General features: G+C 69.4%; 103 protein-coding genes (1 of these 103 running past the window's edge). 34 read left to right on the top strand and 69 right to left on the bottom strand.

Annotation, left to right across the window (positions count from 1 at the left end; all coding sequences use genetic code 11):
• Window positions 1-132: 132 nt before the first annotated feature.
• The 6 genes from ACWIGI_RS02170 to ACWIGI_RS02145 all read right to left on the bottom strand — a co-directional run bounded on the left by ACWIGI_RS02170 (window position 133) and on the right by ACWIGI_RS02145 (window position 4,157).
• Complete coding sequence (locus ACWIGI_RS02170; protein WP_354988587.1) at window positions 133-705, bottom strand: MerR family transcriptional regulator; 573 nt, start codon at window positions 703-705, stop codon at window positions 133-135.
• 270 nt (window positions 706-975) lie between these two features.
• Window positions 976-1,449, bottom strand: coding sequence for a bifunctional nuclease family protein (locus tag ACWIGI_RS02165; RefSeq protein ID WP_354988586.1), 474 nt, complete (start codon window positions 1,447-1,449; stop codon window positions 976-978).
• 157 nt (window positions 1,450-1,606) lie between these two features.
• A complete protein-coding gene (gene ftsR / locus ACWIGI_RS02160; RefSeq protein WP_454200491.1) occupies window positions 1,607-2,401 on the bottom strand; it encodes a transcriptional regulator FtsR in 795 nt (264 codons plus the stop codon).
• Window positions 2,402-2,412: 11 nt separating this feature from the next.
• Window positions 2,413-2,892, bottom strand: coding sequence for a glycogen accumulation regulator GarA (garA, locus tag ACWIGI_RS02155; RefSeq protein ID WP_354988584.1), 480 nt, complete (start codon window positions 2,890-2,892; stop codon window positions 2,413-2,415).
• Between the two features lie 184 nt (window positions 2,893-3,076).
• Complete coding sequence (gene gcvH, locus ACWIGI_RS02150; RefSeq protein WP_354988583.1) at window positions 3,077-3,475, bottom strand: glycine cleavage system protein GcvH; 399 nt, start codon at window positions 3,473-3,475, stop codon at window positions 3,077-3,079.
• 67 nt (window positions 3,476-3,542) lie between these two features.
• Window positions 3,543-4,157: a CDP-alcohol phosphatidyltransferase family protein gene (locus ACWIGI_RS02145; RefSeq protein ID WP_454200490.1), complete on the bottom strand. Its 615-nt coding sequence runs from the start codon at window positions 4,155-4,157 to the stop codon at window positions 3,543-3,545.
• A 179-nt stretch (window positions 4,158-4,336) separates the two neighbouring features.
• Here ACWIGI_RS02145 and ACWIGI_RS02140 point away from each other — a divergent pair, with 179 nt between their 5' ends.
• From ACWIGI_RS02140 to ACWIGI_RS02130, 3 genes are all read left to right on the top strand, one after another.
• Entirely contained in the window at window positions 4,337-6,013 is a 1,677-nt protein-coding gene (locus ACWIGI_RS02140; RefSeq protein WP_454200489.1) for a GMC oxidoreductase, read from the top strand.
• Between the two features lie 122 nt (window positions 6,014-6,135).
• A complete protein-coding gene (locus ACWIGI_RS02135; protein ID WP_454200488.1) occupies window positions 6,136-7,524 on the top strand; it encodes a DUF2252 domain-containing protein in 1,389 nt (462 codons plus the stop codon).
• 105 nt (window positions 7,525-7,629) lie between these two features.
• Window positions 7,630-8,529 (top strand): NERD domain-containing protein, encoded by a 900-nt coding sequence (locus ACWIGI_RS02130; RefSeq protein WP_454200487.1) that lies wholly within the window; start codon window positions 7,630-7,632, stop codon window positions 8,527-8,529.
• Here ACWIGI_RS02130 and ACWIGI_RS02125 read toward each other — a convergent pair.
• From ACWIGI_RS02125 to ACWIGI_RS02115, 3 genes are all read right to left on the bottom strand, one after another.
• The gene (locus ACWIGI_RS02125; protein ID WP_454200486.1) at window positions 8,492-9,151 is read right to left on the bottom strand and encodes a phosphatase PAP2 family protein; all 660 of its coding nucleotides are present in this window, start codon (window positions 9,149-9,151) and stop codon (window positions 8,492-8,494) included. The two genes, ACWIGI_RS02130 and ACWIGI_RS02125, sit on opposite strands and share 38 nt — an antisense overlap.
• A gap of 28 nt (window positions 9,152-9,179) precedes the next feature.
• Window positions 9,180-11,348, bottom strand: coding sequence for an MMPL family transporter (locus ACWIGI_RS02120; RefSeq protein ID WP_454200485.1), 2,169 nt, complete (start codon window positions 11,346-11,348; stop codon window positions 9,180-9,182).
• Between the two features lie 178 nt (window positions 11,349-11,526).
• Window positions 11,527-13,467, bottom strand: coding sequence for an acyl-CoA dehydrogenase family protein (locus ACWIGI_RS02115; protein ID WP_454200484.1), 1,941 nt, complete (start codon window positions 13,465-13,467; stop codon window positions 11,527-11,529).
• Window positions 13,468-13,570: 103 nt separating this feature from the next.
• Here ACWIGI_RS02115 and ACWIGI_RS02110 point away from each other — a divergent pair, with 103 nt between their 5' ends.
• Window positions 13,571-15,025, top strand: coding sequence for a threonine/serine ThrE exporter family protein (locus ACWIGI_RS02110; protein WP_454200483.1), 1,455 nt, complete (start codon window positions 13,571-13,573; stop codon window positions 15,023-15,025).
• Between the two features lie 99 nt (window positions 15,026-15,124).
• Entirely contained in the window at window positions 15,125-17,335 is a 2,211-nt protein-coding gene (locus ACWIGI_RS02105) for an MMPL family transporter (protein WP_454200482.1), read from the top strand.
• Between the two features lie 69 nt (window positions 17,336-17,404).
• Here the strand turns inward: ACWIGI_RS02105 and ACWIGI_RS02100 are convergent, their stop codons facing one another.
• From ACWIGI_RS02100 to ACWIGI_RS02085, 4 genes are all read right to left on the bottom strand, one after another.
• Window positions 17,405-17,638: a hypothetical protein gene (locus tag ACWIGI_RS02100; protein WP_454200481.1), complete on the bottom strand. Its 234-nt coding sequence runs from the start codon at window positions 17,636-17,638 to the stop codon at window positions 17,405-17,407.
• Window positions 17,639-17,802: 164 nt separating this feature from the next.
• Window positions 17,803-18,531, bottom strand: coding sequence for a TetR/AcrR family transcriptional regulator (locus ACWIGI_RS02095; RefSeq protein WP_454200480.1), 729 nt, complete (start codon window positions 18,529-18,531; stop codon window positions 17,803-17,805).
• A 60-nt stretch (window positions 18,532-18,591) separates the two neighbouring features.
• Window positions 18,592-19,827 carry a cytochrome P450 gene (locus ACWIGI_RS02090; RefSeq protein WP_454200479.1) on the bottom strand — a complete coding sequence of 412 codons (1,236 nt, stop codon included), beginning with the start codon at window positions 19,825-19,827 and terminating at the stop codon, window positions 18,592-18,594.
• A gap of 138 nt (window positions 19,828-19,965) precedes the next feature.
• A complete protein-coding gene (locus ACWIGI_RS02085) occupies window positions 19,966-21,192 on the bottom strand; it encodes a cytochrome P450 (protein WP_454200478.1) in 1,227 nt (408 codons plus the stop codon).
• A 308-nt stretch (window positions 21,193-21,500) separates the two neighbouring features.
• On the opposite strand from ACWIGI_RS02085, the gene ACWIGI_RS02080 reads away from it, so the two are divergent.
• Complete coding sequence (locus ACWIGI_RS02080; RefSeq protein WP_454200477.1) at window positions 21,501-23,009, top strand: sugar transferase; 1,509 nt, start codon at window positions 21,501-21,503, stop codon at window positions 23,007-23,009.
• 99 nt (window positions 23,010-23,108) lie between these two features.
• On the top strand, window positions 23,109-23,522 hold the full coding sequence (locus tag ACWIGI_RS02075) for a hypothetical protein (protein ID WP_454200476.1): 414 nt from the start codon (window positions 23,109-23,111) through the stop codon (window positions 23,520-23,522).
• 43 nt (window positions 23,523-23,565) lie between these two features.
• Here the strand turns inward: ACWIGI_RS02075 and ACWIGI_RS02070 are convergent, their stop codons facing one another.
• The 9 genes from ACWIGI_RS02070 to ACWIGI_RS02030 all read right to left on the bottom strand — a co-directional run bounded on the left by ACWIGI_RS02070 (window position 23,566) and on the right by ACWIGI_RS02030 (window position 32,787).
• Complete coding sequence (locus tag ACWIGI_RS02070) at window positions 23,566-24,789, bottom strand: vWA domain-containing protein (RefSeq protein WP_454200475.1); 1,224 nt, start codon at window positions 24,787-24,789, stop codon at window positions 23,566-23,568.
• A complete protein-coding gene (locus ACWIGI_RS02065) occupies window positions 24,786-26,024 on the bottom strand; it encodes an AAA family ATPase (RefSeq protein ID WP_454200474.1) in 1,239 nt (412 codons plus the stop codon). The genes ACWIGI_RS02070 and ACWIGI_RS02065 overlap by 4 nt, the downstream gene beginning before the upstream one ends.
• Window positions 26,025-26,153: 129 nt before the next feature.
• Window positions 26,154-27,572: a hypothetical protein gene (locus ACWIGI_RS02060; protein WP_454200473.1), complete on the bottom strand. Its 1,419-nt coding sequence runs from the start codon at window positions 27,570-27,572 to the stop codon at window positions 26,154-26,156.
• A 758-nt stretch (window positions 27,573-28,330) separates the two neighbouring features.
• Window positions 28,331-28,717, bottom strand: a complete 387-nt coding sequence (locus ACWIGI_RS02055) for a DoxX family protein (RefSeq protein ID WP_454200472.1) — start codon at window positions 28,715-28,717, stop codon at window positions 28,331-28,333.
• A 128-nt stretch (window positions 28,718-28,845) separates the two neighbouring features.
• Complete coding sequence (locus tag ACWIGI_RS02050; protein WP_454200471.1) at window positions 28,846-29,640, bottom strand: SDR family oxidoreductase; 795 nt, start codon at window positions 29,638-29,640, stop codon at window positions 28,846-28,848.
• Window positions 29,641-29,726: 86 nt separating this feature from the next.
• Window positions 29,727-30,305, bottom strand: coding sequence for a TetR/AcrR family transcriptional regulator (locus tag ACWIGI_RS02045; protein WP_454200470.1), 579 nt, complete (start codon window positions 30,303-30,305; stop codon window positions 29,727-29,729).
• 40 nt (window positions 30,306-30,345) lie between these two features.
• Window positions 30,346-30,906, bottom strand: a complete 561-nt coding sequence (locus ACWIGI_RS02040) for an HD domain-containing protein (RefSeq protein WP_454200469.1) — start codon at window positions 30,904-30,906, stop codon at window positions 30,346-30,348.
• 112 nt (window positions 30,907-31,018) lie between these two features.
• The gene (locus tag ACWIGI_RS02035) at window positions 31,019-31,903 is read right to left on the bottom strand and encodes an alpha/beta fold hydrolase (protein WP_454200468.1); all 885 of its coding nucleotides are present in this window, start codon (window positions 31,901-31,903) and stop codon (window positions 31,019-31,021) included.
• A 146-nt stretch (window positions 31,904-32,049) separates the two neighbouring features.
• On the bottom strand, window positions 32,050-32,787 hold the full coding sequence (locus ACWIGI_RS02030; protein WP_454200467.1) for a nuclear transport factor 2 family protein: 738 nt from the start codon (window positions 32,785-32,787) through the stop codon (window positions 32,050-32,052).
• Between the two features lie 62 nt (window positions 32,788-32,849).
• On the opposite strand from ACWIGI_RS02030, the gene ACWIGI_RS02025 reads away from it, so the two are divergent.
• Window positions 32,850-33,434, top strand: coding sequence for a TetR/AcrR family transcriptional regulator (locus tag ACWIGI_RS02025; protein ID WP_454200466.1), 585 nt, complete (start codon window positions 32,850-32,852; stop codon window positions 33,432-33,434).
• Between the two features lie 47 nt (window positions 33,435-33,481).
• The gene (locus tag ACWIGI_RS02020; protein WP_454200465.1) at window positions 33,482-34,078 is read left to right on the top strand and encodes a transglutaminase-like domain-containing protein; all 597 of its coding nucleotides are present in this window, start codon (window positions 33,482-33,484) and stop codon (window positions 34,076-34,078) included.
• 4 nt (window positions 34,079-34,082) lie between these two features.
• Here ACWIGI_RS02020 and ACWIGI_RS02015 read toward each other — a convergent pair whose 3' ends face one another.
• A complete protein-coding gene (locus ACWIGI_RS02015) occupies window positions 34,083-34,931 on the bottom strand; it encodes a hypothetical protein (RefSeq protein WP_454200464.1) in 849 nt (282 codons plus the stop codon).
• 32 nt (window positions 34,932-34,963) lie between these two features.
• Complete coding sequence (locus tag ACWIGI_RS02010) at window positions 34,964-35,161, bottom strand: hypothetical protein (RefSeq protein WP_454200463.1); 198 nt, start codon at window positions 35,159-35,161, stop codon at window positions 34,964-34,966.
• A 247-nt stretch (window positions 35,162-35,408) separates the two neighbouring features.
• Between ACWIGI_RS02010 and ACWIGI_RS02005 the strand changes: the two genes are divergently transcribed.
• The gene (locus ACWIGI_RS02005; RefSeq protein ID WP_454200462.1) at window positions 35,409-36,080 is read left to right on the top strand and encodes a GntR family transcriptional regulator; all 672 of its coding nucleotides are present in this window, start codon (window positions 35,409-35,411) and stop codon (window positions 36,078-36,080) included.
• A 4-nt stretch (window positions 36,081-36,084) separates the two neighbouring features.
• Here ACWIGI_RS02005 and asnB read toward each other — a convergent pair whose 3' ends face one another.
• Window positions 36,085-37,926 (bottom strand): asparagine synthase (glutamine-hydrolyzing), encoded by a 1,842-nt coding sequence (gene asnB / locus ACWIGI_RS02000; RefSeq protein WP_454200461.1) that lies wholly within the window; start codon window positions 37,924-37,926, stop codon window positions 36,085-36,087.
• A gap of 205 nt (window positions 37,927-38,131) precedes the next feature.
• Here asnB and ACWIGI_RS01995 point away from each other — a divergent pair, with 205 nt between their 5' ends.
• Entirely contained in the window at window positions 38,132-40,264 is a 2,133-nt protein-coding gene (locus ACWIGI_RS01995; RefSeq protein ID WP_454200460.1) for an alginate lyase family protein, read from the top strand.
• 24 nt (window positions 40,265-40,288) lie between these two features.
• Here ACWIGI_RS01995 and ACWIGI_RS01990 read toward each other — a convergent pair whose 3' ends face one another.
• Genes ACWIGI_RS01990 through ACWIGI_RS01975 form a run of 4 tightly spaced genes read right to left on the bottom strand, consistent with a single transcriptional unit; the run spans window position 40,289 to window position 44,721 of the window.
• Window positions 40,289-40,849 carry a YdcF family protein gene (locus ACWIGI_RS01990; protein ID WP_454200459.1) on the bottom strand — a complete coding sequence of 187 codons (561 nt, stop codon included), beginning with the start codon at window positions 40,847-40,849 and terminating at the stop codon, window positions 40,289-40,291.
• Window positions 40,846-42,336, bottom strand: coding sequence for an oligosaccharide flippase family protein (locus ACWIGI_RS01985; RefSeq protein WP_454200458.1), 1,491 nt, complete (start codon window positions 42,334-42,336; stop codon window positions 40,846-40,848). Before ACWIGI_RS01985 ends, ACWIGI_RS01990 begins: the two co-directional genes overlap by 4 nt.
• Window positions 42,333-43,352 (bottom strand): glycosyltransferase family 2 protein, encoded by a 1,020-nt coding sequence (locus tag ACWIGI_RS01980; protein ID WP_454200457.1) that lies wholly within the window; start codon window positions 43,350-43,352, stop codon window positions 42,333-42,335. Before ACWIGI_RS01980 ends, ACWIGI_RS01985 begins: the two co-directional genes overlap by 4 nt.
• A gap of 16 nt (window positions 43,353-43,368) precedes the next feature.
• Window positions 43,369-44,721: a nucleotide sugar dehydrogenase gene (locus ACWIGI_RS01975; protein ID WP_454200456.1), complete on the bottom strand. Its 1,353-nt coding sequence runs from the start codon at window positions 44,719-44,721 to the stop codon at window positions 43,369-43,371.
• Between the two features lie 206 nt (window positions 44,722-44,927).
• On the opposite strand from ACWIGI_RS01975, the gene ACWIGI_RS01970 reads away from it, so the two are divergent.
• The 4 genes from ACWIGI_RS01970 to ACWIGI_RS01955 are packed head-to-tail and all read left to right on the top strand — an operon-like array spanning window position 44,928 to window position 50,072.
• Window positions 44,928-46,283, top strand: coding sequence for a phenylacetate--CoA ligase family protein (locus ACWIGI_RS01970; RefSeq protein WP_454200455.1), 1,356 nt, complete (start codon window positions 44,928-44,930; stop codon window positions 46,281-46,283).
• 17 nt (window positions 46,284-46,300) lie between these two features.
• Window positions 46,301-46,879, top strand: coding sequence for an AMIN-like domain-containing (lipo)protein (locus tag ACWIGI_RS01965; protein WP_454200454.1), 579 nt, complete (start codon window positions 46,301-46,303; stop codon window positions 46,877-46,879).
• Window positions 46,876-48,435 carry a hypothetical protein gene (locus tag ACWIGI_RS01960; protein WP_454200453.1) on the top strand — a complete coding sequence of 520 codons (1,560 nt, stop codon included), beginning with the start codon at window positions 46,876-46,878 and terminating at the stop codon, window positions 48,433-48,435. Before ACWIGI_RS01965 ends, ACWIGI_RS01960 begins: the two co-directional genes overlap by 4 nt.
• Complete coding sequence (locus ACWIGI_RS01955) at window positions 48,432-50,072, top strand: O-antigen ligase family protein (protein WP_454200452.1); 1,641 nt, start codon at window positions 48,432-48,434, stop codon at window positions 50,070-50,072. The genes ACWIGI_RS01960 and ACWIGI_RS01955 overlap by 4 nt, the downstream gene beginning before the upstream one ends.
• Here the strand turns inward: ACWIGI_RS01955 and ACWIGI_RS01950 are convergent.
• From ACWIGI_RS01950 to ACWIGI_RS01925, 6 genes are read right to left on the bottom strand one after another with little or no spacing between them, the layout of a single operon-like run.
• Window positions 50,027-51,235, bottom strand: coding sequence for a glycosyltransferase family 4 protein (locus ACWIGI_RS01950; protein ID WP_454200451.1), 1,209 nt, complete (start codon window positions 51,233-51,235; stop codon window positions 50,027-50,029). The two genes, ACWIGI_RS01955 and ACWIGI_RS01950, sit on opposite strands and share 46 nt — an antisense overlap.
• On the bottom strand, window positions 51,232-52,356 hold the full coding sequence (locus ACWIGI_RS01945; RefSeq protein WP_454200450.1) for a glycosyltransferase: 1,125 nt from the start codon (window positions 52,354-52,356) through the stop codon (window positions 51,232-51,234). The genes ACWIGI_RS01950 and ACWIGI_RS01945 overlap by 4 nt, the downstream gene beginning before the upstream one ends.
• Window positions 52,353-53,414 (bottom strand): glycosyltransferase family 4 protein, encoded by a 1,062-nt coding sequence (locus ACWIGI_RS01940; protein WP_454200449.1) that lies wholly within the window; start codon window positions 53,412-53,414, stop codon window positions 52,353-52,355. Before ACWIGI_RS01940 ends, ACWIGI_RS01945 begins: the two co-directional genes overlap by 4 nt.
• Window positions 53,415-53,424: 10 nt before the next feature.
• Window positions 53,425-54,777, bottom strand: coding sequence for a hypothetical protein (locus ACWIGI_RS01935; protein WP_454200448.1), 1,353 nt, complete (start codon window positions 54,775-54,777; stop codon window positions 53,425-53,427).
• Between the two features lie 29 nt (window positions 54,778-54,806).
• Entirely contained in the window at window positions 54,807-56,534 is a 1,728-nt protein-coding gene (locus ACWIGI_RS01930; protein WP_454200447.1) for a lipopolysaccharide biosynthesis protein, read from the bottom strand.
• A complete protein-coding gene (locus ACWIGI_RS01925) occupies window positions 56,527-57,903 on the bottom strand; it encodes a polysaccharide pyruvyl transferase family protein (RefSeq protein ID WP_454200446.1) in 1,377 nt (458 codons plus the stop codon). The genes ACWIGI_RS01930 and ACWIGI_RS01925 overlap by 8 nt, the downstream gene beginning before the upstream one ends.
• A gap of 178 nt (window positions 57,904-58,081) precedes the next feature.
• On the opposite strand from ACWIGI_RS01925, the gene ACWIGI_RS01920 reads away from it, so the two are divergent.
• From ACWIGI_RS01920 to ACWIGI_RS01905, 4 genes are read left to right on the top strand one after another with little or no spacing between them, the layout of a single operon-like run.
• Window positions 58,082-59,326, top strand: coding sequence for a GNAT family N-acetyltransferase (locus ACWIGI_RS01920; protein ID WP_454200445.1), 1,245 nt, complete (start codon window positions 58,082-58,084; stop codon window positions 59,324-59,326).
• 60 nt (window positions 59,327-59,386) lie between these two features.
• Window positions 59,387-60,541 carry a glycosyltransferase family 4 protein gene (locus ACWIGI_RS01915; protein WP_454200444.1) on the top strand — a complete coding sequence of 385 codons (1,155 nt, stop codon included), beginning with the start codon at window positions 59,387-59,389 and terminating at the stop codon, window positions 60,539-60,541.
• Window positions 60,542-60,581: 40 nt separating this feature from the next.
• Window positions 60,582-61,538 (top strand): NAD-dependent epimerase/dehydratase family protein, encoded by a 957-nt coding sequence (locus ACWIGI_RS01910; protein ID WP_454200443.1) that lies wholly within the window; start codon window positions 60,582-60,584, stop codon window positions 61,536-61,538.
• 4 nt (window positions 61,539-61,542) lie between these two features.
• Complete coding sequence (locus ACWIGI_RS01905; protein WP_454200442.1) at window positions 61,543-62,391, top strand: polysaccharide lyase; 849 nt, start codon at window positions 61,543-61,545, stop codon at window positions 62,389-62,391.
• Here the strand turns inward: ACWIGI_RS01905 and ACWIGI_RS01900 are convergent.
• A complete protein-coding gene (locus ACWIGI_RS01900) occupies window positions 62,318-63,010 on the bottom strand; it encodes a sugar transferase (protein ID WP_454200441.1) in 693 nt (230 codons plus the stop codon). The genes ACWIGI_RS01905 and ACWIGI_RS01900 overlap by 74 nt on opposite strands.
• 517 nt (window positions 63,011-63,527) lie before the next feature.
• On the opposite strand from ACWIGI_RS01900, the gene ACWIGI_RS01895 reads away from it, so the two are divergent.
• The 3 genes from ACWIGI_RS01895 to ACWIGI_RS01885 are packed head-to-tail and all read left to right on the top strand — an operon-like array spanning window position 63,528 to window position 66,632.
• On the top strand, window positions 63,528-64,784 hold the full coding sequence (locus tag ACWIGI_RS01895; RefSeq protein ID WP_454200440.1) for a methyltransferase domain-containing protein: 1,257 nt from the start codon (window positions 63,528-63,530) through the stop codon (window positions 64,782-64,784).
• Window positions 64,781-65,563: a sugar phosphate nucleotidyltransferase gene (locus tag ACWIGI_RS01890; RefSeq protein ID WP_454200439.1), complete on the top strand. Its 783-nt coding sequence runs from the start codon at window positions 64,781-64,783 to the stop codon at window positions 65,561-65,563. The genes ACWIGI_RS01895 and ACWIGI_RS01890 overlap by 4 nt, the downstream gene beginning before the upstream one ends.
• A gap of 40 nt (window positions 65,564-65,603) precedes the next feature.
• A complete protein-coding gene (locus ACWIGI_RS01885; RefSeq protein ID WP_454200438.1) occupies window positions 65,604-66,632 on the top strand; it encodes an NAD-dependent epimerase/dehydratase family protein in 1,029 nt (342 codons plus the stop codon).
• A gap of 30 nt (window positions 66,633-66,662) precedes the next feature.
• Here the strand turns inward: ACWIGI_RS01885 and rfbC are convergent, their stop codons facing one another.
• Window positions 66,663-67,226, bottom strand: a complete 564-nt coding sequence (gene rfbC, locus ACWIGI_RS01880; RefSeq protein WP_454200437.1) for a dTDP-4-dehydrorhamnose 3,5-epimerase — start codon at window positions 67,224-67,226, stop codon at window positions 66,663-66,665.
• A 26-nt stretch (window positions 67,227-67,252) separates the two neighbouring features.
• Between rfbC and ACWIGI_RS01875 the strand changes: the two genes are divergently transcribed.
• Together ACWIGI_RS01875 and ACWIGI_RS01870 are read left to right on the top strand one after the other, a co-directional pair.
• Complete coding sequence (locus tag ACWIGI_RS01875) at window positions 67,253-68,359, top strand: class I SAM-dependent methyltransferase (RefSeq protein ID WP_454200436.1); 1,107 nt, start codon at window positions 67,253-67,255, stop codon at window positions 68,357-68,359.
• A 131-nt stretch (window positions 68,360-68,490) separates the two neighbouring features.
• Window positions 68,491-69,117, top strand: coding sequence for an MspA family porin (locus ACWIGI_RS01870; protein WP_454200435.1), 627 nt, complete (start codon window positions 68,491-68,493; stop codon window positions 69,115-69,117).
• 10 nt (window positions 69,118-69,127) lie between these two features.
• On the opposite strand, the gene ACWIGI_RS01865 is transcribed toward ACWIGI_RS01870, so the two are convergent.
• The 4 genes from ACWIGI_RS01865 to ACWIGI_RS01850 all read right to left on the bottom strand — a co-directional run bounded on the left by ACWIGI_RS01865 (window position 69,128) and on the right by ACWIGI_RS01850 (window position 74,322).
• Window positions 69,128-69,988 (bottom strand): glycosyltransferase, encoded by an 861-nt coding sequence (locus tag ACWIGI_RS01865; RefSeq protein WP_454200434.1) that lies wholly within the window; start codon window positions 69,986-69,988, stop codon window positions 69,128-69,130.
• A 23-nt stretch (window positions 69,989-70,011) separates the two neighbouring features.
• The gene (locus tag ACWIGI_RS01860) at window positions 70,012-71,256 is read right to left on the bottom strand and encodes a polysaccharide pyruvyl transferase family protein (RefSeq protein WP_454200433.1); all 1,245 of its coding nucleotides are present in this window, start codon (window positions 71,254-71,256) and stop codon (window positions 70,012-70,014) included.
• Between the two features lie 100 nt (window positions 71,257-71,356).
• Entirely contained in the window at window positions 71,357-72,481 is a 1,125-nt protein-coding gene (locus ACWIGI_RS01855; protein ID WP_454200431.1) for a serine hydrolase domain-containing protein, read from the bottom strand.
• A gap of 104 nt (window positions 72,482-72,585) precedes the next feature.
• Complete coding sequence (locus ACWIGI_RS01850) at window positions 72,586-74,322, bottom strand: serine/threonine-protein kinase (protein WP_454200430.1); 1,737 nt, start codon at window positions 74,320-74,322, stop codon at window positions 72,586-72,588.
• A gap of 46 nt (window positions 74,323-74,368) precedes the next feature.
• On the opposite strand from ACWIGI_RS01850, the gene ACWIGI_RS01845 reads away from it, so the two are divergent.
• The 3 genes from ACWIGI_RS01845 to ACWIGI_RS01835 all read left to right on the top strand — a co-directional run bounded on the left by ACWIGI_RS01845 (window position 74,369) and on the right by ACWIGI_RS01835 (window position 78,059).
• Entirely contained in the window at window positions 74,369-75,628 is a 1,260-nt protein-coding gene (locus ACWIGI_RS01845) for a DUF7373 family lipoprotein (protein ID WP_454200429.1), read from the top strand.
• Window positions 75,629-75,751: 123 nt separating this feature from the next.
• Window positions 75,752-77,083, top strand: coding sequence for a glutamate-1-semialdehyde 2,1-aminomutase (locus tag ACWIGI_RS01840; RefSeq protein WP_454200428.1), 1,332 nt, complete (start codon window positions 75,752-75,754; stop codon window positions 77,081-77,083).
• A gap of 121 nt (window positions 77,084-77,204) precedes the next feature.
• Window positions 77,205-78,059, top strand: coding sequence for an amidohydrolase family protein (locus ACWIGI_RS01835; protein WP_454200427.1), 855 nt, complete (start codon window positions 77,205-77,207; stop codon window positions 78,057-78,059).
• 13 nt (window positions 78,060-78,072) lie between these two features.
• On the opposite strand, the gene ACWIGI_RS01830 is transcribed toward ACWIGI_RS01835, so the two are convergent.
• Together ACWIGI_RS01830 and ACWIGI_RS01825 are read right to left on the bottom strand one after the other, a co-directional pair.
• Window positions 78,073-78,576, bottom strand: coding sequence for a methyltransferase family protein (locus ACWIGI_RS01830; RefSeq protein WP_454200426.1), 504 nt, complete (start codon window positions 78,574-78,576; stop codon window positions 78,073-78,075).
• Between the two features lie 23 nt (window positions 78,577-78,599).
• Window positions 78,600-79,151, bottom strand: a complete 552-nt coding sequence (locus tag ACWIGI_RS01825) for a Uma2 family endonuclease (protein WP_454200425.1) — start codon at window positions 79,149-79,151, stop codon at window positions 78,600-78,602.
• Window positions 79,152-79,599: 448 nt separating this feature from the next.
• On the opposite strand from ACWIGI_RS01825, the gene ACWIGI_RS01820 reads away from it, so the two are divergent.
• Window positions 79,600-81,654, top strand: a complete 2,055-nt coding sequence (locus ACWIGI_RS01820; protein ID WP_454200424.1) for an SDR family oxidoreductase — start codon at window positions 79,600-79,602, stop codon at window positions 81,652-81,654.
• Window positions 81,655-81,810: 156 nt separating this feature from the next.
• On the opposite strand, the gene ACWIGI_RS01815 is transcribed toward ACWIGI_RS01820, so the two are convergent.
• Window positions 81,811-82,422, bottom strand: coding sequence for a cutinase family protein (locus ACWIGI_RS01815; protein ID WP_454200423.1), 612 nt, complete (start codon window positions 82,420-82,422; stop codon window positions 81,811-81,813).
• A gap of 307 nt (window positions 82,423-82,729) precedes the next feature.
• Between ACWIGI_RS01815 and ACWIGI_RS01810 the strand changes: the two genes are divergently transcribed.
• Window positions 82,730-84,130: a WS/DGAT/MGAT family O-acyltransferase gene (locus tag ACWIGI_RS01810; protein ID WP_454200422.1), complete on the top strand. Its 1,401-nt coding sequence runs from the start codon at window positions 82,730-82,732 to the stop codon at window positions 84,128-84,130.
• A gap of 11 nt (window positions 84,131-84,141) precedes the next feature.
• On the opposite strand, the gene ACWIGI_RS01805 is transcribed toward ACWIGI_RS01810, so the two are convergent.
• A complete protein-coding gene (locus ACWIGI_RS01805) occupies window positions 84,142-84,984 on the bottom strand; it encodes an alpha/beta fold hydrolase (protein ID WP_454200421.1) in 843 nt (280 codons plus the stop codon).
• A gap of 174 nt (window positions 84,985-85,158) precedes the next feature.
• Entirely contained in the window at window positions 85,159-86,061 is a 903-nt protein-coding gene (locus ACWIGI_RS01800; protein WP_454200420.1) for an expansin EXLX1 family cellulose-binding protein, read from the bottom strand.
• A gap of 209 nt (window positions 86,062-86,270) precedes the next feature.
• Between ACWIGI_RS01800 and ACWIGI_RS01795 the strand changes: the two genes are divergently transcribed.
• Together ACWIGI_RS01795 and ACWIGI_RS01790 are read left to right on the top strand one after the other, a co-directional pair.
• Window positions 86,271-87,131, top strand: a complete 861-nt coding sequence (locus ACWIGI_RS01795; RefSeq protein ID WP_454200419.1) for a cyclopropane mycolic acid synthase family methyltransferase — start codon at window positions 86,271-86,273, stop codon at window positions 87,129-87,131.
• 87 nt (window positions 87,132-87,218) lie between these two features.
• The gene (locus tag ACWIGI_RS01790) at window positions 87,219-88,412 is read left to right on the top strand and encodes an erythromycin esterase family protein (protein WP_454200418.1); all 1,194 of its coding nucleotides are present in this window, start codon (window positions 87,219-87,221) and stop codon (window positions 88,410-88,412) included.
• Window positions 88,413-89,652: 1,240 nt separating this feature from the next.
• On the opposite strand, the gene ACWIGI_RS01785 is transcribed toward ACWIGI_RS01790, so the two are convergent.
• A complete protein-coding gene (locus ACWIGI_RS01785) occupies window positions 89,653-91,152 on the bottom strand; it encodes a DUF222 domain-containing protein (RefSeq protein ID WP_454200417.1) in 1,500 nt (499 codons plus the stop codon).
• Window positions 91,153-91,274: 122 nt separating this feature from the next.
• Between ACWIGI_RS01785 and ACWIGI_RS01780 the strand changes: the two genes are divergently transcribed.
• Complete coding sequence (locus tag ACWIGI_RS01780; protein WP_454200416.1) at window positions 91,275-92,054, top strand: SDR family NAD(P)-dependent oxidoreductase; 780 nt, start codon at window positions 91,275-91,277, stop codon at window positions 92,052-92,054.
• 17 nt (window positions 92,055-92,071) lie between these two features.
• Here ACWIGI_RS01780 and ACWIGI_RS01775 read toward each other — a convergent pair whose 3' ends face one another.
• From ACWIGI_RS01775 to ACWIGI_RS01705, 15 genes are all read right to left on the bottom strand, one after another.
• Window positions 92,072-92,707 (bottom strand): TetR/AcrR family transcriptional regulator, encoded by a 636-nt coding sequence (locus ACWIGI_RS01775; protein WP_454200415.1) that lies wholly within the window; start codon window positions 92,705-92,707, stop codon window positions 92,072-92,074.
• Window positions 92,704-93,336 (bottom strand): TetR/AcrR family transcriptional regulator, encoded by a 633-nt coding sequence (locus ACWIGI_RS01770; protein WP_454200414.1) that lies wholly within the window; start codon window positions 93,334-93,336, stop codon window positions 92,704-92,706. The genes ACWIGI_RS01775 and ACWIGI_RS01770 overlap by 4 nt, the downstream gene beginning before the upstream one ends.
• Window positions 93,337-93,344: 8 nt before the next feature.
• Window positions 93,345-93,977 (bottom strand): hypothetical protein, encoded by a 633-nt coding sequence (locus tag ACWIGI_RS01765; RefSeq protein WP_454200413.1) that lies wholly within the window; start codon window positions 93,975-93,977, stop codon window positions 93,345-93,347.
• Window positions 93,978-94,279: 302 nt separating this feature from the next.
• Window positions 94,280-95,230: an MlaD family protein gene (locus tag ACWIGI_RS01760; RefSeq protein ID WP_454200412.1), complete on the bottom strand. Its 951-nt coding sequence runs from the start codon at window positions 95,228-95,230 to the stop codon at window positions 94,280-94,282.
• Window positions 95,227-96,234, bottom strand: a complete 1,008-nt coding sequence (locus tag ACWIGI_RS01755; RefSeq protein ID WP_454200411.1) for an MlaD family protein — start codon at window positions 96,232-96,234, stop codon at window positions 95,227-95,229. The genes ACWIGI_RS01760 and ACWIGI_RS01755 overlap by 4 nt, the downstream gene beginning before the upstream one ends.
• Complete coding sequence (locus tag ACWIGI_RS01750) at window positions 96,231-97,151, bottom strand: MCE family protein (protein WP_454200410.1); 921 nt, start codon at window positions 97,149-97,151, stop codon at window positions 96,231-96,233. Before ACWIGI_RS01750 ends, ACWIGI_RS01755 begins: the two co-directional genes overlap by 4 nt.
• Complete coding sequence (locus ACWIGI_RS01745) at window positions 97,151-98,164, bottom strand: MlaD family protein (RefSeq protein ID WP_454200409.1); 1,014 nt, start codon at window positions 98,162-98,164, stop codon at window positions 97,151-97,153. Before ACWIGI_RS01745 ends, ACWIGI_RS01750 begins: the two co-directional genes overlap by 1 nt.
• Complete coding sequence (locus tag ACWIGI_RS01740; protein WP_454200408.1) at window positions 98,161-99,168, bottom strand: MCE family protein; 1,008 nt, start codon at window positions 99,166-99,168, stop codon at window positions 98,161-98,163. Before ACWIGI_RS01740 ends, ACWIGI_RS01745 begins: the two co-directional genes overlap by 4 nt.
• Window positions 99,165-100,193 carry an MlaD family protein gene (locus ACWIGI_RS01735; RefSeq protein ID WP_454200407.1) on the bottom strand — a complete coding sequence of 343 codons (1,029 nt, stop codon included), beginning with the start codon at window positions 100,191-100,193 and terminating at the stop codon, window positions 99,165-99,167. The genes ACWIGI_RS01740 and ACWIGI_RS01735 overlap by 4 nt, the downstream gene beginning before the upstream one ends.
• A gap of 3 nt (window positions 100,194-100,196) precedes the next feature.
• A complete protein-coding gene (locus tag ACWIGI_RS01730) occupies window positions 100,197-101,066 on the bottom strand; it encodes an MlaE family ABC transporter permease (protein ID WP_454200406.1) in 870 nt (289 codons plus the stop codon).
• Entirely contained in the window at window positions 101,066-101,896 is an 831-nt protein-coding gene (locus tag ACWIGI_RS01725; RefSeq protein ID WP_454200405.1) for an MlaE family ABC transporter permease, read from the bottom strand. The genes ACWIGI_RS01730 and ACWIGI_RS01725 overlap by 1 nt, the downstream gene beginning before the upstream one ends.
• 262 nt (window positions 101,897-102,158) lie before the next feature.
• Entirely contained in the window at window positions 102,159-103,388 is a 1,230-nt protein-coding gene (locus ACWIGI_RS01720) for an NAD(P)/FAD-dependent oxidoreductase (protein ID WP_454200404.1), read from the bottom strand.
• Complete coding sequence (locus ACWIGI_RS01715) at window positions 103,385-103,570, bottom strand: rubredoxin (RefSeq protein ID WP_454200403.1); 186 nt, start codon at window positions 103,568-103,570, stop codon at window positions 103,385-103,387. The genes ACWIGI_RS01720 and ACWIGI_RS01715 overlap by 4 nt, the downstream gene beginning before the upstream one ends.
• The gene (locus ACWIGI_RS01710; RefSeq protein ID WP_454200402.1) at window positions 103,560-103,751 is read right to left on the bottom strand and encodes a rubredoxin; all 192 of its coding nucleotides are present in this window, start codon (window positions 103,749-103,751) and stop codon (window positions 103,560-103,562) included. Before ACWIGI_RS01710 ends, ACWIGI_RS01715 begins: the two co-directional genes overlap by 11 nt.
• A complete protein-coding gene (locus tag ACWIGI_RS01705) occupies window positions 103,751-104,974 on the bottom strand; it encodes an alkane 1-monooxygenase (RefSeq protein ID WP_454200401.1) in 1,224 nt (407 codons plus the stop codon). The genes ACWIGI_RS01710 and ACWIGI_RS01705 overlap by 1 nt, the downstream gene beginning before the upstream one ends.
• Window positions 104,975-105,084: 110 nt before the next feature.
• Between ACWIGI_RS01705 and ACWIGI_RS01700 the strand changes: the two genes are divergently transcribed.
• Window positions 105,085-105,693, top strand: a complete 609-nt coding sequence (locus tag ACWIGI_RS01700; protein ID WP_454200400.1) for a TetR family transcriptional regulator — start codon at window positions 105,085-105,087, stop codon at window positions 105,691-105,693.
• Window positions 105,694-105,710: 17 nt separating this feature from the next.
• On the opposite strand, the gene ACWIGI_RS01695 is transcribed toward ACWIGI_RS01700, so the two are convergent.
• From ACWIGI_RS01695 to ACWIGI_RS01685, 3 genes are all read right to left on the bottom strand, one after another.
• Complete coding sequence (locus ACWIGI_RS01695; protein ID WP_454200399.1) at window positions 105,711-105,881, bottom strand: rubredoxin; 171 nt, start codon at window positions 105,879-105,881, stop codon at window positions 105,711-105,713.
• On the bottom strand, window positions 105,881-107,104 hold the full coding sequence (locus ACWIGI_RS01690; protein WP_454200398.1) for an alkane 1-monooxygenase: 1,224 nt from the start codon (window positions 107,102-107,104) through the stop codon (window positions 105,881-105,883). Before ACWIGI_RS01690 ends, ACWIGI_RS01695 begins: the two co-directional genes overlap by 1 nt.
• Before the next feature lie 98 nt (window positions 107,105-107,202).
• Complete coding sequence (locus ACWIGI_RS01685; RefSeq protein ID WP_454200595.1) at window positions 107,203-108,570, bottom strand: ABC1 kinase family protein; 1,368 nt, start codon at window positions 108,568-108,570, stop codon at window positions 107,203-107,205.
• Between the two features lie 182 nt (window positions 108,571-108,752).
• Here ACWIGI_RS01685 and ACWIGI_RS01680 point away from each other — a divergent pair, with 182 nt between their 5' ends.
• Entirely contained in the window at window positions 108,753-110,303 is a 1,551-nt protein-coding gene (locus ACWIGI_RS01680; protein WP_454200397.1) for an acyl-CoA carboxylase subunit beta, read from the top strand.
• Window positions 110,304-110,476: 173 nt separating this feature from the next.
• Here ACWIGI_RS01680 and ACWIGI_RS01675 read toward each other — a convergent pair whose 3' ends face one another.
• From ACWIGI_RS01675 to ACWIGI_RS01660, 4 genes are all read right to left on the bottom strand, one after another.
• Entirely contained in the window at window positions 110,477-111,886 is a 1,410-nt protein-coding gene (locus ACWIGI_RS01675; protein WP_454200396.1) for a lipase family protein, read from the bottom strand.
• A 127-nt stretch (window positions 111,887-112,013) separates the two neighbouring features.
• Window positions 112,014-112,448 carry an ATP-binding protein gene (locus ACWIGI_RS01670; protein ID WP_454200395.1) on the bottom strand — a complete coding sequence of 145 codons (435 nt, stop codon included), beginning with the start codon at window positions 112,446-112,448 and terminating at the stop codon, window positions 112,014-112,016.
• Between the two features lie 209 nt (window positions 112,449-112,657).
• Window positions 112,658-113,335 (bottom strand): PAS and ANTAR domain-containing protein, encoded by a 678-nt coding sequence (locus ACWIGI_RS01665; protein WP_454200594.1) that lies wholly within the window; start codon window positions 113,333-113,335, stop codon window positions 112,658-112,660.
• A gap of 42 nt (window positions 113,336-113,377) precedes the next feature.
• On the bottom strand, window positions 113,378-113,867 hold the 3' portion of the coding sequence (locus tag ACWIGI_RS01660; RefSeq protein ID WP_454200394.1) for a thioesterase family protein. The gene runs 344 nt beyond the window's last position; 490 of the gene's 834 nt are visible here — the last part of the coding sequence; its start codon lies off the right edge, out of view; its stop codon occupies window positions 113,378-113,380.

Below are 113,867 nucleotides of genomic sequence, written 5' to 3'. Positions count from 1 at the left end.
CTACGGGCCGCCCGGTTCCGATATTGTTGCCGGGCCCTGTTACACTGTTCCGGGGTGTTCGGAAGCCCCCCGGAACCGGCGAACGCGCCACCTTCGCGGTGGCGCGTTCGCCGGGTGTGGAGCGCGGACCGGCTAACCGGTCTTGCGGTTCATCCGGGCCTTGCGCCGGAAGGACAGCTCGTCCTCGGGCCGGTCGGAAACCGTGGTGTTGGGTTCGGCCCGTTCGGCCGGGAAGTTGGCGATCGCGCCGGTGAGCTCGCGCATGGCGCCGCTGACCGCGATGCCGAACACGCCCTGTCCGCCCTGCAGTAAATCGACGACCTCCTCGGGCGAGGAGCACTCGTACACGGTGGTGCCGTCGGAGAACAGGGTGATCCCGGCCAGGTCCTCGACGCCGCGGCTGCGGAGGTGGTCCACGGCGATGCGGATGTTCTGCAGCGAGATGCCGGCGTCGAGCAGTCGCTTGACGATCTTCAGGACCAGGATGTCCTTGAAGGAGTACAGGCGCTGGCTGCCCGATCCGGTGGCGCTGCGGATCGATGGCACCACGAGTCCGGTGCGGGCCCAGTAGTCGAGCTGCCGATACGTGATCCCAGCCACCTGGCAGGCGCTGGGCACGCGGTATCCGACGAGTTCGTCCGGAACCGTGTCATCGGGGAACAGCCCTGGCTGCACCACATCCTGCGGTTGCGGTTGGTCTCCCACTGACTACTCCCTTACTGCTGGCCTATCAGGGCTCGTGTCCCGAAGGTGAACGTGTCCCAAATATCAACACTGCATCGACGCGTGGAGCGTGGCCTGACTGTCGAGGCTACTCTCCTGATTGTCTAGGGAGTATCGGCGTTGAACCAAGCGTGATGAGCGGCGTGTTTCTAGACCTTAAGTACAGGTCGAGATAACAATTCGGCCGCCCCCCGGATACGACTGCGACGGGCAGTCGGACAAACGCCCGAAATGCCCGTCGCCCCGATCCGTCTAACTATCGGTCGCCTTGAAATCATCCGGTGACACCGATTCGAGAAACTCCTTGAACTTCTCGACTTCGTCCTCGCGCTCGTCCGGCATGACCAGTCCGGCTTCCTCGAGCACCGGTTCCTCCGCGTAGATCGGGCACCCCACGCGCAGCGCGATGGCAACCGAATCCGAAGGCCGCGCCGAGACGCGCAGATCGTTCTCGAAGATCAGGTCGGCGTAGAAGGTGCCCTCCTGCAGATCCACGATCCGCACCTCTTTCAAGGTGTGCCCGAGATCCTTGATCAGGATCTTGATGAGATCGTGGGTCAGCGGCCGAATCGGCGTCACGCCTTCCTGTTCGAGCACGATGGCGGTCGCCTCCGCCTGCCCGATCCAGATCGGTAGGTACCGATCGCCGGACACTTCGCGAAGCAACAACACGGGCTGGTTCTGTGGCTGTTCGACACGAATGCCGATCACACGCATCTCGCTCATCGCCGTGCCCGCCCAGCGCTGCCAGCGACCATGCGCGAAGCCGCACTGTGTTGACTGATTCGCCTACTGCGCTCACTCATCGCACTGCCTCCCATACTCGCAAGCTGCCCGCCAGGAACTGCAAGGCCAGCCGTATCACCGAGTCTAGGCGAAGATTTCAGCCCCCGAGGGAAGCGCGCACAGAGGCTTTCACGAGGCAGGTGTGCAGCGTCAGCGACAATGCCGCCAACTCGCGCACGGTCTCTTCCGCGCGGGCGCGGGCGTCGGCGTCGCGGCTCTTGGCGATGGGTGCGGCGATCTGGGCGACCATGGCCGCCTCACGATCGGCGGCGAGCTTGAAAGCCCGCAGATGCCGTGCCTCCAAACCGAATTCGCTCAACGCTTTGGCGGTGCGCGCCAGCGTGACGGCGTCGGTGTCGAAGTAGCCGGCGGCGCCGGGGGTGATGAGGTTGGCGCGGATGAGTTCGGTCAGGAACTTCTCGTCGATGCCCGCCTGCTGCAGCAGATCCGCACGGGGAACCCGGATTTCGTGATCGAACCGGAGTTCCTCCGGCGAAACCTCACCCGGCACGACGCCCAGCCGTCTCAATCGAGCCGGGCCGGGCGCCGGCGCCGCGGCGCCGTCCACGAGCGAGGCCTCCCCGAGCGCTCGGGCACGGGCTTCCCGTACCCCGAGCGTCGCGGCCCCGCTGTCGATCGCTTCCAGCTGTTCCTTGATCACCTTGAGCGGCAGGTACTGATCCCGCTGCGCGGTGAGCACGAACCGCAGGCGTTCCACGTCCGCGACGTGGAACCTGCGGTAGCCCGAAGCGGTGCGCTCCGGGCTGATCAGGCCCTCCGATTCGAGGAACCTGATCTTCGAGATGGTGATGTCCGGGAAATCCGGACGCAGCAAATCCAGCACGGAGCCGATCGACATACCTCCGCGCGTCCACTGCGCTGCGCCTGTCATTCCGCTCGGTCCTATAGCGCGCCCGCCGCCGAATCGCTCGACGCGGGGCGCGGACCGGTGAGGAAGACGAGCCGGAACTTGCCGATCTGCACCTCGTCGCCGTTCTGCAGCTCCGACGAATCCACCGGCTCCCGGTTCACGTAGGTGCCGTTCAAACTGCCCACATCGACGACCTGGAAGGTGTCGTCGTCCTGGCGGAACTCCGCGTGGCGACGGCTGACGGTGACATCGTCCAGGAAGATGTCGCTGTCGGGGTGGCGTCCCGCGGAGGTGGTGGGCTGATCGAGCAGGAACCGCGAACCCGCGTTCGGCCCGCGCTTGACCACCAGCAGGGCCGCGCCCGCGGGCAGACCCTCGACCCCGACCGGCGCCTCGCTGCCGGGCTGCTGCTCGGTGCGCGACGGTTCGACCTCGTTCAGGAAATCAGCACGGAACACCGATGTGGTCTCAGCTGCTGTCTCCTGGTAACCCGGGTCTTTGTTCTCGCTCACCCTTGCTCTCCTCCTCGAACCGAATTAATCCATGCAAGCAGTTGATGCCCTCAGAGTGTCGATCGCCGGGCGCTCTCGCGTTGGGCGAGTCCGGAAATCCCGGGGCATCGGCTACCGCACATCTGTTGGCATTGACCGTACCCTGCTGGGGCGTGCCCGTGCAGGTAGAACTGTGAAGGCTGGTTCAGCCTCCGATAACTCCTTGATAACCTGCGGCATCGAGCAGGTCACCGTAGGCGGCTTCGAGCACTTCCTCGGAGTCGAGTTCGAGTTCGAAGATCCACCCGTCGCCGTAAGGATCGGTGTTCAGGGTTTCCGGCGCGGCGGTCAGAACCTCGTTCACCGCAACGACTTTCCCGGCCAGCGGAGCGTAGATGTCGGAGACGCTCTTGGTCGACTCCACTTCCGCGATGCTGTCCCCGTTGGCCACATCGGCATTCGCTTCGGGCAGCTGCACGAAGACGACATCGCCGAGCTGTGACTGCGCGTAGTCGGTGATGCCCACCCGCACGCGGGCGGGACCGGTGATGCGCACCCATTCGTGTTCTTCGGTGTAGCGCAGGTCATCGGGTAGGTCGCTCACAGGCGGTGTCCTTTCAACGGGCGTCCTTTCGGGATCTTCCTCGATCCGTGTGCACACACCCTAATGGCTAGCGATGACCACTCGGTGCGGCCGGTATGGCTCGGGCCACGGCGATGGCCTTGCCCACGTAGAGAATGCCGGTCCAGACGTACACCGCGGTGCCCCAGACCAGGAACGCGCCGCCGAAGGCGCGGCCGAATCCCGCGGCGGCCCAGTCCATCTGGCCGGCGAGCAGCCAGGGCAGCGCGGACATGAGGCCGAACGTGGCGGCTTTGCCCAGGTAGATGACGTCCGGCGGCGGCAGATCGCGGCGCCGGTAGATGACGAGCGTGGCGGCCAGGATCGCTTCGCGCAGCACCAGAATCAGCACCAGCCACCAGGGCAGGATGCCGCGAATCAGGAAGGCGCCCAGGGTCGCCACCATGTACAACCGGTCCACCAGCGGGTCGAGAATGGCACCCAGTTTGGAGGATTGATCGAGCAGGCGCGCGAGCTTGCCGTCGAGGAAGTCGGTGATGCCGCTCGCGATGAGCAGGGCGAAGGCCCAGCCGTCGGCCTCGCGCACCAGCAGCAGCCACAGCAGCACCGGAACGCCGATCAGCCGGATGGTGCTGAGCACATTGGGGACGGTGAGGATGCGGTCGCTGTACACCGGTTCGGCGTGGTTGCGCTCGGTTGTCACCACCAGGTTCTTACACCGATCGGGGCCCGCTGACCATCCGGGCACGCCGCCGCACCCGCGCCGCGCGCGTGAATATGCCGGTCGTTCCGCGAACCGATATGGTCTCCGCCATAGAACACGGGTGACAGAATGAGTTGGGAACTGCCTCATTTACATCCCGGCATGCGAGAGGACAAACCATGCCCGACTTCGACTACGACGTCGTTGTGATCGGCTCCGGTTTCGGCGGCAGCGTGAGCGCGCTGCGCCTGACCGAGAAGGGTTACCGGGTCGCCGTACTCGAATCCGGCCGTCGCTGGAACGCCGAGGATATCCCGAAGACCAATTGGAATGTGCGCAAAGCCATTTGGGCCCCGCGCCTGGGCATGACGGGCACCCAGCGGATCAGCGTGCTCGGCAAGTGCGCGGTCTTCTCCGCCTCCGGTGTCGGCGGCGGCTCGCTCATCTACGGCAATACCCTCTACGAGCCGCTGCCGGACTTCTACACCGACCGCCAGTGGGCGCACATCACCGACTGGAAAGCCGAGCTCGCGCCCTACTACGACCAGGCCCAGCGCATGCTCGGGGTCACCCCGAACCCGCGGATGACCCCCGCCGACGAGGTGATCCGCGCGGTCGCCGAGGACCTGGGGGTCTCGGACACCTTCCACGCCACCAACGTGGGCGTGTTCTTCAACGAGAGCGATCCGGGCACCGAGGTCGACGACCCGTACTTCGGCGGGGTCGGCCCCCGGCGCAACGGCTGCGTGCACTGCGCGCGCTGTTTCACCGGCTGCCCGCACAACGCCAAGAACACCACGCCCAAGAACTACCTGTATCTGGCCGAGCAGGCGGGCGCGGCGGTGTTCGCGCTGCGGACCGTCACCAAGGTGCGGCCGATGACCGGCGGCGGGTACGCGCTCGAGACCGCGCGCTCGGATCGCTGGGTTCGCAAGGACCGCAAGACCTTCACCGCCGAACAGGTCGTGTTCGCGGCTGCCGCGCTGGGAACTCAGAAGTTGCTGCACAAGATGCGGGACGAGAAAGTGCTCCCGAATCTGTCCCCGCGACTGGGCGAACTGACCCGCTCCAACTCCGAGGCGATCTTGAATGTGGTGAGCCGCGAACGCGACGATTTCGCCCAGGGCATCGCCATCACGTCCTCGATCCACCCCGAGCCCAACACCCACATCGAGGTCTGCCACTACGGCAAGGGCCAGAACGGGTTGTTCCCGCTGTCGGTGCCGATCGTCGACGGCGGCGCGTTCCGCTTCCTGCGCTTCCTGCTGGCGATCCTGCTGCACCCGGTGGTGTTCGCGCGCAGTCTCAACGCCCGCAACGCCTCGGACAAGTCGGTGATCCTGCTGGTCATGCAGTCCCTGGACAACTCGCTCACCTCGTACCGCAAATGGGGGCAGCTCAAGACCAGGCAGGGCACGGGTCAGCCGAATCCGACCTGGCTGCCGGTGGCCCACGATGTCGGGCGGCGCTTCGGGTCCAAGGTCGGCGGCGACGTGCAGAGCCTGATCATGGACGTGTTCAACATCCCGGCGACCGCGCACTACATCGGCGGCTGCGTCATCGGCGAGGGCCCGGAGTCGGGTGTGGTCGATCCGTATCAGCGGGTCTTCGGGTACCCGGGCCTGCACGTGGCCGACGGGTCCGCGGTGACCGCGAATCTGGGCGTGAACCCGTCGCTGACGATCACCGCCCAGGCCGAGCGCGCGATGGCGTTCTGGCCCAATCGCGATGAGGCCGATCCGCGTCCCGAACTGGGCGCGGCCTATCGCCGCATCGCGCCGGTCCAGCCCAAGCAGCCGACCGTGCCCGAGTTCGCGCCCGGCGCGCTGCGGCTGCCGATCTTCCCGGTGGCCTGAGCGCCGGCGGCCGGTCCGATACCCGGGCCGGCCGGGGTGTGTCCGGGGTCTCACCGAACGGGCGTCCGCGGGCGTCCGCTCGGCTAGGCGCGGGCCCGTACACACCGGTAAGTTGGATTGTCGTGTGCTCCAATGTGATCGACTTCCGTACCCCCGTCTCGGCCGAGGAGGTATGGGAACGCGGCCGGGCGCTGCGCGATCGCACGCCGGTCACGTCCCGGGACCGGGCTGCGGCCGCGCCGGATCGGCCCGGCGTGCTCGAATTCCTCGAGATCAGCAATCGCGGCAGGCTCGACCATCTGGTTCCGCTGCGCGTGGCGCGCATGGCCGCGTCCCCGTACTCCTTCTTCCGCGGTTCGGCGGGGCTGATGGCCGCGGATCTGGCGGCGGGCCCGACCAGCGGACTGTCCGCGCAGCTGTGCGGTGACGCGCACGCCGCCAACTTCGGGCTGTACGGCACCCCGCGGGGCGAGATCGTCATGGACATCAACGATTTCGACGAGACCGTGCTCGGTCCGTGGGAGTGGGATCTGGAGCGGCTGGCCGCGAGCCTGGTGCTGGCGGGCCGCGAGGGCGGGGCGAGCGAGGCCGAGTGCCGCGCCGCGGCCGCCGACGCCGCCAACTCCTACCGCCAGGCGATCACCGAACTGGCCGGACAGCCCTTCCTGACCTCGTGGACCGCGCTGCCGGACGAGTCGGTGATCGCGAAGTCCAGCGCGGACGCGCTGCTGGACGACTTCCGCAAGGCGGCGAAGAAGGCCCGCAAGAACAACAGCGCCAAAGTGGTGCGCAAGTGGACCGAGCACCTCGAGGACCATCACACCGGGCACCGCAAGCGCAGATTCGTGCCCGATCCGCCGCTGCTGACCGCCGTGGGCGAACCGGTGGTCGAGGCGGTGATCGACGGGCTCACCGACTACGTGAGCACGCTGCGCGAGTCGCGGCGCAATCTGATCGGCCGGTTCTCGGTGACCGACGTGGCCTTCCGCATCGTCGGCACCGGCAGCGTGGGCCTGCACAGTTACCTGGTGCTGCTGCACGGCAACGGCGACGAGGTGCTGGTGCTGCAGGTCAAGCAGGCCGGGCCCTCCGCGCTGACCCCGTTCCTGCCGCCGGTGCCGCCGCGGCACGAGGGCGAGCGAATCGTGCAGGGCGCCAGGCACGTTCAGGCCGAGACCGACATCCTGCTGGGCTGGACCTCGCTGCGGATCGGCGGCGTGCAGCTGCCGTTCGTCGTGCGCCAGTTCCGAAACCTCAAGGGCAGCATCGATCTCGCGGCCCTGGACGCCGACCACCTCGACGATTACGGGCGGCTGGCGGGCGCGCTGCTGGCCCGCGCGCACGCGCGCTCGGTGGATCCGCGGCTGGTGGCCGGCTATCTGAGCGACGGTGAACCGTTCGACGACGCGGTGGCCGCGTTCGCGGTGCGGTACGCCGACCGGACCGAGGCCGATCACGCCGAGCTGGTGACCGCGGTCAAGGACGGCCGGGTGCCCGTGGACGCCGGCTGATCCCCCGCACCGCCCACCGACACAGCGACGGGCGCCAAATCTGTCCTGCCGGTGCGGAGTCTCCGTACCATTACCGCTAACGATTCGACGAGGAAGGCAGAGCCGATGCTCGTTCGAGTACAGAATCCCCCGCAGACGCACGCCGAGAAGACGCTGATCGACTGGCTGCGCACCTGGAAGGGCGGCAACGACCCGCACGGTGTGGCGACGGTCAATTGCAGTCTCTTCCACGGCGATCGGCTCTATCCGTTCGACGCGGTGATCTGGACCCCGACCAGTTGCGTGGTCATCGAGGCCGAGGCGCTGGTCGAGAAGCTCGACGGTGAGCTCGAGGTCCCGCTCAACGGCCCGTGGCGGGTCGCGGAGAAGCTGATCACCTTCGAGGGCGGCGACAAGCGCACCCCGCTGGACAAGTCCCGCGATCACACCTTCGCCCTGCAGAACTGGTTCGCCGAGCGCGGGCTCGGGCAGCGCGTGGTGAACGGCGCGGTGCTGGTGGTGCCGCCGCCGGGGTCCGGTGTGCGGGTGCAGCAGCTGTGGAGCGATCCCAGTTTCCAGGTGCTGGTGGGCGATGATCCGGCCACGCTGCACGAGTACTTCACCGCGCTGTCCTCGCGCGGTCGGCCGCAGTGGTCGGCCAACGATGTGGCGTGGGCGTTCCGCGGTCTGGGCATCCTGCCGTATCTGCCCGCGCCGCAGGATCTGATCAACGAGGGCTTCCTGGGCCCGGTGGACATCACGCTGTGGCACGGCGGCCCGCAGCAGGCGCAGGCCGAGGCCTACGCCGAGGAGCAGGCGCGGCTCGAGCGCGAGGTGGACGAGGGGCACCGGTTCACCGTGCCCTCACCGTGGTTCAGTCCCTCGAAGCTGTATCCGCGCGAGGCCGGGGAGCTGTCGGCGGGCCGGGGCGTGATGCGTTTCCTGCTGCTGCTCGGCATGATCATCGCGGTGCTGTGGTTCGTGTACTTCATTCTCGCGGCGGCGGTCCAGTACGGCCCGCTCTGAGCACGCGCGCACGCAGCGGCAGGTACGCCGCGGTCACCATGGCGATGGCCGCGGCCGTCCCGCCGAGCACGTCGGTGGGATGGTGGTAACCGAGTCCGGTCATCCCGATCAGGACCAGCGGCAGCGTCACCGCCAGTAGCACCGCGATCGCGACGCGCACTCGATCCGATTCGCTGACCAGCGCCACCGCGGTCGCCACCGCAACCAGGTGCACGGTGTGCCCGCTCGGGTAGGCGAGATAGTCGTGCAGCGATCGATCCCAGAGCGGTTTGAGCAGCAGCGTGTTCACGATGAGGGCGAGTTCCGGTGCGAGCAGCACGAATCCGGCGGCCAGCCACCGCCGGCGGCAGGCGAACCAGCCGACGCCGGCGAACAGCAGCGCCGTGACCACGTACCAGTTGCTCGGCGCGACGAGCAGGTCGTAGACGCCGCGGTGCCCGTCCAGCGACGCGTGAATGTGCTCCCCCACCGCGCGATCCAGCCCGTTCGCGCCGCCACCGTCCGGAAACGACAGCGGCACAACGATGGTGACGACGGCGGCGATCAGCGCGAGCAGCGGCAGCGCCCCGCGGCGGGCCGATCGCCGCCGCGGGGCGGGAACGGGTGTGGTCGAACGGGTCACCGTCAGGACGATAGCGCCCGCGCCGGTCTCACTCGCGCAGCGCCGCCTTCTCCAGGAAACCGCGCGAGCGCGCGGGCGCCCACCAGTTGGCGGTGCCCATGAGCCGCATGAAGGCCGGGACCAGGATCATGCGGACCAGGGTGGCGTCCATGAGCACCGCCAGGGCCAGGCCGAGGCCGAGCATGCGGTTCATGGTGACCCCGCTGGCCGAGATGCCCAGGAAGATCACGGCCATGAGCAGGGCCGCGGCGGTGACGATGCGACCGGAGCGGGCGATGCCCAGTGCGACGGCGTCGTCGTTGGCCTGTCGCGTCTTGTCCGAGTGCTGCCATTCCTCGGTGAACCGGGCCAGCAGGAACACCTCGTAGTCCATGGACAGTCCGAAGGCCACGCAGAACAGCAGCACCGGGATGGTCGCGATGGTGTATCCGGTGGCCGCGGTGCCCAGCCCGCCCAGGTGCCCGTCCTGGAAGATCCAGACCAGCGCGCCGAAGGTCGCCGACAGCGACAGGATATTGAGCAGCAGGGCCTTGAGCGGGAGCACCACGCTGCCGGTGAGCAGGAACAGCAGGATGAACGTGATCACCGCGATCCACACGACCGCGTAGGGGAAGCCCTGCGCGATGTTGGCGGAGCTGTCCGCGGTCTGCTGGGCGAAGCCGCCGAACAGCACGGTCGCGTCCGGTTCGGGCACCGCGTGCAGGGCGTCGAGTTGTCGTTGTCCCGCTTCGGAATACGGGTCGAGCCCGGTCGCCACCACCAGGTAGGCGCTGTCGGGGGCCGTGGTCCCGGGTCCGGCGGGCGCGCGCAGTTCGCCGCCGGCGTAGACGCCGGCCGGGCCGGTCACCGATCGCACGTCGGCGACTTCGGACAGCGCGGCCTGGTATTCGCGCAGATCGGGCACCGCGCCGTCGCGCTCGGGCGCCGCGACGATGATCTGCACCTTGCCCAGGGCGTTGTCGGAGAACCTGTCCCGCAACAGATCTCCGACCTGGCGCGATTCCAGCGAGGTCGGCAGCACGCGCTCGTCGGGCAGTCCCATCTTCAGCCCGAGGATGGGCGAGCCGAGCAGGACCAGCAGCGCCAGGATCGGCAGGGCGCACAGCGCGGGCCGGCGCTGCACGGTGCGCGCGATCCGGTACAGCAGGCTCTGTTCCACCGGCGTGGCCTCGCGCAGCGGTTTGCGGTTGATGCGGTCGCCCAGCAGGGTCAGCAGCGCGGGCACCAGGGTCAGGGTGAGCACGATGGACATGAGCACCACGGCCAGTCCGGCGTAGGCCAGCGAGCGCAGGAAGGCCATGGGGAAGAACGACATTCCCACCAGGGCGATGCCGACGGTGAGGCCGGAGAAGGCCACCGCCCGGCCGCCGCGCTGCATGGCCAGCTCGAGCGCCCGCTGTTTGTCCCGGCCGTTGGCTATCTCTTCCCGATAGCGGCCGATGATGAGCAGCGAGTAGTCGATGGCCAGCGCGAGCCCGATGGCGGTGGTGATGTTGAGGGCGAAGATCGACAGGTCGACCGCGAAGGTCAGCAGGTACAGCACCGCGCTGGTGCCCGCGATGGCGGCCACCCCGGTGATGAACGGAATCGCCGCCGCCACAGCGCTTCTGAGGAACCACATCAGCAGCAGGAAGGTCAGCGGCAGCGCGATGGCCTCGGCGAGCACGAGATCCTTCTGGGTCTCGGTCTCGGTCTCGGACCAGACCATCGCCTGCCCGCCCGCGTGCACGGTGACCCCGTCCCGCGCCCCGGTCAGCTCCTCGGCCAGCTCCGCGGCATGCGCGGGCCCGTCCTTCTCACTGCCCAGCACCGTGGCGATGATCAGCCCGATCCTGCCGTCGTCGCTGGTCAGCATCGACGCCATGGCCGGCTCGGTCCAGGGCGAGACGATCTTGTCGATCCGGTCGTCGCCGCCGAGCCGGTCGGTGATCTCGCGGCCGCGCGCGGCCGCGGCCGAACCCTGTGCGCCGCCGTCGGATTCGACGGTGAACACCACTTGCATTCCGGAGATGCCGTAGTCGCGTTCGAGGATCTCGGTGACCCGCTCGGATTGCGAATCCGCGGCCACGAAGCCGCCGTTGGTGAGCCGCCCGGTGGCCATGGAGCCGATGGCCCCGCAGATCAGGAAGGCGATGCCGACGATGATCAGGATCAGTTTGGGCCGGCGCATGGCGGGGCCCGCGAGTCCGGTGATCATCCCCGTCCCTCGCGCGCCGTCATCGTCGTCGACATGTACTCCACCTCGTTGTCCGCTCCCCCGCCCCGTCAGGGGCCTGTCGGGCTCATCCTGACGGGGTGGCGGGGGTGATCGGAACGACTTGTGGCAAACCTCTCAACTACGCCGTGTAGTAGAGTAATTCGCGCCGGTGGAGGTACTATTCGGCGCTCGTCACCGCCGGGTCGCCCGCGGGTTCGAGCATGGCCGCGTGCAACAGGTTGTCCGGCACGCCCAGCCCGCCGACGAGGGTGCTCGCGTGCGGGCGCAGCCGATCGACGAGCTCGTTCACCCCGCGCCGCACGTTCTTGGCGCGTTCCACCGACATGAACCGGTGCATGATGTACCAGCTCTGGTTCTCCTCGATGGTGGAGTACACGAACAGATCGCACACGCTGTCCGCGAGCTCGCGCGCCTCGGGGTCCTCGATGTTCGCGATGCCCTCGATGAACGCCTCCAGCACCAGCCGGTCGATGTGCGCGGTGCCCGCGGCCAGGATGTGGTCCTGGGCGTTGTTGAACGCCTCGAACGGCCCGGTGTCCTTGGCCCGCGCGCGAAGTCGATGCCCGGCGGTGCGCACCAGGTAGTCCTCGCGGTCGGCGAACAGCTGCAGCTGCACATCGCGGCGGGACAGGTCGCTGTCGTCCACGCTCTCGTCCGAGCGATCGCGCAGGCGCTGGATCAGCTGGCGCACACCGGAGGTCTCGCGCACCGCGTCGCGGGTCATGGTGGCGGCGAAGCGCACCCAGCCCATGGCGTCGAGATCGCGCACCTCGTTGGAGTACGCGGTGAGCAGATCCTTGGCGACCAGCTGGGTCAGGACGAGGTTGTCGCCCTCGAAGGTGGTGAAGACATCGGAGTCGGCCTTGAGCGTGACGAGGCGGTTCTCGGTGAGATACCCGGCGCCGCCGCAGGCTTCGCGGCATTCCTGAATGGCGCGGGTGGCGTGCCGGGTCTGGGCGACCTTGAATCCGGCCGCGCGCTTCTCGAGGGCGCGCTGCGCGCTGGGGTCGACGTGCTGCCCGGTCTGCACCAGGTGCATGCGCAGCACCAGGTCGTTCTGCGCGAACTGCAGCGCGTACGCCCGCGCCACCAGCGGCAGCAGGCGGCGCTGATGGCTGCGGTAGTCCATCAGCACGGTCTCTTCGCCGGTGTCGGGATCGGCGAACTGGCGGCGCTGTTCGGCGTAGCGCACCGCGATGGTCAGCGCGACCCGGGCCGCGGCGGCGGCCGCGCCGCCCACGCTCACCCGCCCGCGCACCAGGGTGCCGAGGGTGGTGAAGAAGCGCCGGCTCGGGTTCTCGATCTCGGAGCTGTAGGTGCCGTCCACTTCGACGTCGGCGTACCGGTTGAGCAGGTTCTCGCGCGGAATTCGCACCTGGTCGAACATGATTCGGCCGTTGTCGACCCCGGGCAGACCGCCCTTGAGGCCGCAGTCCGAGGTGGTCACGCCGGGCAGGTCGTTGCCCTGCTCGTCGCGGATCGGCACCAGGAAACAGTGCACGCCCTCGCTCTTGCCGCCGGTCACCAGCTGCGCGAAAACCGCTGCCATGCGGGCGTGTTCGGCCGCGCCGCCGATGTAGTCCTTGCGCGCGGAGGCGGTGGGGCTGTGCACCACGAATTCCTGGGTGGCGGGATCGTAGGTCGCGGTGGTCTCCAGGTTGGCCACGTCGCTGCCGTGCCCGGTCTCGGTCATCGCGAAGCAGCCGAGCAGTTCCAGCGGCAGCAGCTTGCGCACGTAGTCGCGATGGCGTTCGGTGCCGAGGTTCTCCACCGCGCCGCCGAACAGGCCCCACTGCACACCGCACTTCACCCAGAGCGAGAGGTCGGTGTAGGCGAGCATCTCGAGCGCGGTGACCGCGCCGCCCGGGTCGAGGGTGCCGCCCTCCTCCCGCCGGAAACCCATCTCCGCCCAGCCGAACGAAGACACGAGATGCATCTGCTCGAGCACGCGTTCGCGCGCCGCTTTGTAATCGAGGTAGGGGTCGCCGTAGAGGCGTTCGTCGTCCAGGTGTGCGCGGGCCTTCTCCCGCACCGCACGCCAGGGCCCATCCAAGGCCGCCCGTAGTTCGTCCGCTATCCGATCATCACCGGTTGCCATATTTCAAACCTACTGCCCCGGTCGCGCTCAACCTGGTGATCTATCGCACGCGTGTAGTTTTCACTTTGTGAGCAACGAGGTCCTTACAGATCCTGGTGCCCAAGTGAGCGGGCCCGGCCGGTGGCGGCGGTTGGTGTCCCGCGTGGTCGATCGGGCGGTCGCCGAACGGATCGCCACCGCCGACGCGGTCGTGGAGGCGCCCGCCCCGGTCCAGCCCATCGATCTGTCCGACGACGCCAAGGTGACACAGGTCCTGGATCTGGCCGAGCGGGTCGGAGAGGTCGTGCTGTCGGCGGGCACCGCGGTCACCGACACCACCGATCAGGTCGATTTCATCGCCTCCACCTACGGGTTGAAATGCGATATCGACGTCACCTACAACTCGATTCGCATCTCCGCCGAACGCGGCCCGGCGCTGCCGCCCGCGAGCACCATGCGCGTGGTGCACTACCGCTCGCTCGATTTCACCCGGCTCGCCGCGGTCGACCGGCTGACCCGCCGCATCCGCCGGGAGCTGCCCCCGCCGGACGAGGCCCTCGCGGCGCTCGAGGACATCACCACCGCGCCGCACCCCTACAACCGCTGGGTGGCGACCTTCGGCTGGGCGCTCATGGCGGCGGCGATCGCGCTGCTGCTCAACGGCGGATTGCTCATCGCGCTCATCAGCTTCGCCGCCACCACGGCGATCGACCGCGTCAATCGCCGGCTGAACCATCGCGGGCTGCCCTTCTTCTTCCAGCACATGATGGGCGGCATGATCGCGGCCCTGCCCGCGGTGCTGGTCTCGACCTTCCTGCGCGATCTGCACCTGGATCCCTCGCTGATCATCGCGGCCGGAATCTCGGTGCTGCTGGCCGGTTTACAGCTGGTCGGCGCGGTCGAGGACGCCATCACCGGCGCGCCCATCACCGCGGCGGCCCGCATGCTCGAGGTGGTCATGATGACCGGCGGCATCATCGCGGGCATCGTGCTGACGCTGCGGGTGGCCGAGCTGTTGCACCTCACGGTGCCGACGGTCGAGATGAGCTCGTCGCGCGACCTGACGAACCTGCCGCTCAAACTGCTCGCGGGCGCGATCACCTCGCTCGCGTTCGCCCTGGCCTGCTACGCCGAACGGCGGGCGCTGGCCGCGGCGGCCTTCAGCGGCGCGGCCGCGATCGTGGTGTATCTGCTGGTGCAGGAGGCCGGATTCGGGCCCATCGTGTCCTCGGGCGTCGCGGCCGTGGTGGTCGGCCTGGCCGGTGGTCTGCTGGCTCGCCGGGCGCTGACCCCGCCGCTGGTGGTCGCGGTCGCGGGCATCACTCCCCTGCTGCCGGGCCTGCGGGTCTACCGCGGTCTGTACGCGCTGCTCAACGACGAGCAGTTGCTGGGTATCAATCAGCTGTTCAGCGCCCTGGCGGTGGGCTGCGCGCTGGCCGCGGGCGTGACCCTCGGCGAGTGGATGGCGCGCGATCTGCGGCGGCCGCGAATCCTGTTGCGATTCGGCTCGATTCGCCGGCCACGACTGCGGGGGCTGGTCTCGACCGGGGGTCATGCGGCCCGATCGGTCAGACCCTGACCGAGCCGAATGTGGGATACATCACGTAACCCACTGGCGCACAAGCGAAGACGCGACCCTGACGCGCGGCGACGCCGATCTTGCTTGCTACCGTGACTCATGGATCTGTTCGGACGATGGGGTGAGCTGGCCTACCGCGGCCGGTTTCTCATCATCGGTGTGATGGTGGCGGTACTGCTCGGACTCGGCGCATACGGCCGCGACCTGGGCAATCACGTGACCGGTGGTGGTCTGTTCGATCCGAATTCCGAATCGACCGAGGCCGCGAATCTGGCCGCCGGGGCGTTCGGCCGCAGTCACGCGGTCGACGTGGTCGTGCTCTTCACCGCGCCCCCGGGCAAGACCGTCGACGACCCGGATTTCGCGGCGACGATCGTGAGCCATCTCGACGAGCTGCCGCGCGCGTACCCGAACCAGATCGACGGGGTGTTCGCCTCGTACTGGCGCACCGAAACCGGCAGCACCAGTAGCGCACTGGCCACCGAGGACCGCACCCGCGCCCTGGCCGCGATCGCCCTGCGCGGTGAGACCGACGGCGATCTGGGCGCGAACTACCGGGCCGTCGAGCACGCCTTCGAGATCCCGGGGGTGGATGTCCGGGTCGGCGGTATGCAGCCCGTTGCGGTGACGCTCAACGACACCATCGCCGATGATCTGCACCGGATGGAACTGCTCGCCATTCCGCTGGTGGGGCTGCTGCTGTTCTTCATCTTCGGCGGCCTGGTCGCCGCGTCGCTGCCGCTGATCATCGGCCTGCTCACGGTGCTCGGCGCGTTCGGCGTGGTGCGCTACCTGGCCGGCTTCACCGAGGTGAACTACTTCGTCACCCCGGTCGTGTCGATGATCGGGCTCGGGCTGGCCATCGACTACGGGCTGTTCATCGTGAGCCGGTTCCGCGAGGAGCTGGCCGCGGGGCACGGCACCCCGGCCGCGGTGCGGCGCACGGTCATGACCGCGGGCCGCACGGTGGTCTTCTCGGCGACGATCATCGTGGCGAGTCTGGGTGGGCTGCTGCTGTTTCCGCAGGAGTTCCTCAAGTCCATCGCCTACGGCGCGATCGCGACGGTGACACTGGCGGCCATCACCGCGCTCACGGTGCTGCCCGCGATGCTGGCGGTGCTCGGGCCGCGCGTGGATCTGTTCGGCCTGGCCCGATTCCGGCGCGCCCCCACCGCCGCACAGCTCGAGCGCGGGTTCTGGGCGCGCAGCACCTCGTGGGTGCTGCGCCATCCGGCCAAGATCGCGATCCCCATCTTCCTGGCGCTGGTGCTGCTGATCCTGCCGATCCAGAATCTCGTCTTCGGCGGATTCAGCGAGAAGTATCTGCCCCCGAGCAACGCGACCCGGCAGGCGGTCGAGGAGATCGACGCGCACTTCCCGCTGCGCAAGACCGATCCGCTCGAGATCGTCTTCGTCTCCGATACCTCCGCGGCGGTCGGCCCGCTCTGGGATCTCGCGAATCTGGCGCCGGGCCTGCTGGGGCGGTTCGACATTCCCGCTCGATCGGCGGTCGATCCGCACATCTACCGGACCCAGGCGCCGGTGCAGGACATCAACGACGCCGGCGAGACCATCGAATATCTGCGCGGGCTCGACGTTCCCGAGGGCACGCGCCTGCTCGTGGGCGGTGTGCCCGCGCTGCAGAAGGACACGATCGACGCGCTGCTGGCCGTGATGCCGTGGATGATCGCGGTGGTCCTGCTGGCGACGACCCTGCTCATGTTCCTGACCTTCGGGTCGCTGGTGCTGCCGATCAAGGCCGTGCTGATGAGCGGTCTCGGGCTCGGCTCCACCCTGGGCATCGTGACCTGGATCTTCGTCGACGGGCACGGCGCGGAGGTCCTGGACTTCACCCCGCAGCCCGGTCAGGCCGTGATTCTGGTGCTGATCGCCGCCATCATCTACGGCCTGTCCACCGACTACGAGATATTCCTGGTCTCGCGCATGGTCGAGGCCCGCGCCCGCGGCGCGAGCACGAACGAGGCCATCCGCACCGGCACGATCCAGACCGGCGGCATCATCACCGCGGCCGCCCTGATCCTGCTGGTCGTCACCGGCGCGTTCGCGTTCTCCGATCTGGTTCTCATGCAGTACATCGCCTACGGCATGATCGCCGCCCTGATCATCGACGCCACGGTGCTGCGCATGTTCCTGGTGCCGGCGGTGATGTCGCTGCTCGGCGATCGCGTGTGGTGGGCCCCGGCGTGGATGAAGCGCATTCAGGAACGCATCGGGCTGAGCGAGCCGATCCTCGACGACGAGGCGCCGCCCGCCCGCCCGGCCGGTGAACTGGTCAAGTCCGGGAGTTGAGCACCGCCGCACCGTGATTCGGTGCGGCGATCCCACGCGCGGCCGGGATCGGTTCGGCGCGAACGTGACTCAGCTGCCGCCGCCACCGCCACCGCCCCCGCTGCCGCCGAGACCGCCGCGTTCGGTGGTCGTGGCGGGCGACTGGGGTTTGCTCAGGCCGGGCGAGGTGGTCTTGGGCGCCGTGGTGGTGGCCTTGACCGTGGTCGAGCTCACCACGGGTTTCGGCGTCGACGGGCGGCTGCTGCCGCCGCATCCGGTGATGAGCAGTGAGACCGCGACCGCGGCCGGCAGGGCATAGGTCACCCGCCGTGATTTCAGTGTCCTGCTGCGCGCAGGCTTCTCCGAGGATGCACCCGGCATCATCGCCCCCCGATATTCGTATGTGTGAAGCCGCCCGAGGGTAACAGCAAAACCGTTTCGGGCCAATCGAATAGCCGGGCGCCGGACACCGTCCGGCCACGCGGTATTCAGCCGACGGTCACGCCGATGCTGCGGCCGATATCGGTGAGGGTGGCGTCGAAGAGCACATCCGGATTGCCGATGGGAATCGGATAGTTGCCGAAGACCTCGAGGGTGACGTGGCCGTAGAGGCGGGCCCAGAACTGGATCATCACGTAGCTCACGCCCAGATCCAGTTTCTCGGCCGGGAACTTCTGCCCGGACTCGGCCAGCACGCGCAGCAGATCGGTTTGGAAGGCGATCAGGTCGTCGCGCAGTTCGCCGGGGATGAGTTCCACCGGCGGGGTGACGATGTCGTAGTCGGTGAGCAGGCGCCCGGCGGCCTCGAGGAAGAGCCGGCCGACGGGTTCGCCGAATTGCTGCATGGCACTGCCGAATCCGGCGGCCGAGGGGGACGCGAAGACGAGCGTGAATTCCCGCGCGTGCGCCAGCGACCAGCTCCGGAAGCCCCGGCACACGGCGAAGAAGCGCACCCCGGCGTCATCGGGCAGGCCCTGCACCGCGGCGGCCAGATCGGTCGCCAGGTCGGCGCACACGTCGGTGCGCACCGCGGCGACGAGTTGATCGCGCGATTCGTAGTACCGGTAGAGCGCGGGCGCGGTGATACCGAGCTCGCGCGCGATGGCCCGCAGCGTAATCGCCTCCAGGCCCTGCTCCACCAGCAGTGACCGCGCGACGCGGCGGATGTCTGCATCACTGACCGCAGGCATCCGGCCGCGTCGGCGTTGTTCACTCACACTGTCTCCATCGGCGAACAAGCGTGGGCCCAACGTGGTCACGCCGGGCCCCATGATCGCTTACTCGTACTTGACCTGCCAGCTCTTGATTCCGTTCAGCCAACCCGAACGGAGACGGACCGGCTCGGACACCTCGCTCAGGTTCGGCATCACATCGGCGATGGCGTTGAAAATGAGGTCGATCTCCAGGCGAGCCAGGTTCGCACCAACACAGTAGTGGGTTCCGGTGCCGCCGAAGCCAACATGCGGATTGTTCTTGCGCAGCACGTCGAACTGATGCGGGTTCTCGAAGTGCTCTTCGTCGAAATTGGCGGCGGAGTAGAACATTCCGACGCGCTGGCCCTTCTTCAGCTCCTGGCCGCCGAGGACGGTGTCCTGCAGGACGGTGCGCTGGAAGGCGATGACCGGGGTGGCCCAGCGGACGATCTCGTCGGGAGCGGTGCGCGGGCGCTGCTCACGGTAGATCTCCCACTGATCCGGGTTGTCGACGAACGCCTTCATGCCGTGCGTGATGGCGTTGCGGGTGGTCTCGTTGCCGGCCACGGCCAGCAGGATCACGAACCAGGCGAACTCTTCCGAGGTCAGGCCCTCGCCGTCGACGTCGGCCTCGAGCAGCGTGGACATGATGTCCGCGTGCGCGTCCAGGTCGACGGGGCACGCGCGCTTGCCCTCGGCCAGGTTCCACGAGTAGCCCATGACCTCGGCGGTGGCGACCTTGTGGTCACCCTCGAAGTCGGGATCGTCGTAGGAGATCATCTGGTTGGTCCAGTCGAAGATCTTGCCGCGATCTTCCTGCGGGATGCCGATGAGCTCGGCGATGGCCTGCAGCGGCAGCTCGCACGCGACCTGGGTGACGAAGTCGCCCGAGCCCTGCGCCTTGGCCTCCTGCACGATCTTCTCCGCGCGGTCGCGCAGGGCGGCGCGCAGCGATTCGACCGCGCGCGGGGTGAAGCCCTTGGAGACGATGCGGCGCAGCTTGGTGTGCCGGGGCGGATCCTGGTTCAGCAGCAGGAAGCGCTGAACCTCGATCTCCTCGCGCAGGATGTCGTCGTAGAAGCGGATGACCGCGGTGTTCTCCTCGGAGGAGTACACCTCGGGATTCTTCGAGATCTCGCGAATGTCTTCGAGTTTGGTGACGGCCCAGTAGCCGTCGTCCTTGAATCCGCTGCCGGCCTGGGGAACCCAGGCGACAGGCGAGGTACGGCGAAGCTCGGCGAACTCCTCGACGGGCAGTCGAGTGGCGAGCAGATCGGGATCGGTGAAATCGAAGCCGGCGGGGCTGGTCGGCGCGGACACGGTTACCTCCTTTGGAACACGTTCCCGAGCAGTGAACCACACCACACACGGGTTTGTGAACATGTATTACTAAAACATGTTCACAAACCGTGCGGTATGCGGAGAAGGCCGCTGGTCAGCGCCGTCCCGCCCGCGACATCACTCGTAGGCGACCTGCCAGCTCTTGATGCCGTTGAGCCAGCCCGAACGCAGCCGCACCGGTTCGGAGAGCTGGCGCAGGTTCGGCATCACGTCGGCTATCGCGTTGAACATGAGGTCGATCTGCAACCGGGCCAGGTTCGCCCCCACGCAGAAGTGTGTGCCGGTACCCCCGAATCCTACGTGCGGATTCGGATCGCGCAGGACATCGAACGCGAACGGCTCGTGGAAGTGCTCGTCGTCGAAGTTGGCGGCGCTGTAGAACATGCCCACCCGCTGCCCTTTACGCAGCTGCTGCCCGCCGAGTTCGGTATCGGCGGTGACGGTGCGCTGGAACGCAACCACCGGTGTCGCCCACCGCACGATCTCGTCCGGCGCGGTGCGCGGGCGCCGCTCACGGTAGATCTCCCACTGCTCGGGATGGTCGACGAACGCCTTCATGCCGTGGGTGATCGAGTTGCGGGTGGTCTCGTTGCCGGCCACGGCCAGCAGGATCACGAACCAGGCGAACTCCTCCGAGGTGAGCCCGGCGCCGTCGACATCGGCCGCCAGCAGGCTCGTGGCGATGTCGTCCATCGGGCAGGCGCGTTTGGTCTCGGCCAGGTTCCACGAGTAGCCCATGACCTCCGCGGTGGCGGCCCGGTGATCACCCTCGAATTCCGGGTCGTCGTAACCGATCATCTGATTGCTCCAGTCGAAGATCTTGCCGCGATCCTCCTGGGGCACGCCGATGAGTTCGGCGATGGCCTGCAACGGCAACTCACTGGCGACCTGGACGACGAAGTCGCCGCCACCGGTTTTCTTGGCCGCGTGCACGATTCGCTCGGCACGCTCGCGCAGAGCCGAGCGCAGGCTCTCGATCGCGCGCGGGGTGAAGCCCTTGGAAACGATGCGGCGCAGCTGGGTGTGCCGGGGCGGATCCTGATTGAGCATCAGGAAGCGCTGCACCTCGATCTCGTCGCGGGTGATGTCGCCGTTGAAACGGATGACGGCGGTGTTCTCCTCCGAGGAGAAGAGTTCGGGGTGTTTCGAGATGTGCTTGATGTCTTGAAGTTTGGTCACCACCCAGTAGCCGCCGTCGTCGAACCCGCTCACCCCGTGGGGTTGCGGGTTCCAGTACGGGCGGGCGGTGCGCCGGAGTTCGGCGAATTCTTCGAGCGGGAGCCGAGTGGCGAGCAGGCCGGGATCGGTGAAATCGAAACCGGCGCTGATGATTCGAGGGGACACGGTACCTCCTTTGGAACACGGTCCACAGGAGTGAAGCACGCCACACCCTTTTTGTGAAGCATGTTTAGTAAATGCTGTTTACTTGATGTGTCACTGTGCGGCCGCTCGGTCCCGGACGCTCCGTTCGCGACCGCGGCGCGCACGGGCGGGCGCAGAAAACCCACAGAAACACCAAACCCGTTGGCATTTCGCGTCATTCGGTAGCGATCAATGCTGGCCGGACGATGAACAGAACCAGTAGTATTCAGCTGGGCGTCCGGTCGGGGGGACTACCACGAGACTCACGTGTCGCATGATGGAGCTGCAGGATGGCCTTCCGGATCGACCAGGAACAGACTCGACGAAGAACGCAACGCAGGGGTGGCGCGCCGCGGTCCGGCAAGGACCGCTGGCAATCGGAATACGTTCGCCGACTGCGGATTACCGATGCGCTGGTAGTTTGCTCCGCCGTGGCCGCGGCGCAATTCCTGCGCTTCGGCGACCCCGGCAGCGACCCGATGCTGGATTGGGCGGGCGACGCCCGCATCGGCTATTCGGCCATCTCGCTCGTGCTGGCGCTGGCCTGGGTGAGCTTCCTCGCGGTGGGAAACGTGTGGTCCACCGCCATCATCGGCACCGGGCCGGAGGAGTACCGCAGGCTCGTCGCGGCGACCATGCGGCTGTTCGGCCTGATTGCCATCGTCTCCCTGCTGCTTCGAATCGAGTTCGCGCGTGGCTATCTCGCCATCGCGCTGCCGGTGGGCCTGCTGGGTCTCATCCTGAATCGCCTGGGCTGGCGCAAGTTCGCCGCGCGTCAGCGCCGTTCCGGGCGCTACCTCACCTCGGTTCTCGTTGTGGGCCGCCGGGATTCGGCGCTCGAGATCATGCGGTGCTTCGCCCGCGATCCGGCGGTCGGGTACTCGGTGGTCGGCGTCTACTCCCCCTATCTGCTCGATCCGGCCGATTTCGAGATCATCGAGGAGGTCGAGCTGCCGGTGATCGGTGCGGAATCCACGGTGCTGGAGGCGGTTCGGGAGACCGGGGCGGACACCGTCGCCATCGCCGCCACCGAGCAGCTGGGGCCGCGCGGCATCAACGATCTGGTGTGGAAGCTCGCGCCGCTGGGCGTGGATCTGGTGGTGACGCCCGGCGTGGTCGACGTGGCTGATCAGCGCCTGTCCATCCGGCCGATCGCCAATCTCCCACTGCTGCACATCCAGAAGCCGCAGTACGATCGCGCGAAGTCGTTCGGCAAGACCGCTTTCGACGTCCTGTTCGCCCTCACCGCCCTGCTGGCGGTGGCGCCCTTCATGGTGATGCTCGCGGTGGCCGTCAAGGTCAGCAGCCGCGGTCCGGTGTTCTACCGGTCCGAGCGCATCGGCCGCAACGGGCATCCCTTCCAGATGATCAAGCTGCGCACCATGCGGGCCGACGCCGACAGCGCCCTGGCCGAACTGCTCGCCGAGAACGAGGGCGCCGGACCGCTTTTCAAGATCCGCGACGATCCCCGCGTCACCCCGGTGGGCCGCCTGCTGCGCCGCTACAGCCTGGACGAGCTGCCCCAGTTCATCAACGTGCTGCGCGGAGAAATGAGTGTGGTCGGCCCGCGCCCGCCACTGCGCACCGAGGTGGAGCGCTACGACGGCAAGGTCCGCCGCCGCCTGCTCGTCAAACCCGGCGTCACCGGCCTCTGGCAGGTCTCGGGCCGCTCGGATCTGTCCTGGGAGGAGTCGGTCCGCCTGGACCTGTCGTACGTGGAGAACTGGAGCATGGTCCAGGACCTGCTGATCATCAAGAAGACCATCACCGCCGTCGCGGCGAGTGACGGCGCGTACTGACCCGGCCCGGCCGAAAGCGGCGCGCCCGCCGGCGGCCGCTGGCTACGATCGAGGCCGAACTTCCCGCGCTCGACAGGTATCAACGGTCAGGAGACGGTCGTGTTCACATCCACCCACGCGCTGCTCGCGGTCGCGGCGGTCACCGCCACCGCACTCTGCGCGGCGCCCGCCGCGGCGGGCCCCGAGGTCGAGTCCATCACCCTGAACGCGGTCGTTACCCCCACCGCCGACGGCCTGCTGGCCACCGGCACCTACCGCTGCGAGGCGGGCATCGGCTATCTCGATGTCACCGCCGCGATAGCCACCAGCGGTAGCGGCACCATCGGGCTCGCGAGCTCCCCGCCCGGGATCACCCTGCAGTGCACCGACCGCGTCGAAACCTGGTCGGCCACGCTGAAACCCACGAACAACCTCCCGGTGCTCGTCCCGTACACCGACGGCGCCGGCACGGCCCAGCTGAACCGCAAGTACTGGAAGGTCGATTCCGGCGAGGTGCTCCTGCACGCCGGTTGAGCCGCGGCCCAGCGGTTCTCGCGCCGGGTGCGGCCCACCCGGCTCAGCCGATACGCACCACCCGGGCCCACTCCGGGGGTTTGTCCGGCACGTACTCCGAGTCCTCGCGCCACGAGCGGGTGCGCTCGCGGCCGAACAGGCCGACCACGGTCCGGCAGGACGGGCGGCTGGTCGGCCAGGGTGTCTGGCCGTCGGTCAGCACCACGATCACGTCCGGGCGTGGTTGGGCAGTCAGGGCTTTGGCGAAACCCGCGCACAGGTCGGTGCCGCCGCCGCCCATCAGCGGTATGCCCTCGGCGCGGCACAGGGGGTCGGCGACGCGGGCCGCGGCGTCGCACGACAGCACGGTGACCAGGTCGCGGCGGCCGCCGGCGGCGCGGGTGATGGCCGCCGTTTCCAGCAGGGCGCTGCCGAGTTCGGCGTCGCTCACCGACGCGGAGGAGTCGATGATGACGCAGATGCGGGGCGGGGTGCGGCGCAGGCTGGGCAGCACGATGCCGGGCAGCGCCGTCGCGCGGCGGGCGGGGCGGCCGTAGGTGTAGTCGTCGCCGGCGCCGCCCGCCGAGACCGCGGAGCGCACGGCCGCGCCGAGCAGGTCGCGCCAGGGTTGCGGCGGGTGCACCGCGTCCTCGGCCCAGCGCCGCCAGCCCGCGGGCGCGCTGCCGGGGCGGCCGATGATGCCCTGCGCCACCCGGAATCGGACGGCGTCGGTTTCCTGTTCGCTGAGTCCGTCGGCCCCGTCCGGGCCCAGATCCCAGTCCCGCTCGGCGCCGTCCGCGCCGCTGCCGCAGTCGAGCCAGGCCATGGCGGCCGTGCGCGGGCCGAGCCGGAACTGGTGCAGGTAGTCCTCCATGAGTTCGCCCTCGGGCAGGTTCAGGGTGGCGGGCAGGACGACGCCCTCGGGCTGGATCAGGCCGTCGCCGAACGCGTCGTCGTTGATCTCGGCGTCGGCGGCGATGTTCATGCGCAGGCGTTCGGCGGGCCCGGTCAGGTTGTGCCGCTTGGCGAATCGGTCGCTGCGGCCGTGGTGGTCGCGCAGCAGATGCGAGACCTCGTGCACGAGCACCGACGCCAGATCCTCCACGGGGGTGCGCTCGACGAAACCCGCCGAGACGTAGCAGCGCCAGAACCTGTCGACCGCCATGGTCGGTGTCCGGGGTGAGTCGATGATCCGCATGGCGAACAACGCCGTCGCCAGATACGGCCGCGCCCGGACCGCGACGAGCCGTGCGGCGGCGAGCTTTTCGAGATCGAGTACCAGTGTCATCGGTTCACCGCGGCCTTGACGCGATCGGCGGCACGGTCCGCCTCCTGCGCGACCGACACCATCGCGGCGAGATCCTCGATCGCGGCGGGGACGTCCCAATCACCCTGGCGCAGGGTGGCCAGCGTCGTGGCGGGCACCACGACCAGGTCCGGCGCACCGGTTTCCACCGCCTTCACCAGCAGCGCCCAGGCCGCGTCCCAGCGTTCCCGCGACGGGCGTTTGCGCACCGCGGCCACCACGGCGTCCAGTACCGCCTGGCGCAGATCGCCGCGTTCGGGCAGGTCGGCCGCGGCGGGATCGGCGAGCAGGGTTTCCGGGTCGGGCAGGTCCATGCGCTCGATCCAGGTGAGCAGTTCGAAGCCGGGACCGTCCCCGACGGCGCCCCGGATCAGCAGGGACAGCACGTCGGGGGTCGAGCCGGCCGCGGTGGCGAAGGCGATCAAGCGCAGGGTCATCTCCCAGCTGCGCGGTGACGGCCAGGCCCCGCCGCGGCGGGTCTCGGTGGTCGGCAGCTGATGCACGAGCTTGGGGCGGCCCGCGAGCAGGCCGCACACCGCGCGGCGGGCGAAAGCCACAGCGCCGGTGAGGAGTTCGGGATCCAGGACCGGCAGCGTCGCCCGCGGCCAGGTGCCGCCGAGGCCGCGGACGACCACGTCGTGATCGTGGTTCCAGTACAGGTGCACGAATCGGTTGGCCAGCGGCGGGCTCAGTTCCCAGCCGTCGGCCGCGCTCGAGCGCGGGTTGGCGGCGGCGGCGATGCGGATGCCGGGCGGGAGTTGGAGGGCGCCGATGCGGCGTTCCAGGACCAGGCGCAGCAGGGCGGCCTGGACCGCTGGCGGGGCGGTGGAGAGTTCGTCCAGGAACAGCAGCCCGCGGCCGGCGCGGCAGAGGTCGACGGCCCAGTCCGGCGGGGCCATCGGGACGCCGTTGTGCGCCGGGTCGTCGCCGATGATGGGCAGACCCGAGAAGTCCGACGGCTCATGGACACTCGCGATCACGGTGGTGAGGGGCAGGTCCAGGGACTCGGCGAGCTGGGTCAGGGCGGCGGTCTTGCCGATGCCGGGTTCACCCCACAGCAGGACCGGGAGGTCGGCGGCGACCGCCAGTGTCAGGGCTTCGAGCTGGATGTTGGGGCGGGGTTCGGTGGTCGAATCGCCCAGCAGCGTGAGCAGGTCCGCGGCGACGTCGAGCTGCGCGGAGTGCGGGCGGGTGGCGGCGGAAGCGAGTGTGAGCATGTGTGAATCACCTTGGGGTCGTGTCGAATCGGGTTCGGCGCGCGGCGGATACCCGGGGGCGGTGGTCGGGCGGGTCACGCGGGCAGATCCGCGTGCGTGGCGCGGCGGTCGGGACCGTCGCGGTGGTCGTCAGCGCTGGGTGGCGAGGCGAGGATGATCGCGACCCGCGGGGCGCGGGGCGCGCCTGATGCACGGGTCCGGGGTGGACAGGCCCGCCCGGAACATGCCGTAGCGGATCCGGCGTTCCGCGGCGGCTTCCAGCTCGTCCCGCAGGGCGCCCGGGCGCAGGACCGCGTCGGGGCCGAGCAGGGTGTCGACGAGGGTCAGGACGCCGTCGATGTCGCCGTGGCTCAGGCGTTCCCGGACGCCGGCGAGGCAGTCGGGGTGCCGGTGTGCCCGGTCGATCGCCTGGAGACAGGGCAGCGGGGTGCCGGTCAGGGCGACCAGCAGCTCCTCCCGGCGGATCTCGCCGGGGTCGTGATCGAGCGCGGTGAGCACCCCGTCGCGCAGTCCGATGCGATGACGCTCGCCCCGGCAGTCGACCGAGCGGGCCCGGTCGGCGAGGTCGGCGGCATCCGCGCGGGCGCGGGGTTCGTGATCCGGTACGAGCGCCGCGGCGACCAGCGGGTGCAGCCGGTCGGGTGTGATCGCTTCGGCGCGTAGCAGTTCCAGGTCCGGCAGTGTCCAGGTCGCGGCGTCGGGTAGCACGGGGAGCCCGGAGATCTCGCCGGTGGGGACATCGCGGGTGATCCGCAGGTGGGGCGGATCGCCGCCGGGCTCGGACAGTTCCACCACGATCCGCCGGCGCGCCCCCGGGCGCACGAGCAGCGGGCCCGAGGTATATCCCTGCGCACGCAACAGAATCCGCGCCTCGTCGGTCCACCGCCGCACCGCGCACCCGTGCTCGGCCCACGTCAGCAGTTCCGCGTCGAGAGTGTCGGGATAGCCGCGCTCGCCAGGGGGCGGGACACCGTCGGCCGATTCCGTTGCCCCGGAACGGATCAGCAGTTCGTCACTGCGGCTCGCATCCCACAGGTGCCGGTGCAGATCGAGCCGGAACCGCCGGTCGGGTCGAGGATGCGGATGCAGGCTCGTCCCCGCCGCGGGCAGGTTCTCACCCCACAGCGCGAGGCTCACGCGCTGCCCCGCGTCGGCCCACTCCGGCGCGGTCCGGACGACGAGTTCCACCGAACCGTCCATGCCGCAGGGGTTTCCGAGTTCGTCGGCCCCGTATCGAGCCAACCCGATGGTCAGCCCCGCCCGCAGCAGTCCGTCCGGCGCGACCCTGGGCATATGCCAGCGCAGCAGATCCGGCGCGAGGAGCCGCAGGTCCCCCCTGATCCGGGCCGCCATACCCCGCCCGTATACCCGGGCCACGGCTCGCAGGTCGACGTCGACATCGAAACCCGCGGCGGCACAGGCCCCCGCCCAGTCACCGGCGTGTCGTCGCGCGGTCGCGTTGTCGATCATGGAAGGCGGCACGGCGTATTCCCGCACGCGCTGCCAGAGAGAAATCCGGGAAGCGTTCTCGTTCACAAGGTTGTGCATCAGCACTCACCTTCAGCGAACGAGACCCCCAATCCTGATTCAGAATGAGTGTTCATCGCCCAGATCATATATCCCCGCCCGCCCCCTGGCGAGCCACCCCCAACTGTTTCACCGGCGGGCAGGCTACGATCCAGGAATGTCCATACATGGAAAGGGCGGTTTCCGCCCCCGCCGGTGAGCCCGCAGCGGGCCGCGTCGCCCGCCACCGCCGTTCCCTGCTCCACGGGGTGGTGCCCGTGACCGTATTCGCTTGCGCCCGTTGCGGTCAGCGACTGACTCCGAATCTTCGCCGGCTATCGATTCTCCCTCCCTTTCGTGCCGACCCCACCACCGCGAGCGGCTACCGTCCCCGGCTGTGGGCCGGAACTTTCGCCGTCTGCTCGGGACCACACGGTTCCGCGTATTTCGGCGCGTCGACACCGTGGGGCACAGTCCTGCTGAATCCGAACGACATTCGCGGTGTGCTGCCGCACCCCGAGTACCGTCGCCGTAGCGGATGCTGCGGACCCAGCGGCCACGACGGCCCCAACCTCGTGTGCGTCGTCTGTTCCCTGGAGGTCGCCACCGAGCAAAGTGACTGCTGGCTCGTGCCGAATGTTCAACTTGTTCCGTCAGCGGTGGTCGTGCGGGGAGGGCGCGCCCGCTCCAGGCCTACCGGTGGGGAGTTCGCGCGCCGTCCTCGGAACGGGATCGGTCGAGGATGATGCGCGTATTGCCCCATCGGCGGACTCTCCGCCCGGTCGCGCCGAATAGATTCGTTACTCGGCCGCCAGCTGCACCATGTAGACGGTCGATGCCGCTGCGAGCAGCAGGAACAGCCCGGGAAACGCGATGTTGTGGAACACCCGGGTGTGCACGTGGACGACGACGGCCCCGACGAAGAACACGGTCAGGCCGACGCCGGCCGCGACGCCCAGCCGGGGCGCCGCGATCACGCCGGCAACCAGGCCCACCGCCCCGGCCAGTTCCAGCGTCGCGAGATAGGGCACGGCGGCGGGCGGCAGCCGGACCTCGGCGGAGTTCTTCGTCACGAATTCCGCTCGGGCATAGTCGGCGACCGCGATGACGACGTTGGCGACGACGCACACGATCGTCGCGGTGAACAGTGCGGCGGTGCTCGCCGACGGCCGCAGGGTGCACGTCACAGCCCCGGGCGGTCATCGTTTCGCGGTCGTGGACATCACCGTCACCGCGGGCCGGGTCGCCCGGATCGAGATCACCCGCGCCGGTGCGCACCTCGACCTCACGATGCTTCCGCCCACCGCCCCGCCGGCTACTGAACCGTCTTGATCGCCCCGCCGTCGGCCAAATAGTCTGCGCCGGTGAGGTTTCCGGACAGCGGAGAAGCCAGGAACGTCACCAGGGCCGCGGTTTCGTGTGGCTCGGTGAGCCGGCCGGTGGTGATCCCCATCCGGGCCGGAGCTTGCGCGAGGAACTCGTCGAGGGTGAGCCCGTTCTTATCAGCGACGTGTGCGGCGTACCCGTCTGCGGCCGACCAGTTGCCGGTGCGGGTGGGTCCGGGGGAAACGGTGAGAGCGCGCAGGCCCTGCCCGCCGAATTCCTCGGCGAGAGCCTTCGTGAGGTTGTTGAGCGCGGCTTTGGCGGTGCCGTAGTCGACCGGATGGTAGGCGGCGCGGGCCCCGATGGAGGAGATGTTGATGACCACGCCACGCTGCCGGAGCAGGCTGGGCAGGAGGTGGCGGGTGACCCGGACGGTGGCGAACAGGTTGAGTTCGTAGGTGCGTTGCCAGGCGTCGTCGGCGATGTCGAGGAAGCCGGCGGCATCGGCGCTGCCGGGTACGACGCCGCCGAGGTTGTTGATCAGGATGTCGATCTCGCCGAGGATCTCGGCGGCCCGCTCGGCCAGCACGGCGGCGCCGTCCGGTCCGGCGAGGTCGACCGGCACGGCGGTGGCGCGTCCGTCGAGCTCGCGCAGTTCGGGGGTGATGGTGCGAGCGGCGGCGACGACACGGACCCCTTCGGCGGTGAGCGCCCGCACGATTTCCAGGCCGATTCCCTTGCTCGCTCCGGTGACAACCGCCGTCTTCACGGATAGTTGCAGATCCACAGCGCATTCCTTTCTGGAACTACAGTTACAATTTCAGGGCAGCGTGCACGGCTTCGTGCCGAACCGCCCGCTCAGGTGGTGGTGAATTACAGTGCGCGCATGGCCATTTCGACCAGACCGGAGAGCCGGTCTGGACGAGGGTCGGCCTTGGCGAGTACGCGCATGCCGTTGATGGTCGCGAGCAGGAAGGTCGCCGCGGCGTCCGGATCGAGGTCCCCGGCGAACTCCCCGGTGCGCCGACCCTCCTCGATGGCCCCCCGGAACGCGGCGTGCTGACGGTCGAAGATGCGCCGAACCAGCAGGTCGACAATCTCGTCCTCGCCACCCAGCTCGACAGCGGTGTTGGCGGCCAGGCATCCGCGACGTTCGGTGTCGTCGCAGGCCGCATCCAGCACCATGGTCAGCGCGGCACGTACGCGTTCGCGAGGTTGCCCGGGCCCGTCGAGCAGGTCGATCACACGAACCGTTTCCTGGGCCTGGTAGCGGCGCAGCGCCCGCTGGAACAGGTCGCGTTTACCGGCGAACGCGTTGTAAAGGCTCCCGCGCCCGATGCCGATCGCGTCGAGCAGGTCCTGCGGCGTGGTCCGGGCGTATCCCTTGCGCCAGAACACTTCCATCGCCTGTGCGACTGCCTCGTCCGGGTCGAAACTCTTGGTGCGCGCCACCCGGTCGACGGTAGGCGCTCTGTAACTACGAGTCAAATATTCAACGGGTCGGTGCTCGCGGGCAGCGAGACCGATCGAACTGCTCGTCCAGCCGCGCCCACATACGGGTCACGGTTTCCCGGTCGCCGACGAGCCCGCTCGGCACACTCAGGGCGGCTTTGAAGGCCGGATGCTCGCGCCGGTACATCTCCCAGAGCGAACTGCCCCGCGAACCGGCCTCCACGTTCGCGATGCGGTCGGCCAGCTTCAGCACGACCGCCTCCGGCCACTCCCCGATCTTTGCGTAGGCATCGGCGTTGCGCGCCTGACGATTCGCCCCCACCCCGGTGACGGCCCACACCAATTCCGCGACGCCATCCCCGAAGCCGGACCGCACCTCGTCGACCGTGACGGCGGTGTCCTCCACCACGTCGTGCAGCCACGCGGCCACTCCCACGTCCCCAGCGATCCCGAAGTCCCGCAACACCCCTCGCACCGCCGCCAGATGCATTACATACGGCAGACCCCCGTACAACTGACCACCGTGCGCAGCGACCGCGAACCCGACCGCCGCGCTTTCCCTGCCGTCCCCCCGCACCGGGCGCTTCGCGATCTCACTCATACGGCCATCCTGCCCGGCACAGTGCCCCCGGCCCAGCGGTTTTCCGTCCGTCGCGCTGGTTCTGCATCAGCAGCAGTGCCGCCCGGGTGCGGTGGTACGCCTCGGGGCACCCTCAGTCGACCGGGGTGCGTTCCTGCGCGGCGACGAACCCGAGGAACCGGGGTAGCACCCGGCCGGGGATCGCGAAGATCATGTCGTGGCCGACGCCGGGGTAGATCTCTATATCGGCGTGCGGCAGGAACTTTCGGGCGCGGGCCGCGGCGACCTCGGGGTCGTGGACCACCGTCTCGCTGCCGAACAACACGAGGACTGGGGCGGTGATCGCGGCGAAGCGGTCGGGGGGTAGGGGGCGGGGCCAGGGCAGAGACACGCGGAACTCGAAGGACGCCAGCAGCATTGCCCAGACCTCGTCGGAGAGTTCGACCCGGGGGGAGAGCCAGCGGTTGAACTTCTCCATCCGGGCGCGGGTCGGGCGTATTCCGGCGCCCAGGAACTTCAACAGCACCTTCCAGGGTGGCCTGGCGAAGGTGGCGGGGGCCGGCTCCAGCAGGCTCAGGCTCGCTACCCGGTCGCCCTGCCACGCCGCGACCACCGCGGCGATCCACGCACCCTGCGAATACCCGGCCAGGTGCACGCGATCCACTCCGAGCCCGGCGATCACCTCGCCCACCCAGGCCGCGATGTCGCCTTCGCCGGCGAGCGGCGCCGTCTGCTCGCATCGGCCCGCCCACCCCAGCACATCCATCGCGTACACCGTGCGCTCGCGCGACAGCTCCGCGACGAACGGCTCCCAGAACAGACTGTTGCCCGCCAGCCCGGGCAACAGCAGCAGCGGCACCCCCGCACCGTGGCCCGAGCGCCGCACCCGGGTCGTTCCGAAGGAAGTCCGGACGTCGATCTCCTCCGACTCGACCGGCCACTGCCGCGCCACCGCGTCGTAGGCCCGCAGGTAGACGGCCTCGGCCTCGTCACTCGTGAACCGCCCGATCTTCGGCATCCTCGCCCCTTTCACCGTTGATGGTACGAACATATCAGATAGTTGATATGCGCGTACCATCAACGGTGAAGGCCGCGACGCGCCCGGATCACCGATTACGTTGCGCCCCTGCCGATGTCAGAGCCACGGGCAACCCCCGCGAGAGATCACCCCGCCACTCGCCGCAACCGCGTCGCGACCCGGGTCGCCACCCCCGCCCCGCGCAGCAACCACCCGAACGCGGGCGACGCGGGCCCGGGCACCAGCCCCGCGAGCTGCACCGCGTCGACCAGGTCGTACAGCGTCTCCCCCTCCACCATCAGATGATCGGCGTCGAAGTGATACCGGTCGACGGCCGTGCACTGGACGAAATTCCCGTTGCCGGGCAGCTCGGGCGCGCCCGGTCCGTACGGGTGGAGCTTGAGCGGCCCCACCAGATGACCGGATCCGTAGTAGCGCACCACCATTCGCAGCGTGCCGTCGGGCGCGACGTCCACGTAGCTCTGACCGGGAATGGGGTCGTAGCGCCAGTCGGGGATGGCGTCGAAGAAGGCGAAGTTGTAGGTGACGAACTCGTCGAGGCCGGTCATGGTGGCGCCGAGGGTGGTGACGTCCTTGTAGCGCAGCCCCGGGGAGTAGAGCTCGTGGTTGTGGCTCATGTCGCGAGCCTGCCAACTCCACCAGTACTTCTTGGCCCACTCCAGCGTCCAGGCGATATCCAGCCCGTGGCCGGCGTAGAACTCGATCTTGCGCTCGTACTCCTCGAACCACGTGCGGGTCATCGCGGTCAGGGCGGCCTCGTCCAGGACGGGGACGGGTTCGGCCCGGTTCGTGAGAACCGCCGGAATCGGTTGCGCCAGGCGGGGTTGCGCCAGCGCCCGCTGGAACTGCTCTTCGGTGAACATCGCGATCTCCTATCGGGAAGCACCTGCTTCCCGATAGTGATGGTTCTTGTAGGGTGGGGTCCGTGTCAAGGAGTTACGGCGGGCAGAGCGCCGCCGACCGCGCCGCCGACCGGCGTACCCGGCTCATCGAGGTCGGCTTCGAACTGGTTGGCACCCAGGGCGTTTCCGCCCTGGGCATGCGGGCCGTCTGCCGCGCGGCGGGCCTGAGCCAGAAGTTCTTCTACGAGAGCTTTCCCGACACCGACGCGCTCCTGCACGCCGTCCACCGCGCGGCCCTGACCCGCCTGGAGCACGCGGTCGCCCCCGCCGCCGGGGACCTGCGCGCGATCTTCGAGTCGGCCGCCGAACTCATGGAGTCCGATCCCCGCGTCTGCCGCATCCTGCTGATCGAGCCGATAGCCGACGCCCGCCTGCGCGGTCACGTCCGCGACTCCATGCCGGCCCTGACCCGCGCCGCCCTCGGCGACCGCGTCACCGGCTCCCCCGACGATCCGGCCGTCCGGATGCGCTTCTCCGCCCTCTTCGGCGCCCTGATCTCGCTGTTCATCGAGTGGACCGAGGGCAGCCTGGGCACCGACCGCACCGCCTTCGCCGAGCACGCCACCCGGGTGACCACGCACCTGCTGGGCGAGCACGCCGGCCGATGACCGGACACGCGCGGATGCGCCCCGGGGTGACGAACTATCGTGACGGAATGCCGTTTACGCCCGTATCAAGTCCCGACCCGTCCGCGTTCCTCGCCGGTGACGCGGTGGTCGAGGTCGACCATCCGGAGGTGCGCGCGCTCGGGGAAAAACTCCGATCCGAGAGCGACGGCGACATCGACTTCGCCCGCCGCGCGTTCGAATGGGTGCGCGACGAGGTCGGGCATTCCTACGACGTGCGCGACCCGCGCGTGACCCTGCGCGCGTCCGAGGTCCTCGAGCAGCGGGTCGGGCTCTGCTACGCCAAATCACACCTGCTCGCCGCGATCCTGCGCGGACAGGGAATTCCGACCGCACTCTGCTACCAGCGCCTGACGGACGATCCTGGCCACGTGCTGCACGGCCTGGTGGCGGTCCACCTCGACAACGGCTGGCACCGGCAGGACGCGCGCGGGAACCGCGCCGACATCACCGCCGAATTCTCGCTCGGCTCCGAACAACTCGCGTTCCCGGTCGACGCGGCCGCCGGCGAGATCGACTACCCGGAGCTGTTCGTCGCTCCGGTGCGATCGGTCGTCGACACCCTCGGCGGCGCGGGCGCGGGGGTGTCGGTCCTCGATCTCGAACTGCCGTCCGAACTGGACTGACCGCTCACATCGTGCAGGCCCAGGTCCGGCGGACCCAGGTCTGGGCGGTGTCGGCGAGGTTCCACCACGAGACGTAGTGCGGATCGGCCGATTCCAGCGTCCAGCGCGTCTCGAGCGCGTCGAAGAACGCGTCGTCCGCGGTCTTACCGCCGCGCGGTTCCCCGATGTACACCAGGCGATCTCCCCCGGAATCCTCGAACCGCGCCAGCGCCTGCGAGGCCATGGTGTTGCCCCAGCCCGGCGGCCAGCACAGCAGCAACACCTGCTCGCCGATCTCCCGGGTGCGCGCGGAATACGCTGCGAGGTCGCCGATCTCGTGCCAGGTGGCGGGTTGTCCCGCGACGGCCGGGAACGACAGATTCGAGATCTCGTGCGGCGGTTCGGAGTCGAAGGCGTCCACCCGCACCCCCGCCCCCGACAGCTGCGCCGCCCAATATCCCCGGCCCGCACCGAGTTCCAGCACCGGCCGGTTCCCGCAGAACCGCGCGATCCACGCCAGTGTCGCCGGCGCGGGAACGGCGTAGGCGTACGCGGCTTGCAGTACGGTCTGCGCGTAGGCCAGCCGGGCGCTGCCCGCGGCCCGGCCGCCGTCGACCACGACCCGCCCCGACCGCTCCGACACCGAGGGCGCGACGATCTCCCAGTAGGGATTGGCGGCCCGGCCCCCGGTCAGATAGTGCACGAGCCGCAGATCGAACGCCGCGTCCGCCCGCTCGTCCCCGCTGCCCGGCAGCTGTCCGGCCGTCGCGAGATACTCGGCCACCACCGGGAATTCGGCCCGTAGGCGCGGTCCGTCGTCCAGCAGTTCGACCAGTTCGCCCCTGCGCTCGGCGGACAGCACCAGTTCAGCCATGCGTTCGATTCGCTTTCCGTCCGGGCGGCCCCTCAGTCACTCCGCCACCGATTCCACGCGACCGCCGAATTGCCCGCGTGCGATCGCTCGAGCCGGGGAACCAGTTTCGAGTAGTACGACTTCGCCGCACAGTCCTCGTCGCACTCCCGGTGTTTGGCCAGCGCACTTCTCGCAGTCTCCACGTTCATGACCGGGTAGCCCGGGACACCGTGATCCACATAGCCCGTCACCGCGCTCGTCCTCTCCGGAGCCCGCCTTCGCTGCGAAGACGATGCAGCAAGCGTAGCGAAATCTGCGTATACGCAACACAACTTCGCGTATACACACCTGAAAATGCAGCTGTCCAGTCATGTTCCACACAACTTCGCCGGCCACCCGGCACGGGTGTACGACCGAATCGGTCTATGCGTATACGCAGCGTGGGTACCCTGATGAGAGCCGACAGCCCGCGCGACACCCGATTCGGAGGATCACACCATGACCGAACCGCAGTACGTCGCCATCGCGGGCAGCCTGGCCCGGCAGGTCCGCACCGGCGCGCTGCGACCCGGCACGCGACTGCCCAGCTACACCGAAATCGCGGAGCGGCACGGTGTTTCGGACATCGTGGTACGCCGCGCGGTCAAGCTGCTCATCAGTCAGGGTCTGGTGCGAACCGTGGAACGACGCGGCACGTTCGTCACCGCGCGGCCGAATCTCGCCCGGGTGGCGCCCGAGCGCCAGTTGGAGAGTCCGGAAACGACGTTCGGCAACGAATCGGATCGGGACGTGCTCATCGAGCGCGAGACCGCCCGGCTGGCGGCCACGCCCGCACTGGCCGAGGCCCTCGAGATCCCGGAGGGCACGGAGGTGACCCGGGTGATCACCCGTGCGTCCGAGGACGGTCGCGCGGTATCGATCTCCGATTCCTTTCAGCCCCCGGGCGTCAGCGGAGTCGCCGGCGCGGCCTATCTCGAGGAGACCGTCGCCGACCGGCTGCCGTCCCCGGAACACGCCGCCTGGCTGGGCACGCCCCGGGGCGATCTGGTGAAGTCGGTCCATCAGCGCTTCCTCACCGCGGACGACCGCGTCGTCATGGTGTCCGACATCTCCTACCCGCGAGATCGCTACGACACCTTCGTGTTCCGCATGCGCCTGCGCACGGACTAGCCGCTCACCGCGTCTCGACCAGCTGCCGCTGGAACTCGCGGTGCCAGATCTCCAGTGACAGCAGCGTCCAGATGCGCGGTTGTTCATCGCGCCCGCCGGAGGAATGCGCCGCCAGCAGCCGCCGGATCGCCGCCGGATCGAAGATGCCCGCGACGAAGGACGACGGTCCGGTGAGCAGGTCGTGGGCCATGTCGTGCAGATGACCCCGGAACCAGGCGTCCAGGGGCACCTTGAACCCGACCTTGGGCCGATCCACCAGGTCGGCCGGAAGATGCCCGCGGGCGAGCTCTTTCACGATCCACTTGGTGGTGCCGTTGCGCACCTTCACCGCGCTCGGCAGCCGGAAGGCCAGTTCCGCGACGCGATGATCGAGGAACGGCGGGCGCAGTTCGAGGGAGGCCGCCATGGACATGCGGTCGCCGCGTTCGAGCAGGTTGTCCGCCAGCCAGGTGTGCACGTCGGCGTAGAGCATGCGCCGCAACGGGTCGCCGCGACCCTCCAGATACGGCGCCAGGACGCTGCGCTCGGGCGGACCGCCCAGCAGGCCGTCGCGTTCACGAGAGGTGAAGGGCGCGAACCACCCTCGCATCCGCTCGGGATAGCTCGGTTCGGACAGCGCGCGCAGGGCCACGGTGAGGCGGGCGCGATCGGCGGGCATCCGGCCCTCGAGCAGGCGCAGCGGCGCACCGGGGAGCAGCCCGGCGGCGCGGGTGGCGCGGGCGTAGCGGTATTTCGGGTAGCCGCCGAACAATTCGTCGCTGCCCTCGCCGGACAGCACCACCTTCACGTGCTCGCGCGCGAGTTCGGCGAGCCGGAACACCGCCACGTCGGCGGGCTCGGACAGCGGCGAGTCCCGGTGCCTGCTGAGCCGGGCCCAATCGGCCTGGAAATCGTCGGCGGTGATGACGGTTTCGTGATGCTCGCTGCCGACGACCGCGGCCGCCATCCGCGCCCATTCGGTCTCGTCCACCCGATCGTCACCGAAGCCGGCCGAGAACGTGTGCAGCCCCGCGCCGCCGCGCTCGCGGGCCACCAGCGCGCAGATCAGACTGCTGTCGACCCCGCCCGAAAGATACGCTCCCACCGGAACATCCGCGACCAGCGCGTCGCGCACCGAGGCTCGCAGCGCCTCGTCCAGCAGCTCGACGGCCGCCTCCGGCGTGACATCCATGATCTCGGCCTCGGCCGGCAGCCGCCAGTACCGCTCGATCCGCATGCTCCCGTCCGCGCCGACGGTGAGGTGATGCCCCTGCGGCACCTTGCGTACCCCGTCGAAGAACGTGTACGGCGCGGGCACCGAACGGTGCGCCAGGAAGTCGTGCAGGCCCGCGGTGTCCACGCGCGGCGAATCCAGCACCGGCAGCAGCGCTTTGATCTCCGAGGCGAAGGCGAAGAACTCGTCGTCGATGTAGTAGTACAGCGGCAGGATCCCGAGCCGGTCGCGGAACAGGTGGGTATCCCCGGTCCGCGCGTCGTGGATGGCGTAGGCGAACTGACCGCGCAGCCGCCGGACCCCGCCCACCCCGTCCCGCTCGTACGCGGCCAGCAGCACCTCGGTGTCACCGTGGGTGGTGAACGGATAGTCCAGCTCGGCGCGCAACTGCCGGTAGTTCAGGATCTCACCGTTGAAGGCGATGTGGGTGTGCTCCCCGGCACCCGCCATGGGCTGGGCCGATCCCGCCAGATCGATGATCGCGAGCCGGGAATGGGCGAATCCGACCGAACCGGCGGTCCACACGCCCGACGCGTCGGGTCCCCGGTGGCGCAGGCATTCCCCCATCTTCGCCAACAGTTCTCCGCTGACCGGAGCACCGTCGAACCGGCGCACCCCGGCTATTCCGCACACGTCTGCCCCGATTCACCGTCGACCGTCATGCCGTCACCCATCTGCGCGTGCCCGCCTGCCAAGGGTAACCGGGGTACCGCCGGGTGTCAGCGGATGTAATCGCCTGGGCCAACGGGGAATTCGGGGCACGCGAGCCGCGCGCGGATGCGGGTATCGTGCACATCGACACCGCGGGGGCGTGGCGATCGCCCGGGGCGAAAGGCATGTGTTGACCCAGCTGCTCTGGTACCTGCACCGGCTGCGCACCATGAGCGGCCCGGAAATGCTGTGGCGCACGGCCCGGCTCCGCGAGCGCCTGCGCCCGCGCCGGGTGAGCTGGGCGGTCGCGGGCGCGGACCTGTTCGGCCCGGCCGAACCGTCCTGGCCCGACGCGCTGCGCGAGTTCCGCGCGGGGAGCGGTCGCCCGGTCCTGCTCGATCACGACCGCGCCGCCGTGGTCGCCGCCGCCGATCCCGAGGCGGTCGCCGCGGTGCTGGCGGCCGCCGAACGGGTCCTCGCCGGGCGGGTGCGGTTCTTCGGCTACCCGGCCGCCGATCTCGGCGCGCGGATCGACTGGAATCACGATCCGCTCACCGGAACACGCTGGCCCACCGCCAATTCCGAGCGCATCGATCATCGCACCGCCGCCGGGGATCCCAAGTGGATCTGGGAGCTCAATCGCCTCCAGCATCTGCCGTGGCTGGCTCAGGCGTGGCTGTTCACCGGTGAGACCCGGTTCGCCGACGCCGCGTTCGACCACCTCGATTCGTGGATGGAGCAGCAGCCGCCGGGTGCCGGAATCGCCTGGCGCGGCGCGTTCGAATGCGGCGTGCGCGCGATCTCGGTGGCGGTGGCGCTGCAGGGGCTGCGCGCGGCGCCGGGCCTGACGCCCGAACGGTATCGCCGGTACGTCGTGCTGCTGGGCGAGAGCGCCCGGCGCTGCTGGAGCGACCGCTCGCTGTTCAGTTCCGCGAACAATCACCTGATCGGTGAACTGGCGGGGCTGGCCGTGGTGGCGCTGCTGCTGCCGGAGATTCCGGCGGCGGCGCGCTGGGCGGCCGACGCGCTCGAGCTGCTCACCGAGCACGCCGATCGCCAGCTCCTGCCCGACGGCGCGGGCGCGGAACAGGCCGTGGCATACCAGCTCTTCACCGTGGAGCTGGTCGGCGTCGTCCACGCCCTGCTGACCCTGCGCGGCGAGGCGCCCGCTCGGCTCGGCGCCGCCATCGCCCGTAGCTCGCGCTACCTGGCGCTCACCGTCGGCGACACCGATCCGCAGCCGCGCTACGGCGACGACGACGGCGGTTTCGCCCTGCGCCTGGGCGCGGAGGAGATCCGTACGGTGCGTGCGCATCTCGGTATCGCCGACGCCCTGGTTCCGGAACCGGCCGCCGCCCGCGCGGGCACCCCGAGCCTGACCGCGGTCTGGTTGCGCGCCGCGCTCGGTTCGGCCGCGCCGCTCGCCGCCGAACCCCCGGGCAGCGGCTACGCCCCGGACGGCGGCCTGGTGGTCCTGCGCGCCCGCGCCCGCCGCGTCACCATGGATGTCGGCCCCCTGGGTTATCTGTCGATCGCGGCCCACGGTCACGCCGACGCCCTGGCGCTCACCCTGGCGGTCGCCGGGCACGAACTCGTCGGCGATCCCGGAACCGCGAGCTACTACGGACATCCGAGCCGGCGCGCCGCGCACCGCTCCACCCGCGCCCACGCGACGGTGACCGTCGACGACCTCGACCAATCGGTCATGGGCGGCCCCTTCCTGTGGCGCACCCGCGCCGCGGTCCGCGTGCGCGCGGTGGACCTGGTGCGGGGTGTGGTGGACGCCGAACACGACGGCTACACCCGCCTGGCCGAGCCCGTCGTGCACCGGCGCTGGCTGGTGGCGGCGCCCGACAGCACGGAAGTCGCTGTGGTGGACCTGATCTCGGGCCGGGGCCCGCACACGGCCCGGCTGACCTGGCCCCTGCATCCGGCCCTGCGGGTTCGCTCCCACGGCGCGGGCCACCTCGCGTCGCGAGCCGGTGTGCCGGTGCTGGCGCTGGCGTACGCGTCGAATCGGCCCCTGGAAGCCGAGGCGGTACACGGCGACGCGGACACCGACCTCGGCTGGTGGTCCGAACGCCTGGAATCGCGCGAGGCGTCCTGGTCGGTGGGCGCGCGCTGTTCGGGCGACGCGCCACTGGTCCTGCTCACGGTGCTGACACCGCTGGGCCCGGACATCGAACCCCCGCGCGGTCTGGACATCACCCATGCGGACGACCGGATCACCGCCGCCTGGACGAACGGGCACACCCGCCGCATCCTGACCATCGACCCCCGGCGCGCGGGCGCCGCGGAACTCGGCGACGCGGCACCCTGAGCACCGCCCCGCCGCGCATCGGACTCAGCAGCCCCGCGTGAGGAAAGCCCGTGCGTAACCGACGGTTTGGTACACGTAGGACCACGCCCAGTACGCCGGGGAGATCTCCAGCGGACTCGGCGCCATGATCAGCTCGCCCGGAAAGCACCGCGCCAGGATGTAGCGGGCCCGCGACAGGTGCGGCCGCATGGTCACCACGATGACCGTGCGCCAGCCGCGCTCGCGGGCGATCCGGGCCAGGGCGCGGCCCTCCCCCAGTGTGGTCGGCGGATCGGGCGCGAAGCATTCGAGGGCGACGCCCGCGGGCGGCGTACGGCAGGGTTCGCGCACTTCGTCGAGCGCGGTATCGGGCCCGTACGGATTGGAGAACAGCACCGTGGCGGCGTAGCCCCGCCGGGCGAGCTCGATGCCGTAGGCGTAGCGGTCGATGCCCTCGCCGCCGAGCACCACGATCGCGTCCGCGTGCCGCAGTGGATCGACCTGGGGTCGCACGTACACCGGGAACCCGGCCGCGACGAAGACCCCCAGCAGCACCAGCACCGCGAGCCCGGCGCGAACGGGGCGGCGGCGCGGCACCAACCTCACGACCGCCGCACCGCGGACCGGAGCGACCGCAGCGTTCCGGGCGAGATCGCCTGCAGCACAGCCGCGAACACCCCGGCGAACGCGATCACCTCGACCGTCAGCAGCGCGAGCCCGGCGGCGGTACCCCGCTCCCCCGCCCGCAGCACCGCGTGTTCGAGCAGCGCGAGCGCGGCGGCCGCGACGACCCCGGCCGCGACGGGCGGGCCCAGCAGGCGCCCGAGTTCGCTGGATGTCACCCCGACGACGTTACGCGCGAGGAGAAGTCCGGTGATTCCGGTGAGCAGCGCGGACCCCGACAGTGCCAGGCCGACGCCGAGCAGCCCGTGCGGCAGCAGCAGGAGCAGCAGCGGCACCGCCGTGATCGCCCCGGCACCGGTCATGACGTTGATCAGGTGCGGTCGCCCCGCGCCCTTGAGCGCCTCGGCGCCGACCGACATCAGCGCGTACCCCACGCCGACCCCGGCCATGGCCTGCACCAGAATTCCCGCTCCGCGCCACGGCGAGCCGAGCAGCAGCACGACGAGGGGTTCACCGAGCACCGCCAGCAGCGCCGACGCCGGCACCACGGCGAGCCACATCCAGCGCAGCGCGGTCAGGAATCCCCGGGCGAACCGCTCGGGCTGCCCCGCGATGCTCGCGAACGCCGGATACAGCACGTACGAACAGATTTGGACGATCGCCTGCACGGGCAGGAACGCCAGTCGCCTGCCGTTGCGGTAGTTGCCCAGCGCGGCGCTGTCGAGCCGATGCCCGACCAGCACCACCTCGGCGGCCTCGACGGCCCGCTCCACCAGACTCTCGATCGCCAGCGGCGCCGCGAATCCGGCCAGCTCGCGCCACAATCGGAACGAGAACCGGCCTCGCAGCGGCCGCCACCCGCACAGCCACCACGAGGCGACCACCGCCGCCAGCACCGACGCGTAGTACCCCGCCACCAGCGCCCACACCCCGAAACCGCAGGCGGCCAGCGTGATCGAGACCGCGGCGAAGGTGATCGCGTTGACCGGATCCACGATGACGCGGCGCTCGAACCGGAAAGCGCGCTGCAGCAACGCGTCCGGCACCGCCAGCAATGAGGTGAGCACGACCGTGCCCGCGGCGACCGCCGCGACGGCGCCGACCCGGTCGTCCCGGAAGATCGCCGACAGCACCGGCGCGGTCAGCACCAGCAGCCCGGCCAGCGCCACACCCGACCCCAGGGTCACCCGGAACACCGTCTCGGCCGCGTCCGCGATCTCGGTGCGCCGCTGGATCAGCGCGTGGCTCAGCGACCCGTGCGAGAACACGACCACGACGGTGGTCAGCACCGTGCCGGCGGTGAAGACGCCGACCTCGGCCGGGGTGAGCAGGCGCGCCAGCACCAGGGTCTGCGCGAGCGCGATGATCTGCACCGCGCCCACCCCGGCGGCCGAGAGCGCCGCCCCGCGCCGCAGCACCGCGCGCAGTCCGGTGGCGGGTGCCGGCTCCTCCGGTTCGCCCGCGGTCACCGCTGCACGGCGGTCACGACCCGGCCCGCGGTGTGCGCGACCCGCTCGGAGACCCGCTGTTTGAGCGGGTGCACCCGCCGCAGCAGACCGGGAAACAGGCGCACGGCCACGATGATCGCGCCCGCGCGCACGGTCCGGCGCTGCCGGAACGCCTCGCGCGCGAACTCCCGCGCCCCGCGGTTGTCGCTCGCCAGGAACGCCTGCTGCGCCTTGCGCAGCGCTTCCCAGTAGCGGAAGGTACGCAGCGTCCGGTCCAGCGCGGCGCGTTCGGATGCCCCCTGCGGCGCGGCCCAGGCGAAGGATCGCTCGAGCTCGGTCATGAACGCCTCCACCTTGGCGGGGTCGCGGGTCATGGAATCGCTGCGCAGCCGGAAGCGGGCCAGGCGCTGGGGCAGAATGCGAATGTCGTGGTCGCGCACCATGCGAATCCAGATGACGACCGATTCGTGCAGTTCCTCGCCGCCGCGGTCGTAGCCGCCGACGGCCTCCCACACCTCGCGCCGGATCGCCGCGGTGTAGTACGGCACCAGGCCGCCGAGCAGATCGGCCAGGGTGAGCCGGCGCGCGGGGTCCGGTCGCTTGCGCACATTGGTGGAGCGGTAGTAGCCGATCGGCAGATCCGCGCCCGAATCATCGAATCGATAGGCGTCGCAGCCGATCGCGGCGATGCCGGGCTCGGCGGCGAAGGCCGCGCGCAGCACCTCGCAGTAGGTCGGCAGGACCTGGTCGTCGCTGTCCAGCACCACGAAGAAGCGGCCCGTGGCGACCGCCGCGGCGGCCATCACCCCGCCGTCGTAGCCCCGGTTCTCCTGACGTACCAGGCGAATCCGCGCGTCGGCCGCCGCGTAGCCGGACACGATGTCCGCGATCGCCTCGGACATGCCGTTGTCGACCACCACCAGCTCCCAGTCCGGGATCGTCTGCGCCAGCGCCGATTCGATGGTCTCGGCCAGCACGTCCTCGGTGCGGTACGCGGTGGTCAGAAAGCTGAACTCGGGAACGTTCGATTCCCCCATGGCAACCCTTTCGGCCCTACCATCCGATACCCAGATATCCCGGCCGCAGGCGTCGTTGCGCGGCGCCGGGCAGCCGCACCAGGTCGATGACGGTGCGGTCCGGGCCGAGGCCGTCGATGGCGGCCACCACGGCCGGTTCGGCGGTGCCGGCGATGAAGATCTCGCCGTGCGCGACGACGGTGGCGATGTCGTCGGTGAGCAATTCGCCGATGTGCGGCAGCCGTTCCTCGATGAAGGCCCGGTTCGCGCCCATGAGCCGCGAGAGCGCCACGTTCGCGTCGTAGATGCGCACGTCGTAGCCCTTGCCGATGAGCCGTTCGGCGAATTCCACCATGGGCGACTCGCGCAGGTCGTCGGTCCCGGACTTGAAGGACAGCCCGAAGATGCCGACCCGCCGCCTGCCCAGTTCGATGACCAGATCGACCGCGCGGCGCAGCTGGGTCTCGTTGGAGGCGAGCACGTTCGCCAGCACCGGCAACTCCAGATCGTGCTGCCGCGCGGTATGAGTCAGTGCCCGGACGTCCTTGGGCAGGCACGAGCCGCCGAAGGCGAATCCCGGCCGCAGGTAGGCCGAGCTGATGTTGAGTTTGGTGTCGGCCAGGAAGATGTCCATGACGGCGTGCGAGTCGAGCCCGAGCCGCGCGCACAGCGCGCCGATCTCGTTGCCGAAGGTGACCTTGAGCGCGTGAAAGCTGTTGTCCACGTACTTGGTCATCTCCGCCACTTCCAGCGGCACCCGGAAGCGGGGCCCCGGCAGGCCCTCGTACAGACTCATCATCTCGGCGCCGGTGCGCTCATCCGATTCCCCGACAACCGTTTTCGGCGGATTCTCGAAGTCGCGGACGCTGCTGCCCTCGCGCAGGAACTCCGGATTCACGCAGACGCCGAAGTCCACGCCCGCGCGTTTGCCCGAGGCCCGCTCCAGAATGGGAATCAACGTGCCCACACACGTTCCCGGGACCATGGTGCTGCGATAGGCGACCACGTGCCAGCCCGCCTTGACCGCCAGCGCCGCGCCGATCTCCTCGCTCACCCGTTCCAGATACGCCGTGGACAGCCCGCCGCCCGATGCGGACGGCGTGCCCACGCACACGATCGAGATGTCGCTCGCCAGAACCGCTTTCGCCACGTCCTCGGTCACCGACAGCTGCCCGGCCGCCACCACGCTCGCGATGAGCTCGCCGATGCGCTCCTCGACCACCGGGGTGCGACCCCGCCGGATGAACTCGGTCTTCTGCGGGTTGACGTCCACCCCGATGACCGCGTTGCCGCGCGCGGCCAGGCAGGCCGCGGACACGCATCCCACGTAGCCCAGACCGAATACGCTGACCACGTTCTTCGCGCCCGCCCGCGGTTCGTCGTCGTTCACTGTTCGCCGGTACTGCTCGTCCACACTGCACCCCACCAGGGATCGTCGCAACCGCTATTTAGCTTTATACCAATGTATTCCGCGATTCGTTCGAGTTATCATCGTGCGGTGCAGCACGCGATGGGCCCGTGCACATCGCCGTCGGGGGTGAGGATGTCGAGGCCGTATACCCGCACGGGAAAACGGCTGGGGGGTTGCTGAACACGATGAGTTTGCCGAGTGCCGGCGGGGGTCTGAAGGACCGGCTCAGGCGCGCGCATCCGCGCCATCGCGCACTGCGACGCACACTGGGAAAACTCGAACGCGACGACGCGGCGGGCATCACGGCGTTCCAGGAGCGCAGGCTGCGTCAGCTGGTGCGGTTGGCCGCCGCACGCTCACCCTTCTATCGCGAGTACTTCCGCACCAGCGGCATCGATCCCGCGTCCATTCGCACCCTCGCCGATCTGCCCCGGCTGCCGCTGATCTCACGCGCCGAATTGGCCGAGCGCGCAGCCGATTTCGCGACGCGCCCGCGCCGACTGATGTGGGCGGCCCGGTCCAGCGGCACCTCCGGGGTGCCGATCGAGTGCTACCGCACCATCGATTCCTCGATCTTCGAACTGGCCATCCTCGAACAGCAGTGGAGCTGGTTCGGCGTGCCGGCGAACGCGCGGCGAATCGTGCTGCGCGGCAGCGGATTCGCACATCGGCCCGGACACGGCCCCGCACTCGGCATGCGGGGCGCACGCCAACTGCTGGTGTCGAGCTATCACCTGACCCCGGAACGAGTGCGGGACATCGCCCATGAGATAGACAGATTCCGCCCCGATGTCGTCGAGGGCTGGCCGTCGAGCATCGCGCTGCTGGCCGCGCTGCTGCGCGATCGCGGCCTGCGCGTTCCGGTCCGCGCCGTCATCACCTCCTCGGAGATGATGGCTCCCGGTCAGCGCACCCTGATGCGCGAGGTGTTCGCCGCGCCCATCATCGACCACTACGGCCAAACCGAGCGGGTCGCGATGGCCGGCACCTGCGAGCACGGCGGCTACCACGTCTTCCCGCACTACGGCATCGTCGAACTGCTGCCGGTGCCGGGTTCGGACTCGCGCTGGGAACTGGTCGGAACCGCGTTGCAGAACAGCGGCTTTCCGCTGCTGCGCTATCGCACCGGCGACGAGGTCCGCCCGGCCGCGCCCGCCCCGTGCCCGTGCGGTCGCGCGTTCCCCCTGCTCGGTGTCGTCGACGGCCGGGTGGAGGACACCTTCACCGCGGCCGACGGCCGCCCGCTGCCGCTGCCCTCGAGCGTGGTCGACGATCTGAGCGGATTGCGCGAGGCGCAGATCGCCCAGTTGCGGCCCGGGGTGTTCGAGCTGAGAGTGGTACCCGGTGAAGGATTTTCGGCGGCCCGGACGGCGGCACACGCACGGCGCAATGTCGAGCGGCAGTTCGGCCCGGGCCAGCAGGTGTCGGTCCGCGTGCTCGAGCGGCTGCCCCGGCCGCCCAGCGGCAAGCTGAAGACCGCGGTGGTGGAGCACGCCGCCGAGCCGCGACCGGCGCTCCCGGCGGAACGCCGGCCGACATGAGTGGAGGGGATGCGCCGGTGCGAGTTCGTCGTGGGAACCACCGCCCGCGGGTGGTGGCGGTGCTGGTGCCGGTACTGGCGAGCGGCCTGATCACGGCCTGCGACACCGGATCCGGGACCGGCGCGGACCCCGTCCCGGTCACCACCGCCGTGATCGACGAGTTCGCGGCCAAGAATCGCACGCCCGATCCCGGAGCCGTCGGCATCGGTCTCACCGAACTCGCCGTCGCGCGAACGGATTCCGCCGATCAGGTGATTCTCACGTTCACCGGGCCCGCCACCCCGGGCTGGGCGGTGCACTACGTGAACCAGGCCATTCAGAACAGCACACAGCAGGTGTATCCGGTCGCGGGCCGCACCATCATCGAGGTGCTCGTCCGCGAAGCCGCCAACCCCTTCGTGTCGGGGGTGCCGCCGTTCGCCGGGCCCGAGACGCTGACCGATCCCGCGCTCACCGTGATCGGCCAGGTCAGGTACGCGGGCACGGTGCGCGGGGTGACCCAGGTGTTCCTGGGCCTGACGACCCCGCAGGTCGGCTTCCGGGTGCGCGCGCTGTCCGAACCCACCCGGGTCGTCGTGGAGGTCGATCACCGATGACGCCGAACCCCGATACCGCGACCCCCGAGCACCACCCGCCCGCCACCGAAACACACACGCCCAGCACGCTGTACGTGCTCCTGGACCGCGTGCACCGCCGTCGCTGGCTGGTGCTGGTGATCACGATCCTGGTGACCTGCGGGGCCTACGCGACCTCGCACGGCAAGACCACCACCTACACCAGCCGGGTCCTGGTCTCGGCGGCCTCGACCCGGCCGCCGACCCAGGACGCGATCCTGGCCCAGGGGTACACCTATTTCCTCAATGACCCGTCGTACCAGTCGAATCTGGCGCAGCGGCCCGGCTTCCCGGTCGACATCACGAGCTTCTCCGCCGAGTTCGTCACCGCCGGCCCGCTGTTCTACATCCAGGTCACCGCCGAGTCGCCCGCCGTCGCCAGGACGGCCGCGCCCACGGTCGCGCAACTGTTCGTCGACGACGTGAACGGCCGCCTGGACGCGAGCAGGTCCGAGACCGCCGCCGCCATGACCGCCGCCATGATGACGGTGTGGGGTGACAGGCTGGCGGCCAACGACCCCAACGCCTTCAGCGCGCAGATCCAACTGCAACAGGAGATCGATCGGCTCAACGCCGACTCCTCCAACCACCTCACGGTCCTGCAATCGGGTGCGGGCGCGACCGCCACGGGCCCGGGCCGCACGCGCAGCCTGGCCACCGGCCTGGTGGGCGGGCTGCTGTTGGGCTGCGTCGCGGCCCTGCTGGCGGGCGCGGCGACCCGGCGGCTGCACAGCGAATACGACGTGGTGGAGAAGACCGGGGTGCGGCCGTTCGAGGTGATTCCGCCGGGCGGCACCCCCGACCGCGACGCCCGGCGCGCGGTGGCGCTGCGGCACGTGGCCAATCTCGTCGCGCGCGCGGCGACCACGGCCTCCACCTCGATCGCGGTGATACCGGTCTCGGCCGGTGCGGGCGGTGACGACCTGGCGCGGTCCATCGCCGAACAGCGGGCCGCCCAGGGCGCCCCGACCGTGTTCATCAACGCGAACCTGCGCCGCGCACCCGGCGAATCACCCACCACCGCGGCCGAATCCGAGGAGACCGTAGGGTTCGGCCGGACGGATCGGTTCGTCGGCCCGGTGCGGCCGGGAGCGGATACCTCGACGACCGCGCACCTGCCGCGCCCCGAGCGCGGCGTCGCGGAGTATCTGCGCGGCTGGGTGCCCGATGCCCGGGAGCTGGTGATCACGCGCGCGCCGGACGGGTTCGCGGAGATCGGCCCGGGCGCCACGAGCGCCGACCCCTACCCGCTCTTCGATCGCGAACGCGTACGCGCCCTGCTGGATTCGGTGTCCGCCGCGGCCGATGTGGTGGTGCTGGCGCTGCCGCCCATCACCGCGGCCCCGGAGGCTCAGATCGTGGCCGATCTCGCCGACCTGACGATCCTGGTGCTCGAGCGCGGTCACACGCGGGTGCGCGATGTACAGGAGGCGGTGCGGGCGGTGAATCAGGTCGGCGCGCAGGTGCTCGGGGCGGTGCTGGTCGACACCGCCGCTCCCCGCCGCGCACTGTTCCGGCGCTCCGGGACCACCCCGTGACGACCGGATTCGAGACCGATACCGCGACGGTGCGGTCACCGAGCCCGCCGCGCCGATTCCGCGCGCGGTGGCTTTCGCGCGCGGAGGGGCCGAATCCGTTGCGCCGGTGGGTGGTACCGGCGGCCGCCATGGCCGCGGGCCTGGCCGCGATGATCGCGGTATCGCCGCACGCGCCCGGCGGGGTCGGCACCGTCGCGGCCGCGGGCGCGGTGGCCGCGGCGCTCGTGGTCGTCGGGCTGCGAGATCCGCGCTGGGCCTTCGTCTTCCTGATCGTGGCCACCTTCCTGCGCCCGGCGATTCCGAAGATCCTGCCCACCACCGACCCCTTCATCCTGGCGTTCGGCGGTCTGCTCATCGCGACGGTGGCGTGGATTCGCGGCAGGCCCGATCGCCGGGTCTCGCTCGGGGCGATCGAGTGCGCCATGGCGCTGTACCTGCTGTGGAACATCAATTCGATTCTGCAGGAACACGAATACCGGCCGATTCTGTATCCGCTGTCGGGTCAGGAACTGGACCTGTGGCGCTATCTGATCATCGGCACCGGAATTCCGTTCGCCACCTACCTCATCTCGCGCGTCATCTTCGGATCACGCGAGTCGCTGCGCTTCCTGCTGCTGACCCTGCTGGGATGCAGCGCGTACTCGGCGCTGGTGAGCATCCTGCAGTTCCACGGCCCACAGGCGCTGGTGTGGCCGCGCTACATCGTGCTCGCGCCGGCCTGGCCCGAACGCGCGGTGGGGCTGCCGAATCAGCCGGAGGTCAACGGCCTCATCCTCATCGCGGGTTACGTCCTGGCGCTGGTCCTGATCGGCGCCGAGCGGCGCACGCGCGCACAGCGCCTGCTGCTCGCGGTGATCGCCGCGGCGTGCGCGTACGCGATCTTCCTCACCCACACCCGGTCCATCTGGCTCGATTTCGCGGTCGTGGTGATTCTCGGCATCGTCCTCGGCCGGGGCTATCGCACCGGCTTCGTGCTCACCGCGCTGGGCACGGTCTCCATCATCGCCATGAACTGGACCGCCTTCACCAGTTCGGACCGGACCTCCGGCGGGGTGACCTCCACGAACGAGGTCTACGACCGGCTCAACGCCAACGCCACCGCCGTCTGGGCGTTCCTCGAAAAGCCGTGGAGCGGATGGGGTCTGGGCCGCTTCGTGCAGGTGAACACCTACCGGCATCAGCAGTGGTCGCCCGATACGCCGTGGGAGCGCGGCCTCGGCATCCCCGCGCACGAGACCGAGCTCGGCATCCTCGCCGAGCTGGGCATCATCGGCCTGGCGCTGTGGCTCGCGGTGCTGATCCTGCTCGCGCACCGCCTGCTCTCGTCCTACCTGCGGCTGCCACCGGATGGGATCATGGGCCGCCCCCTGGCGTTCATCGCCGTCACCGGATTCCTGTCGCTGGCGCTGGCCGGTCTGTTCGTGGACCTGCGCCTGTTCGACTACCCGAGCACCATGGTGTTCGCACTCGTCGGCGCGGCGGTGGGCGCCGCGGATCGTCTCGGCGCGCGCACACCGCCGGACCCGCTCGCGGCGGGTCGCGAACGCCGGGCGGCGATCCGGGCCCGCAAGCTCGAGGTCGCCGCCGCGGATCAGCCCCGGATCGGGGGCACCGAGTCCCGGAACACCCCCGCGTAGAAGTCCACCAGGTTCTTTCGCGAGGTGTCCCAGGACAGTTCACGTTCCACGCGCTCGCGCCCGAGCGCGCCCATGCGCGCGCGCCGGTCCGGATCGTCCAGCAGAGCGGAGATGGCCGCGGCGAACCCGGCCTCGTCGTCGTCCGGCACGTACACCGCGGCCGCACCCGCCGAGACGCGCGCCTCGATCAGGTCGAAGGACACCAGCGGCCGGGACATGGCCATGTATTCGACGACCTTGTTCATGGTCGAGACGTCGTTGAGCGGGTTCTTCGGGTCCGGCGACAGGCAGACGTCCGCGGTCGAGAGACAGGTCTGCACGAACTCGTCGGGCACCCGGCCGGTGAACTCCACGATGTCGGCCACCCCGAGTTCCTTGGACAGCGCGACCAGATCCTCGAAAGCGTCTCCCCCGCCCATGAACACGAAATGCGTGTCGTCCCGGCCCAGTTCGTCGCGCAGATGCGCGATGGCGCGCAGCGCGTAGTCGACGCCGTCCTGCGGGCCCATCACCCCGAGATACGCGCCCAGGTACCGTCTGCCGCGCTTGAGCGCGGGATCGGCCGGGCGCGGCACGAACCGCGACAGATCCGGCGCGCTGCGCACGACGGTGACCCGTTCGGGCGCCATGCCGCCGCGCTCGATGGCGGCTCGGCGATAGCTCTCGTTGGTGGAGATGACCGCGTCCGCGCACGCGAAGGTCAGCCGCTCGAGCAGCGTCGAGACCCGATAGAGCGGGCCCTTGCCGCCGAACCGGGACAGAAACAGCTCGGGCACCAGATCGTGGTGATCGAACACGAATCGTGTTCCGCCCCAGCGCAATACCAGCGCGATGAGGAACAGCAGATCCGGCGGATTGCAGGCCTGCACCACGTGCACCGGACCTTCGCGCCGCACGCGCAGCGCCAGGCGCAGCGTGTGCCACAGCGCCAGGGAGTACTCGCGCAGATAGCCCGCCGGGCCGCCGGTGGCCGCGCGCAGCGGATACCGCAGAATGCGCACGCCGTCCAGGGTGACCTCGGGTTCGCGATCGGCCTTGGCGCCCATCGGACAGATGACCGTCACCCGGTAACCGGCCGCGACCAGGGCGCGGCTCTCCTGCCACACCCGCCGGTCGAAGGGGACCGAGAGATTCTCGACCAGGATCAGAATGTGTCCGCTCATCGCAGCATCACCTCTTCCAGGGCGCGCTCCGCCGCCGCGGTGCTCGCCTGCAGACTGAATTCCGTGTGAACGCGGTCGCGGGCGGCGCTGCCCATCCGCTTGCGGGCCTCGGGATCGGCGAGCACGTCGAGCACCCGCCGGGCGAGCCGTTCCGGATCTCGCGGCGGCACCAGGTATCCGGTCTCCCCCTCGACCACCAACTCGGGGACGCCGCCGACGGCCGTGCACACCGCGGGCCTGCCCGCGGCCATCGCCTCGAGCAGGGCCATGGGAAAGCACTCCACGCTGTGACTGCTCAGCACCACGACGTCCAGGGCGCGCAACAGCTCCCCGACGTCGGGGCGCGAGCCCGTCAGCAGCACATGACCGGTGAGCCCGGATTCCGCTATCCGGTGCTCGATCTCCGCGCGCACGGGTCCGTCCCCGATGATCAGGAACCGCGCCGTCGGCAGCTCGCGCACCACCAGGCGCGCGGCCGCAAGGAACGTGGCGTGATCCTTCTCCGGCCGCAGCGCGGCCACGATGCCGACGACCGAATCCCCCTCCGGGATACCGAGATCCGCCGCCGCCCGGCGATCGTCGGCCGGTTCGAAGGCGGCCGGATCTACGCCGTTGTGAATGATCCGGATCTTGGCTTCCGGATAGCGGAGTTCCTCGACCAGGTAGCGGATCTGCGCGCGGGCCACCCCGAAATAGGCGGCGGTGCCGCGCTCGAGCAGCCGGTCCACCAGCGGGCGGATCCGCCCGCGCGGCTCGATGTCCCCGTGGTTGTGCACCCAGACGATCGATCGCGGCACACCCGCCAGGCGCGCGGCGATCCGGCCGAGCGCTTCGGCGTTGTAGCCGCGCGTGATCACCACGTGCGGGCGCTGCTCGCGCATGACCCGCACCAGGGCCCGCAGCGCGGGTACGGCCTGCCGCTTGCGATAGCCCAGGGCGCGCGCGGGCACGCCCGCCGCTACCAGATCGCCGAAGAGCGCGCCCCGTTCGCCGATGCACACCGCCGCGGGCTCGAATCGCGTGCGATCGAGCCGGGGCAGCAGGGTGGTCACGTGCCGTTCGGCGCCGCCCACGCGCAGATCCGGCACCACGTACAGCACCCGGATCGGAGACTGGGTCATGAGGTGAGCTCCCGGTAGATGCCGTCGAATCGCCGCCACACCACATCGATGTCGAACTCCGCCCGCATCCGCGCGCGGGCGGCCGCGCCCAGGCGCGCCCGCAGCGTGTCGTCCCCGATCACCCGGGTGAGCGCGGCCGCGAGCGGTTCGACCGCGCCGGGCGGCACCGAGATCGCGCAGCGCTCGTCGAGCAGGTCCGGAATGCCGCCCACCGGACTGGTGACGACGCAGAGCCCCCGGGCCATGGCCTCGAGGATCGCCATGGGCTGGCCCTCCCGATGCGAGGGCAGCACCAGGACCTGTGATCGGGCCAGCAGGTCCGGAATCGCCTGCGGCGAGACCCATCCGGTGATCTCGACGCTGTCGGCGATGCCCAGTTCGGCGACCCGCTCGCGGGCCCGGTCGACGGCGCCGTCACCGGCGACGATCAGCCGCGCGTGCAGCGGTCCCGCGAGCATCGCCGCCCGCCAGGCCTCCAGCAGCGTGAAGGTGCCCTTCCGTTCGCCGACCTCACCGAGGAACAGCACCCGCACCGGCGCGGCGGTGCGCTGCACCACCGCGCGCTGGGCGCGTACCGCGTTGGATACCACGATGATTCGCGCGCCCGGGGTGATTCCGCGCAGCGCGACCGCCCAGGACTCACCCAGCGCGACCACCACCGCCGCGCCGCGCAGCGCGTCGCGGATGGCGAATCGCAGCGGCCCCGGGGCCTCGTCGTAGAACACCCGGAAGTCCGAGCCGTGCACGTGCAGCACCACCGGCACGCGGGCCGCGCGGGCGAGCAGTTCGAACAGGTACTTGCGCGGGAAGCTGCCGTACGAGGACAGATGCAGGTGCACGACCCCCGGCCTGCGCACGAGCAGGCGGTACACGTACACCAGCAGCCCCACCGCGTACGCGGACAGTTTGACCGGCAGGCCGCCGTCGCGATGGGTGGCGACGTGGGTGATGCGCCAGCGTTCCCACAGCGGGGTCGTGCGCACCTCGCGAACGAAGGTCGCCACCCCGCCGCGCGTGGCCATACTCGTGGAAACCCACAGGGCCCGTTGCCTTTCCACGACGCCCCCGCTACTCGGGACGCCCGGCGGCGATCGCGGACCGCTCGGCCGGACGCGCGGAGCCGTCCGCGCCGCCGGAGTCCCGCGCGTCGATGAGGACCGCGCCGAGCACGGTCGCGTCCGCGGCCGCCAGCACCCGAATCGCCGCGCGCGCCGGCCCGGTCCGGGCGGCGGCCCGATCCAGGATCAGCACGGTCGACCCGGCGGCCGCCGCGATCACCTGGGTCTCGACGGCCTCGAGCACCGGCGGCGCCATGATCACCACGAAATCCGCGCGCTCGTGCAGCGCGGCGAGCAGGCGGTCGACGCGCTCGCGACTCAGCGCGGTGAACGGATCCTCGCCGGTGCTGCCCGCGAACACCTCGTGCAGATTCGGCATCGGGGTCGCGGTGAGCACGGCGTCGATGCCGATGCGGCCCGCGAGCAGTTCCGCGACGCCGATACCGCGCGGGCGCCGCAGATCCGCGTGCACCAGGATCGTTCGCACCCCCTGCCGCGCCCGTTCGGCGGCGATGGTGCGCGCCACGATCTCCACCCCGGCCGTCGCCTCGGGCGCGGCGCAGGCCACCGCCGCCCGGGTCACCGGCGCGGCCAGCCCCACGGTCGTCACCACCTGCCGGAGCGCGCGATCGCGCGGCGCCCCCGTGGTGCGGGAATCCCTGGGCACCACCGCGATAGCGGCCACCCCGATCTTCTGCTCGATGTCGTCGGCGGTGCGCACCCGGCGCGACAGCGCGCCGGTCACCAGGGCCGCCAGGACTCCGAGCAACAGCCCGCCGACGCCGTGGGTGAGCAGGGTCGGCCACCGCAGCGGTTCCGCGCGCACCACTTCCGAACTCAGTTGCAGGTCGATCAGCTTGTTCGAGGTGTCGGCGTTGATGCGATTGATCTGGTCCTGCATCTGGGTCAGCGAGACGTCGTTGACCACGCCGTTGGCCGCGCGGATGTCGTCGAAGGGTTTGCGCACCGCCGCGATCGCCGCGTCCTGCGCCGCGCGCAGGCTGGCGTTGATCTCGTCGCGGAAGGCCGCACCCGCCCGCTGCGCCGCGTCGCGTGCGGTCTCGGCGGTCGCGGCGGTCGCCTCGATGAACAGGATCGGGCTGGAGGCGACCGTGCGGGCCCGCAGGCTCACCGTGTCCGGAACACCCTTCGCCGCTTTGAGTTCGGACTGATACGCCGGGTCCTCGAAGTACTGCGCGTACCCGACCGAGAGCACGGCGTCCTGGTCCGGCGCGCGGTTCGGCGACCCCACGGTGAGCGCGATGCGATTGGTGTACGTCGGCTGCAGATCGCGGACCGAGTACGCCCCCAGGCCCAGCGCCAGCACGGTGATCGCGACCACCAGCCAGGCACGCCGGCGCACGCGGAGTAGGTGAACTGCCGTGGCACTGTTCAATTCGGCTCCCTGGATTCTAGGGGCTCGGCACCGGCGGATATCGCGGCCGGGGACGCGCCGTTACGCCGACCGGCGCGCGCGGACACCGCGCGCAGGACGCCGCGGGGTAGCTCGGGCGCCAGTGCGGACAGCACGAGCAGGTAGATGATCACGAACACGAGGGCGTCCAGCATCAGCGCGCCGATGGCGGGCGCCAGCGTGCAGGTATCGGCTTGCAGCACACGGTGTTCGAGCACCCAGACCACCGTCAGCGCAAGCGCGGCGGCGGGCAGCGGCGGCCCGATGACGCGAAGCAACTCCCCGATCCGCACACCGATCACGGTGCGCGCCAGCCCGATCACCACGACGCCCACTATCAGCGCGGTGGCCGAGGTCGCGAGCCCGACGCCGACGAGGCCGAACACCGGCACCAGCGCCAGCAGCAGCCCGATGCCGAGCACGAGCTCGATCGCGGTCTGCCAGTTCAGCAGTGCGGTGCGGCCCGCGCCCTTGATGGCCTCCTCGCTCACGCTCATCCACGCCTTACCGAGACCGAGACCGGCCATCGCGACCACGACGGCCCCGGCTTCGCGCCACCGCTCGCCGAAGACGATGACCACGGCGGGCTCGCCCACCGCGACGATGAGCCCGCACAGCGCGGCCGCGCCCACGGTGGTGAACCGGATCGCCCGCAGGTAGGCCTCGGTCAGCCGCCGCGGATCTCGTTCCGCGGCGATCCGGGAGAAGGCCGGAAACAGCGAGAACGCACCGACTTCCACGATGAAGCGCACCGGAATCTGCGCGATGCGCTGGCCGTACCGGTAGTGCCCGAGCGCGGCGGCCCCGAGCCCGCGCCCGACCACGGCCGCCTCGACCGTGCTCTGGACCCGCGACCCGAGCATGTTCACCACCACCGGCGAGCCGAACCGGGCCAGCTCCCGCCAGACGCGCAGCGAGGCACGACCGCGGCCGGGCCGCCAGCGCGCGAGCCACCACACCGCCAGGACCCACACCGCGTAGGAGGCGTAGGTGCCGATCACCAGACTCCAGACCCCGAACCCGAGCGCCGCCAGTGTCACCGACACCGCGCAGAAACTGACCGAAACCGCCGGTCCCACAATGATTCTGCGCCGGACGCTGAACTCGCGCTGCAGGATCGCCTCGGGCACGTTGGTCAGCGCGAACAACACCAGGAAGCCCGAGGTGGCCGCGGCGACGAGGCCGATGGTCTCGCTGTCGAACACGGCGCCGATGACCGGGGCCGCGGCCAGCGCGAGCAGCCCGATCCCCAGCCCGTTCGCCAGCGACGCGCGAAAGACCGTATCGGCGGCGTCCTCGACCTCCCGCTCGCGCTGCACCAGGGCCGAGCGCAGGCCGCCCTCTACGAAGGTAGTCAGCAGCATCGTCAGGACGGTGCCCGCGGCGAAGGCGCCGACCTCGGCCGGGCTGAGCAGGCGCGCGAGCGCCACGGTCTGCCCCAGCGAGACGAGCTCGCCGAAGATCAGCGCACCCGCCGAGGCCGCCGCGACCCGGCTGATCTTTCCGGTGAGACCGCCGCCCGTCCCCGGCGGCGCGGCCGATGCGCCGGATTCGGCGGCGACCGAATCAGTCACGCGCGGTGGCGGATCGACGGTACGCGACTCCGCTGGTTGCTCGCCGTGCGCGACCGCTCGCACGCCGTGGCCGACGAGGTCGCCGGACCGGGCCGACGCCCGCTCCGGTTCCTCGCCGTCCGATCTAGGCATGGCCGGTGTGCGATCGTTCCAGGAGCGCGTACATCCGCTCGAAGCCCCGCAGACTCGCGGCGACCTGTTCATCGGCTTTGGCTCGCAACGGTTCCCGGACCGACTCCGCCTCGTCCCAGGCCGCCCGCACCGCCGCGGCCAGCAGGTCGCCGAGATCCGGATCGTCGAGATGGATCAGGCGCACGCCGCCGCCGAACATCTCGGCCAGGCCCAGGAATTTGTCGTCGTAGTACTCGGTCGAGGTCAGCGCGACGACCGGAATGCCCTGGCTGAGCGCGAAGACCGCCAGATGGTATGCGCCGGTGACGAGTACACGGCACCGCGAGACCCGCTCGGCCACATCGCCGGGCCGCACGAAACGTCCCGGTGGCGCGACCGGGTCCGCGCTCGGGCGCACCAGCGGCAGCGTGGTCGCGCGATCGGGGGAACCCGGGGTCTCGGCGATGATCAGCGGCACCAGCCGGGCCCGCAGCCGGGCCGCCGACTCGCGAACCACCGCCCCGACCAGATCCTGCGCCCCCGGTCCGACCGGCGCGTAGCGCGCCACCCGCAGGCACACGCCGATGTCGCTGCCCACCTTGTCTTTTCGCGCCGCCACCGCGAGCTCGATGGCGTCGTCGCCGGTGACGAGGCACGCCTCGGGCGGCACACCCAGCGCGGCCAGCAGACCGGGACCGCGCCTGCCTTCGCGCAGGGCGATGAGCGGAACCTTCACCAGCGCCCGCGCCGCGCGCTCGCGCAGGCCCGGGTCGCGCAGCGGGCCCAGCCCCTGGCCGACCAGGGCGGTGGGAATGCCCGCGTCCCGGGCATAATCGAGCAGTTCCAGCACCCGCGTGGCCTGCGGAATATCCGCGTCGGTGAGGTATCCGCCGCCCAGGGCCACGACCAGATCCGCCTCCCGGACGGCGCGGGCCGCACCGCGGTGCCGCTGCTCGATCCGCGGTCCGGCGATGACACCGGTCTGGGCCCCATTGTCGCGCTCGGCGGTGACTTCGTGAGATCGCAGGGCCCGCAGTCGATCTCGGACACCGATCGCTCGCGGCAGCAGCCACGCCCAGGCACGCAGCCGGGCGATCTCGACCGGGCCGGTCACGGCGGGACCGAGTCGTGCGGCCAGGCGTGCGGCCGGACCGGGCGCGCCCCACGGATCGGAACCGCCGACCGTGATGCCCACCGCCCCGGGGAAATACGCCGACACCAGCGCCGGGGTCTCGGTCATGATGCCGATGCGCGCCCCCGGCCAGCGGGCTCGCAGCCGGCGCACGGTGACCTCGAGCATGGCGAGATCGCCGTAGTTCCGCAGCCAGTACTCACTGTTCTCGATGAGAATGCGATGTCCGGCGCCCCCGCTCGGCAGTCCGGTTCCCACATCGACCTCCCCCGGTCACGCAACGGGCCCGCACGGCTGCGACCGGCTTTCGTTGCACGCCAACGGTATCTCAATTAGCCACACCCGCAATGGCTTTGCAACTCGTGCGCGCGGGCGGCCCGATGAATTCCCGGCCACCGGACCGTACGGCGGGAACTTCTCCGGTAGCGTCGATTCCATGCCAGCAGTCGGCGCGGTCCGCGGTTCCGCCCGGCGCCGGGTGCGCCTGGGACCGGTACTGGTGGCCGGGCAGCTGGTGACCCTGCGCGAGACCCGGCTCGCGGACTTCCCACGGTGGCGCGAGATCCGGCTGCGGGACCGCGAATTCATCGAACCGTACTGGTACACCTCGGCCCTGACCTGGGAGGAGCGCCACACCCGCGCCTGGTGGATCCGCGAACGCCTGCGGCAGTGGCGGGACCGGGCCGCGGGCCGCGCGCTGCCGCTGAGCGTGCTGGTCGACGGGGAGTTCGCGGGCCAATGTCAGTTGGCGCCCATCGATCCCGCCCACCGCTGCGCCGAACTCGGGCTCTGGATGGACGCCCGCCGGGCCGGGCACGGGGTGGGGACCGTGGCCGGCGCGCTGGCCACCGACTACGCCTTCGGCGAGCTCGGCCTGCACCGCGTCACCGCACCGGTGTGCGTGGGCAACCGGCCCGCGCGCCAGGCGGTCATTCGCGGCGGAATGTCGCTGGAGGCCACCATGATTCGAGCGGTGCACGTGAACGGTGCGCGCAAGGATCACGAGCTGTGGGCGGTACGGGCGGACGAGGCGCCGCCCGGCGGCTACGTCGCGGCGCTGCTGGCCAGCGGTGTGGCCACCGCGCGCCCCGACGCCGCGACCGTCTCGCCACGCACCCGCGTGCTGTCCGGCTGGCGTCGGCTGTGGGCAGCCGCGCCCGGTGCGGTGGCGCTGATCGCGGCCCGCTACCTGCTGGGCGCCCCCTGGCGGGCGCGCGAGCGGGCGGCCGAAAACGCTCTGCCGCATTCACTCTCGGGTCTCGACTCCACGAACCGCCCGGTTCTGTTACGTCAACCCCGCTCACGCCCCATGCCCCGCGCCGACCGCCGTCGCGCCTACGAGGTCTGCGCCGCGGGCGAGCCGATCGGCCGCCTGCACCTGGATCTGACCGGGCCCAACATAGGTCTCACCCTCGACTTCGATTCCGGCACACCGCGCCCCGGCGCGACGGCGGCCGTAACGCTGCTGCTGGACCACGCGATCGACCAACTGCGCGGAGAGCGCGTGGAGACCCTCATCGACCCGGCCGCCACCCATCTCTCGGCCATCGCCGGCGCGTGCGGACTGCGGCGCGAAGGCGTCCTGATCGCGGCCCGGCGCGACCGCGACGGCAGCTTCCGCGATGTCGAACTGTGGGCGGCGACTCGCGAGAAACCGTCGCGCACAACCGCATACGAGTAGGTAAAGTCCCGGACAGCACGACCGCGGGGGCGGGCGGTGCGGTGACTCTAGGAGCGCACGGTGGGTCTGAACGTTGTCATGATCGCTACCTATCCGCTGGAACCCGGGCGGATAGTGGGGGGAATCGAGTCGGTCACCAGCACCCTGGTTCCCGCCCTGGCCGCGCGCCCCGAGATAGAGCGCCTGACCGTGCTGTGTTTCCACACCGGAACCGAGCCGGTGCCCGACCGCCGCGAGGGCCCGAAGGTCGAGATCCGCTTTCCGCGCGGGCAGCGCCGGCTGGCGGTGGCCACCCGATCCCACCTCGACGTGCGGCGGGCTCGCGCGATCATCGCCGAGCTGGCCCCGGATGTGGTGCACGCCCACGAGATCGGGGTGCGCGGTGACATCGCCACCCAGGTGAGCGCGCGCACGATCGTGACCGTGCACGGGCTCATTCACCGGGAGACCGAACTCCAGGCCCGCGTCAGCGCGAAGGAACGCGTGCGGTACCACCTGGTCGCGGCCATGGTGCGGCGGGTGCTGCGCCGGGCCCGGGCGGTCATCTCCATCTCCGACTACGACGCCCGCGCCCTGGCGGGCCTGGTGCGCGGTGAACACCTCAGCATCGCCAATCCCACCGCCCGGGAGTTCTTCGCGCTGTCCCCCTCGAGTCCCACCGAACCGCGACTGCTCTTCGCGGGCGTGCTGTCCCCGCGCAAGAATCCGGAGGGCCTGCTCACCGCGTTCGCCGCGGCGGCACGGCGCGTGCCCGAGGCCACGCTCGCGGTGGTCGGCCCGCAGCCGGATCCGGACTACGCGAACGTGATTCGCCAGCGCGTGGCCGCCCTCGGGCTGGCGGACCGGGTCGAGTTCGCGGGCATGGTGGACAACGACCGGCTGCGCACCGAGATCACCCTGGCCCGCGCGGTGGTGCTGTTCTCGCACGAGGAGACCTCGCCCACCATCCTGGCCCAGGCCATGGCGGCCGGGAAACCGGTGCTCGCCGCCCGGGTCGGCGGCATTCCGGAGATGGTGTCCGACGGCGAGAGCGGATTCCTGATCGAGCCCGGCGACACCGCCGAACTCGCCGATCGCATGGTGCGGGTGCTTGAGGACCAGGACCTGGCGCTGCGCCTGGGCGCGCGCGGGCACCGCATCGCCCGCGACAAGTTCGACCCCGACGCGGTGGCACGGCGCACCGTCGAAACCTATCTGCGGGTGGCGGGCCACTAGGCCGCACCCACTTCCCACCGCGAAAGCAACGGAGCACGAGATGGATTGGACCGGAAGATCCACACTGGTGACCGGCGGGGCCGGGTTCATCGGCTCGCACCTGGTCGAACTGCTCGTCGCCGCGGGCGCCGAGGTTACGGTCCTGGACACCTTCGCCACCGGCAGTCGCGCCAATCTGGCGGCGGTCGCGGACGCGATCACCGTGCGCGAGAGCGACATTCGAGAACTGGACTGGACGGAGTACCTCACCGCGCATCCGGCCGAGTTCATCTTCCACCTGGCCGCCAACGCGTACGTGCCCCCGTCGGTCGAGGCGCCCGCCGCCGACTACGAGCTCAACTTCGCCACCACGTTCCGCCTGCTCGAGGCCCTGCGGGTGCTGAGCTGGCCCGGCCGCCTGGTCTTCGCCTCGAGCGCGGCGGTGTACGGCAATTCGGTTCGGGTGCCGATCAGCGAGGCCGATCCCACGGTGCCCATCTCCCCCTACGGTGTCGGAAAGCTCGCGGCCGAGCGCTATCTCGCCGTCTTCGCGCAGCTGTACGACCTGAACCTGGCCTCGGTGCGCTTCTTCTCCGCCTTCGGCCCGCGCCAGCGCAAACAGGTGGTGTTCGACCTGCTGGCCAAGCTCGACCGCGATCACCGGCGCATCTTCATCCACGGCGACGGCACCCAGGTCCGCGATTTCCTCTACGTCGAGGACGCGGCGCGCTCGGCGATGATCGTGGCGGCGAACGCGCCGCTGCGCGGAGAGGCGTACAACGTCGGCGCGGGCCGCGAGTACACCATCGACCAGCTCGCCAAATCCCTGTGCGGCATCACCGGATTGGAGCCCGCGCTGGACTACAGCGGGACCAATCGCCCCGGGGATCCGGAGCGGCTGATCGTCGACATCAGCCGGTTGCGAGCCATCGGATATCAGCCGCTCGTCGACTTCGACCTGGGCTTGACCAGAACGGTAGCCTGGTACTCGTCCTTGACCGGAGCGACCTGGCAGTAGGGCGATGCGCGAAAGTCGTTGCAAGGCCGGCCTCGCCGCCGGCGCGGTGCTGCTGTCCCTGCTCACCGCCTGTGCGCCGGCACCGTCGCCACCGGTGGAGCGCTTCGTCGGCGACTTCGAGACCGGCAATTTCGACCAGTGGGCAAACTGCCAGAACGTGGCGGTCAGCAGCACCCCGTGCGCCGACTACACCGATCCCACCGACAGCATGCGGGTGGAGACCTCGGTGGTGCGCCAGGGCGAGTACGCCGCGCGGTTCCAGGTCGGAGAGGGCGACACCCCCGACCGAATCTGCTGCGGCGCACGGGCCGAGGTCAGCGGCGAGGACGCGACCCGGGCCGACGAGGGCGACGAGCGCTGGTACCAGTGGAGCACCCGCTTCGAGAGCGGCTTTCCCGCCGACCGGGGCTGGACGGTGCTGTCGCAGTGGCATGCCGAGGAGGACGGATCACCGCCGCTGGCCGTCGCGGCGGGTCCCACCAATGTGAGCGAGAATCACTGGGGCATAGTGATTTCCACCTGGAACGGTCCGGGTGACGCCGGGCCGACCTACACGCCGTGGAGCATGCAGCTGGTCCCGGACGTCTGGAACGACATCAAGCTGCACGTGAAATGGTCGGCCCGCGATACCGACGGCTACGTCGAACTCTGGCTGGGCGGGCAGCGCCAGACGTTCGACGCCTCGCCGTGCGCCGGTCAGGTGCGCTGCGCCATCCGCACGCTCATGCCGAACGGCGGTGGCGTGTACTTCAAGCAGGGGTACTACCGCGACCCCGGCATCACGCCGCTCGGCGCGGTCTATCACGACGGATTCTCGGCGGCGCTTTCGGAAGACGCGCTGGCTCCGCTGTAGGCGCGGTGATCGCCGCGACCATCAGCCGCAGATCGGTCAGCGGCGTCCAGGTCCGGAGATAGGCGAGGTCGAACTCGGCGATCGCACCGGGCGCCGGTCGCCCCGGCTCCGGGCCGAGCCCGGTGATGCCCGGTCGCAGCACACCGCCGTGCACCGGTCGTCCCGACGCGTCCGAACCTCCCACCGGCTGCGGGCGCGGGCCGACGATGCTCATGCGGCCGGTGAGCACGTGGAAGAACTGGGGCAGTTCGTCGAGCCGGAACTCACGAATGATCTTGCCGACCGGCGTGATTCGCGGATCGCCGCGTCGCCCGGCGGTCGCCCGGCGCACACCGCGGTCACCGACGAGGGCGTCGAGATGGGTGTCGGGATCGAGGTACATGCTGCGGAACTTGAGCATGAGAAATGGCCGCCCGTCCCGGCCTGTTCGCGGCGAACGATGGAACACCGGCCCGGGGCTGCCGGCCTTGATCGCCACCGCCAGCGCGAGCAGCATCGGCGCGAGCGCCAGCACCGCGGCCAGCGCGAGGCAGAAGTCGAAGACCGCCTTGAGCTTTCGCCGATCCGGCGGTCTCGCTCCGGGCGAGCGCTGTCCTGACGATGACGCTTGTTCGGACACTGAGCGAACACACCTCCCCCACGGGAGAACTGGGTTCCGATCCCCACTGATCAGTTCCACGTAGCGGGCCGAGCCGGGACCCCTGCACCCCTCGGCGCCCATGCCGAACACCGGGGTCGCCGACTTTGTCGATGACCAGAAGCCGAATGTTACACATCCGCGTCGGCCCGGTTGGCGAAACCTGTTCGACCACAAAATCCCCCGGAGGTTGCCGATAGCGACGCAACCGGTTTCCCGCTTGTTTCCCCGCATTTCCCCTATTCGCGAAAATGCCAGGTGATGCAATGCCCGCCATACCGATTCGCGGGGGCGTAACCCTTGGTGTGCACGACTCGAGGGATAGCCAACCGAACGCCCCGTTCTGCGAGTCGCAGAAATTCAGTACCCGCGACCGGGTCGCTGTGCCGCTGACCCCGCGGGGCCCGTCAATCCTGTTGTAACGTAAGGCCGGATCGCGCCGACCTCAGTTCAGCCGGTACAACCGTCGGCCCGATCACGGTGAAAGGTGGGGTTTCGCGTGCTATGTCGTCTTTGTGACTCTGACCGATTGATCAGCGTGCTGGATCTCGGCGCGACACCCCCCTGTGAGAAATTCCTCACCGCCGCCGAACTCGATCTTGCCGAACCCACTTTCCCGCTGCATCTGCGCCTGTGCGAGAACTGCCTGCTGTTGCAGATACCGGCATTGATCACCCCCGAGGAGACATTTACGGAATACGCCTATTTCAGTTCGTATTCCGACAGCTGGGTCGAGCACGCGCACCGGTTCGTCCAGGACGCGACCCGGCGGCTCGGCCTGGACGCGGGCTCGCTCGTCGTCGAGGTCGCCAGCAACGACGGCTACCTGCTGCGGCACGCGGTCGAGGCCGGCATTCCCTGCGTCGGGATCGAGCCCTCGGTGAACGTGGGCGCCGCGGCGCGCGAGCGGGGCGTACCGACGATCACCGCCTTCCTCGACGAGGACCTCGCCGCCGAGGTACGCGCCGAACACGGCCCGGCGAATCTGGTGGTGGCCAACAACGTCTACGCGCACATCCCGGACCTGCTGGGCTTCACCCGGTCCCTGCGCGCCCTGCTCGCCGACGACGGCTGGCTCTCCATCGAGGTGCACCACGCGCTGAACCTGGTGAGCCTGGGCCAGTTCGACACCGTCTATCACGAGCACTTCCAGTACTACACCGTGCTCTCGGCCCAGCGTGCGCTGGCCACCGCCCGCCTGACCGTGGTGGACGTGGAACTGCTTGCCACACACGGTGGTTCGCTGCGGTTGTGGGCCCGTCCCGAGGCCGTCGCCGAGCCCGGGCCCCGGGTCGCCGACGTGCTGCGCCAGGAGGCGGAGGCGGGCCTGCACGAGGTCGCCGGCTATCTCGAGCTGGGCCCGCGCACCGAACGCGTACGCCAGGAACTGCTGCGCTTCCTGCTGGCCGCCCGCGCCGCCGGACAGCGCGTGGTCGGCTACGGCGCCCCGGGCAAGGGCAACACCCTGCTCAACTACTGCGGCATCCGGCCCGACCTGCTCGAGTACACGGTGGACCGAAATCCCTACAAGCACGGTCGATTCACCCCCGGCACCCGCATACCCATTCACGCACCCGAGCGCATCGACGCCGATCGCCCGGACGTGGTGCTGGTGCTGCCCTGGAATCTGGAAGCGGAGATCACCGCGCAGCTGCACCGGGTGCGCGAGTGGGGCGGCGAGCTGATCTACCCGCTCCCGCACCTGCATCGCGGGCAGCTCGCCGCGTCGAGATATGCGGAGAGGCAAGCGAAGTGAAGGTTGTACTGTTCTGCGGCGGCTACGGCATGCGCATGCGCAACGGCACCGAGGACATGATCCCCAAGCCCATGCAGCTGGTCGGGCCCCGCCCGCTCATCTGGCACGTCATGCGCTACTACGCGCACTACGGGCACCGGGACTTCATCCTCTGCCTGGGCTACGGCGCCTCGCACATCAAGAACTTCTTCCTGACCTATCAGGAGTCGATCTCCAACGACTTCGTGATCCGCGGCGGCACGGTCGAACTGCTGCGATCCGATATCAGCGACTGGACCATCACCTTCGTCGACACCGGCGTGGAATCGCCCATCGGCGAGCGCCTGCGCCGGGTGCGCGAGCACCTCGACGGCGAAAGCCCGTTCCTGGCCAACTACGCCGACGTGCTCACCGACGCCCCACTGGACGTCATGATCCGCGACTTCCGCGCGGCGGGCGCCGCGGCGTCGATGATGATCGTGCCCCCGCAGTCCTCCTTCCACTGCGTGGACGTGAACTCCGCCGGCGAGGTCAAGAACATCACCCCGGTCTCGCGCCTGCCCATCTGGGAGAACGGCGGCTACTTCGTGCTCACCCAGGAGGTGTTCGACCATCTCCCGCCCAACGGCGATCTGGTCGAGGACGCGTGCGGTGCGCTCGCGGCGCAGGGGCGGCTGTACGGCTATCAGCACAGCGGCTTCTGGAAGCCCGCGGACACCTTCAAGGAACGCGCCGAACTGGACGCGGGATACCACTCCGGCGACCGGCCCTGGATGGTCTGGGAGCGGGCGGGCGCATGAACGCACTCGACACCACCACCACCCGCGAAGGGGCATGACCATGCGCGTACTCGTCACCGGGCACCAGGGCTATCTCGGCACCGTCATGGTCCCCGAGCTCGAGCGGGCCGGGCACGAGGTGACCGGCCTGGACAGCGGCTTCTTCGCCGAATGCGTGCTGGGCGCGGCCCCCGCGCCGCCGCCCGGGCTGCAGGTCGACCTGCGCGACGTGACGGTGGACCAGCTCCGCGGTTTCGACGCGGTCGTGCACCTGGCCGCGCTGTCCAACGATCCACTCGGCGCGCTCGCGCCCCGCATCACCTACGACATCAACCACGCCGCCTCGGTACGGCTGGCGCGACTGGCAAAGGACGCCGGCGTGCGTCGATTCCTGTACGCCTCCACGTGTTCGGTCTACGGCGCCGCGGGCGCCGACCTGGTCACCGAGGACGCGCCGCTGCGCCCGCTGACCCCGTACGCCGAGTCCAAGGTACGGGTCGAGGACGACGTCGCGGCACTGGCCGATTCCGGCTTCACCCCCGTATTCCTGCGCAACGCAACCGCTTTCGGCTTCTCCCCACGACTACGCGCGGACATCGTGCTCAACAATCTGGTCGGCTACGCGGTGCTCACCGGCGAGGTCAAGGTCCTCTCGGACGGCACACCGTGGCGGCCGCTGGTGCACGCGCGGGACATCGCCCGCGCCTTCGCGCTCTGCCTGACCGCGCCGGTCGAGGCGGTGCACTGCCGGGCCTACAACGTGGGGACCGAGACCAACAACCTCACCGTCGCGGAGATCGCGCGGGCCGTGGTCGCGGCCGTACCCGGGTCGCGCTTGGTCATCACCGGCGAGAACGGCGCGGATCCGCGCTCGTACCGGGTGGATTTCGCGGCCGCGCGCCGGGAACTGGGCTTCGAGGCGACCTGGGACATCCCGGCGGGAGCGGCCGAGCTGGCACACGAATACACCGCCCGCGGTCTCACCGCCGACGACTTCTTCCATCGCTTCACCCGCCTGGCGCATCTGACCGCGCTCAAGCGCTCGGGCGTGCTCGACGACGACCTGCGCCGCATCAGAATCGAGGCGTGAATGGCGGCGGCGCGACACCGCGCGCGCGGATCAGGACCCGAGACCGAACGCGGCGAGCAGCTCCTGCCACGACGACCCCGCCGCATCGCGATCCGACACCGCCGTCACCGGCTGCGGCCAGGCGATGCCCAGATCCGGATCGTCGTAGGCGATGCCGATGTCCTCGGCCGGGTCGTGCGGGCGGTCGATGCGATAGCAGACGTCGGCGACCGGGCTCAGGGCCTGGAACCCGTGCAGGAAGCCCGGCGGCACGAACAGCGTCCGGAAGTCGGTGTCGTCGAGCAGGAACGACTGCTGCTCGCCGAACGTCGGCGAATTGGGCCGCATGTCCACCAGGACGTCGAACACCGACCCGTGGGCGCACCGCACCAGCTTCGCCTCACCCCGGCCCGCGCGCCCGTGCATACCGCGCACCACGCCCCCGTGGGACCGCGACTGCGAATCCTGGACGAACGTGGCGGCCAGCCCCGGACGGCCGACGAAGTCGTCGAACTCCATCGCGTCGAAGGTGCGGGTGAACAGGCCGCGACCGTCCCGGTGGGGCTGCGGGGTCAGCAACAACACGTCGGCGAGCCTGGCCTGTTCTATGAGCACCCCGCCATCGTGCCATGGGCGCGGCGATGACGCGGGGATGCCGCGGCTGCGGCGCGACGCCGCTCACCCGCGTGCTGGACCTGGGCAAAATGCCTGCGGCGGATCACTTTCCGGGCCCGGACGAGCCGGCCGACATCGGCCCCGAGGCCCGGCACGCCCTGGCCATGGATCTGTGCCCGGCGTGCGGGCTGGCGCAGCTCGCCGAGGACGACACCGTGACCGACGAACCGCGCGGCATCGAACCCGCCGCCCTGCGCGCCCAGGCCGCCGACGCGCTGGCCCGGGTCGAGGCTGCCGGCGCCCTGCGCGGCCGGACCGTGCGCGAGTTCGGCAGCCCGCACGGCGGATCCTGGCTGCCGTTGCTCACCGAACGCGGCTTCACCGCCACCGCCGGGCCCGCCGACGTGGTGATCGACTGCTTCGGAATCATGCACGAACCGGACCAGCGGGCGGCTTTCGCGCGCCGGGCCGCGGCCCTGGCTCCGGACGGCCTACTGCTGCTGCAGTTCCATTCGCTGCGCGCGATCGTGGCGCACGGTCAGTGGAACGCGCTGCGGCACGGGCACTTCGCTTACTACTCGCTCGCGGCGCTCACTCGCCTGCTGGAGCACGCGGGCCTGCGGGCGATCACGGCGTGGGAATTCGAGCTGTACGGCGGCACGGTCCTGGTCGCAGCCGTCCGCGACCCGGCGGCGCGGCCGGGCCCCACCGTGACCGCGGCCCTCGCGGCCGAGGCGCGCGTACTGGCTACCGGGACCGGCACGGTGGATCCCGGCGCGGTCCGCACGCTGCAGCGCGCCGCCGACACCCAGGCGCGGGCGCTGCGCCGGTGGCTCGAGCGCGAACGGGCTGCGGGGCGAACGGTATACGCCTACGGCGCCGCGTCCCGGGCGGTCGCGCTGCTGTACCTGGCCGGTGTCGATCGCGCCCTGCTCGGCGCGGTCGCGGACGCCTCGCCCGCCAAACAGGGCCGCCGGATGCCGGGGACCGGCGTTCGGATCATCTCGCCGGCGGAGCTGCTCGCCGCCCGGCCGGACCGGATTCTGCTCACGCTGCCCGACCTGTTGCACGAGGTTCGGTCGCGGTGGCCCGAACTGGATGGGAGGTGGGTGGTGACGGTACCCGACTCGTAGTCTCGCCGCCGGTGGAGGGCCGGTGGCAAGGACGTCGGGCGACTTCGCCGCGACGTCTCGATGCATGTAGGGAATTCTTTGCACGCGTACTGATTACGACGCAACACCTGATGAGGGAATAGAGGAACAGCATGACAGGCTCGAAGCAGCGCGTGGTCGCGCGCACCATGGCCGTCGCCATGGCGATCGGCGTCGGACTGGCGGTGGGGACGAGCACCTCGGTGGCCGGGATCGACAGCAGCAACTCGATCGTCGACCGCCAGGAGCGCACCGTGGAGGCCATCGCCTCCGATACCCGGATCGACTTCGTCCCGCCGCTGGACGGCAATCCACTGACCCGCGAATGGTTCCACAACGGTAAGGCAGCCTTCCGGGTGTCGGGCCCGAAGGCCGAGGACTGGTCCGGCGAGCTGACCCTCGGGTACCAGGTCGGCTATCCGGCGACGCTCAACGGCAAGCTGCGATTCCAGTGGTGGACACCGAATCTCGGGGTGGAGATCGGCACCGATCCCGGTGTGACGGTGAACAATCTGCTGCCGCAGGCCGGTGTGGAAATCGAGGCCGGTTTCGGGCCCGGCATCCAGACCGTGGCCGCGGCGAGCGGTGAGGTGTCCGGCCTCGAGGGCTTCATCCAGATGTCGGGCTTCCACGGCACGGTGACCGGCGTGCTCGGGCAGGTCACCATTCGCCCGTGGGTCAAGATCGTCAGCAGCAACGGCGACACCGTGATCACCTACGGACCGATGCGGTCCATCTAGCGATCTCGGGTCACAGGTTTCGATGCGGCTCCGGCCGGCGCGTACGTGCCGCCCGGAGCCGCAACCGCTCCACCGCGGTGCGGGCCAGCCGCAGATCGCCGCCCAATACGACGGCGCGCCCGAGCAATTCGGGGTACTCCGCTCCCATCCGATGGTGGAAGCGCAGTGCCTCGCCGAGCTCGACCAGGTCGGTCTCGGACGGCTCGGCGGTGGCCGCCCGGCGGGCCGCCAGATTCTCCGCCATGCCGAAGAAGCGGCCGAGCGCGCTCACGCGGGCGAACAGATCGACGTCCAGCGTGGCGAGCAGATCGCCGCGGAAACCGCCGACCCGGTCGAAATCCCGGCGCCGGAAGACCGCGGCGGCGGTGGGACCGAAATCCCCCGCACCGCGCCACACGAGCGTCCGCAGCAGCGTCCGGGAATCGCACGGCCCCAGCAGATTCGACAGGCCCAGGTCGGCCCGCACGATCCGGCCGCGCGCGTCGAGTACCTGGTGCCGCGCGGCACAGACCGCGATGCTGTTGTCGCCCATCAGTTCTCGCTGTTTGTCCAGCGCCCCGGGCAGCAGCAGCTCGCCCGGGCGAACCACCTTCACCAGGCGTCCGGCGGACAACCACACCGCCTTGTTCCAGTTCTCCCCGGCGGGTAGGGGCTCGGCGTTGCGCACCAGTCGCAGTCGCGGATCGCCGAAGGCGCCCACGATGTCGGCGGGCTCGCCGTCGGCGGCCTCACCCGCGACGGTTCGTCCGCCGCTGTTGTCCAGGACCACCACTTCGATCTCGGTGTCCTGGTCCAGAATCGAGCGCAGCGTCGCCGCCAGGCCGGGTCCGGACTCGTGCACCGGAACGCACACCGACAGGATGACCAACATTCCCCCTGGGCACTGGAGTGGATTCAGTTGGACCGGCTCGCGGACCGCACCCCGACGAGCCGGAAGACACGCTCCAAACCCGTTCGGGCATCGTCGATCTGCTCGACGGCACGCTGCTGCAGGGTATCGCGCAGCTCGGGCGCCGCCTCCCACAATTCCCGGACCGCGTTCGCCAGCCGGGATTCGAGGTCGTCGGCGTCGAGATGCACCACGCGCAACCCGGTACCGAACATATCGGCCAATCCACTGAACTTGTCGTCGTAGTGCCGAGACGCTGTTACAGCCACCGCCGGAATGCCCTGGGAGAGCGCGAAGACCGCCGGGTGGAAGGCGCCGGTTACCAGCACGCGGCACCGGGCCACACAGCGCGCCAGGCTCTCCGCCGTTCCGGCCCGGTTGTCGACCGCCCGCACCGGACCGAGCGTGCTGACCCGCACGGCGGCGTCCAGGGCTGTGCGCGCGGCGCCCGAGACGGTCGCGCACAGGCCGAGTTCCCCGCCGATCTCGGGACTGCGCAGCCGATAGCCGAACTCCACCGCGTCGTCGCCGGTCACGAGTACCCGGTCGGCGGGTACGCCCAACTCGGCCAGCAGTTTCGGGCCGAAGAGCCGATCGCGCACCGCGATGACGTCCACCCCGGGCAGCACCTCGGCGGCGCGGCGCAGCAGTTCGGGATCGCGCATGGGCCCGAGGCCCTGTCCGAGCATGGCGGTCGGAATGCCCAGGCGCTGCGCGTGTTCGAGCAGGTTCAGGGTGCGATGCGCCTGGAAGCGGTCCGCGTCGGCCAGGTACTGCCCGCCCTGCGCGATCACCAGCGAGGACTCGGCCACGGCGGCGGGCACCGGGGGCAGCGGCGGCATCCCCGTCACCTCGGGTCCGGTGCCGGTCCGGGAACGCACCTCCGTGCGCACCCGGGCGCGCACCTCGCGCAGGGTGTCCAGCGGCGCGTCGGTCACGTGCCGCCAGCGCCGCACCGCGGGCCCGGTGACCCGCGCACCCGCCAGCTGATCGAGGTGACCGATGAAACCGCCTCTGCCCCAGTGCCCGCCGCCCCCGGCGGCGATCGGCTCGGCCTGCGGCAGCAGCGCCCGCAGGAGATGCGGTTCATCGGTGAGTACGCCGATGCGAGCGCGTCCCCAGCGCTCCCGCAGCCGCTCCACCGTCATCGCCATCAGGGCCAGATCGCCCCGATTGCGCAGTGCGTACTCGCCATTGTCGACCAGTACTCGAATTTCCCCGGCACCGTCCCCCGCGCCAGAAGTCCCCACGCTCGTCCTTCCGAAGTTCCGGCGTCGCGCCGGTAATTCTCCGCGAAATCTAACCCACGCCGGGAGCTTCGCGCTACACCGGGCGAGCACGGGACTCGTCTCAACGACAGAGGGCGGTGTCCACGACCTCGTCCAGATCCACGCCCGCGGTACGCGCGGCGAGAATATCGGGAATCTGGTTCATGCTCACCGTGATCGAGCGATCCGCGGTCGCGCCGCCGAACACGAAGGTGCCGTGCATGGTGCCGCCGTGGCCCCACGCCTGCACCCCGCACGACGTGACCCAGCCGAACAGACCGAGCCCGAATTCCTCCTGCCGGCGCAGATCTCCGCTGGGCACGGTGCGCTGCATCTCGGCGAGTTCGGCCGGCCCCAGAATCCGCCCGGACAGCAACGCGGTGAAGAAGCGATTCAGGTCCGAGCCGGTCGAGACCATGGCGCCGTCGGGCAGGCCCCACCCGGGGTCGATATCGGTGACATCGACACGGGCGACGCCGAATTGGTGATAGGCGCGCGCGTGCGGCCCGCGCAGCACCTGCTCCACCGGCGCCAGCGGCCAATAGGTGTCGTTCAGACCGTGGGGCAGCAGGATACGGCGGGTCACCTCGATACCCACCGGCACACCGGTCACCCGGTGCACCAGCTCACCCGCGATCAGGTAATTGGTGTTGGAGTACTGCGCGCGCGAACCCGGCTCGAACTCCGCGGTTTTCGCGAGACCGAGCGCGATCAATTCCCCCGGAGGCCGGGCCCGGCGCAGCGCCTCGACCGATTCCAGATCGACCTCGGTCAGATAGTCCGGAATGCCGCTGGTGTGCTGCAGCAGGTCACGGACCGTGATGACGGCGCCGTCGCCCCCGGGGCCCCGCACCTCCCCCGGCATATAGCGTTCGAGCGGCTCGTCCAGCGCTATCCGGCCCTCACCGACCAATTGCAGAACGACGGCGGCCACGAACACCTTGGTATTGCTGGCGATGCGCACCCGGGCGTTGTCGGGGAAGCCCGCGCCGGTACCCAGATCGCCGACCCCGCTCTCGATTCGGGCGTCCCCGCCGAACTCGGTCAACACCAGTTGCGCCCCGGGTACGTCGGCGGCCGCGACGGCGCGATCGAGCAGGGCCCGCAGCTCCGGCCGGTCCGAACCCGGCTGGGCGGCGGTGATTCCCGCGCCCGCCGCGACGGTGAGTACCACCGCACCGCACGCCGCGACCAGCACACGGCTCATCGACGATCGGGTACCGACTCGCATGTGTCCTCCAGGGCGCGGGGACCGGCAGCGCACCGGCCGGCAGGTCATACGCGCGAGCCGCGGAGCCGGTTCGAGCGTCGTCAGGCGGGGAACAGCGGGCTCACCCACTTACTGCACAGCCAGCGCCCGTCCACGTAATCCATGGACATGGTCATGGTCTGCTGTTCGGTGGTGTCGGGCTTGCCCTGGGTCGAGTTCACCAGGGTCATGTCCACGGTGAGCTCGTAGTGCGTGGAATTGCCCGAGGTGACAGCGCATTTCGCGTCGGTGCCGCGCGTGTGTTCCGAATCCGCCTCCAGCAACAACCGAATCGCGGGCAGTATCTGACCGGCCTGGGTCTTCCAGGTGCCGGTGGCGCCGGCCAGCACCTTGCGCTGCCACCCGTCACCGTCGCTGTAATCGTAGGTGTTCATCAGCACTCCGTAGTCGCACGCCGCCGCGATGGCGGCCGCCTGACTCGGATCCGTTACCGCGGGCGAGCCGCCGCCCGCGGTGGTCGAGCTGTCACTGCCGCCGACCCACAGCCGCAGGGCGCCGCCCGACATGCCGACACCGACCCCGGCCGCGAGCACCAGCGCCGCGAGCACCGCGGCGATCAGCCACCGGCGGCGGTTGCCACGCCGCGGGCGCGATGCTGAATCGTTCGGTGCTACCGGGGAACCGAGCCCGCCGTGGACGGTCTGCACCCGAGCCTGGTCGACCGGCGGCACGTTCCCACGGTCCACACCCGGAGCGGGGTGCGGCTGATCACTGTGCCCCGCGGCACCGGTCGGCGGGGCCGCGGCGGCGAACCGGGTCGGCTCGAACCCGGTGCGCGTGGGTCCCGTCGTCGAAGGACCCCCGTGATACCCGCGACCGGGACCGGTCGTCGGCCTCGGTTGGGTGGGACCCGGTGCGCCCGAACCGGTCCGGGTGGTCCCGAACCCCGGGTGCGCCCGGCCGTCGGTCTCGGGGCCGGGCCCGTCGTAGACCCGCACGGGCTGGGCCAGGGCCCGGGCGGCCGCGTGCGCCAGCTCACCGCAGCTGCCGTAGCGCCGATCCCGGTCCTTGGCCATGGCCCGCGCGATGACCTCGTCGAAAGCCATGGACAGCACCGGATTTCGCCAGCTCGGGCGTGGGATCTCGCCGTTGAGGTGCCCGTTCACCAGCTGCGCCGTACTCGCGCCCGGATAGGGCAGCGCACCGGTGAGCATGTGGAACAGCGTGCAGCCCAGGGCGTAGACGTCCGCGCGGTGATCGGTGTCCGCGCGCAGTTCGAACTGTTCGGGCGCGGCGTACTGGAAACTGGCGTACATCTCCCCGGTGCGGGTGAGCTGGCTGGTCTGATCCAGTGCCTTGGCAATGCCGAAGTCCGCCAGGTACACCCGCTGCTCGGGCCCCCAGGCCAGCAGGATGTTGGCGGGCTTCACATCGCGGTGCAGCACCCCCGCGCGATGCGCGTGATCCAGGGCCGCGGCGGTCTCACCGAGGATGCGCACGGCGTGATCGGGCCGCAGCGGGCCCTGGGCCACCGCGGCCGCCACATCGGTGCCCTCGATGTACTGCATGGCCATCCACAGCCGGTCCTCGTCCCGGCCGCGCGCGTAGACCGCGACGATGTTGGGGTGCGCCAGCCGCGCGGCGGTGTCTGCCTCGCGCAGGAATCGCGCGCGTACTTCGGGATTGTCGGCCATGGCCGGGTTGAGCAGTTTCAGCGCGACCGGTCGCGGCAGGTCCCGGTCCCTGGCGAGATAGACCTCCCCCATACCGCCGACGCCGAGCAGCCGTTCGATCAGATAGCCCGCGAATGACTGCCCCGGCGTGAGTGTTCTGGCCACCCCACTACCTCCGACTACCGCCTACTGCCGATCACCGTAACGCACAATGGAACAGACAGCGGTCCCCGGTCGCAGCGCGGGACCGAGCGGAATAGAGGTCACCATGCCGCGCACGTCACGCCGCATATCCCCGCCCCTGTCCCTGTGCCTGCTGGCCGTCCTGCTCGCCGGGCTCACCGGCTGCGGCGTCAGCGGCCATCCGGTCCCCGCGGAGATCGACGTCCGCACCCTGGATATAGGCGCGTACCCGGTCGATCGTTACCGCTACGACCAGGACGCCCGCGACAACGGCGCACTGCTGGAGGGCATGCGCATGTCCGGGGCGGTCCCGATCGGGCCCGCGATCGACGCCGCGCTGACCTCCGGTCGCGGCGGCCGCGTGGTCCTCGACGCCGCCGACGCCGAAACCAGCTTCCTGGCCTCGGATTCGGCCGCGGTGCTCGAACGCCAGGAATTGATCACCGGGTACGCGGCGGGCAGTGCGGACGCACCCGATCCGTCCGGAACCGACCGGCCCGCCGCCACCACGACCTCGGTCACCACGCTGCTGCTGCGCTTTCCCAGCGCGGCGGCGGCCAAGCTCGCCGCCCGCGGACTCGAGGACGTCGACTTCGCGGTCGCCGCGGATCAGAACGAGCGACTGAACCTGGCCGCCTTCCCCGACGCCTTCATCCACTGGCGGCCCGGCGTCGCGAACGTCGGAACCTTCATGGCGCACGGGGAATTCGTCATCTCCCTGCTGGTCCAGCGACCCCGCGCCGAGGCCGCCGATCTCACCGAATGGGTCCGCCGAACCCTCGACGCCCAGGTCCGGCAGCTGGACGCCTTCGCGCCGACCCCGGCGGACCGAATCGCGGATCTGAAGGTGGATCCGGACAACCTGCTGGCCCGGGTGGTCACCGCACAGCGCGGCTCGCGCACCCCCGATCCGGACACCTTCGCGGTCTACTCCCCCGCCGCCTTCGTGCACAACGCCTACGACCAATCCCGCACCGAGCGGCTGTTCTCCGACGCCGGCGCGGACAGCCTGGCCATCGTGGACGACGGCTCGCTGCTGCGCGCCCGTGACGGCGGCGCGGCGATCACCCTGCTCACCGGTCTCACCGGCACGCTGGGCTCGGCCTTCGTCCCCACTGTCGCCCCCGACGAGCTCCCGGGCGCGAGGTGCTTCCACCGCACCACCGATGACGCCTACCGCTGCTACGTCGCCTACAAACGCTATGTGGCCATCGTCAATTCGGACTCCGAGGACGACGCCCGGCAGAAGGTGAACGCCCAGTACGCACTCCTCGCCAACGCCCTCTGAACACCCGTGCGACCGGCTGCGCGGTAGCGCGCTCACGCGGGCGAAGTGTCATAGACTTGCGCCGCGGGGCAGGGGGCGTGCACCGGCGGGATGGCGGGACTCGTCCGCAGGAGGGAGTTCGGCATGCGTGATTTCAGCCGCAGCAACGCGATTCAGGCCGCGCTGCACGATGTCGTGCCGGGCGGCGCGCACACCTACGCGCGCGGTGCGGATCAGTATCCCGAGCACATGGCGCCGATCCTGGTGCGCGGCGCCGGTGCGCGGGTCTGGGATTGCGACGGCAACGAATACGTCGAGTACGGCATGGGTCTGCGGTCGGTCACCCTCGGGCACGGGTACGCGCCGGTGGTCGAGGCGGTGATGCGCACCATCGCCGACGGGGTGAGCTTCTCCCGCCCGACCGAACTCGAACTGCTTGCCGCACAGGACTTCCTGGAGCTGGTGCCCGGCGCGGACATGGTGAAGTTCGCCAAGAACGGCTCCGACGCCACCACCGCCGCGGTGCGGCTCGCCCGGGCGGTCACCGGCCGCGAGACGGTGGCGGTGTGCGATCAGCCGTTCTTCTCGGTGGACGACTGGTTCATCGGAACCACCCCGATGAACGCGGGCATCCCGCGCCCGCGCACCGTGCGATTCCGCTTCAACGATCTGGTGTCGCTGGCCGACGCGCTCGAGGGTCACCGGGTCGCGTGCGTGGTGATGGAGCAGGCCACCGCGCTCGCCGAACCCGCGCCCGGATTCCTCGAAGGCGTTCGGGCCCTGTGTGATCGGCACGGCGCGCTGCTGATCTTCGACGAGATGATCACCGGCTTCCGCTGGGCAGCCGGTGGCGCGCAGGCCGTCTACGGGGTGCGGCCGGACCTGTCCTGCTGGGGCAAGGCCATGGGCAACGGCTTCCCGCTCGCGGCGCTGGCGGGGCGTCGCGAGTTCATGGAGCTGGGCGGGCTGCGCACCGGCGCGGATCGCGTGTTCCTGCTCTCGACCACGCACGGCCCGGAAACCGGTGCGCTGGCGGCATTCCGGGCGGTGGCGCACGCCTACCGCACCACGGATCCCGTCGGCCGGATGGAGGCCGCGGGCCACCGGCTCCGCGCGGAGGTCAACGCCGTCACCGCCGAACTCGGCATCGGCGATCACCTGTGCGTCACCGGCAGACCCTCCTGCGCGGTGTTTCTCACCAAGGATCCGAACGGTGTTCCCGCACAGTCGTATCGGACGCTGTTCCTGCAGGAGCTGCTCGACCGCGGCGTGCTCGGGCAGTCCTTCGTGACCTCCGCCGCGCACACCGGCGCCGACATCGATCTCACCGTCGAGGCCGCCCGGGACGCGGCCATCGTCTACCGCAAGGCCCTCGAGCAGGGCACCGTGCGGGGTCTGCTGAACGGCCGCCCGGTGGCCCCCGCGCTGCGGGCGCGAGCCGAACCCCGCCGGCTGGCCGAGCACGGCGCGGACTGAGCACCCGCCGCGGCCCGAATCCGCCTCATCCGAGCCAATTCCCGGCGATTGGCGCAGATGTGTCGCAATTCCAGCGCTGACCGACTATTCATGGATTGCGTACCGATGAGGAGAAGCCACGATGCCCACCCACCCCGTCGTAGACGCCCACCTGCACCTGCGGGACGCCGCCCGCCCGTGGTATCCCGGCGCGGGCGAATCCGCCGCCGGCGCACCCGGGGCGATCGAGAGCTTCCGGCTCGCGGATTACGACCGCGCCGTGGGCGACACCGAGATCGCCGGGCTGGTGCACGTCTCGGCGGCCACCGCTCCGCACGCCTATCTCGACGAGACCCGCTGGATCGAGGCGCTGGCCGCCGCCGAAACGCGCCCGGTGGTGCTGGTCGGTGGGATCGACCCCGCGCTGTCCCCGCCCGAACTGCTCGACCATCTCGAACAGCAGGCGCGCAGCGTCGCCTTCCGCGGCATCCGGATGCCGCCCGGCGTGGCCCCCGGCACTCCCGCCGCGGAGATCGTCGCCACCTGGCTCCAGGACCGCGACGCCGTCCTGGATCTGGCGGCGCGGCCCGGGGAGATGCTGGACTGGATCGACTTCCTGGCCGGCTACCCGGCGCTGCGGGTCGTGCTGGAACACCTCGGCTCGCCGCAGGGCGCCGACTCCGAGGCCAAGTCCGTCTGGCATCACGCGCTCACCCTGGCGGCCAAGGAAACCCAGTGGCTCTGCAAACTCTCCGGGCTCGGCGCACTGTGTCCCCGGCCGACCCGATCCGCGCTGGAGTACTGGCTCGAGAGCGGCGTGCAGCTGTGGGGCTGGCGGCGGCTGATGTTCGCCTCCGAACTGCCCGTGCCCGGCGGCGCGGACGCCCACGCGGAGTTGCGCGCCACCGTCGATCACCTGGTGGCCGGTGACGCCACCGATCAGGAGGCGGCATTCTTCTACGCGGGCAACGCCACCGAGGTCTATCGGCTGGGTTAGCTCGGGCGGGCCGTCAGGGCTGCCAGGGCGTGCGGCGCGGGATCCAGGCCGGGACGCCCGCGCGATAGCGGTCGTAGTCGGCCCCGAAGCGCCGGTGCAGCGAGGGCTCCTCGTAGAAGCGAACGAACAGCGCCTGCGCCGCCGCGACCAGCGCGCCGTACCAGAGCAGAGCGGTGTCGCCGAACAGGAACGCCTGCCCGATGATCAGCAGCACGACCGACAGGTACATCGGATTGCGCACGAACCGATTCGGGCCGCCGACCACCAGGTGCGCGGTCGGGGCCACCGGCGCGGGGGTGCCGACGCCCTCGGTCGCGAACCGGTGGATCGCGGCGAGCAGCACCGGCAGGCCCGCGAAGATGAGCAGCACGCCGATCAACTGCCAGACGCCCTCGGGCTGCAGATCGTGGTCGATGCGCCAGCGACTGATCAGGAACGGAACCAGTCCCGCGACGGTGCCGGGCACGATCACCGTGAACAACAGACTGCCCCAGCGCGCGCGTGCCGACTGCCGCATGGTTCCGCCCCTCGTCGCCGGGTTCAGGTGGCCGGCAGCTCGGATACCCGACGGCTGCCGGTCAATCTGTATTCTGCGCCGACGAGTTCGTACATGCTGATGTATCCGTCCATGTCCTCGGTCGTCGTGTCGCCCCGCACGATCCAGTAGTTCGGGATGCCGAGGGCGGCGTACACGCGCAGTTTGTCGATGGCGTCGCGCACCTGGGCGTCGTGGGACACCGCCTCGATGACGGCGAAGATCTGCGCCGGATCGTGGGTGGTGCTGTGCTTGTCGGGGCGGTGGCCCGGGCGGAACACCACGCCGTCGGCCACGAAGTTGTGCTGCCCGGTATCACCACGGGCGAAGCCGCTGTCGGCCACGTATTGATCGCCGGCGCTCTCGTATCCGAAGCGGCGCCAGAACTCGAGGACATCGATCACGGCCCGGGAGTACCAGAACGTGACGGGCATACGGGTCAGCTCCAATCTGCCGGATCTCAGTTCCCAGGCCCACCCGCGCGGCAGGCCCGGCAGGGAGTCGAATTCGGCGCGAGTGCGCACCCCGGACGGCGGTAGGTCGAGCTGAACGAGCACCGACTTCCTCCTGCGAATCCGACGCCGACATCAGACTGGAACAACATATCCTCAGATTGCCGCGCGAGACGCTCACCAGCGACTTCGCACGCTCGGCGTGGCGATTCGAACGGGTGGCGAATGGCGGGCATTTCCGTGACGGGGCACACAGATCGATCCGGCGCGGGCGGTTCCGAATTTCTAGTGCATCCGCCGGTTACATCAAACTCCTTGTCACACACAACAACTCGAATTACACCGTGGTGACCATTCCCACACGGCCGGAAAGCCCGTTTTGGTTGAGGGGGCATTTTCGGGTCGGTAAAGTTACTCACCAGTTAGGCACGATGGTGTTCCTACCTCGGCCCGGCTTTCTGCTAAGGGGCCAACCCTTTTTCTTCTCGTCCACATCCACCGACGCATGTCGGACGAACAACGTTGCGCACCAACAAGTTCGTAAGGAGGGACGATGGTTTCCTACATCGTCACGGGCGGTACCGGTTTCCTGGGCCGCCGGGTGGTCGCGGGTCTGCTCGAGCAGGACCCGCAGGCCGTGGTGCACGCACTGGTTCGCGAGGCGTCGATCGCCAAGCTGCGGGAGATGGCCGAGACCTGGGGCGCGCCGGACCGCGTCTTCCCGCTGGTCGGCGATCTCACCGCGCCGGGCCTGGGCCTGCCGGTCGACGCCGACGGCCACCGCGAGCTCCCGCGCGCCGACCACGTGGTGCACCTGGGCGCGATCTACGACATGACCGCCGACGAGGACAGCACCTACGCGGCCAACGTCGCGGGCACCCGCGCGGTCGTCGAACTGGCCACCGAACTCGGCGCCGTCCTGCACCACGTCTCCTCGGTCGCGGTCGCCGGTGATCACAAGGGCAAGTTCTTCGAGGACGATTTCGACCTCGGGCAGAACCTCGAGTCGCCGTACCACCGCACCAAGTTCGAGGCCGAGAAGCTGGTCCGCGAAAGCCGTGACCTGCGCTGGCGCGTGTACCGCCCGGCCATCGTGGTCGGCGACTCCCGCACCGGCGAGATGGACAAGATCGACGGACCGTACTACTTCTTCGCCGCCATCAACGGGCTCGCCGCGCTGCCGTCCGAACTGCCGGTGCCGATCCCGGACCTGGGCGCGACCAACATCGTTCCGGTCGACTACGTCTGCGCGGCCATGGTCGAGCTCATCACCCGGCCCGGACTCATCGGCCGCACCTTCCACCTGACCAACCCCGACCCGCAGCCGTTCGGCGACATCTACGCCGCACTGGCCCGCGCCGCCGGGGCGCCCACCGGCATCGGCACCGTGCCGGGCAGCCACACCGCCCTGCACGCCCTCGGCACCATCCCCGGCGTGCCCGCGCTGCGGGATCTGGTGTTGGAGCGCTTGGGAATTCCCGCCGAGGTCGCACCGCACACCGCCTTCGAATCGGTGTTCTCCTCCGACTTCACCCGGGCGCAGCTGCGCGGCACCGGCATCGAGGTGCCCGCCTTCGACACCTACGCCGACAAGCTCTTCTCCTACTGGCGCGCCAATCTCGACCCCGACCGCGCCCGCCGGCACGACGGCGATCCGCTGCAGGGCCGCATCGTCCTGGTCACCGGCGCCTCCTCGGGCATCGGCCTGGCCACCGCGCACGCGGTCGCCGAGCGCGGCGCCACCGTGCTCATGGTGGCCCGCACCGCCGAGGACATCGAGGCCGCGGCCGCGCAGGTGCGCGAGCGCAGCGGAGCAGCGCAGGCGTACGTCTGCGACATCACCGACGAGAAGTCGGTGGAGCTGCTGGTCAAGCAGGTGCTGGCCGATCACGGCCACGTCGACTACGCGGTGAACAACGCGGGCCGGTCCATCCGGCGCTCGGTGCTCAACTCCACCGACCGGATGCACGATTTCGAGCGGACCATGGCGGTCAACTACTTCGGCGCGGTCCGGCTCATCCTGGCGCTGCTGCCGTCCATGCGCGAGCGGCGCTTCGGGCACTTCGTCAACATCTCCTCCATCGCCGTGCAGACCAAGGTGCCGCGCTTCGCGGCCTACGTGGCCAGCAAGTCGGCACTGGACAACTTCAGCGAGATCGCCGCGGTCGAGAACGCCGACGCCGGAATCACTTTCACCTCGGTGCGCATGCCGCTGGTACGCACCGCGATGATCGCCCCGACGGACCTGTACCGATCCATCCCCGTGCACTCGCCCGAACAGGCGGCCGCACTCGTGGTGCGCGCGCTCGAGCACCGTCCCAGCCGAATCGACACCCCCATCGGGACTTTCGCGCAACTCGTCGACACGGTCATGCCGTCGGTGAAGCGGGCCATCCTGCACCAGGGTTTCCGGATGTTCGGTGAGTCGAAGGCCGCCGCACCGGTGGCCGCGATCACTGCCGGCACGCCCGACGCGGCGGCGGACACCGACGCCGCACCGGCGGGCCGCAGTCCGCTGCTGGCGCTGGCGCCCATCGTGCAGCCGCTGATGGGCCTGCCCGGCGGCGCGGCACGCTTCACCAACACCATCCCCGGGCTGCACTGGTAACTCGGGAACACCCCGAAAACACACCCGCACACAGCGATTCGGCCCGGCGGGACTCATCCCACCGGGCCGAATCATCGGAAGCCGGACCGGAAAAGGCAGGCGGGGCTTCAGGTGCGAGCACCTGGAATCTCCCGAGATTCGGGCCCGCCCCGATGCCTATATCCGGTCAGCGGCGAAGTTCGCCGCGGCGACGAAACTGCCGCCGTAGGTCACGTGCGCGGCGGCGTTCATACCCGCACCGCAGATGGGATCCCCACCGGTACACCAGGTTCCGGTGCGACCGGCGTACCAGCCCGGCACGCTCTGCCCCGCCGCCTGCAGGGCGTCACCGAACAGCAGCACGGCCGCGACGCGATCCCCGAGCGCGCCGGGCAACTGCACCCGGCCGGGGTACCAGCTCACCGCACCGGTGCCCAGCGCCGCGTGCACCACGGCCGCGCCCTGCGAGTAGCCGACCAGCACGAAACGCTGATCCGGGCACGCCGCCGCCTGAGCGGCCAAGTGCCCCACCAGATTCGCGCTGCCCGCGCCCAGATTGAAGCTGTAGTCCGCCGGATACGCGACGGGGTACGCGCTCGTCGAGACCGGCAGCCGATCCTGCAGCATGCCGTAGAGCTGATTGCCCACGACGTCTCCGAGCCAGCCGGGTTCACCCGTGCCCCGTGCCACCACCACGTCCACGTCCGCGCACCAGTTCGCCTGCGCCCGCGGAGCGGGGTAGTAGAAGAGGCTCACCACCATCAGCATGGCGGCGAAACCCCAAGCCATACGCCAATTTACAGCCGGCAATACCTTTCGGTCGCCCATTGTTCTCACCCTCTCACGCCGTTGTGAGAGGCCGAGTGACTCTTGTCAGTGACAAGTGACACTTCACCCGGCCATGTGACCCAAGGTACGGACGCCGATAGGCTCGGCAACGAGTTCTACTGGAGAGATACCCAATTGGGGCCTATTTGTATCATCATGAAACTTGTTATCTACAAGCTACTTTGAGGCAACGAAAGCGCATCGAGCCGGTCCGGCGGCGTGCCGCAATCGGCACGCAAGCGGTAACAAGTTCTCATAGTGTGTTGGTATGGAACGACTTACCGGGCTCGATGCGAGCTTCCTCTATCTCGAAACAGACACCCAACTCCTGCACGTGTGCGCACTACTCATAGTCGATCCCGCCGCCGACGGCGTGGACTTCGACTTCGAGACCTTCAAGACCGAACTGGGCAACCGGCTGCATCTCATCCCCGCCATGACGCGGCGGCTGCACACGGTGCCGTTCAACCTGGATCATCCGGTGTGGGCGGCGGATCCGGACTTCGATCTCGGCTACCACGTCCGCCGGGTCGAGCTGCCCGCGGGCGGCGGACACCGGGAACTGGCCGACATCACCGCGGAGATCGCCGGGCAGCCGCTGGACCGGCGGCGACCGCTGTGGGAAATGTGGGTGGTGCAGGGACTGCCGAACGGCAAGGCCGCCATCGTGTCCAAGTACCACCACGCCATCGTGGACGGCATCACCGGCACCAATATGATGATGCACCTGTGCGATGTCGAGCCGGGCGTCTCGCACACCCCGCCTGCCGAAACCCCCGCCCCCGAAGCCGAACCCAACGACGTGCAGCTCGCCGTGGACGCCCTGGTCCACCTGCCGGGCAAACTGGGACTGGTCGGCCTCGTGCCCAAGACCGTCGGCATCCTCGGCGATCTGGTGCAGCGCCGGCGCTCGGGACGCGGTCGCGGTATGCCGCTGCCCTTCACCGCGCCGCGCACGCCGTTCAATCGAGCTATCACCCCGCATCGCTCGGTGTCCTTCGTGCAGTCGGACCTCGCCGATATCAAGGAGATAAAGACGGCCTTCGGCGTGAAGGTCAACGACGTGGTGCTGGCGGTGGTCGGCGGCGCACTGCGCGACTACCTCGCATCGCACGACGAACTGCCCGAAACCTCGCTCATCGCCTCGGTTCCGGTCTCCACGCACGACACCTCACGGCACGAGGAGGGCACCAACAAGGTGTCCACGATCTTCGCGCGACTGCACTCGGACATCGCCGATCCGGTCGCCCGCCTGCTCGCCATCGCCGAGGACAACCGCGGTGCCAAGGAGGAGCACAGCATGATCGGCGCCGACTTCCTGCAGGACTGGGCGAAGTACGCCCCGCCCAACACCTTTCAGCTCGCGGCGCGCGCCTACTCCTCGTTCAAACTCGCCGAGCACCACCCGGTGGTGCACAACCTGGTGATCTCGAACGTGCCCGGACCCAACTTCCCCATGTACTTCCTGGGCGTACGCGTCGCCTCGATGTACCCCTTCGGGCCGGTATTCCACGGCGCGGGGCTCACTTCCACCGTGATCTCCAACAACGGCAACCTCGACTTCGGCTTCATCGCCTGCGAGGAACTGGTGCCCGACGTGGAGCAGATCGCCGTCGCCGTCCCCGAGGTGATCACCGAGCTGCTCAAGGCAGCCCGCGAAAAGCACTGACCCCCTTCGGGTTACCGCTTATCCGCTACCGCAAGACAGGCCTCGAGGAAAATCGGGACAAAGACGTCCGCCTCGAGTGCGCAGGCCGCGTGACCGGCCTTGGCGAGGAAGATCTCCGCTCCCGGAATCAATTTCGCCATCTCCAGCTGCCGATAGACCGGCAGCGCCCGATCGCGAGTGGTGATCACCACCACCGTCGGCACCTTCAGACTTCCGAGCCACTCCGAGGCATCGAAGCGTCCCAGCACCGCCAGGGCCTGCGCCAGCGCCCAGCCACTCGTGCTGCGCATCTCGGACATGGCCCAGCGATCCATGCGGCCCACCGGCCACGAGGACTCCGGCAGCACCGGCAGCCGGTCCCGATGCGATTCGGCTCTGCGCATGGACATCTCGGCGAGCGAGGCCGCCAGCACGCCCCAGCCGCGGTGGAAGGCGCGCTCGCGCCGCGTCTCCTGGAAGCGATAGGTGGTGGCGGCCAGGACCAGACCGCCGACCTTATCCGGATGCCGATGCGCGGCGAGCTGAGCGATGATGCCGCCCATGGAATAGCCGGCCAGAATCGGGCGATCCAGGCCGAGGGCCTCACCGACCGCGATCGCGTCATCGGCCAGATCATCCAGATCGAAACGCTCGGAACGAATTCCGTGACCGTGCCAGCGCTGATCGAACAGCACCACCCGGAAATGCTCGTTCAGCTCGCGCAGCGATGGGAACCAGTTCAGCATGGCGGTGGTGGCCATACCGTGCAGCAGCAGCATGCTCGGCGAATCCGCGGCCGGACCGGGCAGATCCACGACATAGGTGCGGCCACGACCCGGCAGCTCGACCATCGAACCCACCGGGACCTCGGTCAACGTCGAAATGCGAGCGGACAGCCGACGGCCCCGGCGGCGTCCTTCACGTGGCGATTGCGTGGAGCTGGAATTCATGATCGAAGGCCTCCCGGCGTGTGGCACCATCAGGCGGAACTGAAACACGTTTCACTTCGATGATGCCACACCGGACCGGGAATGTCGGAGCGTGCCTCGTCACGATTCGCAGTGCTCCGTGCCCGCGATCACGGTGGTCACCACGGCCGGCCGCGGGCGCGCGGTGGTGGGAGCGGCGGATTCCGCATCGGGAATCCGATAGAGCCGAATTCCGGTGTAGCGCAGCTGTCCCGACGCGATCGCCACATCCGGGACCAGCACCTGATTGCCGTAGACATCGGTTATGGCCGCGGTGAACGGGCCCGCGCCCGCACCCGAGACGGACCAGTAATTGTCATAGCCGCGACGCAGCGGAATCCAGTCACCGCCGGTATCGCGGAGCAGAGCGACCTGCCCGATGGGATTACCGCCGCCGGAGAACAGCAGCCCCAGCCAATCGCGCGAGGAGCCCTGCTGAACCCGGTAGTACAGTTCGGGCGCGGGATTCGGATCACGAACCCGATTGATGCGAATCTGCGCCACGCCATCGTGCGGATCGGCGATCTCCTCGAAAGCCGCACGGCTCAAATCGTATTGATGCGGAGCACAGCCGGGACAGCGATCGACGACCTGCGCGCGCACACTGCCGAGCGGGCCATCGATATCGACGTAGGAGCCGCACGGCGCCGAACCGGCGTACTCACCCGTAGAGACGCCGACGTAGTAACCGTCCAGCGGCAGATCCGGCAGCGAGCAGGCCACGCCGACGTCGAAGGCGTAGTAGCGCGCCTCGCCGAACGTCGGATCCGGTTGTACGGGTGGTGAAAGTGGCTGCGTGGTAACAACTTCGGATGTAGTAGTCGCGGGCAGCGTGACCACGGTGGTCGTCGGCGGCGCGGTGCGGCAGCTGACCGGCTGCGGGCGCATGACCCAGGTTGCCGTTCCCACCACCACGATTGCCGCGAGCGCCGTCCACAGCCACGGCCTCCCGTTCCGGACCTCTTCGAGCCCTGTGCGGTGCATGGCCGTTCCCCACCCTCCGAATGGTGCCAAATGACGTTTGCTGCAACGAAGCTGAACCCACTTCAGGAAAGCAGCCGTGTCGAGAGCGGGTGGTCGAATCGGAAACTCGGTCTGAAAATCCCGGTGTGTCGCGGGTGTGTCATGGATCTAGAACGAGAGCGAGTCGTGCCGCGTATCCCCTGGTGACCACCGACCCAGGAGCACCCCTCATGCCCGAGCTCGCGCCGTTCTACCGGCAGGTGCAATCGCACTACGATCTGTCCGACGACTTCTACGCGCTGTTCCTCGATCCGTCGATGACCTACAGCTGCGCCTACTTCAGCGATGAGACGATGACGCTGGAGCAGGCTCAGCGGGCCAAAATCGATCTGGCACTGGGCAAACTGCGTTTGCAACCGGGCATGACACTGCTCGACATCGGCTGCGGCTGGGGTTCGACCATGATCCGGGCGGCCCAGCACTATGGCGTGCGGGTGGTGGGACTCACGCTCAGCCGCAATCAGCACCGGCACGTCAGCGAGCGCATCGAGGCACTCGGACTCGGGGATATCGCCGAAGTTCGGCTGCAGGGATGGGAGGAATACCGGGGCGAAGCCCATCGCATCGTGAGCATCGGCGCCTTCGAGCACTTTCGCAAGGAGCGCTACCCGGAATTCTTCCGGCGATGCCTGGAGATGATGCCCGCGGACGGGCGAGTACTGCTGCACAGCATCATCGGCCGCACGCTCGGCGAACTGCGGGACCGTGATATTCCCATCACGCGCGCCGACGCGCTCTTCCATATCTTCGTCAAACGCGAGATCTTCCCCGGCGGGCAGCTCCCGCAGGCCGATACCATTCCGGCCCTGGCGGAGAGCGCCGGATTCCATGTGCAGCGCATACATTCACTGCAACCGCACTATGCCGAAACGCTGGATCGCTGGGCACAGGCCCTGCGCAACAATCGCGATCGAGCCATCGAGCTGACCTCCGAGGAGGTCTACGCTCGATATCTCAGGTATCTCGACGGGTGCGCGCACTACTTCCGCGCCGGGCACCTGGACGTCATGCAATTCACGCTGGTGAAGTAGCGACCGCCCGCGCGGATGCCGGGAATTCGCGTGAGCCGGATCACCGGGGTTTACCTCAACCATAGTTGAGGGTGCACAGTGATCGTCATGAGCGCGACCACCACCCCGGCAACGCCGGCCACCGAACCGAACCTCACCGACCTGCTCCCCGGCGCGAGGCCACTGGACTCGGACGCGCTGCGCGAGATCGCGGATTCCCTCGCGTCGGCCGACGTGGTCGGCATCGGCGATGCCACGCGCTTCGCGCACGAATCCTTCGTCATCCGCGATCTGATCTCCCGAATCCTGTTCGAGGATCACGGATTCCGAGCACTGGTCATTCAGGACAGCGGAGATGTGGCCGAAGAACTGGATACCTTCGTACGCACCGGCAAGGGCAACGGCTCGGACGCCCTGGCGAATGCGTGGGGCCCGTGGCGCGCGGTGGAAATGGCGGCCGCGCTGGAGTGGATCCGCGATTTCAACCGAACCCACACGCGGGATCCGATTCGCATCCTGAGCATCCGGCCGCCGCAGGCCCAGCCCGCTGATTACGAGGCCATCCGCACCGCGGTACAGCAGCACGCCCCGGCCCGGCTGGCCGAGTTGAACACCCACCTCACGCCCATCCTGACGGCCCACACCGTCGACGAACATGTACAGCGAGCCAAAGGATTCCACCCGGGGCGACCCTTCGCCGAGCATGCCCGCGACGCCGCGGCGGTCCTGGCCGGCATCCCGAATCTGCCGGCCGACATCGCCGACCGCATGCGCCTGATCGTCGACTTCCACGAGAACAGCGTGGCGGGGCGCGGCTCCTTCGCCACGGACGAAGGCGCTCTGGCCCGTCACCTGCTCGCCCAGCAGGCGGCCACCGGCCTACGCCTGATCTTCTGGGACGGCATCGCCCACATCGCCGCCACGCCGACGTCTTTCGGCGCGACCGCTGAGGCCGAGGCCGAATTCCACCCCACGATCGGCAGCGTCCTGCGCGAACACCACGGGCGCTCCTACGCCGCCCTCGCGATCGGCTTCCACCATGCGAATCTCGGCATCACCGAGGTTCCGGCTCCACCGGCGGATTACCTCGACGCGGCCCTCGGCACCGTCGCGCTCCCCGCGCACTGGATCGACCTCCGCCCCCACCCCGCGCTGACGGGCCTGACGAAGCTGCGCGTGATCAGCGGCGTGTACGACCCGGCTCATGACGATGAGGCTCATGTCCAGGTGCGCTCCCTGCCTGCCGCTTTCGATGTGCTCCTCCACGTGCACGAGCCGACGCCACTCACCTGGTTGTCTTGATGCGTGGACGGGAGCCCTACCGCAGGAGGGAAGGCTGGACAACGGAATACCGGCAGGGGTACGCCGGGGGCTCGATGGCGGTTGGGTGCCCTACCGCCGGAGAGATGCCTAGAAAACGGAGAACCGGCGAGTGCACGTCAGGTGCCTCGACGGCGGTTGGATGCCCTACCGGGGGGCATCGATGCCTGGATAACGGAGTACCAGCGAGGGCACCTCGGGAGCCTCGATGGCGGTTGAGAACCCCACCGCAGGAAAACGACTAGAAAGCGGAGTACCAGCGGGGCATGTCGGGTGCCTCGGCGGCGGTTGGATGACCTGCCGGGGAAAGATGCCTGGATAACGGAGTACCGGCGAGGGCACCTTGGGAGCCTCGACGGCGGTAGAGAGCCCTACCGCAGGAAAAACGACTAGAAGACGGAGTACCAGCGGGGCATGTCGGGCGCCTCGGCGGCGGTTGGATGACCTGCCGGGGAAAGATGCCTGGATAACGGAGTACCAGCGGGGGCACCCCGGGAGCCTCGGTGGCGGTTGGGTGACCTGCCGGGGGAGAGACGCCTGGATAACGGAGTACCAGCCGGGGCGGGTTGGGTGCCTCGGCTGCGGTTCCAGCCCTTCCGGGCCGATCGATGGGATCGAAGCCCTTGGATGCGTGGCCGAGTTCGCGACCCTGGACCGGGCGTGGCGATCACCGCCCTGGGCCTTACCCCATTCTGTCGATGACGAGTCTTTGTCTGTGAGTCTCGAGAAGGTTCCCACGGCCGGCCAGCCCGGCTGGAAGGGCGAACGGGCTCCCAACTGGGGAGCCATAGGTCGGGTACGGCAGGCGAGGTAACCAGCACTGCCGCATCTGTTTGGCCTGCTCTCCCGAACCCCGCTGGAAGCCGCAGGGTGAGTGCGGGGTGGGCTACGTCGGCCACGGGCGTGAACACTGATTCGTGTGGACGCACCGGCCGCCCGGGTGGGATGGCCGGGCTGTGGCAAGGCGGGTGAGGCGCGTTCGGCGAGCGAGGGCCGACGGTGCCGCGAACGAAAGTGAGTAGAGCAGTGGGGCGGAGATCACGGCCGGGTGCGGTGTGCTGGCGGGGCCGCCGTGCAGGGGTCCCGGTGCTTGGGGTGGCGGGGTGGCTCACCCAGGGTCGACGGCATGGGCGGTGCCGGGCGCACGAAAGCCTCTTCGGCGTCGAAAGCCGAAGAGGCAGAGTCGAAGCAGCGGTGAAACTCCATACCCAGGACCGGGTGGCTAACAGCGCCATCGCGCGGGAATACCCGGAAACTGCGGATGATGACGGAAATTCACGCGAGGTCGGCGTTTCGGATCGATATGTGGTGGTGGGATCCACCCGGTCTTGCCCGGATTCTCCGAATCCTCACCCATCACAACGGTTTCCCACCCGTTCGGGCCGGTATTGACCTGGGCGTGGCACGCATCGCACGCCAGAGTCAGGTTCTCGATGTCCGTTTCACCGCCATCGGCCCATTCCCGGATGTGGTGCACGGCCGAGCGGCTCGCTGGCGCATCGCATCCCGGGCGCGTGCACCCGCGTTCGGTCGCGGTGAGCGCCAACCGCTGGGCCGGGTTGGCGAGACGCTGACCGCGGGACAGATGCAGGGGACGGCCGTTGCGGTCGAGCACCACCAGGTACGGGGTCGAATTCCTGGCCACCTGGAGGGCTTGGGTGATCGACATGGTGCCACCGGTCGCGGTGGTCGCGACCCCGGCGCGCTTTTCCAGGTCGTCGATGCTCATGGTGATGATCGTCGAGACCGGAAGTCCGCGATGCGATCCCAGCTTCGTGGGTCCCATGTCGGGGCGGAAGAACACCAGCAGGGCGTCGTGGTTGCGCTGCTCGGCGTTGCGGTGATCGCGTTTGGCAGCGGCACGCAGCTTCGTGCGAAGTGCGGCGCGGGCACGCTGGGCCGGGGTCAGCGAGGGGTCGTTTGCGTCGTCGTCGGCGTTCTCGTCGCCGTCGTCGAGTTCGGTGTCGAGCCCGAGTTCGGCAGTGGTCCACGGGCTTTCGGGATCGTCGGGGTTGCACATGCCGGGGCGGCCGAATTTCTCGAACATCGGGATCATGACCGCACCCAACTGCGGGGTCAGGAAACCGGAGATCGGGTACATGCCATCGATGCCCTGGTGCCCGATCTTGATGCCCCGGACCCGCTGGCGGTCCCGGTCCTCGGTCAAACGCCCATCGGGATCGACATGGGCCAGGATATGCACGCCGAGCTTGGTCACACCCTTCGGATCACCCTCGCGGGCGTAGGAGGTGAGGTGTTGTTCGGCGTGGTCTTTGACTTCCGGACCGGCGGCGTCGGGGATCCGCGTCAGCGCATCGTTGATGGCTTTCACATGGTCGGCGGAGATCTCCCCGGCGCGTTGGGCTGCGGCTACGAGCGGCAATTTCGGCGGCCGGGTGCTCGAACCCACGGACACCGTCGACAGCAGATCGGCATTCCGTACCCGTGCAGCGGCCTCGGCGTACGAGAGTCGCAGGGTCTGCTGCAGGAACAGGATCAAACTCTTCACGCCTGCCCGAGGGCCCAAGTCCCGTGCCCCGCATTCGAGTGCGAACCGCTGCTTGACGGCTTCGAGTTTGCGGAAGCTGGTTTCGAGCTCCTGCATCACTTCGATGACCTCGTCCTTGCCCAACGAGTACATCGGCAATTCGAGCAGGTTCTCCACCGCGGCGGCGAGTGCTTTGGCACTCGTCGCGATGGTGGGTACCTTCCTCGAATCCATGCCTCTATTCTACGCCTTGATAGCAAGCATGAATAGCCCAATTCTGTTGGCATACAACACTATTCAGACAATTCACCGAACCCAAATTGGCCGTGCGCGAAGTTCAAAACTACAGTGACCTCGTGACCACATCCGAGTATCTTGCCGGGCTCTTTTCACTCCAAGGCCGCATCGCCGTGGTGACCGGAGGAAATTCCGGGATCGGGCGCGGCATCAGCGAGGCCCTGGCCCGGGCAGGGGCAAAAGTGGTGGTCGTGGCCCGCGATCGAGAAAGGCTGATTCATACGAATGAGGAGTTGCGGAACTCGGGCTGCGAAACCGCCTGGGTCGCAGCAGATCTTGGTTCCCGACCCGGTGTAGAAGCGGCCGCCGAGGAAGCCGCCGGGAAATTCGGAGAACCGGACATCCTGGTGAACTGCGCGGGAGTGAACCTGCGTCCCCCTTTCAGCGAGCTCGGGGTGGACGTGTGGGACCGAACCATGGCGGTCAATCTGGAAGCGCCCTTTCTGCTCGGCCAACGATTCGGGCCACGCATGGCGGAGCGCGGATTCGGCCGGATCATCAATATCTCGTCGCAGCAGGCCCACCGGGCGTTCGTGAACAGCGGCGCCTACGGCGTGTCCAAGGGCGGACTGGAATCACTGACACGCTCACAGGCCGAAGCCTGGTCGCCCCACGGCGTCACCTGCAACACCCTGGTGCCGGGATTCGTCGAGACCGCGATGAACGCGCACCTGTCCGCCGACCCGCAGCGGGTGGCGGCCCTGGCCGCGCGCACGTTCGTGGGACGCAACGGCCTGGCGGAAGACTTCGCCGGAGCGGTGGTCTTCTTGGCGGGCAACGGATCCGGCTATGTGACAGGGCAATCCATCTGCGTCGACGGCGGATTCTCCGTGCACTGAGAGCCGAGCACCCGGCGCTAGGGCTCCACGCCGAGCGCGGTGGCCAGAAACTCGGTGAGTTCCAGGCGAACTCGCTGCTGGGTCAGGCCGTCCGCGCCGGCGCGCAGGGCGGACAGCAGGGCCGACACCAGCACCGAGAGCAGGACCTCACTCGCCACGTCCACATCCACGCGGGAATCCAGGTAGCCCTGCTTCATGCCGTGACTCACCAGCTGGATCGCCTGTTCCACGTACCGCCCGGCGTTGTGGATGCAGCGCTCGATCACCCGATCATCGATCGAAGACGCTTCCAGGAGCAGGAAATTCACCAGGCCGGGCTCGGTGGCCACCAGGTCGTAGCAGCGGTCGACGACGCGCTCGTACCGCGTCCGGAAGTCCGCCAGGGAGTCCGGGAAGTCGTCACCCTCGGGGCCGAGCAGCAACTCGCGGATGTGGCCGAAACAGTGATCGATAACCGCGTCGAGGATCTCGCGCTTGTTCTCGAAATAGTTGTAGAACGTGCCGTGGCTGACGCCGGCCGCCACCGCGATGTCGTCGACGCTGACGGTGCGGAAGCCACGCGCCAGCACCAAACCGTAAGCGGCGGTGACCAGATCGGCCCGGCGCTGTTCCAGGCGGGCGGCCCGGCGGGTGCCGCGCGGGTCCTCGCTCATGAAGCCGCCTGGCGAACCCGAAGCACCTTCTCCAGCATGTACAGCGCCCCGGCGGTGCTGCGCTCACGGGTGAAAGGGGTACTGCTGCCGTGCAACTCGCGCACCAGGCCGGGGCCGACCAGGGACAGGATCGTGTGCGAGAGCACCTCGGCGTCGATGTCGGCGCGAATCCAGCCCGCGGCCATGCCGCGCTCGAGCTCGGCGGTGACCAGGGCCGCCACGAAGCCCTCGAAGCCGAAGAGGCGCTGTGCCAGCTCCTCGTCGATCGCGCCGGCCTCCACCAGCAGCAACCGCACCAGCTGCGGCTCGCGCTCGTAGAGCTCGTACACCCGCTCCACCGCACCCCGCACCACGTCCACCAGCTCGCCTACGCTCTCCGCCACGCCGAACAGCGTTTCCGGCTGCACCGATTGCATCACCTTCTCGACGCTGAAATCAATGACGTGGTCCAGGATTTCGCGCTTACTGCCGAAGTAGCGATACACCGTGCCCTGGCCTATCCCGGCCCGGGCGGCGACCTCGGAGATGGCGGTGGCCTCGTAGCCCTGCGCCGTGAACACTTCGTAGGCGGCTTCGACGATCTCGCGGCGCCGCCGCAGCGGCAACTCCCGCTGTGGCGGCCTGCCCATTCGGGATGCTATTTCGCGGCTCCTTCCTTGCCTGCCTCGGCCTTGTCCCCCGCGTCCTTCGGCCCGTAATTCACGACCAGCCATTCGCCGCCGCTCTCGGCGACCGTCACCATGAGCAGATTCGGCTTGGTCACCGGTTCCGCCTGCTGAATATTGCTGGTGCGCTGGGTAGCGTAGACCAGTACTTCGAATTGGTCATTGTCCATGGCCCGCACCGACGTTCCCGCGACCTGCCCGGTGGCCACCACCTGGGCTTCGGTCATGATCTTGGTGAGGGTGTCGTGCACCTCGTCGTAGCGCGCCCGCAGGGCATCGGACGTGCCCGACTGCACACCGTTGAAGAACGCGGGCAGATTCTTGTAGTCGTAGGTCAGCGAGCGCAGGGTGTAGTCCGAGGCCACCCGGGCGGCGGTCTCGCGGTCGGACTGGCTGGTGCGCAACGCGTCCAGGTCCGCCGCGCTCCCGCGCCACAGGACCCCGAGCACCACGGCGGCGACGGCCAGCAGCACGGCGGCACCGGCGACGATCGCATGGGCACGGTCGGCGAAAACCCTGCCCCACACCGCCGCCCGGGCCTCGGGCGGATCTGCCGGTTCCCCGGACTCCTTCGCCGGACTCGAAGCGCCGGAGACCGAAGGCACGGCGACCGCCGCCGCCGCGTCCGTCGACTTCTTCAGCGGTACAGCATCTTCCGCTGTGCTCGACGGAGTGTGCGAAGCGGGTGCGGGACTTTCGTCGCCCTCCGGCGCAGAGGTCTCGTCCGCGGCAGGCCGGGCATCCCCGGCCGCCGTTGCGCCGGAGGCACTCCGAGCGGACTCGGCCCCGGCATCGCCGGGTGCGGCCTGAGTCGACTCCTCCGCCCCGCCGGCCGTAACACCCTCTCCCGCATCCACCCCGGTCTCGCCCGGCTTCCTGTCGTTCGCGGTCATGACTCGGCTCCTGTCTATCGCGGAAACTCGACGCCGACGTGGGCCGCGCCATCGCCCGGGAAAACCGTGGCCAGCAGATCGACTATCGATCCGGCATCCACGCGCAGCGGTTTCAGCGCGCTGGTGGACGGTTTCAGGGCGGTGGCGATGAACCCGAGGTCGGGGCCGATCAGTTGCAGGTATTCGTCGATCCGGGTGACCAGCGGGCCGATCGGGTCGTCGAAGATGTGTTCGCCGACGTGGGAGTAGTTCTCGAACGCGGCGATGATGTGCAGCAGTTCCGGCAGCGCCCGGTCCACGTCGCCCGCGGCGGCGCTCAAACCCGGTGCGCGGCCGTCGAATCGATCGCCGAGGGTCTGGACGTTGCCGTACAGGCGCGCGATGGCATCGCGCTTGTCCCGCAGCAGGTTCGCGGTGCTCACCAGCGCCTGGGTGAGAGTCGCGATCTCGGCGTCGCGGCCCTCGAAACCCGTGGCGACGGTGGTGGCCAGGTGTTGCAGGCGGGCCGGATCCAATTGCGCGGTCAGCGCGTCCATCTTGGCCAGCGCGTCACCCACGGTACTGGCCGCGCGCACCTGACTCCGGGGCACCGTGTCGCCGTCGCGCAGGAACGGCCCGGCGGTGCCCTCGGGGCGGAAGTCCAGGAACTGCTCGCCCGCCGCGGAGAGGTTGGCGATGCGAACCGGACTTCCCGCAGGGATCCGGTAGTCCGCGTCGTACTCGACCTCGACCGCCAAACCCTGTGTGGTCGCGCCGATGTCGCGCACCCGCCCGATCGGCATCCCCCGGAGCGTGACCTCCGAGGTCTTCATCAGCCCGCCCGAGGTGTCCAGCAGGACCGTCACGGTGTTGGTGTCGCGGCGCGGGTCCATGTTCAGCACCCCGACGGCCATGTAGCTGCCGCAGATCAGGGTCAGCACGGTGAGCAGGGCCAGCGAGACCGGCCCGGAGAGCGAGAGTTTCACGGCACCATCCCGAGCGATCGCAGGGTTGTCACGAGTTGATCGGCCTGCGCCCCGGTGTCGACCCCCCGGATCTGTACGTCCGGGGCGTTCAGGAACGGAATCAGCTTGTCCCGCAGCAGTACCCGGAAGGTCTCCACGTTCTCCGCGAGGGTGATGTCGGAGTATCCGATGGTCACCGCGGCCGGCGCGAGCACCGCCACGATCGAGCGGAAGTCGCCGATGTAGGGCTGGATCAGCGTGCCCAGATTGCTCGCGAGCGCCCCGCCGCTGACGATCAGCTTGACGACGTTGAACAGCACATCGGACAGACCCGCGGCCCGGGCGGGACCGTTGGTGAGAATGCTGTCCACCGCTCCACGACCGGATTCCAGTTTTCCGGTGATCCGTTGCGCCGACACGAGAATGCGATCCAGTTCGGCGGTGTGGGATGCCATGTCACTCAGCGCCGCTCGCCCGGCCCGGTTGACGCGATCCAGTTCCGCGGGGTCCGCGGGGAACGCGGCGTTCACGTCGGTCACCAGTTGCTGGATGTCGGACCAGCGCCCGCCGGTGATGATGTTGGACAGCGCCCGCAGGATGTCCTCCACGTTCGTGGCGGGCACGGTCTGCGACACCGGGATCAGGTCGCCGTCGGACAGGAAGGTGGCCGGGGCGTTCTTCGGCGCTTCCAGGGCGATGTGGATGTCGCCGAGAATCGTGCTCTGGCGCAGTTCGGCCGTGGTGGCCGCGGGCAGTTTGGCGCCGGCCTCGATGTCGACCGTGGCGATGGCGGTGGTGCCGACCAGATCGATGTGATCGAGCATGCCGATCTCCACGCCCTCGTTGATCACCTTCGCGCGATCGGGCAGGTTCAGCACCGAACCGAATTCGATACGCACCGAGTAGGTTTCACCGCTGATGTAGGTGCCGGGGATGGGGATGTCGGTGGCCTTGACCCCGCAGCCGCTCAGCACCAGCGCCGCGACCGTGAGACCCGGGACCAGCCGGGTGAGCGTTCGCCTCATCGCACACCCGCCCGCGGCAGATTCGCGGCCAGCGGCGGCAGCTGTGACAGCAGATCGGTGATGTCGCCCCGGCGCTGCTCGATCAGATCGTGCAGCTGCGGCACCACCTGGTCGAGCAGGTCGAAGACCTGCTGATCGTACTTGCCGATATTGCGGGCGAGCACCGGCAGGAACTGCACGGCGATGTCCACGGCCCCGGCGAATTCCTGGGAGAACTCGCCGATCAGTTGCAGACCGGCTCGCAGATTGTCCAGTACCACAACCATATCCGGCCAGTTGGTGACGAACATGCTCGTCAGTTGATCGAGATTGTCGATGAGCCGGCGGAACACCACGTCGCGCGAGTTCGGGTCGCCGACCACCGCGGACAGCCGCTGCAGCAGCTGATTCCACTGCTGCCCGGTGCCATCGATGGCGCGATCGGCCGCGACGAGGGTGTCGTCGAGCAGGGTGTCGTCCGCCCTGCCGCCGGTCAGGTCCTCGGACAGCCTGCCCATGGCGTCCAGGGCCTCGCTGATGCCGATGGGTGTCTTGGTTCGCTCCAGCGGAATGCACTGCGCGGTATCGAAGCTCGGCCCGCCGGTGAACGGCTTCGTCAGCTCCACGTGCCGGTCGGTCACGATGGAGCTGGACATGGTGACGGCGGCGATGTCGGCCGGTAGGGTCACGTCGCCGCGCACGTCCATGGTGACCCGCATGCGGTTGCCCAGCGATTCGATCCCGGACACGGTGCCGATCTCGACGCCGAGCATGGTCACGCTGTTGCCCTCGTACAGGCCGACGGTGTCGGCGAATTCGGCGCACACGCTGTGCGAGGTCACCCGCGCGGTCTTGGCCCAGGTCACCCCGGCCACGCCGGTCGCCACCAGCACGGCGGTGGCGACCCCGGCGGCGAGTGCGGTTCGGAACCGATTCATCAGCACGCCTTGCCGTCGTAGGGAATGCAGACCCGTACGCCCGCGGCGGGTGTGTCCACCCGCACCTGCGTGCCGAGCAGGCCGTTCAGCCTGGCGATCACATCGCGCAGGGTGGTGATGACGACGTCGATGCGGTTCGGGTCGTCGAAGACCTTGGAGAAGAGCTGCTCGATCTCGGTGATGGGCGGCTCGAGGGTGTCCCCGAACGCCATGACCGGCCGGTTGATGATGAGCAGCAGCCGTTTGACGAGGTTGAACACCCCGACGATGTCCGCCTTGCGATTGCCGAGCCGGTCGGCGACCGTCCCGAGCTGGCGCACGAAGTCGGCCAGGATCGCCTTGTCGTCGGCGATGGCGGCGACGTATTCGTCCGATACCCGCAGCGCGGTGTCGAGTTGCCCGGTGCGCTCGGCCAGCAGGCCGGTCAGCTCGTTGGCGTTGGTGATCACCCCGCGCAGGGCGTCGGGCTGATCGTTCAGTGCCCGGTTCAGCTCCTCGACCGTGCCGCGCGTCGTCGCGGTGTCCACCTTCGAGAACAGCGGGGTGCCCTTGTCGAGGATGTCGCTGAGTTCGAACGGGGTCGCGGTGCGCTCGCGGGGAATGTGCCCGTCCCCCAGGTCCCTGTCCCCGGCCAGGCCGATGGCGAGGTAGTGACCACCGATCGGGGTCAGCATCTTGACCTCCGCGGTGGACTCGTGGCCCACGCGCACATCGGATTTCACCGTGAAGCTGATCTCGACGTGATCACCGGCGAGTTCGACCTCCCGGATCTTGCCGACGTTGATGCCCGCCACGCGCACCTCGTCCCCGGCCCGGGCGCCACCGGAGACCGCGAAGTCCGCGACGTAGGTGCGCTGCCCGATGGGCACCACGTACAGCGCCGCAGCGGTGAGCAGCAGCACCGAGCACACCGCCACACCCGCTATCCCCCAGCGCAATTGGGTCGGCTGATCGCCGCGGCCCGCCAGGACCTCGCGCACCAGCGCGCCGATGTACCGCACCGCGGCCGTCATTTGCACACCACCAGGTTCTGGGTCGAGAGAATGATGTCCGCGGTCGCGGGCAACGCGGCCGGGCCGTTGGAGCAGGTGATGCGCGGCTGATAACCCGTTCCGGGCATCGCCGCGTTCAGCCCGGTGACCAGGGCCGGGGTCAGCGCCAGCAGCCGGGTCAGCTGCTCGGTCTGCGGGACCAGCCGGCGCAGCAGGCCGTCGATCGGGCCGTAGCCGGCGTCGTAGGCGTCCCGCGTACCCTCCAGCAGCGGAATGAGCGGGGTGAGAGTGGCTTTCGCGGAATCGATGGCGCTGAGCACGGTCTGCGTCCGATCGGTGAACTGCCGCAGGATGCCGCTCAGCTGTGCCACGAGATCGCCCACCGCCTGCGACTTGCCGCCCAGCTCCTGCGAGACCAGGCCCAGGTTGCGGATCAGCAGCACGATGACCTGCTCGCTGTTACGGGCGTGCGCGGTCAGCTTGTCGACGTCGGCCAGCACCGGACCGATACCGGAGCCGTCACCCTGGATGACCCGGAGCAGGTTGTCGCCGAATTGGTTGAGCTGCGCGGGATCCAGGGTGTCGAACATCGGCTTGAAGCCGTTGAACAGCTTGGACACATCGAAGCTGGGGATGGTGCGCTGTACCGGAATCGTCGACCCCGCGGGCAGTGTCGCGCCGGCCGGGCCCTCGGTCAGCAGTTCGACGTAGCGCTGCCCGATGAGGTTCTGATACCGCACGGCGGCCTCGGTGTTGTCGTGGACAGCGCGCTGGCGATCGATGGTGAAGCGCACCCGGGCCCGGGGCCCGTCGAGCTCGACCGCCTCCACCTTGCCGACCGCGACCCCGGACATGCGCACCGAATCACCGGCGAACAGTCCCGAGACATCGGTGAAAATCGCGTCGTAGGTGACTTTCTCGCCCGGGATCGGCGTGCGCAGCGCGGTGACGATGAAGACCGAGCAGCCCGCCACGACGAGCACGAAGATCATGAGTTTGATCGAGGATTTGACGATGTCGTTCACCGCGGGGCCTCCGGAAGTGAATCGGCCAGGTACGGCATGGTTTTCGCGATCAGCTCGACCTGCAGGCGAATACGCCCGTCCCGCGGCTCGAACGCGCCGTCCATGGCGTTCAGCAGGGCCGGGACCCGGTGGTACGCCGGGACGAGCGAACCTGCGGACGCCGCGATCGGCACCGCCAGGTCCAGGACGCCGCCCAGCACCCGGTCGAGGTCGGGGTTGTTGCGCGCCAGCAGATCCGAGAGCCCGATCAGCACGGCCTGATCGAGGCCGTCGGTGGCGGTGTTGGCGCGGGCCCGGTTGCCCGGGTCGCCGAAGTAGACGCTCTGTTCGAGTACTGCCAGGATCGCGTGCCCCACCGAGGGGGTCAGATCGGCGAACGCGCCGGTCATGTCCCCGCCGATCGCGAGGTAGTGACCCAGGGGCGCGCGCTGGTTGTCCGCGAGCATGCGGGCGGTCTCGAAGAAGGACTTCAGCGCCGGGCCCAGGCTGTCGGCGTTGTCCAGCAGCAGATCGAAAAGCCTGCGGACGGTGTCGGAATCGAGCACCGTGGTGAGCCGGGCCGCGCGCCGGAACACCCCCGACACGGTGGCGTTGGTGGCGTTCTCCCCGATGCTCAGCACCGAGTTCTCCGCCAGCGGGCCACCGCCGCTGCCCGCGACGAGTTCGATCGCGCTGGAGCCGAACACATTCGAGGAGGTGAACCGCGCGGTCACGTCGTCGGTCAGCGCGCCGGCCTGATCCCGCTCGATCTCGATCTCGATGCGCTGCTGGCCGTAACCGACCGTGGTCACCTCGCGCACCGTGCCGATGGCGTAGCCGCGGAACTTCACCTCCGCGCCGGGCGCCAGGCCCTCGCCGAGGGTGGCCGCGTCGATGGTGAGGGCGAATCTATCGGCGAAAGACCCACGCGCGTAGGAACTCACGACGATCCCCACCACGACGATGACGACCGCGAACACCAGCCCGCGCAGGCGCAGCATCCAGGGGCCCGCGGCCCGGCCGGAATGATCCTGAAATACACCCATGACTCACCCCGAGATCCGAATGCCGACGTCCAGGCCCCAGATCACGATCGTCAGGATCATGTCCAGGATGACCACCAGCACCAGGCTGGCGCGGATGGCCCGGCCCGAGGCCCGGCCCACGCCCTCCGGGCCGCCGGTGGCGTAGAAGCCCTGGTAGCCGTGGATGAGGATGATGGCGATGACGAAGATCGTCGCCTTGATCAGCGACGCCACGACGTCTCCCGGTTGCAGGAAGGCGTTGAAGTAGTGGTAGTAGGTGCCCGAGGACTGCCCGTGCAGCACGTTCACCACCGTCGCGCACGAGAGGTACGACAGGATGAGCGTGAGCAGGTGCAGCGGCACGATGGTGATGACGCCGGCGATGACGCGCGTGGTCACCACGAACGGCATGGGCCGGATGCCGATGGCCTCGAGCGCGTCGATCTCCTCGGAGATGCGCATGGACCCGATCTCGGCCGTCATCCGGCAGCCCGCCTGGGCGGCGAAACCGATGGCGGCCACCATGGGCGCCATCTCGCGGGTGTTGGCGTAGGCCGAGACGAACCCGGTCAGCGGGCCCATGCCGACCATGTTCAGCGCGGTGAAACCCTCCACCCCGATGGAGCCGCCGACCGCGATGCCCAGGAACGCCAGCACCGCGACGGTGCCGCCGCCCACGATGATCGCCCCGGAGCCCCAGGTGATGTCGGACAGGATGAGCATGGTCTGGCGGCGGTACACCCGCAGCGTGTGCGGGATCGCGGCCAGCACCTCGTAGACGAAAGTGGCCTGGTGCCCGAGGGATTCGAGAACCGACATGGGGGCCTGCGCGCCGCGCTCGGCGACCCGGCCCACCGAACCGAGGGCGTGATAGCGGGCGGGAACCTGCGTCATCAGCCCACCTGCTGCGGTAGGAACATCGAAACCAGCTGGGTGATGACGAGATTCACCCCGAAGGCCGCGATCACGCCGATCACCACCGCGGCGTTCACGGCGTTGGCGACCCCCTTGGGACCGTGGGTGGCCTCCAGCCCCCGCTGGCAGGACACGATGAGCACGATGACCCCGAAGAGAATCGACTTCACGATCGCCACGCCCAGATCGCTCATCTTGGCGAAGGCCGAGAAGGCCGAGAGGTAGCTGCCGGGCGTGACGCCCTGAAAGCCCACGGCGATCACGTATCCGGTGAACACGCCCATGAAGATGATCAGCATGCACAGCAGCGGCGTGAGCGCGAGCATGGCCGCCAGCCGGGGCGCGACCAGCCGCCGCACCGGGTCGATGCCCATGGTGCGCAGCGCGTCCACTTCGTCGCGAATGGTGCGCGCGCCGAGATCGGCGGCGATGGCCGAACCGGCGGCGCCGCCCAGCAGCAGCGCGGTGACCATCGGCGCGCCCTGGCGGATCACCCCGAGTCCGCCCGCCGCGCCGGAGACCGAACTCGCGCCGACCTGCTGGGTGAGGCTACCGACCTGCACCGCGACGATGACGCCGAACGGAATGGCAACCAGCACAGCGGGAATCGCGGTCACGCTGACGATGAACCAGCCCTGCTGCAGGGTGTCGCGCCACGGATGTTTGAGACCGATGGTGTCGGTGATCAGGTAGCGGAAGGCCGCCACGGCCAATTGCAGGGTGCGCCCGAATGTGCGCAGCCCGGAGAGAACGAAATCGATTGCCTGCCGCACCAGCGGATCGGGCCCCCGAATAGCCTTGTCGACCAATGCTTACCACCCCACTGCCCCTGTTGGTCGTTGCCGACCGGCCGAACAGTAATACAGATTTCGGACTGACGTGTCAGTCTTCACGGGGTTTGTGCAAATGCTTGACCGACCGGCCCGTTCGAGGGAAAAATGCCCAATCCCATTACCGATGACCGGGCCCGGCAACGCCATTCAGCAATGTACGGGCAATCGAAAATACCGCCGATCAAATAATTGATTCGGCGGTATTTCACTTATTGCGAGTTATTAGCTCGCTTGCGATTCAATTAACGCTGCGGGCGAGATCGACAAGCGACGCCAAGAGCACCGACTCGTCGGCGCACACCGCGGGATCGAGCACCGCGCGCCGGGCGATGAGATCGCGGGCGGCGCGGATGTCGGCGGGACGACCGACCGCCACCGCACCGGCGAGCCTGCCCTCGCGCACACCCAGCACGGTGAGGTCGGGCGTACCCGGCACGCCGCGCACGACCAGCTCGTCCGACGGCTCGATCCGGCCCGCGAACTGGATGTTCACGCCGTACTGCGTGGACCAGCCCCAGGAGACCTCGGCCGTCTCGGGCGCGGTGCCGAGCATCGCGGCGGCCGCCGCCGCGCCCTGGGCCTGCGCGCTGTTCCAGTGCTCGTCGCGACGGTGCACACCGGTGTCCAGATCGAGCCGGGCGGCGGCGTCGCCCGCGGCGAAGACCCCCGGCGCGCTGGTGCGGTAGCGCTCGTCGACCAGGATGCCGTCCGCGACCGCGATGCCGGCCGCGGCGGCGAGCGCGATGTTCGGAACGGCACCGATAGCAACCAGTGCCGCGCGCGCGTTCCAGGCGCGGCCGTCCTCGGCGGTGGCGGTCACCGTGTCGGGCGCGGTCCGCTCGATATCGGTCAGCAACACCCCGCCGTGGATATCGACTCCGTTGCCGGCGTGCAGATTCCGCACGAACTCACCGATCACCGGCGGCGCGATCCGGTCCAGCGGAGCGGCCCCGGCGTCGAGCATCGTCACCCGCGCGCCCAGTGTCGTCGCGGTGGCGGCGACCTCGCAGCCGATCAGTCCCGCACCGACGATCAGCAGCGAACCCGCGTCGATCGCGGCGCGCACGGCCCCGATGTCGGCCCGCCCGCGCAGGGTGTGCACCCCGTCCCCGGAGCCGGGCAGTGCGCGCGGGCGCGCACCGGTGGCCAGCAGCAGGCTGTCGTAGCCGAGCTCGGCGCCGTCGTCGAGCAGCACCCGCGCGCGCTCGGGCTCGATGCTCACCACGGTGGCGCCGGTGCGCACCTCGATGTCGCGCGACTGCCAGAACTCGCTGGGCTCCAACAGGGTTCGCCGCTCGACCGCGGTGCCCGCGAGCATCTCCTTGGACACCATGGGCCGCCGGTAGGGCAGGTCGTCCTCCGCGCCGATCAGCACGATCGCGCCCGGGTATCCGGCGGTGCGCAGGGTGCGGGCCGCGGTGGCGCCCGCGACGCCGGCGCCCACGATGACAATGCGGCCGTTCGTCACGAGCGGCTGACCTCCACCATCTCGAAATCGGCCTTGGCCGCACCGCAATCCGGGCAGGACCAGTCCTCGGGGATGTCGGCCCAGCGGGTGCCGGGCTCGATGCCGTCCTCCGGCCAGCCCAGGGCCTCGTCGTATTCGAAGCCGCACACCAGGCAGCGGAAGAGTTTGTAGTCAGTGCTCATGGCCGGGTCCTGTACTCGCGGAGGTGGATTCGAAGTCGAGCTTCTCGCGGACGCCGCAGTCGGGGCAGCACCAGTCGTCCGGGATCGCCGACCACGGGGTGCCGGCGGGGAAGCCTTCCCGGGGAGCCCCGGCGGCCTCGTCGTAGACGTAGTCGCAGACCGGGCAGGTGTAGGCGGCCATCAGCGCACCCCGTACTTCGCCAGGACGCGCTCGCGCTTGGCGGGCTGGATGTTCACGCGCGTGATGTCGCCCGCGTAGTGGTTCAGCACGCGGTGGTCCATGACCTTGCGCCACAGCGGCGGGAAGTAGGCCAGGCCGATCATGCTGGCGTAGCCGCTGGGCAGGTTGGGCGCGCCGTCCATGCTGCGCAGGATCTGGTAGCGCCGAGTGGGATTGGCGTGATGATCGCTGTGCCGCTGCAGGTGGTACAGGAAGATGTTGGTCACGATGTGATCGGAGTTCCAGCTGTGCGAGGGGGTGCAGCGCTCGTAGCGGCCGCTCGCGGTGCGCTGGCGCAGCAGTCCGTAGTGCTCGAGGTAGTTCACCGTCTCGAGCAGCGCGAAACCGTAGACACCCTGAATCACCAGGAACGGCAGCACCATCGGGCCGAAGGCCACCGCCAGCGCGCCCCACAGCACGACCGACATCAGCCAGGCGTTGAGCACGTCGTTGTGAATCGTCCACGGGTTCTTGCCCAGTCGCCGCAGCCGGGTGGCCTCGAGCTCCCAGGACGAGCGCAGGCTGCCCCACACGCTGCGCGGCAGGAAGGTCCAGAACGATTCGCCGAAGCGGGAACTGGCCGGATCCTCCGGGGTCGCGACGCGGACGTGATGACCGCGGTTGTGCTCGATGTAGAAGTGCCCGTAGAACGTCTGCGCCAGGGTGACCTTCGAGAGCCAGCGCTCGAGCTCTTCCTTCTTGTGGCCGAGTTCGTGCGCGGTGTTGATGCCGACGCCGCCGACCACGCCGATGCTCAGCGCCAGGCCGAACTTGGAGATCAGGCTCAGCCCGCCGTCCACGCCCAGCCAGGACAGGTCCGTGGCGGTCCACAGGTAGCAGGCGTAGATCAGGCTCAGCAGCTGGAACGGGATGTAGGCGTACACGCAGTAGCGGTAGTACCTGTCGTTCTCGAGCCACTCCATGACCTCGTCCGGCGGGTTCTGCCCGTCCGGACCGAAGAAGCGGTCCAGGATCGGCAGCAGCACGTAGACCAGCAGCGGGCCGATCCACCACCACACCGGGGACACGGCCTGCCAGCCGAGCTGATTGAACACCCACACGAACCCGGTCGTGAGGAATACGGCGGTCGGTGCGACCAGGCCGAAGAGCCAGAGGTAGCGCTTGCGGTCATGCCACTGCGGCGGCACGACTTCGCGGGCCTCCCCGGTACGAGACGTCGTCATTGTCGATCTCCTAGACATTTACACTTCTTCACGAAGTGTATTCAGTAGATACACTCGTCTTGAAAATGTCAATGAACGAGACGGATCGAGGGCCCATGTACGATCAGCGCGTGGCCGCAGCCCCGAACTTTCAGAGCGACATGCGCAAGCTCCTGCGCGAACGGATCATCGACACCGGCCGGCGCATCGTGGTCGCCGAGGGCTGGGGCGCGGTGAACATGTCCCGCCTGGCCAAGGAGGTCGGGGTCAGCCGCCCGGTCCTCTACAAGGAGTTCGCCAACAAACACGAGCTGGCCGAGGTGGTCATCAGCCAGGAGGTGGACACCTTCCTGGCCGGCATCGCGCGGTGCCTGGCCGAGCAGCCCGGGGACGTGGTGCCCGGCATTCGCGCGGCGGTCGAGTTCACGCTGCGCACGGGCGCGGACAACACCCTGCTCAAGGCGGCGCTCGCGGGCCGGACGGGCCCGGACACCGCGCTGCTGCCGGTGCTGATGACCGAGACCGAACCCGTGCTCGGCCGGGCGATCACGGCCGTCACGCTCATGATCCGCGCGCAGTACACCCTCGCCGAGGTCACCGACGACGATCTGGCGGCGATCACCGAAACCCTTGTGCGCCTTGCCCTGAGCCACCTGTTCCAGCCCACCGGGCCGATCGACCGGGCCGTGGGGCAGATTCACTCCGTGGTCGCGGGGGCGTTCGCGACGGTGCTGGAGTAGCCGCGCCGCGCGCGGTGCTAGGTGCCGGGAACCGGCTCGAAGTCGATCTGTTCGCGCACGCCGCAGTCGGGGCAGCACCAGTCCTCGGGCACCTGCGACCAGGGCGTGCCCGCCGGGAAGCCCTCGCGGGGCGCGCCGCGCGCCTCGTCGTAGACGTAGTCGCACACCGGGCAGCGGAAGGCGGCCATCACCGCACCCCGTACTTCGCCAGGACCCGCTCGCGCTTGCCGGGCTGGATGTTCGCGCGGGTGATGTCGCCGTCGTAGTGGGTGAGCACCCGGTGATCCATCACCTTGCGCCACAGCGGCGGGAAGTAGGCCAGCCCGATCATGCTCGGGTAGCCGGCGGGCAGGTTGGGCGCGCCGTCCACCGTGCGCAGGGTCTGGTAGCGGCGGGTGGGGTTGGCGTGGTGGTCACTGTGCCGCTGCAGGTGGTAGAGCACGATATTGGTCGCGATGTGGTTCGAGTTCCAGCTGTGCGCGGCCGTGCAGCGTTCGTAGCGCCCGCGCGCGGTGCGCTGACGCAGCAGGCCGTAGTGCTCGATGTAGTTGACGGTCTCGAGCAGCACGAAGCCGTACACGCCCTGAATCAGCAGGAACGGCAGCGTCTTCGGGCCGAAGACGCCGATCAGCGCGCCCCACAGCACCGCCGACATCAGCCAGGCGTTGAGCACGTCGTTGCGGATCGTCCACGGCCCCTTGTCCATTCGCTGCAAGCGCGCCTTCTCGAGCGCCCAGGACGAGCGCAGGCTCCCCCACACGCTGCGCGGCAGGAACATCCACAGCGATTCGCCGAAACGCGCGCTGGCGGGATCCTCGGGCGTCGCCACGCGCACGTGATGGCCGCGATTGTGCTCGATGTAGAAGTGCCCGTAGAACGTCTGCGCCAGCGTGATCTTCGACAGCCAGCGCTCGAGCTCGGTCTTCTTGTGCCCGAGCTCGTGCGCGGTGTTGATGCCGACCCCGCCCATGACACCGACGGTCAGCGCGAGCCCGAGCTTGGACACCGGGCCGAGCCCGGCGTCGAGCCCGAGCCAGGACAACTCGGACGCGGTCCACAGGTAGCAGCCGTAGACCAGGCTCAGCAACTGGCACGGGATGTAGGCGTACACGCAGTAGCGGTAGTACCGATCCTGCTCGAGCCACGCCATCGCGTCCTCGGGCGGGTTCTCCAGATCGGGTAGGAACAGCCGGTCCATCGCCGGCAACAACGTGTAGACCAGCAGCGGCCCGATCCACCACCACACCGGCGCCGCGGCCTGCCAGCCCAGCAGCCCGAACACCCACACCAGGCCGGTGGCCAGGAACACGGCGGTCGGCGGCACCAGCCCGAACAACCAGAAGTAGCGGTTGCGATCGCGCCACCGCGGCGGCGCCGTCTCCCGCGACTCCTCGGTACGAGACGTCGTCATTGTCGATCTTTCCTCGAATACAACTGCTGGCGCAGTGTATTCAGCGACGCCCGTTTCCGCCGGACAATCGTCCAGTTACCTCGCCGGTACGCCGGGCGTCAGTTCGCCGGGAGCTCGGCGCCGGACTCGGCGAGCTTGGCGGCCACCTCGTCGGGGAAGACGTTGCGGAACAGGAACAGGTCGCGGCCGAGCTTCCAGCCGGGGGCCAGGGCCACGGCGTAGCGCTCGAAGTAGCCGAGCTGCTTGCCCATGAGGATGAGCTGTTCGGGGCCCGCGGCGCCGCGGCGCTTGCCGAACTCGAGCAGGCGGGCGGCCACGACGCCGAGGTCGAGCTTGTCCAGGCTGCCGTTCAGGACCGGGCCCAGGGCCACCGCGAGCTGGCGGCCGATCGTCGCGTCGTCGCCGCTGTCGTCCGCGACCATGTCGAGTTTGCGCAGGGCGCGGGCCACCGGGCGGAAGTCGTTGTCGATCGCGCTGGCGTAGAACAGGGCGCGCACGAACTCGCGCCACTCGGTCTCCATCCGGCCGACGATGCCGAAGTCGAGCATGGCCACCCGGCCGTCGTCGAGCAGCCAGAGATTGCCCGCGTGCACGTCACCGTGGAACAGCCCGTGCACCGCGACGCTCTCCATCCACGCCTTCACCAGGCGGCGGATGAGCAGCTCGGAGTCCGGGTGCGCCGCGCGAATGTCGTCGAAGCGGTCCAGGGGCATGCCGCGCATGCGTTCCATGCACAGCACGCGGGGCGCGGTGTACTCCCAATACACCTCGGGGACAACGACATTGGTGTTGTCGCCGAAGACGGTCAGGTTGTGCCGGGCCCGGGTCTGGTTGTCGGCCTCGATGAGGAAGTTCAGTTCGGCCACGGTGGCCTCGTACAGATCGCGCACCACCGCCTGGGTATTGGCGACCCGGGCGTTCTCCGAACGCTTCTCCAGCGTCTTCGCCAGCTTCATCGCCGCGCGCAGATCCACGATCATGCGGCGCGCGATCTCCGGGCGCTGCACCTTGACCACGGCGGGACGGCCGTCGGCCAGCACACAGGCGTGCACCTGGGCGATCGAGGCCGCCGAGAGCGGCTCGTCGTCGAAGGATCGGAAGAGCTCGGAAATGGGCTTGCCCAGCTCGGATTCGATGATCGCGCGGGCATCCGCGGAGGGGAACGGCGCCATGTCGTCCAGGCAGCGCAGGCAGGCGTCGGCCAGCTCGCGTGGGAAGGCGCCGGGCGAGGAGGCGATGAGCTGACCCAGTTTGACGAACATCGGGCCGAGCGATTCGAAGCCGTTCACCACACCGTCGGCGACCGCGCGCTTACGCTTGGTCCTGCGCAACCCGCCGCGCAGCACGCTGCGGGTGACCGCGCCCCCGAGCACCGCGCCCACGATCGCGGTGCGCCGCATCTCGGAGAACCCGAACGTATTCAGATCGGGCCGAACCACCTCGGGCGTACCGGCCCGCACAGTCATGGGTGAGCTCACGGGCCGCAGTGTATCGCTGATTGTTTCGCGAACCCCGCTGTGGTGCCCGGCACACGTTACCGAGGCGTTCGGTGATCGTTCGGTGGTTAGGGAGGGGTGAGGCGGGGTACCGTGCATGGTCGGGCCGCGATCCGGCCCACTGATAGAGGCGGAAAGGCAAGACCGAAGTAATGACGGGTACAGCGGAAAAGCTGGCGGAACTGCGCAAACTGCTCGAGATTGCCGAAGAACCCTCGGGTGAGAAGGGCATTCAGAAGCGGCTCGCCAAGGGCATCCCCAGCGCCCGAGAACGGGTGCACATGCTGCTGGACCCGGGAACCTTCGTCGAGATGGGCGCGCTCATGCGCCAGCCCGGCAAGCCCGACGCCTACTACGGCGACGGCGTGGTCACCGGCCGCGGCTACATCGACGGCCGCCCGGTCGTGGTGATCTCGCACGACCCCTCGGTGTACGGCGGTTCGGTCAGCGAGGTCTTCGGCCGCCGCGTGCGCGCCGCCATGGACTTCGCCTACAACAACGCCTGCCCCGTGATCTGCATCAACGACTCCGGCGGCGCGCGCATCCAGGACGGCGTCGCCTCGCTGGCCTGGTACGCGAACATGTGCCGTCCGCTGGACGACCTGTCCGGCTTCGTGCCGACCATCGCGGTCATGTTCGGCAAGTGCGCGGCGGGCTCGGTGTACGGCCCGATCAACATGGATGTCCTGGTCGCGACCGAGGACTCGTACATGTTCGTCACCGGTCCCGAGGTCATCAAGGCCGTCACCGGTTCCTCGGTGACCGCCGAGGAACTCGGCGGCGCCCGTGCGCTGGAGAAGAACGGCACCGTCCACCACGTCGCCAAGGACGAGGCCGGGGCGTTCGCCTGGGTTCGCGAATACCTGAGCTACCTGCCGACCAGCTGCGTCGAGCCGGCGCCCGTGGTGAACCCCGGCCTCGAGCCCGAGCTCACCGCCACCGACCGTGAACTGGACACGTTCATGCCCGACGCCGACAAGGTCGGCTACGACATGCACGAGATCCTGCTGCGCATCTTCGACGACGGCCACTTCCACGAGATCGGCGCGAAGACCTCGGAGAACCTGATCACCGGGTTCGCCCGCGTCGACGGGCGTCCGGTCGGCGTGCTGGCGAACCAGCCGCTGGTGCTCGGCGGCGCGCTCGACGCCGCGTGCTCGGACAAGGCCGCGCACTTCATCCGGCTCTGCGACGCCTACAACCTGCCGTTGATCTACGTCGTCGACACCCCGGGCGTGCTGCCGGGCGTGGACGAGGAGCGCAATCACGTCATCAAGCGCGGCGGCCGCATGTTCCGCGCGCTGATCGAGGCCACCGTGCCGATCGTGACCATCGTGACCCGCAAGGCGTACGGCGGCGGTTTCGCGGTCATGGGCTGCAAGCAGCTCGGCGCCGACGTGGCCCTGGCCTGGCCGACCGCGCGCCTGGCGGTCATGGGCGCGGAGTCCATGATCCCGATCGTCGGCAAGCGCACCCTCGAGGCGACCCCGGAGGATCAGCGGGAGGCGGTGCGGCAGAACATGATCGACTTCTACAACGCCACCGTCGCCACGCCGTGGACCGCGGCCGAGCGCGGCTACATCGACGCGGTCATCGAACCGTCCACCACCCGGCTCGAGATCCGCAAGGCGCTCAAGCTGCTGCGCGACAAGGGCGCCGTGCGCAAGCACAACCCGCGCAAGCACAACCTGTTCCCCATGTGAGAGACGCCCGGCAGGGCGTGTGACCTCGCGATCAGGTCCCCGGTCGATCCGGCCGGGGACCTGATCGCGTCACGGGGCCCGCAGAGCCGGTGCGCGGGTTCACCTTCGGCCGGCGGTTAGCCGCGCGGGGCGTTCCAGCACGCCCCCGCGCACCGCTATCACCAAGGGGCGCTTCAGCATTCGTTCGGAGCGGGTACACCGCGCAGGCGTTCGTCCAGCCACAGCAGCGACTCCGGGTACCCCACCGCCGCCGCGATGATGTGCTCGCCGAACACACTGCGGTACACCGCCCGCGCGCCGAGCGCGCACTGTTCGTCGTAGAGGTCCCGCGCGCCCTGCTCGGGCACCCAGAACTCCTGCGCGCCGTGGTAGATGTACAGCGGCACGGGCGATGCCCGGCCCGCCATGCGCGTGACGCGGTAGATCTCCTGCGCGAAGGGACTGTGCAGCGGATCGGGGAAGTTCGCGGCGACGTCGATGGGCAGGTGCAGCACCCCGGGCAGCGCGAACGTGTCCACGCACCAGTCCTTGACGAACGAGGTCGTCACCCAGCGCGCCAGATTGTTCATGCGGGCCAGGATCTCCGGGCGTTCGCGGCCGACGGCGAAGGTCGCGGCCATGAAGATGCCCGAGGCCAGATTCGCGTTCATGCTGCGCGCGAGCAACTCGTAGTCGGCGGGCACCCCGCCCAGCGCCGCGCCGGCCACCACGTCGGTGAGTTCGGGCGCGTACTCCGCCAGGAGCTTGACCGCGCCCTTGGTCGCGATCGCGCCGCCGGAGTAGCCGACCATCCCGAAACGGCTGTCGCCGAACTCGTTCGGCAGCGCGCCGCGCACCGCCCGGATGCCGTCCAGGATCGCGTGCCCGGCCACGTACGGCTCCGCGTAGGCCATCCGCGGGCCCTCGTGATCGGGCAGCAGGACCGCGTACCCGCGCAGCAGGGCCAACTGGGTGGTCGGGGGCAGGTACTCGGTCAGATTGGTGTTGAGCGAAATACCGTGCGCCAGGGTGTAACTCGGATTGCACGCGCGGCCCAGCGCGTTGATGGGCAGGTTGTTCACCAGCACCGGCCGCCCGCCGGACCCGGTCCACTCCCCCGCCGGGATCGCCAGCGAGGCCACCGCGTAGGAGGCCGCGCCGTGCGCGTCGGTGGTGCGGTACTTGAACTGCACGACCTGCCGCACGGGCGTCAGCAGCGTGAGGGCGCCGACCGCGCTCACGTCGCGCGACGCGACGACCTGTCCGGGCGCCAGCCCGTCCAACTCCGCGGGCCACTCGTCCAGGAAGGCGTCACCGACGGGCGTGGGCATGGTCGCCGCGCGCAGCGCCGCCAATTCCGTTGTGAGAGAGTCGCCGTCGACCAGCGGGGTGTCCGGGGCCGGCGGCAGCGCGGGCGCGGGCAGGACGGCGTCGATCCACTGCTGCACCGCGGGCAGCGGGTCGAAGCCGAAGCCGTTCACCTCGGCGGGCCCGCCCGGGACCGGCGGCTCGGCGTTCGCGGTTCCGGCGACGCAGCCGAGCAGCAGTGCGGCGGCGAGGATTCGGGACAGACCCAGGGCGATTCTCGACGAAGAACGCGGCACGGCAACCCCCAGGCGATCCAGAACTCGGCGGTAACCGCAACCTTAAACCGCCGCTCTCCGTGGGGTATTCGACGTAGTCCGTTCGACGCGGCATCGAGACCGGTCCGTGCCGAACGGGCGCCGCGGATCAGTCCCGATCGTCGTAGTCCCCACGGCGGCGGCTGAATTCCACCACCGTCGGGAAGCCACCGGCGACCGCGTCGAAGGCTTCGGTGCGCACACCGATGGTCTCGGTGAGGGTCTTCAGCACGTGCCAGCCGAAGCCGCCCTCGTCGAGGGCGTCCGGTTCGGCCACGACGGTTCCCACCCGGATCCGCATGCGATTGTCGTCGTAGGCGAAGTCGCACTCGATCACGCCGCTCGGGACCGAGCCCAGGATCAGCGCGGTGGCCACCTCATCGAGCGCGACCCGGATGTCGGTCACCTCGTCGAGGGCGAAATCGCCTATCAGAGCCACTGTTTCGGCCAGCGCGCGCAGCATCGTCAGCTGCGCCAGCTCGGCGGGGACGCGCACGCCGATCACATCCGCCGCGGCCGCCGATCGAGAGGTCCCATCCCGCATACGCCGCTCCGCCCGTCCGCCGCCGCGCCGTGCCGGTGGAACGCGCCGCGCCCGGCCATTGTTCGATCCATTCGCCTGATGCATATTCTCGAACACTCACTCGCCTGACGGATGTCGATCGCGCGGTCTGCCGGCGGATCCGAGCGCCCGGCACGTGTCATTGACCGACGTACCCCGGGGCGTCGCGCCGAAACCCGTGTACCGCCGTCTCATTCCGCGTCGAACCGCGTGTGCACGGTGAGCAGCAGGTGATCGAACCTGCTGCGCAGCTGCACGGTCGTTCCGCCCAGTTCGGCGAATCCGGCCACCAGATGTCCCGACAGCGTGCGAAGTTTCGTGTTGGTCTCCTGTGAACGCCAGGTCAGCACCCGGAAGGCCTGCTCGGCGCTGATGCCGTAGACGAGCATGAGCGCGCCCTTGGCCTGTTCGATGACCGCCCGGGCCTGGTACAGCTCGGGCAGGGTGTCGTCCAGCGTCTCCTGCCGGTGCTCGGCCAGGGTGTCGGTGACATCGATGTAGTACCCCGAGGTGCCGGCGACCCGGTTGTCCTCGTCGAGCATGTGATCGCCCACGACGAGGACGTGGTGCACCGCCCCGGCCGTGTCCACGATGCGATGGCGGCTGCAGAACGGCTCCCCGCTCTCCACCGACCGGGCCAGCGAGCTGGCGAACAGCGCTCGATCGTCGGGGTGTTTGTGGGTGAGCAGCAGCTGAGTGGTGGGCTGCACCGTGCCGGGCGCGTAGCCGTGCATGGCGGCCACCTCGTCGGACCACTCCCACCGCTGTTCGGCGGACCAGAACCGGAAGCTGCCGACCGCCTGCGGCCGGCCCGAGCCGATCACCTCATCGAGCCCGGGGCCCTGTTCGAAAGTCTCACCGTCGAGCATCACCACCCGAGTATCCGCTGCCGGCCGCTCGCTCGGGGCGGATCAGATGCGCGAGGCCATCACCGCGTCCAGCTGGGCGCTGCTGATCTGCCGGCCGGCGTTGGACACCGAGGTGACCATGCAGTTCCCGAACGAGCCGAGGCGATCGAACAGGGTCGCCACACCGACGGCCATACCGCGCTCGCTGAAGTGACTGTCGGCCTCGACGCCGATCTCGTAGCCCTGCGGCATGCGCGCGATCGCCAGCGTCATATCGGTATTGATGAAGCCGATGCCGCCGTCACCCCAGTTGGTCATCATGCTGGTCGCCTCGGCGACGAGCGCGACCCGCTGGAACGGGGAGAGCTCTTCGCCGGTCACCACCCGAATCGGGTTCTGCCAGGTGCGCTTCCGCGCGTTGTTCTCGTGCTGGGTCGGCACCGAGGACCAGTCGTCCTGGGTCGCGGCGCTGCTGAAGAGCGGGATCTTGGGTTCCGGGCTCGTGGGCGCGATGTCGAGTGCCGGGGGCACCGGTTCGCGCTCGCGGTGCCAC

This window comes from Nocardia sp. NPDC055321, from assembly GCF_053645575.1.
This window is presented reverse-complemented; position numbering and strand designations above follow the sequence as displayed.

Excerpts from the sequence above, each read along its gene's own strand:
- ACWIGI_RS01810 (WP_454200422.1), top strand. The coding sequence starts at position 82,730 with ATGGAACGACTTACCGGGCTCGATGCGAGCTTCCTCTATCTCGAAACA.
- ACWIGI_RS02140 (WP_454200489.1), top strand. The coding sequence starts at position 4,337 with ATGCCCGACTTCGACTACGACGTCGTTGTGATCGGCTCCGGTTTCGGC.
- ACWIGI_RS01870 (WP_454200435.1), top strand. The coding sequence starts at position 68,491 with ATGACAGGCTCGAAGCAGCGCGTGGTCGCGCGCACCATGGCCGTCGCC.
- ACWIGI_RS01840 (WP_454200428.1), top strand. The coding sequence starts at position 75,752 with ATGCGTGATTTCAGCCGCAGCAACGCGATTCAGGCCGCGCTGCACGAT.
- ACWIGI_RS02065 (WP_454200474.1), bottom strand. The coding sequence starts at position 26,024 with ATGCTCACACTCGCTTCCGCCGCCACCCGCCCGCACTCCGCGCAGCTC.
- ACWIGI_RS01980 (WP_454200457.1), bottom strand. The coding sequence starts at position 43,352 with ATGGGGGAATCGAACGTTCCCGAGTTCAGCTTTCTGACCACCGCGTAC.
- ACWIGI_RS02030 (WP_454200467.1), bottom strand. The coding sequence starts at position 32,787 with ATGTTCACCGAAGAGCAGTTCCAGCGGGCGCTGGCGCAACCCCGCCTG.
- ACWIGI_RS02035 (WP_454200468.1), bottom strand. The coding sequence starts at position 31,903 with ATGCCGAAGATCGGGCGGTTCACGAGTGACGAGGCCGAGGCCGTCTAC.
- ACWIGI_RS01755 (WP_454200411.1), bottom strand. The coding sequence starts at position 96,234 with ATGAGGCGAACGCTCACCCGGCTGGTCCCGGGTCTCACGGTCGCGGCG.
- ACWIGI_RS02015 (WP_454200464.1), bottom strand. The coding sequence starts at position 34,931 with ATGGCTGAACTGGTGCTGTCCGCCGAGCGCAGGGGCGAACTGGTCGAA.
- ACWIGI_RS01730 (WP_454200406.1), bottom strand. The coding sequence starts at position 101,066 with ATGACGCAGGTTCCCGCCCGCTATCACGCCCTCGGTTCGGTGGGCCGG.
- ACWIGI_RS01695 (WP_454200399.1), bottom strand. The coding sequence starts at position 105,881 with ATGGCCGCCTTCCGCTGCCCGGTGTGCGACTACGTCTACGACGAGGCG.
- ACWIGI_RS01950 (WP_454200451.1), bottom strand. The coding sequence starts at position 51,235 with ATGAGCGGACACATTCTGATCCTGGTCGAGAATCTCTCGGTCCCCTTC.
- ACWIGI_RS01815 (WP_454200423.1), bottom strand. The coding sequence starts at position 82,422 with ATGGCTTGGGGTTTCGCCGCCATGCTGATGGTGGTGAGCCTCTTCTAC.
- ACWIGI_RS01820 (WP_454200424.1), top strand. The coding sequence starts at position 79,600 with ATGGTTTCCTACATCGTCACGGGCGGTACCGGTTTCCTGGGCCGCCGG.
- ACWIGI_RS02115 (WP_454200484.1), bottom strand. The coding sequence starts at position 13,467 with ATGGCAACCGGTGATGATCGGATAGCGGACGAACTACGGGCGGCCTTG.
- ACWIGI_RS01790 (WP_454200418.1), top strand. The coding sequence starts at position 87,219 with ATGAGCGCGACCACCACCCCGGCAACGCCGGCCACCGAACCGAACCTC.
- ACWIGI_RS02165 (WP_354988586.1), bottom strand. The coding sequence starts at position 1,449 with ATGAGCGAGATGCGTGTGATCGGCATTCGTGTCGAACAGCCACAGAAC.
- ACWIGI_RS01710 (WP_454200402.1), bottom strand. The coding sequence starts at position 103,751 with ATGGCCGCCTACACCTGCCCGGTCTGCGACTACGTCTACGACGAGGCC.
- ACWIGI_RS02105 (WP_454200482.1), top strand. The coding sequence starts at position 15,125 with ATGGATCTGTTCGGACGATGGGGTGAGCTGGCCTACCGCGGCCGGTTT.
- ACWIGI_RS01945 (WP_454200450.1), bottom strand. The coding sequence starts at position 52,356 with ATGACCCAGTCTCCGATCCGGGTGCTGTACGTGGTGCCGGATCTGCGC.
- ACWIGI_RS01690 (WP_454200398.1), bottom strand. The coding sequence starts at position 107,104 with ATGACGACGTCTCGTACCGAGGAGTCGCGGGAGACGGCGCCGCCGCGG.
- ACWIGI_RS01680 (WP_454200397.1), top strand. The coding sequence starts at position 108,753 with ATGACGGGTACAGCGGAAAAGCTGGCGGAACTGCGCAAACTGCTCGAG.
- ACWIGI_RS02130 (WP_454200487.1), top strand. The coding sequence starts at position 7,630 with ATGCTCGTTCGAGTACAGAATCCCCCGCAGACGCACGCCGAGAAGACG.
- ACWIGI_RS01830 (WP_454200426.1), bottom strand. The coding sequence starts at position 78,576 with ATGCGGCAGTCGGCACGCGCGCGCTGGGGCAGTCTGTTGTTCACGGTG.
- ACWIGI_RS02020 (WP_454200465.1), top strand. The coding sequence starts at position 33,482 with ATGCCGTTTACGCCCGTATCAAGTCCCGACCCGTCCGCGTTCCTCGCC.
- ACWIGI_RS01770 (WP_454200414.1), bottom strand. The coding sequence starts at position 93,336 with ATGGGCAGGCCGCCACAGCGGGAGTTGCCGCTGCGGCGGCGCCGCGAG.
- ACWIGI_RS02040 (WP_454200469.1), bottom strand. The coding sequence starts at position 30,906 with ATGAGTGAGATCGCGAAGCGCCCGGTGCGGGGGGACGGCAGGGAAAGC.
- ACWIGI_RS01785 (WP_454200417.1), bottom strand. The coding sequence starts at position 91,152 with ATGGATTCGAGGAAGGTACCCACCATCGCGACGAGTGCCAAAGCACTC.
- ACWIGI_RS01735 (WP_454200407.1), bottom strand. The coding sequence starts at position 100,193 with ATGGGTGTATTTCAGGATCATTCCGGCCGGGCCGCGGGCCCCTGGATG.
- ACWIGI_RS01685 (WP_454200595.1), bottom strand. The coding sequence starts at position 108,570 with ATGACTGTGCGGGCCGGTACGCCCGAGGTGGTTCGGCCCGATCTGAAT.
- ACWIGI_RS01670 (WP_454200395.1), bottom strand. The coding sequence starts at position 112,448 with ATGCGGGATGGGACCTCTCGATCGGCGGCCGCGGCGGATGTGATCGGC.
- ACWIGI_RS02060 (WP_454200473.1), bottom strand. The coding sequence starts at position 27,572 with ATGCACAACCTTGTGAACGAGAACGCTTCCCGGATTTCTCTCTGGCAG.
- ACWIGI_RS01885 (WP_454200438.1), top strand. The coding sequence starts at position 65,604 with ATGCGCGTACTCGTCACCGGGCACCAGGGCTATCTCGGCACCGTCATG.
- ACWIGI_RS01750 (WP_454200410.1), bottom strand. The coding sequence starts at position 97,151 with ATGAATCGGTTCCGAACCGCACTCGCCGCCGGGGTCGCCACCGCCGTG.
- ACWIGI_RS01920 (WP_454200445.1), top strand. The coding sequence starts at position 58,082 with ATGCCAGCAGTCGGCGCGGTCCGCGGTTCCGCCCGGCGCCGGGTGCGC.
- ACWIGI_RS01970 (WP_454200455.1), top strand. The coding sequence starts at position 44,928 with ATGAGTTTGCCGAGTGCCGGCGGGGGTCTGAAGGACCGGCTCAGGCGC.
- ACWIGI_RS01905 (WP_454200442.1), top strand. The coding sequence starts at position 61,543 with ATGCGCGAAAGTCGTTGCAAGGCCGGCCTCGCCGCCGGCGCGGTGCTG.
- ACWIGI_RS02005 (WP_454200462.1), top strand. The coding sequence starts at position 35,409 with ATGACCGAACCGCAGTACGTCGCCATCGCGGGCAGCCTGGCCCGGCAG.
- ftsR (WP_454200491.1), bottom strand. The coding sequence starts at position 2,401 with ATGACAGGCGCAGCGCAGTGGACGCGCGGAGGTATGTCGATCGGCTCC.
- ACWIGI_RS01845 (WP_454200429.1), top strand. The coding sequence starts at position 74,369 with ATGGAACAGACAGCGGTCCCCGGTCGCAGCGCGGGACCGAGCGGAATA.
- ACWIGI_RS01705 (WP_454200401.1), bottom strand. The coding sequence starts at position 104,974 with ATGACGACGTCTCGTACCGGGGAGGCCCGCGAAGTCGTGCCGCCGCAG.
- ACWIGI_RS01865 (WP_454200434.1), bottom strand. The coding sequence starts at position 69,988 with ATGTTGGTCATCCTGTCGGTGTGCGTTCCGGTGCACGAGTCCGGACCC.
- ACWIGI_RS01715 (WP_454200403.1), bottom strand. The coding sequence starts at position 103,570 with ATGAGCACTGACTACAAACTCTTCCGCTGCCTGGTGTGCGGCTTCGAA.
- ACWIGI_RS01835 (WP_454200427.1), top strand. The coding sequence starts at position 77,205 with ATGCCCACCCACCCCGTCGTAGACGCCCACCTGCACCTGCGGGACGCC.
- ACWIGI_RS01665 (WP_454200594.1), bottom strand. The coding sequence starts at position 113,335 with ATGCTCGACGGTGAGACTTTCGAACAGGGCCCCGGGCTCGATGAGGTG.
- ACWIGI_RS02070 (WP_454200475.1), bottom strand. The coding sequence starts at position 24,789 with ATGACACTGGTACTCGATCTCGAAAAGCTCGCCGCCGCACGGCTCGTC.
- ACWIGI_RS02120 (WP_454200485.1), bottom strand. The coding sequence starts at position 11,348 with ATGATCACCGGACTCGCGGGCCCCGCCATGCGCCGGCCCAAACTGATC.
- ACWIGI_RS01855 (WP_454200431.1), bottom strand. The coding sequence starts at position 72,481 with ATGAGCCGTGTGCTGGTCGCGGCGTGCGGTGCGGTGGTACTCACCGTC.
- ACWIGI_RS01875 (WP_454200436.1), top strand. The coding sequence starts at position 67,253 with ATGACGCGGGGATGCCGCGGCTGCGGCGCGACGCCGCTCACCCGCGTG.
- ACWIGI_RS01775 (WP_454200415.1), bottom strand. The coding sequence starts at position 92,707 with ATGAGCGAGGACCCGCGCGGCACCCGCCGGGCCGCCCGCCTGGAACAG.
- ACWIGI_RS01795 (WP_454200419.1), top strand. The coding sequence starts at position 86,271 with ATGCCCGAGCTCGCGCCGTTCTACCGGCAGGTGCAATCGCACTACGAT.
- ACWIGI_RS01745 (WP_454200409.1), bottom strand. The coding sequence starts at position 98,164 with ATGACGGCCGCGGTGCGGTACATCGGCGCGCTGGTGCGCGAGGTCCTG.
- ACWIGI_RS01930 (WP_454200447.1), bottom strand. The coding sequence starts at position 56,534 with ATGCCTAGATCGGACGGCGAGGAACCGGAGCGGGCGTCGGCCCGGTCC.
- ACWIGI_RS01800 (WP_454200420.1), bottom strand. The coding sequence starts at position 86,061 with ATGCACCGCACAGGGCTCGAAGAGGTCCGGAACGGGAGGCCGTGGCTG.
- ACWIGI_RS02080 (WP_454200477.1), top strand. The coding sequence starts at position 21,501 with ATGGCCTTCCGGATCGACCAGGAACAGACTCGACGAAGAACGCAACGC.
- ACWIGI_RS01960 (WP_454200453.1), top strand. The coding sequence starts at position 46,876 with ATGACGCCGAACCCCGATACCGCGACCCCCGAGCACCACCCGCCCGCC.
- ACWIGI_RS01910 (WP_454200443.1), top strand. The coding sequence starts at position 60,582 with ATGGATTGGACCGGAAGATCCACACTGGTGACCGGCGGGGCCGGGTTC.